This is a genomic window from Pelomonas dachongensis (assembly GCF_043555865.1).
In the GTDB taxonomy this organism is placed as follows: Bacteria; Pseudomonadota; Gammaproteobacteria; order Burkholderiales; family Burkholderiaceae_C; genus Pelomonas; species Pelomonas dachongensis.
On sequence record NZ_JBIGHY010000010.1, the window covers coordinates 57,361 to 169,187 of the forward strand.

Below are 111,827 nucleotides of genomic sequence, written 5' to 3' on the forward strand. Positions count from 1 at the left end.
GCCGGGCTTGAAGGCCAGGCCAAACAGCGCCACCGGCTTGCGTCCGGCCGAGGCGATCAGCTCGTAGGCGCGGCCGATGTGGGCGTCGTTGCTGTCCAGCAGCGAGCCCAACACGGGGATGTCGACACCGCGCTCGCGGGCAATGGTCAGGAAGCCCTTGACCTCCTTGGGCAGGCAGGAGCCGCCAAAGGCAAAGCCGGGTCGCAGATAGGCCTTGGAGATGTTGAGCTGCGTGTCTCGGCAGAACAGCTCCAGCACGTCGCGCGAGTCCAGGCCGGTTTCCTTCAGCACGGCGCCGGCTTCGTTGGCGAAGACGATCTTCAACGCGTGGAACACGTTGCACAGGTACTTGACCGACTCGGCCACACCCACGTCGGCGGCGACGAAATTGCCCGGCACGCCGGTGTACAGGCGCTTCATGACCTCTACGCCGGCCTCGTCCAGGCTGCCAACGATGGTCTGCGGCGGGTTGTGGAAGTCCGACACCGACGAGCCCTCGCGCAAGAACTCGGGGTTGAAGACCAGCGACAACCGGTCGCCTATCTTGCGGCTCGCCGCCTGCTCCAGCAGCGGCGCGATGCGCGCACGCGTGGTGCCCGGCGCCACGGTGCTGCGGATGACCAACGTGTGGTGGCCGTCCTTCTTGGCGATCTCGGCCCCGATCTGGCCGACGACGGCGTCCAGCGCGGTCAGATCGGGCATGTAGTTGGGCAACGACGGCGTGGCGACCGAAATTAGCGAGATCTCGGTGTCACGCACGGCGGCGGCGACATCACGCGTGGCCGTCAGCTTGCCGGCCTTCACGGCGGCGCCGATCAGCTCCTCAATGCCCTCTTCCACCACCGGCGACTGGCCCGACGCGATCAGCTCGACCTTCAACGGATTGATGTCGACGCCCACCACCTCGTGGCCGAGTTCGGGCAGGCAGGCGCAGGACACTGCGCCGACGTAGCCGAGACCGAAAACCGAAACCTTCATCTTGTCGTCCTGGTTGTTTGTTGCTTCAGGCCGCCGCGCGCGCCGGCGCAGCACCCAGGCCTGCATTGCGCAGGAAGGCGTCGAACATCAGCAGCGCCCACAGCGGCTGGGCATGATCGAGCGCACCGCGCTCGTGCTGGTCCAGCAGGCGTGCGATGGTGCTGGCGTTGAACCAGCCCGTCTGCGCCAGCGCGCCGTTCTGCAAGGCGTTGCGCGTGTGTTCACGCAGCGGGCCGCGCAGCCAGCGCGCCAGCGGTACCGCGAAGCCCATCTTGGGCCGGTACAGCACGTCGTGCGGCAGCAGGGGCTCCAGCGACTTCTTGAACAGGTACTTGCCCTCCTGGCCACGCAGCTTCAGGCTGGACGGCAACGTCGCCACCCACTCCACCAACTCGTGGTCCATCAGCGGCTCGCGCACCTCCAGGCTGTGCGCCATGCTGGCGCGGTCGACCTTGGTGTTGATGTCGCCGGGGAGGTAGGTGTGGATGTCCAGGTACTGGATCAGCGCCAGCGGATCGTCGGTGCCAGCTCGCTGCGCATGGTGATGGAACACCTCGCTGGCATGCCAGCCCTGCAGGTCGCGCTTGAAGCTGTCGCTGAACAGCTGCTGGCGCAGCGGATCGCGCACCAGGCCCATGGTGTTGAAGTAGGCGTCGACCGAGCTGCGCGCGATGGCCTGGAAGGTCGTCTTGGCGCGGAACACGCGCGGCGCCCAGTCGGCCTTCGGGTACAGCTTTGCCAGCGGGCCGAACACGCCCTTGCGCAGCGCCAGCGGGAAGGCGCTGCGCATGCGCTCTTCCATCATGTGCATCTTGTAGCGGCGGTAGCCGCCGAACGTCTCGTCGCCCCCGTCGCCCGACAACGCCACGGTCACATGCTTGCGCGCCAGCTCGCAGACGCGGTAGGTGGGAATGGCGGACGAGTCCGCATAGGGCTCGTCATACAGATGCGCCAGCATATCGACGAGCCCGAAGTCGTCGCTGGACACCGTCTCGACGCGGTGGTTGGTGCGGTAGCGGTCCGCCACCATCTGCGCGAACTCGGTCTCGTTAAATTTGGGGTCGTCGAAGCCGATGGAGCAGGTGTTGACGGGCTGGGCGTCCAGTTCAGCCATGGCCGCGACGACCGCGCTGGAGTCCACGCCGCCAGACAGGAACGCGCCCAGCGGCACCTCGGCCTTCAGGCGCAGCTTGACGGCCTCCGTCAGGCGCCGGCGCAGTTCCTCGGCCGCTTCTTCCTGGCCGATCTTGGCGTCGAGCGTGAACTTGACGTCCCAGTAGCGCTGCGGCTCACCCAGGGGTTGGCCGCGCTTGACGAGCAGGCGGTGGCCGGGCGCCAGCTTCTGCGCGTGGCGATAGATGGTCCACGGGTCGGGCACATAGCCCAGTGCGAAATAAGCCTCGACCGCACGCGGGTCCATCTCCTGGCGCAGGCCGCCGTGAGCCATCAGGCTCTTCAGCTCCGAGCCGAACAGCAGCCAGCCGTCCTCGGTCATCGCGTAGTGCAGCGGCTTCACGCCCAGGCGGTCGCGGGCCATGAACAGGCAGTCGCGGCGGCGGTCGTGGATCATGAACGCGAACATGCCGCGCAGGTGATGCACGCAGTCCTCGCCCCAGTGCTCCCAGGCGCGCACGATGACTTCGGAGTCGCTCTTGGTGCGGAACACGTAGCCGTGGCCACGCAGCGCGTCCATCAGCTCCAGGTAGTTGTAGACCTCGCCGTTGAAGACCAGCGCGACCGACTTGTCGTCGTTGAAGATGGGTTGTTGGCCCGTCGCGATGTCGATGACCGACAGGCGCCGATGGCCGAAGCCCACGCCGGGCTCGATGTGCAGGTCACCCTCGTCCGGGCCCCGGTGGTGCTGGGATTCGTTCATCCGCTGCAGGCGATCCCGCTCGGGAAGGCGCTGGCCGCGGGTGTCGAACAGACCGGTGATGCCGCACATGGAAATGACCTGATTCAGCCGAACAAGGGACACCGCGCCGGAGCCGGCGCGGAAGAAAGGCGGATTCTTACCGAGCTTGGCGACGCCACCCGGTCATCTGCCCCCTCGGTGTGACGTGCCGCACAGGTTCACCCCCTTGTCCGAGGGATGAGGCCGCCCCGAACGGCGGGGGCGGCGCCGATACCGCTGGGTCGATACTTCGGCGCCCCTACCGCCGCAGCGTCTCCGCCTTGATCGCCCAGCTGTTCTCCTTCCTGTCCATCGGCGCGCTTGCGACGCTGCTGCAGTACGCGCTGACGGCAGGATTCACCTTGGCGGGCTGGCTGCCGTTGGTGGCCGCATCGACCGTTGCCTTCATGATCAGCGCCGCGTTCAACTACTGGGCCAATGCCAGGCTGACCTTCGCGTCGCAGGGCAGCCACGCCGGCAATCGCCCGCAGCAGCTGCGCTTCTTGCTGATGGTGGCGCTGGGCTGCGCGCTCAACGCCGGCTTGCTTCAAGTCGCGCTGGCGCTGGGTCTGCACCCGGTACTCAGCCAGTTGCTGGCCACGGCCGGCGTGCTGGCCAGCAATTTCCTGCTCAGCCGAGCCTGGGTGTTCCGCAGACACTGACCGACACCTCCCATGCAACTGATCGACCCCAACCGATTCGCCCGCACCAGCTGGACCGGCAGCCAGCCTCCCGTCGTCAACTTCGTGCTGCCCTGCTACAACGAGCAGGAGGTACTGCGTGAAACCGCCAGCCGACTGGGTGAATTGCTGGGCGAGCTGAAGGCCGACGGGCTGATTGCCAATGCCAGCGCGGCCTACTACATCGACGACGGCAGCCGCGACGGCACCTGGACGCTGATCGAGACGCTGGCACGCGAGCGCGGCGACACCTGCGGCATCAAGCTCAGCCGCAACCGCGGTCACCAGAACGCGCTGCTGTGCGGCCTGATGTCGGTCGGCGGCGACGCGCTGGTCAGCCTGGACGCCGACTTGCAGGACGACCTGTCCATCATTCCGGACATGGTCCGCGCCTTCCGCAACGGCGACGAGCTGGTCTACGCCGTGCGCCGCCGTCGCGACACCGACACCTTCTTCAAGCGCTTCACCGCCGAGGGCTACTACAAGGTGCTCGCCTGGATGGGCGTGGAAGTCGTCTTCAACCACGCCGACTACCGCCTCATGGGTCGCCGTCCGCTGGAGGCGCTGCGCCGATATGAAGAGACCCACCTGTTCCTGCGCGGCATGATTCCCCAGCTGGGCTACCGCAGCAGCATCGTGGCGTTCGACCGCGCGGAGCGCTTCGCCGGCGAGTCCAAGTACCCACTCTCCAAGATGCTGAGCCTGGCCTGGCGTGGCGTCACCTCATTCTCGGCCGCACCGCTGCGCGCCATCACCAGCCTGGGCGCCATGGTGTCGGTCGTCAGCGTGGCGTTCGGCCTGTGGGCGCTCTTCGTCCGCCTGTTCACCGACGTGGCGCTTCCCGGTTGGGCATCCACGGTGATCCCGATGTACCTGCTGGGCGGCATCCAGCTGCTGAGCCTGGGCGTCATCGGCGAATACCTGGCCAAGATCTACGAGGCCAGCAAGCAGCGCCCGCGCTTCCATGTGGAGGCCATCACCGGCCATTGGGGGCAACCGTGAGCGACGCTTCCCCGCGCGCCGGGTGGACACAGCCGGCAGTTGTCGCCCTGGCCGTCGCCATAGCCTATGCGCTGCTGTGCTCGGCGCTCAAAGTCGACGACGTCGACCGCTACTGGCACGAACTCAGCGCCAACAGCTTCTTCTGGGACCTGGGGCACCTGTGGATGCAGCCGCTTGCCATGCTGCTGTACCGCGGGACGGGCGGCGTGCTGGGTGTCAACCACACGCTGGAGGCCATCAACGTCCTCTCGGTCGCGTGGGGATGCGCGGTCTTCTTCGCGACGCTACGGGAAGCCAGCCACACGGTGCTGAAGAGTGCCGCCGCCGTCGCCTTCGTGGCCGTCAGCTTCAACCTGCTCGCGCTGGGCCCCACGGCGCACATCAAGCTGATGGTGTTCCCGGCGCTGGCGCTGGCGCTGCACCATGCGATGCGCTGGGAGCGTGCCGAAGCGGCCGGCGAGCCGGGCGAGCGCGACATGATCGCCAGCGCTGCCTGGTCGGCCATCGGCGTCAACCTGCTCGTCAGCGTGCTGCCGCAGGCGATGCTGCTGGCCTTGTTCATGCTCATCCTCAGCGCGAGCAGGCGCGGCATCGTGCAGGCCGTGCGCGGACTGCTGCCGTATGCGGTCACGCTGGCCGCCGTGGGTTTTGGACTGCTGCTGGCGGCCTACGCGGCCGCGCGGCTGACCGACACCACGCCAGCGCGCGACCTGCTGGCCTTCACACTGGGTGGCTTGCAGGAGAAGCAGGAGCTGAAGACCTGGCTGTCGTCCTGGAAAGAGATGCCGCTGCGCTTCGCGTTCAGCCTCATCAACAACTTCGCCTTCCTGCCGTCGCTGGGCACGCTGAGCCGCGCCTGGATGTGGGGCTGGCTGCCGGACGTGCGAGCCGTGCTGCCCTCGCTGCTGGGCCAGGCCGCGCTGGCTGCGCTGGTGGGCGGCCTGCTGCTGGCCACGTTCGTCGTCGGCGCGCGCGATGCGCTGCGCAAGACCCAGCCAGGGCTGCTATCACCCTGGGCCTTCGTGCTGGGTGCCGCAGCGTTCTCTTACTACTACAACCTCAACGACCCCGAGCACTGGTTCCAGTTCACGCTGCCCGTCGTGCTGCTGGTGCTGCAGTTGCACCGCCGCTGGCTGGACGCGTGGCTGCTCGGCGTTGCGCTGCCGGTGCTGCTGGTCGTCAATCTGGCTGGCTACGGCATTCCGAAAGCGCGCTTCGCACTGGCCGAGCGCGAGCAGGCGCTGCAAGCAGCTCTCGGCTCGCAAGGGCTGTATGTCGGCTTCGCCGCCTACCCGGGCGAGCCAGACAGCAGCCTGCTCAACACGCCGGGTATCGAGCGCTTCAACATCGACCTGGTGCAGATGAACGAGACGCAGGCCGACGCTGGTGCGCTGCTCGCGCGCCTGGACGACCGCATCGACGCGGCGCTGGCCCGTGGGGGCCGCGTGCTGGTGTTCCGCGCGCTGGACGACGCGGACTGGCGCGGCCCGGTCATGCAGGTGGCGCTGGCGGGGCTGCCGCGCGCCCAGCTGCGTGCGCACCTCGCGGCACGCTACAGGATCAGCGGGCCGGTCGATGCCGGCGGATTTCCGGCCTACGAGTTACGCGCGCGCTGACGCGTACAGCGCGCCGTACGCCGCCACCATGCCGTCCAGGCTGAACTGGCTGCGCGCCCGGGCCAGCGACGCTTCGGCAAGGCGCTGACGCAACGCCGGCTCGTTGACCAAGAGGCCCAGTGCGCTGGCCAATGCGGCGCTGTCGCGCGCAGGCACCAGCAGACCGTTGACGCCCGGCTCCACCAGCTCGGGATTGCCACCCACATCGGTCGCCACCGGCGCGCAGCCGCAGGCCATGGCCTCCAGCAGCGTGTTGCTGATGCCCTCGGCCTGCGACGGAAGCGCGAAGATGTCGAAATGCGGCAGCAGCTCCGCGACGTCGCTGCGGTCGCCCGGCAACCAAGCCTGCTCGGCCGCGCCGGCCTGCGCCAGGCGCTCGCGCGCCGTGTCCAGCATCGGCCCGCCACCGAGCATCGCCAAGCGCAGCCGCGGCCAACCGTGCGGGCACAGCGTGCGCAGCTGCAGGAACGCGTCGACAAGATTCAGCGGATCCTTCACCGCCTGCATGCGCCCCACTGCGCCAATCACCACATGGTCGCCGCGCCGGTAGGGCCACTGACTTGGCACGGTCGTGGCCGGTGCGAAACGCTGCGTGTCCACGCCGTTGCAGATGCGCTGCACGCGATTCGCGGCGAAGCCGACCGGTCCGGTGAGGTAGGTCTCGATGGCGCGGGACAGCGCCACGAACCGGTGAGTGCCGGCACCATAAACGCGGCGCAGACGCTGGTTGGCTCGGCTCACGCCGCCGAGGTCGTTGGTGTCCCAGCCATGCTCGCTGTGCACCCGCAGCGGCACCCTTGCCGCCCACGCCGGCCACTGGAACTCCATGGCACCGAGGTTGCGCGTGTGCACGACAGCGGGCCGCAACTCACGCAACAGGCGGTACACGCGTGGGTAGAGCCAAAAGCCCTGCCCCGGCGGCTTGTTCAACGCGATGAACTGCGTGCCGGGCGCCGTCACACGATGCTTGAACTCGGTGATCTCCGTCACCGCGACCACCACGTGCCGGAACGCCGGCAGGTGGTTGATGAGGTTGACGACGCCGTTCTCCAGGCCGCCGGTATCGAAGCGGTGCAGAAGATGGACGACCAGAGGCCGCTCGGGCATTGACTCGCTCACGCTTCGAGCCGCACGGTGGCCGTGGCAGGACGCCCGGTACCAGACGCAAGCGACATGGGCCGCTCAATGCACAAAAACAAGGCCAGGCAAGGAGGCAGCGTCGCCAACCAGGCTGGCAGGAGCAGCGCGGGCGCAGCCCACTCGCCACCGGTCGGCAGCAATCGCGCTAACAGCGTGAAGAACACCTGCAGCGCCAATCCGTGCAGCAGGTAGTAGGAATAACTGATATTGCCCATCCAGCGTAGCGGCGTCCACGCAAGCCAGCGGGCCAGAGCACCATCCGGGTGGCCGAAGGACGCTAGACAAAGGCCCAAGAAGCCTAAATAGACCAGCCCCACGCGCACGGCCTGCAAAGTCGGGCCGGGCATCGCAACGAGCGGCACAGCCAGCCCTAACAGCCCCGCTAGCAGGCCTGCGCTGGAGCTCATGCTAGTACCTCGGCCGCCACGCAGCAGCTCATGCAACAGCATGCCTGCCAGGAACATGGTCATGCGCACGGGGCCGCCCCAAGTACCGAAGCCCACCAGCACCACCGCCGTCGCAAGCAGCAGGAAGCCGATTCGCCACTCTCGGGTACGTGCTCGCAAGCGGCCTAGACCGACGACGAGAGGCACAAGCAGATAGAAGAAAAACTCGTAGCTCAAGGACCAGGCCACCGCAATCAGCGCATCGATGGGGAAGACGCCCGGCAAAAGCAGCAGGTTCTGCAGCACATAGAGCGCCGCCGCCGCAGGTTCTGCAGGGAAACGTTCGGGGCGCTGCAGAAAGAGAGTAAGCCCGAGATAGAGCGCGAACACGGCCAGGAAGGTGGGGTAGATGCGCTGCACCCGCCGCCGCAAGTACACGGCGAACGGCTTGGGGGACTCCAGAAGGCTGCTGTAAATCAGGTAGCCGCTGAGCACAAAGAACAGATCGACGCCAACATTGCCGACCGCATGGACGACATCCAGCACTTGGCTGCTGAGACCACCTCGAGGAACCCAAGGCGTGACCAGCGTCGCGTAGTGAACCAGGAAAACCAGCAGCACGGCTACACCGCGCAAGCCCTCCATGGGCCGCAAGGTGGTCGAGCCTGTGACACGCCCGAGCTCCAGCTGCGATCGCAGCCATTTGGCGGCGGGCATGCCAGACGTCCTCAAAGCCTCCAGAGCCGGAAACCGGCGTCGACAATGGCCTTGGTGTCGAACGCCGCCTTCACGTCAATGAACGCACCGCCCTTGACCAGCTTCTTGCCGATCTCTTCCATGCTCAGCGCCGCGTACTCGCGGTGCGACACCGCCGCCACGATGGCGTCTGCGCGCGGCAGGTCGTCGAAGGGCATCAGGCGCACCCCATACTCGTGCATGGCCTCTTCGGCCTCGGCTTGCGCGTCGGTCACGAACACCTCCACGCCGTAGGTCTTCAGCTCGTTGATGATGTCGATGACCTTGGAGTTGCGCAGGTCGCCGCAGTTCTCCTTGAAGGTCAGGCCCAGCACGTTGACACGCGCGCCCTTGATGTAACTGCCGCTGGCGATCATGTGCTTGATCGTCTGCTCGGCGATGAACTTGCCCATGCCGTCGTTGATGCGACGGCCCGCCAGAATGACCTGCGGGTGGTAGCCCAGCATGTCCGCCTTATGGGTCAGGTAGTACGGGTCCACGCCGATGCAGTGGCCGCCCACCAGGCCCGGCTTGAACTTCAGGAAGTTCCACTTCGTACCGGCCGCCTCCAGCACCTCGGAGGTGTCGATGCCCAGCTTGTCGAAGATGATGGCCAGCTCGTTCATCAGCGCGATGTTGAGGTCGCGCTGCGTGTTCTCGATGACCTTGGCGGCCTCGGCGGCCTTGATGCTGGACGCGCGATGCACGCCGGGGATGATGATCTTCTCGTAGACCTTGGCGACCGTGTCCAGCGTCTCGGGCGTGTCGCCGGAGACGATCTTCAGGATCTTGGTCAGCGTGTGTTCCTTGTCGCCCGGGTTGATGCGCTCAGGGCTGTAGCCGACGAAGAAGTCCTGCTTCCACTTCAGGCCGGACTCGCGCTCCAGCACGGGGATGCAGACCTCCTCGGTCGCGCCCGGGTAGACGGTGCTCTCGTAGACGACGATGGCGCCTTTCTTCATGTGGCGGCCGACGCTGGTGGACGAGCCAATCAGCGGGCGGAAGTCGGGGATGTGGGCGTCGTCCACCGGCGTGGGCACGGCGACGATGATGACGTCGGCCTCGGCCAGCATCTGGGGGTCGTGGGTGTAGACCGCATGGGTGGCGGCCTGCACCTCTTCGTCGGTCAGCTCGCGGCTGGGGTCGGTGCCACGCTGGCAGGCTTCGACCTTGTGCTTCGCGATGTCGAAACCGATGGTGCGGATCTGCTTGCCGAACTCCACCACCAGGGGCAGGCCCACGTAGCCGAGGCCGATGACTGCGAGCGTGTTCATGGTCGATTCCCGTCTGCTTTGAATGCTTGTGATCTTCGAAGGCGCGTGATTGTCAGGGCTTGCGCGCGGCGTCGTGGTCGCGGATACCCCGCAAAGTGGTGTCTAGCGTGGGCCAATGGGTGCGCACGAAGTCACGCAGCTTCGCGTCATCAGGGCCAGCGGCCTGCTTGTCCATGTAGATCAGCAGGACAGCCGCGTCGTCGCCCTGCCCGACCAGCTTGAGCACGGCACCGTACAGCTTGGCCTGCCAGTCGCTGACGAAGGGCCGGCCGTTGATCCAGTAAACCTGCCAGACGCGCAGCCGCGGGGCCGCGCTGCCGTCGCCATGCACCGCGCTGAGGGCCTGACCGCGCAGTTCGCCGGTCCGCCACCGTTGCGGCGCATCGCCTTCTGGCACCTGCGCCACACCGGAGGCGGTAAGCGTCCAGTCCTTGTCCGACTCGCCGTTGACCCATTGATTCACGGAGGTGACCAGTTGGCGGCCGTAGCGCTGGTCGCGGTAGTAGCCGATGTAGACACCGACCTTTGCACCGCTGTCGGATTCGTAGCGACCATGCAGCGTGCCAGCGGGGTTCTCGAAGTGCGGGCGCCAGCTGGCCAGCGGCTCGGCCTGCCAGCTGTAGCCCGGCAGCGTGGGCGCAGCCAGCGCGGGCGGCACATGGCTCGATTGGCTGTCGGCCAGGCCGCGAAGCAGCAACGGCGCGGCCAGCAGCACACCCGTCGCCAGCAGCGCACCGACCCAGCGACCGGTCGCCGCGACTGGCTGCGCACTTGCGGGTGCTGGCAGCGGCTCGGGATCGGCCTCGGACCAGCGCGCGCCGAACATGAACATCGCCAGCATGATGATGCCGAAGAACACCCAGCCGTAGATCAGGTGGTCGACACCCACCGCCAGCTTGTTGCCGGACAGGTGGCCCAGGATGACGATCATGTAAGCGCGCAGCCAGTTGGCCACCAGCGGCGTCATGATGGCCACGCCGAGGAAGGCCCAGCGCTTGGCGTGGCTGCGGTAGTTCAGGTACGCGAACAACGCACCCACCATCACCGAGGCCATCAGGTAGCGGATGCCGCTGCAGGCCTGCACGACCGACCAGGTGCCGGTCGGGATGACGAACTGCAGCGCCTCGCGGAACACCGGAATGCCGCTGGCGCGTAGCGCGACGACGGTGAAGTCCGCCGTGCGCTCCATCAGCCAGGGCGTCATGAAGTCGCCGAACGGCACCGCGAAGAACAGGAAGCCCAGCGGGAACATGATGCGCCGCGCGGCCTCGGTGCCGATCAGCGTGGGCACCATCAGCACGAACATGCCCACCATCGCGAACTGGGTCGCGGCGTTGGCCGAGGCCAGGTCGCCTAGCAGCCACAGCAGGCCCAGCGGCGGCATGCCCCACAGCCAGCGCAGCGCCGGCCGCGGCACGACGACGGCCAGGTCCGCGCGGCGGCGCCAGACCAGCCACGCTGAGATCGGCGGCACCACCCACGCGTGTGCGAACGTCTCGGATCGGTTCCAGATGACGATCATGGCCGCGGCCGTGTCGTAGTACAGCACCGCCAGCAACGCCCACGCCAGCGCGAGGCCGAGCAAGGGCAGCCGCCAGGGCTTGGGCAGATCGATCATGGGGGCACCTTTGCGCTGCGCGCTGTCCCGCCGGGCTGGCATTGAGGCCCTTCGGGCGGCCGTTCGTGGGTCATGCGGCCTCCAGGTGACGGTCCAGCACTGCCAGGTGGGCGTCCCAGCTGTATGCGCCCACGACGAATTCACGTGCCTGCTGGCCGGCAGCGTCTGCGGCGGCCCGGTTGCGCAGCAACGCCGACAGCTGCTCCACGTAGACCGAGGCCTCGTCAGCGGGCTGAAGCCCCGGCTGTGTACCGGCAGTGATGGCACGCACGCAGTTGCCGGCGGCGACGACCGGCCGGGCCATGGCCATGGCCTCCAGCACTTTGTTCTGCAGTCCCCGCGCCAGCCGCAACGGCGCGACGACAGCCGCCGCGTGCTGCAACCAGGGGCGAACGTCCGGCACCGTGCCGGTCACGTTGACGCTGTCGCTGGCCAGCGCCTGAACCGCCGGCGTGGGACTGCGGCCCACGATGTGAAAGCGCAGCGCCGGGAAGCGCTCGCGCAGTGCCGGCAGCATGTCGCGCACCAGCCAGGTCACCGCGTCGACATTGGGCCAGTAGTCCATCGCGCCGGTGAAGACCAGAGGCAGCTCGCCAGCAGCGAAGGGGCTGGCTCGGGCTGGATCCGGCGCGAAGAAGTCCGCGTCGACGCCGTTGCCCAGCGCGGCGAGCCGCAGGTCGCGCCCCGGGCTCAGCTCGCGAAACAGCGCCACCTCGTTGTCGGTGACGAAGAAGCTGTGGTCGGCCTGAGCCGCCACGCGCTGCTCGAAGGCCAGCAGCTTCGTGGATTCGCGCCGGTACAGCCAGGACATCGGCCAGGCGTGCTCGGGTGCATAGTCGCGCCACTTGGCCGAGTCGACGTCGACGAAATCCACCAACTGGCGCAAGCCCGCCGGCACGTACTGCGCCATCACGCCGCTGAACACGACGACGGCATCGAAGCCGACACGGGCGGCGGACCACTCCACCCAGGCCTGCAGACCGCTGTCGCGGTAGTACGGCAGGCTCAGCGCCTCGCCGGTCAGCAGGCCACGCAGGCTGGCCAGCTTGGCGGCGCGCGGATTCAGCCGCGCCACATGCAGGCCGGCGCACAGCGCGCGCACGGTGGCCACGTGCTGCTCGTCGTCGGGGTCGTCGATGAACGTGCCCAGATGCACCTCGTGCCGCGCCGCCAGGTGCTTCAGCAGATGGTAGGACCGCACCTTGTCGCCCTTGTTGGGCGGATAAGGCAGGCGGTGGACGAGGTAGAGGATCTTCATGACCCGAGACCTCAGCCGAGGTTCTTCACGATGAAGGGGCCCAGCCAGTTGGCGACGCCGACCGGCAGCTTGCGCCACGCCTTGATCATCAGCTGGTACTTCGGGTTGTTCGGGTTGTTCTGCGGGATCGTGTCGCGCGTGAGCAGCCGGTACTCGTAGCTGAGCGGCTGCGGCTCGAAGCCCCAGTTCTTCTTGAACGCATACGGGCCGGTGCCCTGCTTGCTGCGGCCATAGTCGAAGACCTTGAGCCCGCGCGCACAGGCGCGGCGCATCAGCTCCCAGTACTTGAAGTCGTTGGCTGCCAGGTCGCGCGCGGCCTCGTCGTCGCCGGCGTAGTAGGGCAGCACCTCGTCGCGGAAGTAGAACGTCAGCACCGACGACAGCGGCTTGCCGTCCGGCGCGGTGACGGTGAGCACCTCGGCGTCGGCACCGAACTCATCCAGCAGCGCCTGGAAATACTTCTTGGGCATCGCCGGCGTGCCGTGACGCAGCACGTTGTCGGCATACAAGTCGAAGAAGCGGTCGGCGCTCGGGTCGATCTCGGCACGCAGCTCGTTCTTGATGCCCTTGCGTACCATCGCACGCTGCTTGCGAGGGATGGCCAGCATGTTGGCCTCCTCGTCGGGCAGGATGGCCTTGCGGAAGGTCACATAGAGGTCCTGGCGCGGCCAATCGGCGTGGCGTGTGTCGCCGAGGTAGCGGTACTCCAGGTGGGCGGCGCCCTGCCCTCGCGCGATCTTCTCAGCCTCGGCCTCCAGCGACGCTGCAGCCTCGTCATTCAGCGCGGCCACGCCGCCGTAGACGGCGAACGGCAGGCTGGCAACGGAGTGGCCGAAGAGGCGGCTCTTGATCTCGGCCAGCGGCAGCACGCCCTCGATGACGCCGTCACGCTCCGCGTACAGGAAGAAGCAGCGGTGCCCGAAGACGCTCTCGATGACGCGCAGCCAACCGCTGCGATGGAAGAACGTCGCCCGCGGGCTGGCCTGCACGAACACGTCCCAGCGCGCGGACAAGGCAAGGTCCTGCGCGGCCAACCGCGCGATGCGTAGCGGGGCGTTCATTCAGGCTGAAGTCAGCGCGGGCGCCGATGCGGGATGGGCTTCGCGGCCGAGGAAGATCTCGTCCATGCGGCCCCAGCGGAAGTCACCCAGCAGGCGCGCGATGCGGGCCTCGGTGCGCGCGATGTTGACGTAGTGGCGGAAGCGCGACTTCGCGTCCGCTGCGGTCACGCGCGGCTGCCCAGGGTCGATCTCCCACGGATGGAAGTAGAAGACGGCCGACTCGCCGTCGACCTCGTTGACCCGGCGGATCATCCAGCGCGACAGCGCATACGGCAGCAACCTGAAATAGCCGCCCCCGCTGCTGGGCAGGTTGCGTGATCCCATGCGCAGCGTCGTCACCGGGATCTCCAGCAGTCCTTCACGCACCGGGTAGGCAAAGCGCGGCGAATCGGGCATGCCGTAGTGGTCGTGCGCAATCGGGTAGACGCTGCTGGAGTAGCGGTAGCCCGCGTCGCGCAGCACGTCGAACGCCCACAGGTTGCCCTTGCCGATGGAAAAGCTGGGCGCGCGGTAGCCGACGACCGGCACACCGCCCAGGTCCTCCAGCAGCTTCTTGGCGCTGGCGATGTCTTCCAAAAACGCGGCGGGGCTCAGGTCGCTGGCACGCTCGTGGCCATAGCCATGGCTGGCCAGTTCGTGGCCGCCCGCCACGATGGCCTTGACGACCTGCGGGTAGCGCTCGGCGATCCAGCCCAGCGTGAAGAAGGTGGCCTTGACCTGCTTGTCGGCCAGCAGCGCCAGGATGCGCTCGATGTTGCGCTCGACGCGGCATTCCAGCCCGTTCCAGTCCTCGCGCTTGATGTAGGGCGCGAAGGCCGAGACCTGAAAGTAGTCCTCCACGTCGATGCTCATCGCATTGCGGGGGGCCGGGTTCTTGTTGGGCATCAACATGGGAAACCTTCTGTCAATGCTGTTTGACGGCATCCACCAGCTTCTGCAACAGCGCCAGCGTCTGCAGGTTGATGCGCTCCAGCCGCATCATGCTGCGCTCCAGCCGCTGCAGCCGGTCGGTGTGGTGGTCGGCGCTGAGGGCCGCAATTTCGCTGGAGAGTCCGTCGACATCGGCGACGCTCATCTTCAGCTTGGCGATATCCAGCGCGCCGGGCGCACTGTCCAGCGCCGCAGGCCGGCTGTCGGGCAGCCGGGCGGGGGTGCTGTCCAGCGGGCTGACGTCGCTGTGGCGCGGCACCTCGCTCTCCTGAGCGATGTCGCGCAGCACTTCCTTCACGTCGGCCAGCGTCAGGTGCGTGCGCCCCTGCATGAAGCCCAGCAGCAGCAGGCGGTCGCACAACCTGTTGATGCGGCGCGGGATGCCGTTGCTGGCCTTGTGGATGGCGGGAAAAGCGTCGTGCTCGAAGGTCGGCTTGCCATTGGAGCCGGCGCACTTCAGGCGGTGTTCCATGTAGCGCTGCGTCTCGTCCTCGTCCAGCGGGCCGATGTGGCAGGTCGCGGCGACACGCTGGCGGAACTGCTCCATCTCCGGCTTTTGCAGGATGCGACGGAACTCCGGCTGGCCGACCAGGAAGGTCTGCAGCAAGGACTGGTTGGCGAACTGGAAGTTGCTCAGCATGCGCAACTCCTCCACCGCACGCGCGGTCAGGTTCTGCGCCTCGTCGACGATCAGCAGGCAGCGCTTGCCCTGGGTGACCTGGTTGACGAAGAAGGCCTCCAGCGTCATCAGCAACTCGGACTTGGGCGCGTCCTTCACGCGCACGCCGAACGCCGCGCCGACCATGCGCAGCGTGTCCTCGGCGTCGAGCTGCGTGGTCACGACGTTGCCGATGACGACGTTGCTGCGGTTCAGGCCGTCCAGCAGCCCGCGCAGCAACGTGGTCTTGCCGGCGCCAATCTCGCCGGTGATGACGATGAAGCCGTCATTGCGCAGCACGCCATAGTCCAGATAGGCCTTGGCGCGGCGGTGCTGCTTGCTGCCGTAATAGAAATTCGGGTCGGGGCTGAGCTGGAAGGGCTTGCTGCTCAAGCCGTAAAAGGCTTCGTACATGTCAGTGGCACCCAGTCGCCGGACGGCATTGACGCGCGCTTTCGTGGCGCAGCGGAGAACGCGGGCATGACGACGGCTTCATGGTCAGAACTGTTGCGTCAGGTTGGCGTACACCGCATTCTCGGTGTACGGGACGACGCCTTCGGAACGGCTGTGCCGCGCGCCGAGTTGCAGGCTGCTGCCGCCCGCGAAGCGGATGTTCCAGTTGCCCAGCACGCTGTCCAGGTTGACGGCCTGGCTGGCCAGGTCGCCCTGGCTTTCCTGGCGCGACGCCACCAGCGACAGGCCGGACCCGGGCGTCAGCTGGTGGCTGAGCGTCAGCGAATAGGAACGCTGCTCGATGCGCGACGAATTGGCCAAGTCGCCCTGGTTCAGGTTGTCACCCAGGCGGCGCGTGAGGGTGCGGGTGGCCTGCACGGACACGCTGGAGCGCACGCCTTGCATCGTCACCATCAACTGCTGGTTGCGCATGCGGCTCGGCCCTGTCGACAGGAAGCCGCCGCCAATCGGCGCATCGGGCGACAGCCCCTGCGACTGCAGGTACGCCCGCACCAGCACGTCCCGCTTGACCGGATCGGGCTCCAGCGAGGCGAAGAGCAGGAAGAACTGGTCGTAGTTGGTGCGCAGTCCGCCTTGCAGACCGACGTTGCCCAGCGTCGTCGTCTGCGTGTCGGACAGCCGCCAGACGGAGCGCGCCAGGCGGTGGTCGAACGTGAGCGCATGGCTGGACCCGTAGCCGTGGCGCTGCCAATCGGCGCCGACGCGGGTGCGCGGCGTCGGCGTCCACTGCGCCGTGACGCCGCCGGTCGAGCCGTCCCGCTGCGTGGCGCCCACGTAGTCGTTGCGCTCCTGGCCCACGTTGCCGGTGAACAGCCAGTCCACGTCGGGCCGGTACGTCAGCCCGACCTTCAGCATGCGGGTGCCGTTGGACGGCGCCGTGACTGATTTGACCCGCTGGGCGCTGGCCTGCAGCCACCAGGACAGCACACCGGCATTCCACTGGTTCACGCGCAGCGATGTGGTGTGGCCGCGGCTGTCGCCCACGCTGCTGTCACGCACCTCCGTGCGATTCAGTTCGCTGCGCAGCTCGTAGCTGGCCAGGGTGCCCAGCATGCCGCGCAGCGTCGGCGCCACGCTCAACATGCCGGTCTCGCGCTGGTTGACGTTGGCCAGGTTGTTCTGCCCGCTCTGCGAACCCAGGGTCGGCGCCGTCAGCTGGCCGAACGCCGACGCGTTCTGCTGCCCGATCAGCGCGCGCAGGTCCACGAACAAGACGCCGCCGATCAGCTCGGCCTGGCCGTTGGCCGTCAGCGAGTTCTGCACCCGGCTGCCTTGCTCGGACTTCAGGTAGGTGATGCCGTTGAGCGCGTAGTCCAGGCTGCCGCGCAGGACACCCCGATTGCTGACGACACTGATGCCGGGCGATACGGTCGTGATGAGCGCCGCGTCCTTGTTCAGGTCGTCCAGCAGCAGGTTGTCGGTCCAGGTCTGCGCGACGCTCAGGCGCGGCGTGACCATCAGGCCTGCAGACGTCGTCGCCTGCTGGGCCTGGGACGCGGCCGCCCCCATCGCCAGCAGCAGCGTCAGGCCAGTGCGCTCAGCTCTGCTTCGCGTCATCGCCGCCATAGCCGTAGCCATAACCGTAGCCATAGCCGTAGCCATAACCGTAGCCATAGCCGCCGGAAGCGTTGGGACTGGCCTGGTTCAGCAGCATCATCTTGACCGGGCAGGTCTCGATGGTCGACAGCGCCTGCTGGACCGCGCTCTGCGGCGTCTTCTCGGCGTGCACGACGATGATGATCTGCCCCATGTGCGACGCCAGCACGCGGGACTCGGTGGTCAGCAGCAGCGGCGGGGAGTCGAAGATGATGATGCGGTCGGGATAGCGCTTGGCCATGTCCTCCAGCATCGCCGTCATCGCATCGCTGGCCAGCAGTTCGGTCGCGCGTGCATGCGGCGTGCCGCTGGGCAGGATGGTCAGCTTCTCGACGTTGGTGCGCAGCAGCACGTCGGACATCTCGACCCGCTCTTCCAGCACGTCCAGCAGTCCCGGTCCCTGCGGCAGTCCCAGCATGCGCAGCACGGAGGGGCGTGCCACGTCCGCATCGACCAGCATGACGGTGTTGTCCAGCTCTGCAGCGATGCTCAGCGCCAGGTTGATGGACGTGAAGCTCTTCCCCTCGCCCGCCAGCGCGCTGGTCACCATCAGCAGGTTGGCGTGGTTGATGGTCGCGGCGCCCTTGCCCATCGCGTTCTTGATCAACGGGCGCTTGATGACGCGGTACTGATCGCCCGTCTGGGAGCGCGGCATGTGGGGCATCAGGAACCCCTGGGCCGCCAGCGCCACCACGTCGAGTTCGACGCGCTTGGAGGAAGGCCCGCCGTCCGCGACGACCGAGATGCCCACCGGACGGAAGGCAGGCTCCGTCGCCACGGGGGCGCTGGCCGGCGCGGCGAGCGGCGCTGCAGGGGCCGCGGCCGGCACTCCCACGTCGTCGCCCGGCAGCACGACGCCCGCTTGGCGCAATTGTTCGAGCCGCTGCGCGGCCTGTTCGATCAAGCTCGTCATGTCAAACCACCTGTCGGCTCAGTTGCACGGCCAACACGGTCAGGGCGATGGCAAACATCACCAGCAATCCCCCGGCACCGAACGAGAAACGGATCAGGTCGACCCGCAGGCGCGCCCGGTCGGCATCGGTGACCAACCGCGTGACGACGCCCAGGATGGGCAGCTCGCACCGCGCGCGCAGGTCATCGGCGTCGTAGAACACGGGCCGCAGCTGGCTGGCCGCAAACGTGGTGAACACACCCACACCCAGCGCCGCCGCCATGGCACCGGCCAGCAGCAACAGGCGGTTGGGTGCCACCGGCTTGGGATTGGCCCGCGGCGGCTCGATGACGCGGAAGTCGGCGATGCCGGATGCCACGTCCAGTTCACCGGAAATCGCCGCCTGCTCGCGGCGCTGCACCAGGTCTTCGTAGTTGCGCTTCTGGATCGCGTAGTCGCGGTTCAGCTGGGCGGCTTCGGCCTCGACCTGCGGCGCGGTCTTCAGCGCCGCCATCGCCTGGGCATAGCGCCCGGAATATTCGTCGACACGGGCACGCAGCGAGGCCACCTGGACCTCGGTGGTGGCCAGGATGCGCACCAGTTCCTGCATCGCCAGGCTGCCACCGCCCCCCTGCGTCAGGCCGACAGACGGCGTTGCTGCGGCGGCACGGCGCAGTTCCGCCAGCTCGCGCTTGCGCTGCTCTTCCAGGTCCTTGATGAGCTTGCGGGTGGTGACGATGTCGGGATGCTGGTCGGTGTAGCGCTGCAACAGTGCGTCCAGGTTGCGGCGGTACTCGGCCAGGCGGGCGTCCAGCTCGGGCGTGGACACGTTGGCGTTGGCTTCCTGCAGCAGGCTTTGCTGGGTCGTCTGCGTGCCGCCCCGTGCCTTCTCGGCCTCCAGCTGGGCCTTGGCTGCATCGCGCGCATTGGCCGCCTCGCGGTACTCCAGCCGTGCTCGCTCCAGTTGGGCGCTCAGCTCCGAAATCTTTGCCGCCGAGTCCTTGCCATCGCCGGAGATGCCGATGTTCTTCAGCCGGAATTCCTTCAGCCGCGTTTCAGCCTCTTCCAGCTTGGCCTCGTAGGATTTGATCTGCTCGTTGATGAAGGTCGTGGCGGTGGACGAGTCCTTGCGCGTCGACCCAAGGCTGGATTCGACAAAGATGGACACCAGCGACTGCACGACGCGCTTGGCGGTCTCCGGGTCGCTGTCGCGGTAGCCCAGCGTGTAGAGGTTGTCGCGGCCGACGCTCTGGATGGAGAGGTTGCTGGTGACGGTCTCGATGGTCGCATCCTGCTGCGCCTTGGTCTGGCTGCGCAGGTCCAGGTCGGCCATGCGCACCAGCTTCTCGACGTTGGGCCGCGTGATCAGCGTGCGGCTCAGCATCTTGACCTGCTCATCGACATTGGGCAGCACCGCCAGACCGGTCATCAGCGGCTTCAGGGTGGACTGCGTGTCGACGTAGATGCGCGCGCTCGCCTCGTAACGGTCGGGCAGCACGAACACCACCACGGCACCCACGACACCTGCGACCCAGGCCACGACCAGGCCGACCCAGCGGTACTTCCACATCCGCCTGGCAATGATCAGCAATTGGCCTATGAGGGCTTCCATCGGGGGCAGTCTCGTTGAACGCTAGATAGCAAGGATCGGCGCACACGGCGCCCAGGCAGTTTGAGGGGCGCCGAGCGCCGTCAGACTCAGAACCAGCTTTGCGGAATGATCAGGATGTCGCCGGGGCGCATTTCGACATTGGCCGACACATCGCCGCGCTTGAGCAGGTCCTTCAGCCGCACCGAATACTGCTTATTGTCTTCGGCGGTGCGCAGGATGGTGGCACTGTTGCCGGCCGCGAAATCGGTCAGCCCGCCGACTGCGATCATCACGTCCAGCACCGTCATCTTCTGCTTGAACGGCAGGAACTGCGGCTTGGCCGCTTCGCCCACGACACGGATCTGTTCGCTGTAAGGACCGACAAAGCCGGTGACGATGACCGTGACGACCGGATCGCGCACGTACTTGCTGAGCTGCTTCTCGACGTCGCGCGCCACCTGCACGGAGGTCTTGCCCTGCACGACGATCTCGTCCACCAAAGGCGCGGCGATCTTGCCGTCCGGGCGCACGGGAACGGCCATTGACAACTCGGGATTGCGCCAGACCAGGATGTTCAGGTTGTCGCCTGCCCCGATGATGTAGCTGTAGTCGTCCGTGGCCACCTTGGCCGGCGCCGTCGGTAGCTCTTCGCCACGCAGGCTCGCGCAACCCGAAAGCCACATGGCCAACAGCAGGCTCACGCCCAGCCCCAGCAGGCCCGGACGGTTTGCACGCTGCCAGCCTGCCGCCGGGATCGATGTTGTGAGAGCTTTGTTCAAGGCAAATCCCCGTTCGTGGTCACGGTGGCACGGGCACGCGCCCGCCGCCAGTCAAAGGCGCGGAATGATGCCATACCGGACTGCCCGTCCACGGTGCCCACCCCCGAGGCGAAGGATGGGGAAGGCAGTATTCACGCCAAGCCTGCCCTCAGCAGATGTTGTACCGCCCGGGCGCAATGATTTGGTCGGGATCCAGCGAGCGCTTCAGCGCGCCGACCGCCTGCCAGTACGGCGAATCCGCATCGACGATGTCGGCCATCATGTCGGCGCGCGCCCGGTAGACCTCCAGGCCACGCGACCGGATGTACGCGTGCAGACGCCGCGCGCAGTCTGCGGCCTGGGCAGCCTCGGCCGCATTCGCTCGATTGAACAGCAGGTTCACCACGGCCACCAGCGAGTTCTCAGTCTCGATGTTGATCGTGACATACAGCACCTGCCCCGCCTCGCCGGCCAGGGCGGTCATGCCGGCCACCACATCGGTGACGAAGGCGCCGTCCATCGGCAGCGCCGGGCTGATGAACAGCACGCCGCAATCCGAAGTCAACAGCTGCTCGGCCGGCAGGTCAGCCCGGCCAAAGCGCCACAGCAGGTTCTGGATGGCTGCGTCGGTCGGCACACCGGCTGCCAATCCGTTGAGTGGCCGGATGGCAGCGATGGCCGCGGCATTGGCACGCGCCCACGGCACCCGCCGCAAGCGGTGCAGCAATGCAAAGCCCTTGGCCAGCTTCGCGTCATCGAAACTGGTGACACGTGCCAACCCTTGCATGCGCCGGCGGACTTCCTTCAGCGCTGCCGCCACCTGGTCTGCCGTGCCACTGATACCGCCCAGACTGGTCCATTCATGCGGCGCCACGACGCGCAGCGCCTGCTGCGCGGCCGCATCACGTGCCGCGCCGCCCAGACCGCACGCGCGCTCCAGGTAATCGCTGATGCCGTGCAGCAGGCTGGCCCGCGTGCGTGCCTGGTTGCCCACGTGCGTCACCGAGGTCATGACCCGTTCGCGCTTCAGCGCCGCCAGCACATCGATGAAGCGCGGCAGGTCGGCGGCCCGGTACAAGGCCAGCGAAACCGCGAGTTGCTGCGGCGGCCTCGGCAGCAAGCGAAAACATGCGCTGGTGACGATGCCGAAGTTGGCCTGGAAGAACAGCCCATCCAGCATCGGGCCGAGCCCGAATGGATGGCTGTGCGCCAGCGGCGAATCCTCGCCCAGACGCCGGAAACCGGTCTGTATCACCTCGCCGGTGCCGGTCACCACTTCCAGGCCGAACAAGTCGTCGCGACGCGGCCCGAGATAGCCTACCCCGCGATCCAGCGCGTTGCCGATCAGGCTCGTTTCACGCGCCGAGCCGGTCACGTTGAAAGTCAGGCCGGGATGAGCGGTGGCGAGAAACGTCTGCAACTGCCCTTGCGTGACCCCGGGTTCGACCACTGCGACCGGCTGCGCGAGCGAGATGGCATCGGCATTGCGGATGCTGCGCATGTGCGAGAGGTCCAGCCTGCGGTGTCCGGGCGGCAGTGCCAACCCGGCGCCATAACCCCAGTTGCAATCAGTTGAAACAGGGTGGAGCTTCCAGCCCTGTTGCCGGGCCGCTTGCACCGCTGCTCGCACATCGTCCACGCTGGCGGGGCGCAAGTCGGACGCCCCCCGACGCAGCTCATCTGCAAAGTCAGCCACCGAACGCCTCTCGGGTCGAAGCTTCAAAGCTGCTTCAGCAGCGCACTGACGTCAGCTTGGCGCTCGAACTTTCCGCCCAAAGCCTGCAGTGCTTTGAGTTGCGTTTCAGCCTCGGTCTTCTTGCCTGCATCAATCAGCATTCTGGCCAGCTTGATCTTGGGCAGTGACGCGTCTGGTGCCAGCGCCACCGCCTTGCGTTGTGCGTCCAGTGCAGGCTGCCACTGCTTGTCAACCGCGAGGGCCATCGCCAACGTATCGAAGGCGTCGGCACTGGTGGGCGCGAGCTTGACTGCGCGTTGCGCCATTTCCACCGCCTCAGGTCGCTTCTGCCGGACCAACACCGCGGCCACGTTATTGACTGCCAACGCGTGATCAGGATTGATCTCCAGCACGGAACGGTAGTGCCGCTCGGCAGTCGCCCAGTCCTGCGTCAGCAATGCGCTGTCCCCCAAATACAGTCGGAACGCCACATCACGCGGGTTGACGCGCAGCCAGTCCTGCACAAACTGCACGGCATCACTCTGCTTCTTGGCAGCGAGCAAGGCCTGGTGCTGAGCGACGCCCAATGCAGCAGCCTCTCGCTTCTCTGCACGCAACTTGTCAACGCCACGCTTGTAGGTGGCGAGGGCCAATTCCCAGCGGCGCTGGGCCTCGTGGACGGAGCCCTCCCACAGATACCCCTGCACGGCCAGCGGGCGCTGGCGCTGCACGTCGCGAGCCACTGTCAGCGCGGCTGGGAATTGTTCAGAACGCAACTCCATCGCGAACAACTGCTCCTGCGCCGCCAGCAGCTGAGGATTGATGCTCAGCGCCTGCCGCAGGCTCTTGATCGTGTTCGCGCGGTCGCCGGCACGCCGGTAGGCATCGGCCGCGCTGAGATACGGTGCAGTCGCCGTGGGCTGCAATTGCGCCTGCTTCGCAAAGCTGGCTTGCGCCTGAGCAGAATCCCCGGCGGCAGATTGAGCCCGGCCCAGCGCATTCAGCAGTTCGGGGCTGGAATCCACAACCGCCACCGCTTTCTGGCCAGCGACCACCGCAGCAGAGTAGTTCTTCTGCATGAGCAAATAGTCCACCAGCATCAGGTGCGCAGGGACCTGGCTCGGCTCGGCGGCAATGGCACGCTCCAGCAAGGCGGTCACCTCGCTCTGCGGCGCCTTGACGATCACGAGAAGATCGGCCAGGGCGATCATCGCCGACACGTTGTTCGGCGCCGCTTTCAGCGCCGCCTCGAAACGCGCACGGGCAGCGTCGACCTTGCCATCACGAAGGTCCAGCAGAGCGAGGTTGCTCATCGCCGAAACGTAAGCCGGATCCCGCTTCAACGCCTCCTCAAATGCCGACCTCGCACCCACGTTGTCGCCCTTCAAAAGCAGGATTCGACCGCGGGTGAACGCCGGCCCCGGCTTTCCTGGCTCCTTGCGCTCAAGGTTTTCCATCTGCTTGAGGGCGGCGTCGACCTGGTTCCTCGCCAGATACGAGCTGATCAGTGCGAGATCGGCCATGGGACTCGCATCCTGCTGCGCCAACGCCGCGAGTTGGCTCAGGCCCTCGGCGTCATCGCCCCTGGCGATGGTGGCCATCGCCAGGGCGGTACGCGTCCGCGAATCGTCCGGCTTCACGGCCAATGCCTTTTTGTACAACGCCTCCGACGCCCGCGCATCTCCGAGCTGCAGATGAGCCTCGGCAGCCGCACTGAGCAGCGCCACATCATCAGGCGCGCGCTCCAGCGGTCGAGCCAGCGCCTTCAACGCCAATTGGGGCTGGCCAGACTTCAGGTAAGCCTGCGCCAGCAACTTGCTGGCCTCTTGCAGGTCAGGCTGCAGCGACAGCGCCTTGAGCAACAGCGTCACTGCGTGAAAGCTATTACCCAACTGCAATTCCGCGGATGCCGCGATGTACATCGCACGGACGTTCTGTGGCACCGCCTGCAGCACCTGCATGGCCAACGCGCGAGCCGTTTTTGCATCGCCATCGAGCAAAGCCAGCTGCGCCTCATAGAGACGAGCAACGGGGGTGTTGGGAAGCGCCTTCTTCAGCGCGTCCACCTGCTTGCGAACCGCCTCTTTGTCGCCCTTGTACAGATAGACGGCGATCAACGACGCATGCGCATGGACATCCTTTGGCTGGAGAGCAAGCGCCCGCTTGAAAGACTCGATAGCACCGTCTACATCGCGCCGGCCATTGAGCTTCAGCGAACCCTCAAGCCCGGCCGCTTCAAAGTTTGTCTTCAGCAGGTCGGGGTGAGATTGCAACTCCACGAGCGCCGCTTCCGGCCCCGACTTCGCCAGTATGACGCGAGCGCGATAAATCAACGCTGGCGCATAGTCGGGGCGGGCCGCCAACGAGCGATCGAGCAGTTGATTCACCTGCTCCATATTTCCGCTCGCGTCATATGCTTGAGCAAGGCTGAGGCTGAGATCAGCGTCGGCGCGCTTGTCATCGAAGCGCATGGCGCCAAACTCTTCGATCAGCTTCTTGTCCTGCCCAAGCAATATCATGGCGCGCGCCATGGGCGGGACCACCGCCGCGTCGGGTGAGCCAGACGATCGAGCTCGCTTGAACTCGTCATAAGCGGCCGCAATCTCGCCATTCGCCAGCAGCGCCTCGCCCATCAGTAGACGCCCCTCGGGCGAATTGGCGTTGTGCTGAAGCGCATTGCGCAGGTGGATGACAGCGGCGCGGGTCTGACCGTCCGCCAGGCTCTTTCGGGCAGCCGCGATTGACTCGGCCTCGGTAGCCTCGCGACTACAGGCCGTCAGCAATGCCGCCGCCGCAAGCGCCCCGATCATCCCGATCCGGCGAAATCCATTGCTCGTCAAAACCGTCCCCCTGGCGTTGGCCGCTTCATGTCGCATGCACATGCAATGTGCGAGTGCAGACATCCTAACGCCAGCCCCACCACGCCCTCCCCCACCATCTGAGGGCTCAACCGCCCATAAAAAAAGCGCGGACGAGCCGCGCTTTTTACCATCTGACGCGAGGCTGACCTCGCGCTGAATGTTTATTACTTCTTGCTGCGACGACGGCTTGCGACGCCAGCGCCGAACAGCGCCGCGCCCAGCAGGCCCAGGGACGCCGGCTCAGGCAGCTTCAAGAAGGCATCGGACACAGCGGTCTGGCTCAGGACCACCGTGTAGGTGCCACCGACCAGTGCGTTGGTTTCCGCCTGGAAAGCTTGCTTGGCGTTGGTACGCACCTTGCTCGACGCGGGCGACAGGGCAGTCGCGTTTTGGTTCAGCGAGAAGGGGTCGTAGTACTCGACACCACCGAAGATCGCGCTGCCCGCACCACCGTTGCCACCGAGACCATCCGGCACCCAGGCGAAAACGTCATCGTTGGTCGCCACGCTGGTGATCGTGATGCTCCAGGTCGTCGATGCCCGGGCGGTCGGCGAACCGATGCCCGAAGCGCTCAGGTAGGCACGCAGATAGGACTCGGCGTCGAAGGCAATCTCGATGCTCGTGCCGTCTTGCACGGTGATCGTGAACTCGGCATTGAAATTGACGTTGCTCTGCGTCGAACCGTTACCGGCCGGCTTGAGAGAAACAACACCGTCCGTCAGAGCATCACTGACGCCGAACAGCGAGTTGCCGAACTGGTCTGCCGTGGAGGCGCCATAAGTCGCCACCGGAGCACCAGCAAGAGGAGCGCCAGGAACATAGCTGCCTGCATTGCCGAGCGACGTGGTCGCCGAGGCACCTGCAATTGCCAGCGGGTCGTTCTGCGAATCGGAACCTGCGGCGTTGGCGCCATTCAGGCTGACCGTGGCGTCAGCCGTGGTCGTGCCCTTCAGCGTCGCCAGATTGAGGCGGGGCGCCAGCGAGCCATCGGCGGCACGGACATTGCTGCCGTTGCCCAAGGCGAAATGGAAGTTGGTGACGTCGAGGATGGCCTGGGCGACAGCATCGGCACGGGCAGCAGTGCTACCCAGACCGCAAGCCAGTGCCACGCCAGCGGCGATGAGCGAGAAGCGAGAGGTGGTGATCATTTGGACTCCTTGAGGGCCGGATGAACTTGAGACGCAAGTCTTAAAGCAGCATGCGTGCCAACTTTGCTTCAATCACAAAAAATCAAGCAAAATCAAACACTTGCGATCGTCAGAACCAACCTGGCACACGCCCCCCGTCCAACGCTGTAAAGAACTCCGACAGCCGTCAGCCTCGATTCACGGCACGGTCTTGGCTGCCTCGGTCAGGGAGATGAGCGGCGCGACGGGAATGGCGTAGCTGATTCCTGAAGGCTGGGTCAGCGCCGACTCCTTGCCCGCCTTCGTCAACACCATGTTCACCACGCCCACCACTTCGCCGCTGCGCTGGTCCAGGACCGGCCCGCCGCTGTTGCCCGGATAGGCCGTCGCGTCGAGTTGCAGGATGTCGAAGCTGCCCGCACGCAGTTGCCGCAATGCACGCGGGTCGAGCGTGCGTGCAGTCGCCGCAGGCAGCGAGATGGGGGTGATCGCAGCAATGATGCCGCGATGACTGACTGTCGAGAATCCGAGCGCACCACCGATCGGGAACCCCATCAGCAGGACCGCGAGTCCTTCGCGAGCCACGCCCGGAGCAGCGATGGGCAGCGCTGGTACCGGCGCGCCGTCAAAGCGCAACGCCACCAGGTCGTGAGGCCGATCCAGCGCCGCAATCCGCGCCGAGCGCATTTCCCAATCGCCGGTGGGCAACCTGACCTGAACGGCCACGCGGCGCTCTGCTTCGGGAACGTCGGGTGCAGGCAGCACATGCGCGTTGGTGATGACGAGATTGCCGTCAGCCACGACAAAGCCGCTGCCCCGGAAGCCAAAGCGCGGGCTGTCGGTGGGCGAGTAGGTCCCCACGAGCACGACGGAGGGTTTGCTACGGTCTATCAGCGCAGGCAAGTCATTGGCGAACGCGCTCAGCGGCAAGGTCGCCGCCAGCGCTACGAGCAGCAAGCGCCACCTCACCGCCGCCCTCCCACCGAGTTGAACGGTGGTCCAGCCACGTCGACACGAACGCCATCTCCCGGTCGTTCACATGCTTCAACCAAGCCGCATGCTGTGCTCATTGCCGCCTTTCCAAGTACGTAGCTGGATTCAGCGGACAGCGTACAGCATGGGGCAGCGCCCCTCTAGACGCGTTGGGCGAACACGGAACGCTGACTACTTGATCTGCAAACGGCTCATCAAGTCGTAGAGCGTGGGGCGGCTGACGCCCAGCAACTCCGCGGCGCGCACGATATTGCCGTCGGTACGGGCCAGCGCGGTGATGACCGCCTGGCGCTCCGCCGTCTCACGCACCGAGCGCAGATCCAGCACGGTGTCGTCCGGACCAGCCCCAGCCGCAGAACCGCGCAAGCCCAGGTCGGCGGCCGTGATGCGGTCGTCGTCGGCCATGATGACCGCACGCTTGAGCATGTTCTGCAGTTCGCGGACGTTGCCGGGCCAGCGGTGCGATTCCAGTGCGCGCACGGCATCGTCGGCCAGGTTGGGCGCGGCACGCCTCATCTCGGTGGCAAAGCGCCTGGCGAACGCATGGGCCAACAGGACCGGGTCGCCCAGCCGATCGCGCAGCGGCGGGATGTCGACGACGATCTCCGCCAGCCGGTAGTACAGGTCTTCGCGAAACAGGCCGTCGACAATACGCTGCCTGAGATCCTGGTGGGTGGCACCGACCACCCGGACGTCGATGGGGATTTCCTGCCGCCCGCCGACACGCTCGATGACGCGCTCCTGCAGGAAACGCAGCAGCTTGGCCTGCAGCGGCATCGGCAGGTCGCCGATCTCGTCCAGCATCAGCGTACCGCCGTTGGCCGTCTCGATCTTGCCGAGCGTCGCTTTGTTGGCACCGGTGAAAGCGCCTTTTTCGTAACCGAAAAGCTCACTCTCCAACAGCGTTTCCGGAATGGCGGCGCAGTTGATCGCCACGAAGCGCCCCTTGCGCTTGGACGCATCATGCAGCCCCTGGGCCAGCACCTCCTTGCCGGTGCCGCTCTCGCCGAGCAGCAACACGGTGGCATCGCTGGGCGCAACCTTCTCGATCATGCGGCACACGCGCTGCATGCCAGGATCGCGCGTGATCAGGCCGCTGAACACATCGCTGCTCTGCTGCCTCTGGAGGCGGCGGTTCTCCTGCTGCAGCTCGTACAGGCGATAGGCGCGCTCCACGGTCAGGGCAAGCACGTCCGGATCCACGGGCTTGGCCAGGAAGTCGTAAGCACCCATGCGAATGGCACGCAGGGCGTTGTCCTGATCGTTCTGACCGGTCAGCACGATGACCTTGACGGCCGGATCCAGCTCGAGCAACTTCTCCAGGCACTTGAAGCCCTCGGAAACAGAATCGCGGTCCGGCGGCAACCCGAGATCCATCGTGACCACGGCGGGGTTGTTGCGACGGAACTGCAGCACCGCGCTGGCAACGTCATCGGCAGTGGCCGATTCAAAGCGATCCAGCGACCACTTCAACTGCTTCTGCAGTGCCAGATCATCCTCGACGATCAGCAGCGGCGCGTGGCGGGGGCTGCTCATCGGATGTCAGGTGCTGCGCGCAATGCGTCAGCCTGCGCATGGAAAAGAGGCAGCAGCAGGGTCACGATGGTTCCGCGGTTGAGTTCACTGTCCACGCTGATCTTGCCTCCGAGTTCCTGCACGTATTGATAGCTCTCATGGGCCCCGATGCCCATGCCACTCGCTTTGGTGGTCTGGAAAGGCTTGAACAGGCGATTCTGGATGAAATCCTCGCTCATTCCGCAGCCGCTGTCCTCCACGCGAACGCGGGCCTGACTCCCGTGTGAATCCAGCGTCAGGCGCACGTGGCCGGAAGCCGGTGTGGCGTCGAAGGCGTTCTGCACGACATGTCCCAGCACCCGCTCGACACGCTCGGGGTGACCACGGGTACTGACCGCCGCCTGCAGCTCCAGCTCCAGCACCCGCCCCTTGCGCATCGCCGCCTGCGCCAGGCGCCTGGCGATCTGCTCCAGGTCCACGCCACTGGCGACGCCATGGGGCGTCTCACCCTCGCGCAGCTGAAGCATCAACTGCCGCATCTTCTCCAGCGAGTTTTCCACCGTATCCAGCATGTCTTGCTGAAACTCCGGGTTGTCTCGCAGTCGCTTGGCGTTCTTCATCATCAGCGACAACTGCGTCACGATGTTCTTCAGGTCATGGACAACGAACGCCGACATGCGGTTGAACGCATCGAACTTGCGCGCTTCCAGCAGCGCCTCCGTGGCCTGGGCCTGCGCCAGATAGCCCGAGGCCTGGCTGGCCGCGGTGCGAAGCAGGTCGCGCACCTCCCAGTTCAACTCGACGACCACGCGCGGCCTGCCGAGCACGGCGAAGCCGATCAACGCGTCGCCCACGAGCAGCGGCACGATGAGCCAGCAGCGCGGTTCCTCCAACACCCAGTCGGGCAACTCCAGGTCAGGGTAGGCGTCGCGCCGCCGGCGCCATTCGTCGATGTCGATGATCCATGCCCGCTCGCGCCAGAAGCGGCCCAATGAACCGTCCCGCGATTCGCCGATCGGCTGGGGCGGCAAGTTCCAGTTCGCGGCCTGCGCGAAATCCGCTTGCGCACCGCGCTGCAACCAGAGCATGCCGCTGGGGCTTTCGACCAGGTTGGCCAGCGCACGCACCACCGTTTCGGCGGTGTGCTGCGCTTCGGCGCCGGTCGAAAGCAACTGCGTGAAGCGCAGCCATTCCTGTCGATAGTCGTAGCGGTAGCTGAAGAAGTTCTTGCTGATGTAGACCCGCAGCCGGGCCTGCATCGAGCCGGAGGCCGCCAGCAGCGCGAGCGCCACGAGCGCCACGAACACCAGCGCCACCGACAGCGCTCGCCCCCACTGCCCACCGGTGTAGCGCACGTAATAACCGACGGCGGCCACGATCAGCAGGTACCCGCCGACGAGCAGCAATGCCGCGGAATGGAAGACGGCAGCGCGTGACACGTGCAGCTTGCCCAACCAGTCACCGTAGCGACGCGACGCGATGTACAGCAACGGCGCGGCCGCCGCGTGCACCAGCGGCCTCACGCTGACCGCGTCACCATCGAAGCGTTGGAACAGCGCCGACTGAGAGCTGATGAACAGATCGAAGACGAACACACCGCCCAGGCCCAGGCACAACGGCTTTGCATTCCAGCGCACGTCGGCGGAGGCGCTGCGCAGCATCTGCTCCACCAACATCAGCCCCAGAACAGACATGCCCAGCGACGTGAACGCCTGCAACTGCGTCCAATCTTCCGCCGGACGCACCTCGGCGAGCGCAATCAGCACCATCTGCAGCGCGACGACCGCACCTGCCACCAGCCGCGCCCACGCCAGCATGCCGCCTCTGCGCGCGGCCGGCAGCAATGCCAGCACGAACGCCAGCCACAGGCCAAAGCGCACCGCGTCAAGCCCCGGCACCACCCAGGTCGGCAAGCGACTTGACCAGTGCATCAACCCGTTCGACAACAAAGCGCCAGCCCACACCACGCTGGCCGTTAACGCACAAAGGAACACCAGCGCCAGCCGCGTCACCGGCAGGCGCCGCTGCAACAGGCGCTGGCCGAAGTACGCGGCGAACAGCCCGTACAGCACGCAGCAGATCAGCGCGCTGAGGCTGCCCAGCGGATTGATGTCGACCGGCACCTGGCCCAGCACAACAGTCGGGAAGTCCATCGCTGGGCGGGTCATGCCTGATTCGAGCGCGCCCGCACGGCAGCTGCGTCCGCGCTGCCGCCGCAGAGCTGAGTCAGCGTGCGCCCTTGCCGGTCAGCACCACCGCCACCGTCTCCAGCATGATCAACAGATCGAGGAAGAGAGAGTGGTTCTTGACGTAGTAGAGGTCGTACTGCAGCTTCTCGACGGAATCCTCGATCGTCGAGCCGTACTCGTAGCGCACCTGCGCCCAGCCGGTCACACCAGGCTTCACGCTGTGGCGCACCGCGTAGTACGGGATCTTGCTGACCAGCTCATCGACAAAGAACTGCCGCTCCGGGCGCGGGCCCACCATGCTCATTTCGCCGTAGAACACATTGAAAAGCTGCGGCAGTTCGTCAATGCGCACGCGGCGGATGAAGCGCCCCACCCGCGTCACGCGGTCATCGTTCTTCGACGCCCAGCGCGGCTTGCCGTCTTTCTCGGCATCCGTACGCATGCTGCGGAACTTGATGACATTGAACGGCACACCGTTCAAGCCGACACGCTCCTGCCGGTACAACACCGGTCCCCGCGATTCCAGGCGGATCAACACCGCCGTGACCAGCATGATGGGCCAGGCCACGGCGAAAATGGCCGTCGCGAACACCACGTCGCAGACACGCTTGATGGCCGCGCGCAGCATGCCCTGGCTGAACCCGTCACCAAAGATCAACCAGCCGGCGTTGACATGCTTGATGTTGATCTGGGCCAGCGTCTTCTCGAAATGCGTGGCGATGTCGACGACACGCACGCCGGACAGCTTGCAGTCCAGCAACTGACGCAGCGGCATGCTGCCGCCGCGCCGCTCGCTCAGCGCCACGACGATCTCGTCGACGTTGTGCTTCAGCGCAGCCTCGGTCAGGTTGGCGCCATCGTTGATGATCTCTGCAGGCGCAACGTCCGGCGTCTCTTCATTCGGACCTGCGTAGTAACCAACGATCTGGGCGTGCGGGTCAGACGCCCGCAGCGTATTGCCCACCGAACGCGCCGCAGGACCGGTACCGAAGATCAGGATGCGACTGCGCATGCGGGCCTGCGCGCCAGAATGGGCGGCATAGACACGGTGCACCATCACCGCGGCGACGGCCGCCATGGCCACCAGCGTCAGCAGCTCCCGATGGCTGGTGTCGGAAGGCACCAGACTGAAAATCACATAGGCCAGCGGCAGACCGAACAGCAGCCCAAACAGCGCGCGCGCGCAGGACTCGGTGACCGAGCGGTTGTGCACGTGCTGGTAGAAGCCCGTTGCAGAGTTGATGACGAACATGCAGCCCGCCAGCGACAGCCCATGCGATGCGGCGAACGGCAGCACGGTTTGGGCTGACTCACCCTGGCTGAGCACCACGGCGATGACGGCAAAAACGATGAGCCCCAGGTCAAAGAACACCTGGAGCAGTGTCTGCCTGTGCAGGTAATGGTTGAATATTCGAATCATCTGCGTCCCCGATTCATCCGCCTGGCGTCTTCTATCTGCAATCTGAGCAAGGAAATTCGAAACTATTCGATTCCTATTCAGGCGTATCTGCCGCCCTTGATCACCGCCGACGCAGACCAGGTCTGCGCAAGCCCTCCGGAGACCGTGAACCCAGCCAGGTTGCGCCCAGCTTTGCGCCACGAGGGGCGATTGTCGACATGCTATGAGTGCGGCGGCATCATGCCTCTCGCCCCCAGCATTGAAAGCCCCCCGTTTGGAGGGTGGCAGCCCCCTGAATCCGCCTCCCACCACGGTGACAGCGCAAGCAGCTCAGGAGGTTCCTTTTCACGGCCGCGCAGTAGAACCGAAAGCCGCAGCCGCCCGCGTGACAAGACAGCCAGGACAGCCCACAAACCGTGCGGATGGCACAAGAAATCATTAGAAGATTGGATGACTGCAAGTATTCGAACCAGTCCTCATCTGAAACGAATTTGACCGGCCCGAATACTCAAACCTATTCTCAAAAATTGAGAGAATATTCACGCATTTTCATGCAGGCATGTCGCAACCCTACATGACATGTCGTCGCGCATCAGCAGATGGGAGGTTCAGCACCAAGCCAGCCTCGTCTGAAAGCAAAAAGGCCAGTCCTGAGACTGGCCTTTGCGTGTTGCTGGCGGAGAGGGAGGGATTCGAACCCTCGGTACGGAAACCGTACGCCTGATTTCGAGTCAGGTACATTCGACCACTCTGCCACCTCTCCTGATTCGGTGCGCGCTGGTGCGAAGCCTACCATTGTAGCCAGCTTTTTCGCACCTGCTTCAAATCAGCCGCGCAACACTTCCATGCCGCCCATGTAGGGGCGCAGCGCCTCTGGCACGGTGATGCTGCCATCGGCGTTCTGATAGTTCTCCAGCACCGCCACCAGCGTGCGGCCCACAGCCAGGCCGGAACCGTTCAGCGTGTGCACGAACTCATTCTTGCCCTGCGCGTTCTTGAAACGCGCCTGCATGCGGCGGGCCTGGAAGGCCCCCATGTTCGAGCAGGAGCTGATCTCGCGGAAGGTGTTCTGCGCCGGCAGCCAGACCTCCAGATCGTAGGTCTTGGTCGAGCCGAAACCCATGTCGCCGGTGCACAACAGCATGGTGCGGTAGGGCAGGCCCAGCTTCTGCAGCACGGCCTCGGCATGACCGGTCATCTCTTCCAGCGCGGCCATGCTGTGCTCGGGCTGCTCGATGCGCACCATCTCGACCTTATCGAACTGGTGCTGGCGGATCAGACCACGCGTGTCGCGTCCCGCCGAGCCGGCTTCGGAGCGGAAGCAGGGGCTGTGCGCCGTCAGCTTGATGGGGAGGTCTTCCGGCTTCAGCACGCTTTCGCGCACGGTGTTGGTCAGCGAGATTTCAGACGTCGAGATCAGGTACTGCTCGACCTGCTCGTCGTCGCCGCCACGCAGCACCCAGAACATGTCCTCCTTGAACTTGGGCAGCTGGCCCGTGCCTTCCAGGATCTCGCGGTTGACGATGTAGGGCGTGTAGCACTCGGTGTAGCCGTGCTCGGCCGTCTGCACGTCCAGCATGAACTGCGCGAGCGCGCGGTGCAGGCGGGCGGCGGGGCCCTTCAGGAAAGCGAACCGCGAGCCCGACAGCTTGGCGCCGGTCTCGAAATCCAGGCCCAGCGGGGCACCCAGGTCCACATGGTCCTTGACGTCGAAGTCGAACGTGTGCGGCTGGCCCCAGCGGCGCACCTCGACGTTGCCGGCCTCGTCAGCGCCGGTCGGCACGCTGGTGTCGGGCAGATTGGGGACGCTCATCAGCAGTTCATTCAGCTCGACCTGGATGGCGTCCAGCCGCTCGGCGCCCGCCTTCAGCTCGTCGGCGATCCCCCCCACTTCGGCCATCAGCGACGAGGCGTCTTCCCCCTTGCCCTTGGCCATGCCGATCTGCTTGGACAGGCTGTTGCGGTGCGCCTGCATTTGCTCGGTGCGGGTCTGCACACCTTTGCGTTCGGCTTCGAGCGCCTTGAATCGCTCCACGTCCAGGTAGGGCTGCGGGGTCTTGCGTGCGTTCAGCCGCTCGATGACGGTATCGAGCTCCTTGCGCAGCTGGGTGATGTCAAGCATGGAAATCCTTCAAATCGAATGCGAAAGCGGCGCCGAAGTCGGCGCCGCCGGAAGCTGCAAGCACCGGCTTCAAGATCGCGAAGCACTCACCTCGGCCATGGACTTGTCGCCCAGGCCCATCGGCAAGGGGAAGCGCACATGTTCCTCCACGCCCGGCAGACTGCGCACGGTGGTGGCGCCAAATTCGCGCAGTCGGTCGATCACGGCCTGCACGAGGACATCGGGCGCCGAGGCGCCTGCCGTCAGGCCCACGCGCGGACGCCCTTCCAGCCACTCGGCCTTCAGGTCTTCCGCAGCGTCGACCATGTAGCCGGGCGTGCCCAGCCGCTCGGCCAGCTCGCGCAGGCGGTTGCTGTTGGAGCTGGTCGGGCTGCCGACGACGATGACCACGTCCACCTGCGGCGCCAGCACCTTGACGGCATCCTGTCGGTTCTGCGTGGCGTAACAAATGTCCTGCTGCTTGGGCTCGCGCACCCGGGGGAACACGCGCTTCACCTCGGCCAGGATCTCGGCCGCGTCGTCCACGCTCAGCGTGGTCTGCGTGACGACTGCCAGCTTGGTCTGGTCCCTGACCTGCACCTTGGCGACGTCCTCGACGTCTTCAACGAGGAAGATACCGTCGGACAGCTGGCCCATCGTGCCTTCGACCTCTGGGTGCCCCTTGTGGCCGATCATGATGAACTCGAAGCCCTCACGGTGCAGCTTGGCCACCTCGACGTGCACCTTGGTCACTAGCGGGCAGGTCGCATCGAAGATCTGGAAGCCACGCGCAGTGGCCTCACGGCGCACCTCCTGGCTGACGCCGTGCGCACTGAACACCAGCGTGGCGCCGGCCGGCACCTCGGCCAGGTCCTCGATGAAGATGGCGCCGCGCGACTTCAGGTCGTTGACGACGTAGGTGTTGTGGACGATCTCGTGGCGCACGTAAATCGGTGCGCCGAACTTGACCAGCGCTCGCTCGACGATCTCGATGGCACGGTCAACGCCGGCGCAGAAGCCGCGCGGCTCCGCCAGGATCACCTCGTTGGGATGCACGACAGCATTCATCACAGCACCCCGATCACTTGCACCTCGAAGCTGACCGGCTGGCCAGCGAGCGGGTGATTGAAGTCGAACAGCAACGCCTCATCGCCCAGTTCGCGCACCACGCCGGCATAGCCGCCCTGCCCGTCCGGGCCGGGGAACTGCACGACGTCGCCGACGTGGTAGGTCTCGTCTGGGTCGCCCAGCTGACGCAGCAGCGAGAGCTTCACGCGCTGCAGCAGTTCGGGGTTGCGCTCGCCGAAGGCCTCACCGGGTGCGAGCTCGAACCGCTCGTGCGCGCCCTCGGGCAGCCCCAGCAGACGCGCCTCGATGGCCGGCGACAGCTGGCCGGCGCCGAGGGACAGCGTGGCGGGCTTGTCGTCGAACGTGTTGACGATGTCGGCACCGTCCGGGCCCGAGAGCCGGTAATGCAAGGTCAGGAAGGACCCGGCCTGGATGGGATTCATGCGAGGAGACGTGGACCGCTTGGCTAGACTGGCATCGATTTTATGCCGCTGACCCACCTGCCCCCGGACGCCCGACCGCGCGAGAAGCTGCTCGCCCGCGGGCCGGCCGCGTTGGCGGATGCCGAGTTGCTGGCGCTGCTGCTGCGCACGGGCCTCCAGGGCATGCCCGTGCTGCAGCTGGCGCAGAGCCTGCTGGACCGCTTCGGCGGCTGGGCCGGGCTGCTGGCCGCCAGTGTGCAGGACCTGGGCAAAGTCAAAGGCCTCGGCCCCGCCAAGCGGGCCGAGATCGCCGCCGTGCTGGAGATCGCGCGCCGCTCGCTGGCCCAGCAACTGGTCGAGAAACCGGCCATGAACAACCCCGACGCGGTGAAGACCTACTTGCGGCTGCAACTGAGCGGCCTGGGTCACGAGGTGTTCGCCGTGATGTTCCTGGACGCCCAACTGCGGCTCATCGCGATGGAGACGCTGTTCCAGGGCACGCTGACATCGACCACCGTGCATCCGCGCGAGGTCGTCAAGCGCGCGCTGGCGCTGGGCGCCGGGGCGGCCATCCTGGCGCACAACCACCCGAGCGGTGTGGCCGAACCGTCGCGCGCCGACGAGTTGCTGACACAGCGCCTAAGCGAGGCGCTGGCGCTGGTGGACGTGCGCGTCGTCGACCACCTGGTGGTGGGCGGCAACGAGGTGGTGTCATTTGCCGAGCGAGGCCTGCTGTGAGCAAGGTCGTGCGCAGCCTGGCCGACCTGAAACCACTGGCCCGCGAGATGGCGGCGGCACGGCTGGCCGCTGAGGTCGAGCGCGAGCGCGTGGCCGCAGCCATGCGGCTGGCCGATCAGGAGCGGCGTGTGTTCGAGCTGAGCGTCGGCCCGGTGACGCCGCTGCGCGCCACGGACCGCGTCATCCACGACCGCGAGCAACCCGCACCCGAGCCGCGCCAGCGCGAGGCAGACGAGCGCGCCGTGCTGCTGCAGGCGCTGTCGGATGACATCGACGTCGACACGCTGCTGGACACCGACGAGACGCTGAGCTTCCGCCGCGAAGGCATCTCGGTGGAAGTGGTGCGCAAGCTGCGCCGCGGCCACTGGGCGCTGCAGGCGCAGCTGGACCTGCACGGCCTGCGCCGCGACGGCGCGCGCGAGGCCCTGGGCCTGTTCATCCACGACAGCGCACGGCGCGGCCTGCGCTGTGTGCGCGTGGTGCACGGCAAAGGCCACGGCTCGCCCGGCCGCGAGCCCGTGCTGAAGGGCCGCGTGCGGCGCTGGCTGGTGCAGAAGAACGAGGTCCTGGCGTTCGTGCAGGCACGCGCCAGCGACGGCGGCGCGGGCGCGCTCATGGTGCTGCTCAGCGGCACGGCCTGACGCAGCGCTGACGGTGGCTGACCGCGGGCTGGCGCGTCGCGTTCCGGCGACGCGGAGCAACGCCATTGACCTCGTGCGTTAGGCAGGAGTAGCCTCAAACGCATCAGCCGCAGCGGCGTGCGCAAAAGGTTTCCCCATCCACCACGAGGAATGCCCATGAACCTGACCCGCCCCTCCCCCACACCCGCCCGCTACACGGGCATCGGCCTGGTCGTCGCCCTGCACCTGGCCGGCATCTATGCGCTGAGCGCGGGGCTCATACAGCCGCCCGCGCGGCAGCCCGGGATCACCACACTGAAGCCGCTGCCGCCCGATATCCAGGAACCGCCACCACGTGTGGAACCGCTGCAGGTGGCGGAACCCAAGTTCACCACGCCCCGGATCGAAGTGCCGGTGCCCACCGATGTTGTCGAGGCGCCCGCGGAACCGACGCTGGTGGCTGCGGTCCCCCTGCGAGCCGACTCGACGCCGCAGCCCACCGGCCCGGCACGCGTCGCCGACGCGGCCACGCTGCCCGCGGTGACGAAGCCGCTGATCAGCACGCCGGGCGCGGTCTGCTCGGTGATGCCCAAGCCCGACGTCCCCGCCGTCAACTGGAGCGGCGAGGCCGTGCTGCAGGTGTTGGCCACCGTCAAGGGCGGCCGCGTGGTGGGCAGCGAGGTGCGCCTGGCGCAAGGCGCGCCGGACGCCAAGACGCGGCGCTCTCTGCAGCGCTCGGTGGAGACCGCGCTGGCGGGCTACCAGTGCCAGGGCGACGCGACCTTCCAGCAGGACTTCGCGTTCCGCCTCGACTAGACGTTGCGCATCCAGTCGGCCGTGCCCGCGAAGGACTCGGCCAGCCGGGCCTGCAGGGCCGGGTCGACCCCGGTTTCCTGCATGGCCTGCGCCATGCACGCCAGCCACTCGTCTCGCTCCGCAATGCCGATGCGAAAGGGCATGTGACGCGCCCGCAGCCGCGGGTGGCCGAAGCGGCTGATGTAGTGATCCGGCCCGCCCAGCCAGCCGCACAGGAACCAGAACAGCTTGTCGCGCGCACTGGCCAGCGTGTCGCCGTGCGCGGCGCGCAGCCGCGCGTACGCCGGCTCCAGTTCCATCAGATCGTAGAAGCGGTCCACGAGGTCGCGCACGCGCGCCTCGCCGCCGATCCACTCGAAGGCGGTGTTGGGTTGTACTTCAGCCAAGGAGTTTGGTGGCCAGCGCCTTGATGGCCTGCGCCGCATCGCAACCGGGGTAGTGCTCCAGCATCAACTGGCGCTTCAGCACCGCCTGCTTGACGGCGATGTCCGCCTTCACCTCACCCATCAGCTCCAGCCGGAAGTTCTGCCCCGGCACCGCGCCGACGAAGCGCTGCAGCACCTGCTGCAGCTGCCCGCATATGAGCTTTCCCTCACCCACGCGGTTGGCCTGGTTGACGACCAGCCCGACGTGGCGACGCTCCTGTTGCGTGGCCAGCACCTTGATGGTGGCGTAGGCATCGGTCAGCGACGTGGGCTCGGGGGTGGCCACCACCAGCACGTCGGAGGCGAGCGACACGGCAAAAAGCACCACGTCGGAGATGCCGGCACCGGTGTCCAGCAGCACCCAGTCGAAACGCGGCTTCACCAGGTCGATGATATGCAGCAGCTTGTCGCGCACCTCCGGGGTCAGGCGCGAATACTCCACCATGCCGGAGCCGGCCAGCAGCACGGAGAAGCCGCCCGGTGCGGGCAGGATGGCCTGCTCCAGCGTGGCCTTCTCGGTGAAGACGTCGTGCAACGTCAGCTTGGGGTGCAGGTTCAGCACCACATCGAGGTTGGCGAGGCCGAGGTCGGCGTCCAGCACCAGCACCTTCTGGCCGCGTGCGGCCAGCGCCGCGGCGAGGTTAGCGGTGACGAAGGTCTTGCCGACGCCGCCCTTGCCGCTGGTGACGGCGAGCGTGCGAGCGCCGGCACGGCGGGGCGGCGACGTGGAGGCGGCAGCAGGATCGGAGAGGGTGCTCATGGCGTGTCCTGTTGCGGATCTGACTTCAGCGTGGCGAACAACATGCCTTTTTCTTCGGCGCTGACCAGGGAATCGATCTGGGGCTCCAGGCAGGCGCGGTTGCGACCCTCTGCCTTGGCGCGGTAGAGCTGCCGGTCAGTGCGCTCGGTCCACAGCAGCGGCGAGGAGCGCACCCATTGCGGCGCGAATGCGCCCCCAAGGCTGATGGTGACATTCAGCATCTGGCCAGGCGAGACCTCAATGGCGAGTTCGGACACGCGCTCACGCACGCGCTCCGCGACGGCGAGGCCCACATGCGTGGCGCAGTTGGGGAGGATGATGGCGAACTCCTCGCCGCCGATGCGCGCGACGAGATCCATGGGCCGCACCGCCTGCAAGATGGCTGCCGCCACGGACCGGATGACCTGGTCGCCCGCTCCATGACCGTGGGTGTCGTTGACAGCCTTGAAATGATCGATGTCCAGCATCAGCAGCAAGGCTGCCTCGCCGGAGCGGGCGACGCGGTCCACCTCCCGGGCCAGCGCCATCTCGAAACTGCGGCGGTTGACCAGGCCGGTCAGCGCGTCCTTGCTGGACAGGTCGCACAGCGCGTTCAGCAGCGCCTGCAGCCACAGGATGCTGTGCGGCTCCTCGTCCGGAAGCAAGGCCCCGGCCTGCTGCAGCAGCTGCAGGGCCATGTCCAGATCCAACGCGCGGGCGTCGATCAGCTGGGCGGCGAGCGGGCGGTGTTCCAAGCGAGTGCGTTCGAGAGAGGAGTGGCGCCATTGTGGGCGCGCGGCAGTCTAGCAGCGGCCCCTCCCCACACAGGTCGTGAAACAGGCACGTTCCCCGGGGTTGTTTGCACTATGCTGGATCGCGACGCACCCGTACAACGGCCCTGCGGGGCAGAATCGATGCGCGCCGTCAGAACTCGCTGCGAGCAACCACAACTTCGATCACGACATGCCCGCACCAGAACTCGCCTCCGGCAGTGATGCCCTCGACCACGAGTTCAGCTTCAGCAAGGCGGACTTCGACCGCGTGCGTGAACTGATCTACCGCCACGCGGGCATCAGTCTCCACGATGGCAAGCACGCGATGGTCTACAGCCGGCTGTCACGCCGCCTGCGCGAGACCGGGCACAAGAGCTTCGCGAGCTATCTGCAGTGGCTGGAGGCGTCCACCGGCCCTTCCAGCGCCGTCGAGTGGCAGGAGTTCGTCAACTGCCTGACGACCAACCTCACGTCGTTCTTCCGCGAAGACCACCACTTCCACGCCCTGAAGGACGATCTGAAGCCGCTGGCCGGCAAACCCGTACGCATCTGGTGCTGTGCAGCGTCCACCGGCGAGGAGCCCTATTCCATTCTGATGACCTGCAGCGAGGCGCTGGGCTCCGGCGCGAGCGTGCAACTGGTGGCGAGCGACATCGACACCAACGTGCTGAACACCGCGCGGCGCGGCGTCTACAACGCTGACTCGCGCGGTCTGGACCCCACGCGGCTCAAGAACTTCTTCATGCGCGGCACGGGCGCAAACGCCGGCAAGATTCGCGTCAAGCCCGAGCTGCAGCGGTTGGTCGAGTTCCGGCCGCTGAACTTGATGGACACGCAGTGGCAGCTGGGCGACCCTTTCCACATGGTGTTCTGCCGCAACGTGATGATCTATTTCGATGCACCCACCCAGCGCAAGGTGCTGGAGCGCATTCATCGCGTCATGCGGCCAGGCGGCCTGCTGTTCGTGGGTCATTCCGAAAACTTCACCGAATCGCGCGACCTGTTCAAGCTGCGCGGCAAAACCATCTACGAACGGGTCTGATCGATGAGCACGCCATTCGCCTCCACAGCGACCATCGGCCTGGGCAATCCGGTCGCGGTGGCCAAGGTCAACCAGCTCAAGGCCCAGCCTCGCAAGCAGGGCGAGGCGTCATTTTTCTTTTACGACGCGCACTTCAAGAACGCCGCCGTGAAGATCCTGCCGGGCGAGTATTTCGTCGAGCAGGAAGACCTGCTGGTCATGACCACGCTGGGCTCCTGCATCGCCGCCTGCCTGTGGGACCGCGTCGCCAAGGTCGGCGGCATGAACCACTTCATGCTGCCGGAAGGCGCCGGCGACTCGGGTCGCTACGGCTCGTTCGCGATGGAACTGCTGATCAACGAGATGATGAAGCGCGGCGCCAGCAAGGCCCGCATGGAAGCCAAGATCTTCGGCGGTGGCGCTGTCATCGCGGGCATGAATTCGATCAACGTCGGCGAGCGCAACACCAACTTCGTCATCGACTACCTGAAGTTGGAGCGCATCCCCATCGTGTCGAAGGACGTGATGGACGTGTACCCGCGCAAGGTCTGCTTCCTGCCCGCCAGTGGCAAGGCGATGGTCAAGCGCCTGGCGCCGACCAATACCGACGCGCTGGTCCAGCAGGACAAGGCAGCAATCCAGAAGGTGCAGCCCGTCGCGAGCAGCGGCGGCTCCATCGATTTGTTCTGAGGAGGCCGACGATGGCCAAGACCAAGGTCGTGGTGGTGGACGATTCGGCGCTGGTGCGTTCCATCCTGACCGAAATCATCAACCGCCAGCCCGACATGGAATGCATCGGCGCCGCGGCCGACCCCCTGGTCGCGCGCGAGATGATCCGCAACCTGAACCCCGACGTGATCACGCTGGACGTGGAGATGCCGCGCATGGACGGGCTGGACTTCCTGTCGCGCCTGATGCGGCTGCGGCCCATGCCCGTCGTGATGGTGTCCACGCTGACCGAGCGCGGCGCCGAAGTCACGATGAAGGCGCTGGAGCTGGGCGCCGTGGACTTCGTCGCCAAGCCCAAGATCGGCGTCGCCGACGGCATCCGCCAGCTGGCGCAGGACATCACCGACAAGATCCGCATCGCGTCCAAGGCCCACATCCGTCGTGCGCCCGCCGCACCGGCGCCGGGTGCTGCACCTGCGGCGCCGGTCAAGGCCGTGACCATGGCCAGCCTGGGCAAGGCGTCGACCGAGAAGATCATCTTCATCGGCGCTTCGACCGGCGGCACCGAGGCGACCAAGGACGTGCTGATCAACCTGCCCGCCGACAGCCCGGCCGTCGTCATCACGCAGCACATGCCGCCCGGCTTCACGAAGAGCTACGCGACACGGCTGGACGGCCTGTGCAAGATCCGCGTGAAGGAGGCGCAGGACGGCGAGCGCATCCTGCCAGGCCACGGCTACATCGCGCCCGGCGGCATGCACCTGAGCATCGAGCGCAGCGGCGCGAACTACATCGCCCGCGTGCAGGACGGCGAGCCCATCAACCGGCACAAGCCGTCGGTCGAGGCCCTGTTCCTGTCGGCCGCCAAGGTCGTCGGGCCGAACGCCATCGGCATCATGCTGACCGGCATGGGCGCGGACGGCGCGCGGGCCATGAAGGTCATGAAGGACGCCGGCGCCTACAACTACTGTCAGGACGAGGCGAGCTGCGTCGTCTTCGGCATGCCACGCGAGGCCATCGCACACGGCGCGGCCGACGAGGTGCTGCCGCTGAACCAGATCGCCACCAAGGTGCTGGAGCGGCTGCGCGCCACGTCGGGCATGTCGCTCAACCGCGTTTAAGCACTTCGAACCGGCGCCGGGCCGCCTCAAGTCTGATTTCAGGCGATGTGCGAACGGGGCCGCCCCCGTGAGCATCGTCGCTCCCTAAGGGCACCGACCAGGCTTGCCCGCGTTCAGCGGGGCTGCCTGGGCCAAGGGCTCAAAGAAACAGCTGCTGCAGGTCGCTGAGGAAGTCGAAGCCGCGCGCGGTGGGCTGGATGCGTGCCGCGTCTGCCTCCAGCAGCCCGCGCATGCGTGCCGCCTCCAGCCCCTTGGCGATGCTGGACACCGGCAGGCCGGTGCGCTCCAGGAATTGCGCCAGCGTGACGCCTTCCTTCAGCCGCAGCGCGTTCAACATGAACTCGAACGGCAAGTCCTTGCGCGCCACCTCGTGCTCGTTGCTCACCTTGTTGGCCTGCGCCATGAAGGCAGCAGGCTCGCGCCAGCGCACCTGACGCAGCACGCGGTGCGGGAACGACAGCTTGCTGTGCGCACCGGCGCCGATGCCGAGGTAGTCGCCGAACTGCCAGTAGTTCAGGTTGTGCGCGCAGCGGTGGCCGTCGCGCGCATAGGCCGAGACTTCATAACGCTGCAGTCCGGTGGCGCCGGTCCTGTCGGTGATGAGATCCAGCATGTCGCTGGCCAGGTCGGCATCCGGCAGGTGTGCGGGCGTGCGCGTCGCGAACACCGTGTTGGGCTCGATGGTCAGGTGGTAGATGGAGAGGTGCGGGGGCTTGAAGCTCAGCGCCGTGTCCAGCTCGCGCCCCAGATCGTCCAGCGTCTGCCCCGGCAGCGCGTACATCAGGTCGAGGTTCCAGGTCTCGAACGCGCTGGCCGCCTCGGCCAGCGCTTCGCGCGCCTGCGTCGAGCTGTGCACGCGGCCCAGCGTCTTCAGCTGCGCATCGTCGAAGCTCTGCACGCCCACCGAAAGCCGCGTGACGCCAGCGTGGCGGAAGCCGGCGAAGCGCTCACGCTCGAAGGTGCCCGGGTTCGCTTCCAACGTGATCTCGCAACCCGCCTCCAGCGGCAGCCGCGCGCGGATGTCCGAGATCAGCTGCGCGATCTGTTCCGGGTTGAAAAGACTGGGCGTGCCGCCGCCGATGAAGATGCTCACCACCGGGCGGCCCCAGATCAGCGGCAGCGCGGCTTCGAGGTCGGCACGCAGCGCGGTGAGGTAGGCCTCGGCCGTGTCGATGGACAACGCCGCCCCCTTCACCTCGTGCGAGTTGAAGTCGCAGTACGGGCACTTGCGCAGGCACCAGGGCAGGTGCACGTACAGGGCCAGTGGCGGCAGCGCCGACAGCTGCAAGGTGCCCGGGCGCATCAGGTGCTGCAGATCAGCCATGGCTCACCCGAGGTGCCAGACCTCGCGGAACTGCTCGATCAGGTGCGCCGCTGCCAGCGCGCGGTGGCTGTGGCGGTTCTTGGCCTCGGCAGACAGGCTGGCCACCGAAGCGCCCAGCGTCGGGATCTGCATCAGCGGGTCGTAGCCAAAACCGCCCTCGCCGCTGGCCGCAGTCAGGATTTCGCCGGCCCAGCGGCCCATGGCGATCAGCGGCTCGGAGTCGTCCGCGCTGCGCACGGCGACCAGCGCACAGACGAAGCGCGCACGGCGGTCGGCCACGCCGGCCAGCTCTCGCAGCAGCCGTTCGTTGTTGGCTGCATCGCTTTTCTCGCCGCCGGCATCCAGCGCGTAGCGGGCCGAGCGCACGCCGGGCGCGCCGCCCAGCGCATCGACACTGAGGCCTGAGTCATCGGCAAGCGCCGGCAGGCCGCTCAACTTCGCGGCGTGCCGCGCCTTGACGAGGGCGTTCTCGACGAAAGTGCCGAACGGCTCCTCCGCCTCCGGAATGCCCAGGCTGCCCTGGTTCACCAGCGCGATGCCCAGCGGCGTGAACAGCGCCTGCAGTTCGACCAGCTTCTTCGCGTTGTTGGACGCCAGGACGAGCTTCATGTCCACCCCTCGTCCGATGAATACGTCGGACCATCCCCGGAGGGGATGGCCGCTTGCTTGGGGCGGCCCAGCGCTGCGCGGCACTTCATGCCGACTTCTGCAGGTCGATCAGCTCGCGGATGCCCTTGTCCGCCAGGTCCAGCAGCGCGTTCATCTCCTCGCGCGTGAACACCACGCCCTCGGCCGTGCCCTGCAGCTCGACAAAGCCACCCGAGCCAGTCATCACCACGTTCATATCGGTGTCGCAGGCGGAGTCCTCGGTGTACTCCAGGTCCAGCAGCGGCACGCCGTCGACGATGCCCACCGAGATGGCAGCCACAGAATCCTTGATCGGCGAGCGCGACAGCTTGCTGTCGGCGATGAGTCTGTTGACCGCATCAGTAGCCGCGACGAAGGCGCCGGTGATGGCCGCGGTGCGCGTGCCCCCGTCGGCCTGCAGCACATCGCAGTCCAGCGTGATGGTGCGCTCGCCCAGAGCCGACAGGTCGAACACGGCGCGCAGCGAACGGCCAATGAGGCGCTGGATCTCCTGCGTGCGACCGCTCTGCTTGCCCTTGGCAGCCTCGCGGTCGCTGCGGGTGTGCGTGGCGCGCGGCAGCATGCCGTACTCGGCCGTCACCCAGCCCTCACCTGAACCGCGCTTGTGCGGCGGCACGCGCTCCTCGACCGAGGCCGTGCACAGCACGCGCGTCGAACCGAACTCGATCAGCACCGAGCCCTCGGCATGGACGGTGAAACCGCGGGTGATGCGTACGGGGCGCAACTGGTCGGCAGCGCGGCCTGCGCTGCGCGTGAAGGTCTTGGTCATGGCAGAAAGGAGGTTAGCGGCGGCCGGAGCCGCGGCCGGATTGGCGAATGACTTCGTTGATCTCGCGCACCGAGCGCTCGATCTCCTCGTCGTCCATCGCGGCGACGAGGTCGGCATCCAGGGCGCCATGGATGGTGGAGGCGAACCCTGAATTGCCCAGGTTCTGCGTGGTGTCGCCGGCAGGATCGCCCTCGCCTTCCCACTCCACGGCCAGCACGGTGACGTTGTCGCTGCGCTCGCCGCCGCGGCGCAAGGCCTGCTCGACCAGTTCGGGCACCGACTCGGAGATGGCCTGATCGGACAGCTGCTGGACGATCTCGTGATCCTCCACGCTGCCCCACAGGCCGTCCGAACACAGCAGCAGGCGGTCGCCGGGCTCCATCAGCAGCGCACCCTGGCAATCCACCATGGGCTTGCCGGGGCTGCCCAGACAGGTGAACAGCACGTTTCGGTTGAACGGCTCGTTGCCGCGGCCGACGCGACCCAGGGCTTCTTGCAACTCGGAGTACGAGTGGTCACGCGTGCGGGCGATCAGCTTGTCGCCGCGCACCAGGTAAAGCCGCGAGTCGCCGCAATGCGCCCACCACGCCTGGTTGCCTTGCATGATGCAGGCCACCACCGTCGTGCGCGGCGTGTCCGACAGGCCCTTGCTGGCGGCATAGCGCAACAGCTGCTGGTGCGCGATGACGATGGTCTCTTGCAGGAACCGCTGCGGGTCGTCCAGCACCGGCCGGGCGTCCTGCTGGAACAGCGCGGCCAGCGTCTGCAGCGCGATCTGCGCGGCGACCTCACCCTCGGGGTGACCACCCATGCCATCGGCCAGCGCAAACAGGCCGGCCTCCCGCGTGTAGCAATAGCCCATGCGGTCTTCGTTGGTCTCGCGACCGCCGCGACGGCTGACTTGGAATACGCTGAACCTCAAAGCCCAGGCTCCCGGCAAATGCGAGCACAGGCGCTCATACTTTGGCTCCGGACTTGAGGTTTTCCAGCTGCAGCTTCAGGCGTTCGCTGAAGCTGAGCTTGGTGTAACGACGCTCGGTCTCGCGCGCCAGTTCCTTTTGCAGCGCGAACACGCTCTGTGGGCGCGCCAGCGGGTCCAATGCCATGCACCACTCGGTGACCTCGATGAGGTTGTCGGAATAGACATTGCGCAGGCGCGACAGGCTCAGATTCAGGCGGTCCTTCTCCAGCCGCTGCGGCGCGTCGTTGGGCGGGTAGCCCTGCATGCAGGCGTAGATGCAGGCACCGATGGCGTAGATGTCGGTCCACGGGCCCAGCGAACCGTCGCGGCGGTACATCTCCGGCGCGGCAAAGCCCGGCGTGTACATCGGGCGGATGAAGTTGCCTTCCTTGCTCAGCACCTCGCGCGCAGCGCCGAAGTCCAGCAACACGGCCTTGTTGTCGTTCGTGATGAAGATGTTGGCCGGCTTGATGTCCAGGTGCAGCATCTTGTGCTGGTGCACGATGCGCAGGCCGCGCAGGATCTCGTCAAACAAGCTGCGGATGGTGGACTCGCGGAACACCTTGTCACGCTTCATGTCGCGCGCGGTCACGATGAAGTCCTGCAGCGTGTCGCCCTGCAGGTAGTTCATGACCATGTAGACAGTCTCGTTCTCGCGCAGGAAGTTCAGCACCGACACGACGCTGGGGTGCGAGATCTGCGCGAGCGAACGGCCTTCCTCGAAGAAGCTCTTCAACCCCAGGCGGTACAGCGGCTGCTTCTCGGGCTTGACGCGCGGCGTCAGCTCCCCAGGGGAGCGTTCGGCCAGCGACGAGGGCAGATATTCCTTCAGCGCGACGAGGTGGTGGTCCGGGTCTTCGGCGAGGTACACCACGCCGAAACCGCCCGCCGCCAGCCGCTTGATGATCTGATAACCCCCGACCACCGTGCCTGCGGGCAATGGCGCCGGCTTCGGCTTGGACATAATCGCGTTTTGTGTCTGTTTTGCGAGTCTTGATGCCAGTCTACAGCATGACCGGGTACGCCAATTCCGTGGCGCAACCCCCTAGAGCCGACGACGGCAACAGCACGGGCCAGAGTGCCGTCAGCGTCGAGCTGCGCTCTGTCAACGGGCGCTTTCTGGACCTCAGCATGCGCATGCCGGAAGAGCTGCGTGGGCTGGAGCCACAACTGCGCGAACTCATCGCCGCCCGTTTCAAGCGCGGCAAGATCGAGCTTCGCATCAACACGCAGCGCGAGGCCGACGGCGCCTGGCCCCAGCCGCAACCGGATCAGCTCAACCGCCTGGCCAGCCTGGACGCCAAGGTGCGCACCTGGCTGCCGGACGCCCAGCCGCTGTCCGTGCACGAGGCCTTGAACTGGTGCAAGAGCGGCGCCGCTGCACCGGCCCAGCTGGACGCCGCGACGCTTGAAGCTGCCAAGGCCTGCGTGGCTGGCCTGGCCGAAGCGCGCGAGCGCGAAGGTGAGAAGCTGGTGGCGATCCTGAACGAGCGCATCTCGCGGCTGCGCGAGCTCGCCAGCGAAGCCGAGCCGCTGCTGCCCGCCGTGGTTGCGCGCCTGCAGCAACGCTTTCTGGAGCGCTGGCAGGAAGCGCTGGCCACCACGGGGGCGGCGTCCAGCGTGCCCCAGGAGGCGCTGCAGGAGCGCGCGCTGAACGAGGCGGCCGCGTTCGCAATCCGCATCGACGTCGCCGAGGAACTGGGCCGGCTGCGTGCCCACCTGGACGAGCTGAGCCGGCTGCTGAAAAAAGGCGGCGAGCTGGGCAAGCGCCTGGACTTCCTCATCCAGGAGCTGCACCGCGAAGCCAACACGCTGGGCTCCAAGTCCGCCGCGCTGGAGCTGACCAACATCTCTGTCGAGATGAAGGTGGCCATCGAGCAGATGCGGGAGCAGGTGCAAAACCTGGAGTAGCCGGCCAGGCTTGCCCCCCGTCAAGCGCGCGCCACTACCGGAACTCGTCAGGATTGATGCCCAGCTTGCGCAGCTTGTCGTGCAGCGTCTGCCGCGGGATGGCCAGGCCCTGGGCGGTGGCGGATTGGTCCCCGCGATGCCGCCTCAGCATCTCGCGCACCACCGCCCGCTCGAACGCCTCCACCTGCTGTGGCAGGCTGCGCGGCAGGGCCGGCACCTCGTCCGTGCCACGGCCGGACGTGAGGCGTTCGCCGGGCATGCCCAGCACGAAGCGGTCTGCCACATTGCGCAGTTCGCGCACGTTGCCGGGCCAGCCATAGCCCATCAGGTCGGCCAGCTGCGCGCTGCTCAGTTCGGGCACGGCGCAGCCATAGCGGCTGGCGGCCAGCAGGCAGAAATGCTCGAACAGCAGCGGGATGTCCTCGCGCCGCTCGCGCAGCGGCGGCAGCTCGATGAAGGCCACGCCAATGCGGTAGTAGAGGTCGGCCCTGAACTTCTGCTGGTCGGACAGCTCCTGCAGGTCGCTCTTGCTGGCGGCAACGATGCGGCAATTGATCGGTATCTGCTTGTTGGAGCCGATGCGTTCGATGGAGCGCTCCTGCACCGCGCGCAGCAGCTTGACCTGCACGGCCATGGGCATGCTCTCGATCTCGTCCAGGAACAGCGTGCCGCCGTCGGCATGCTCGAACTTGCCCACGCGGGCGCGGTTGGCGCTGGTGAAGGCGCCGGCCTCGTGGCCGAACAGCTCGCTGTCCACCAGGTTCTCGGGCAGGCTACCGCAGTTGATGGGCACGAAGTTCCTGCTGCGCCGCTCGCTGTGCTCGTGCAGGCAGCGCGCCACCAGCTCCTTGCCGGTGCCGGTCTCACCGTAGATCAGCACGTCCGCCGAGGTAGCGGCCAGTGACATCACCGCCCGCCGCACCTTCTGCATCTCGGCCGAGCGCCCGATCAGCAGCGCCTGAATGCCGTTCCAGTTCTCCAGAGTGTCGCGCAGCTCGCGCACCTGCAGCGCCAGCTGCCGACGCTCGACCGCATGGCGCACGATGGCAGTCAGCCGCTCGCGCGTGAACGGTTTTTCGATGAAGTCATAGGCGCCGTCGCGCATGGCCTGCACGGCCATCGTGATGTGGCCGTGGCCGGTCACCAGGATGACCGGCAGTTCCGCGTCGAGCGCGCGCAGCTCGGGCAGCCAGTCGATGCCGCTGGTGCCGGGCAGCTTGACGTCGCACACCACCACGACCGGCGCCCCGGGGCGGACGTGCGCGCGCGCAGCCTCGACGCTGGCGAAGTCCTCGACCGCGAAACCCGCCAGTTGCAGGATCTGCGCGGTGCTCTGGCGCACGTCCTCGTCGTCGTCGATCAGCAAGACCCGGATCGGGAGCTGGGTGTTCATCGTCGGTGTCATTCCATCAGGGCCGCTGCACGGCATCCAGCTCCACGATGAAGCACGCGCCACCGTCCGCCGCGTTGTGCGCGCTGAGGCTGCCATTCAGCGCGCGCAGCAGCTGCGCCGAGATCAGCAGGCCCAGGCCCAGACCGGCACCGGCCGGCTTGCTGGTGACGAAGGGCTCGAACAGGCGCGGCAGGATGTCGGCCGCGATGCCGGGGCCAGTGTCGCGCACCTCCAGCACGGCGCGCGTGCCGCACTGGCGCGCGCTGACCGTCAGCTGGCGCTGCGGCGCCGCCTGCATGGCCTCGATGGCATTGCGCATCAGGTTCACCAGCACGCTGTTCAGCGCGGCATCGTCGGCCAGCACCTGCAGGTCGGGCGGCTGCAGGTCGGCCACGATGCTCACGCCCGCGCTGCGGGCCGCAGGCGCCAGGCTGGCCTGCGCGTCGGCCAGGCAGTGCGCCAGCACCACGGGCGTCCCGCGCGTGTCGGCCTTGTGAGCGAAGGTCTTGAGCTGCGTGGTGAGCCGGGCCAGCCGGTCCACCATGCGCGTGATGCGAAGCAGGTTGTCCTGCACCTCCGGCGTGCGCTGCTGCTCCAGCAGCAGGACGGCGCTTTCGGCCAGCGTGCGCAGCGCCGTCAGCGGCTGGCTCAGCTCGTGCACCAGCGCGGCGGACATCTGGCCCAGCGCTGCCATCTTGCCGGTCTGCACCAGCTCGCTCTGCGCGGCGCGAAGTTGCTCGGTGCGCGCGGCCACGGTGGACTCCAGCGCGTCGTGGGCCGCCTGCAGAGCGGCCTGGTTGGCCAGGCGGTGGCGCAACGCGCGGCGGCGCTGCGCCACCGCCACCACCGCCAGCAGCAGCACCGCCATCGCCAGCGCCGCAGTGACGGCCGCGTTGCGCGCGGACTGCTTCACGCTGGCCAGGTCGTCCAGCGTGATCAGCCGCCACGGCGCGCTGCCCAGCCGGCGCGACGAGGCCAGCTGCTCGCGCCCCTCGACATCGACCACCGCCACCTTGTCGCCCAGCGCGCGCAGTGGCGTCCAGCGCAAGGCCTGCAGCGGCGAGTCGCCGTACGCCCGGGTACGCTTCGCTTCGGCCCGTTGCTGCGCATCCAGCGCCGCCAACGGCCGAAAGCGCAGCGCATCGCGGGTGGTCAGGATCACCACGCCGCGCTCATCCACCAGCAGCACGTCGCCCGGGAGCCGGCGCCAGCTGCGCTCCGCGCCGGTCAGGTCCACCTTGACCGCCACCAGGCCACGCGCCGGCCGGCTGCCGCGCAGCGCGTACGACAGGTAGTAGCCGGGCCTGCCGCTGGTGATGCCCAGCCCGTAGAACCGCCCACGCCCGCTGCGCAGCGCATCGGCCACGTAGGGGCGGAAAGACAGATCCCGCCCGACGGTGGTGCCCGGCTCGTCGGCATCCGAGGCCGCCAGCGACACGCCAGCCGCGTCCATCACGTAGACCATCTCCGCTCCCGTGGTGGCGTTCACGCCTCCCAGGTAGCGGTTGACGGCACCGCGCAGCGGCGCGTCGGCGGGAGCGTCCAGCAGCGCGGGCACCAGCGGCGTCATCTCCAGCAGGGCCGGCAGGTGCTCGAAGCGCTGGAGATCGGCCTCCAGCGCGCCGGCCAGCATGTCCAGGCGGTGATCGGCCGACTCGCTCAGGCGCTCGATGGCCGCGTGCCGGGCCACCTGGTGGCCGGCGAAGGCGGCGAGCGCCACCAGCGCCAGCGCGGCACTCCAGCGCCAGCCGGCACGGCGCCGACGGGTCGCCGGCGACAGGGCTGAAGGGCCAGCGGGAGCTGAAGGTGCAGAAGGAGCAGAAGGGGCAGAAGGGGCGGCCGGCACAGAAACCGCCTCGCGGGATGTCATGCGGCTGTTATCGCACAAGCCCGCCGCCCGCGCATGCGGAGCAGCCCCGGTCGCGCGTCCGGTCAGCGCGCCGGCTGGCCGGGCATGTGGTGCTCGACCTGGTCCAGCACCGCCTCGGGTTCGTCGGCTTCGGCGACGGTCTCGTTGTTCAGCACGCGGTCCATGCGCTCCTTGTCCAGATCATTCGTCCACTTGCCCACCACCACGGTGGCCACGCCGTTGCCGATCAGGTTGGTCAGCGCGCGCGCCTCGGACATGAAGCGGTCGATGCCCAGGATCAGCGCCAGCCCCACCACCGGCACGTGGCCCACGGCCGACAGCGTGGCCGCCAGCACGATGAAGCCGCTGCCCGTCACGCCGGCCGCGCCCTTGGACGTCAGCAGCAGCACGCCCAGCAAGGTGAGCTGCTGTGTCAGCGTCATCGGGGTGTCGGTAGCCTGCGCAATGAAGACCGCGGCCATGGTCAGGTAGATGGACGTACCGTCCAGGTTGAACGAGTAGCCGGTCGGGATGACCAGGCCCACGGTGGACTTGCGCACGCCCAGGTTCTCCAGCTTGGCCATCATGCGCGGCAGCACCGACTCGCTGGACGAAGTGCCCAGCACGATCAGCAGCTCCTCCTTGATGTATTTGATGAACTTCCAGATCGAGAAGCCGTGCGCACGCGCGATGCCGCCCAGGATCACGAAGATGAACAGCAGGCAGGTCGTGTAGAACGTGGCCATCAGCTGGGCCAGCTGCACCAGCGAGCCGACGCCGTACTTGCCGATGGTGAAGGCCATCGCGCCGAACGCGCCGATGGGCGCGGCCTTCATGATGTAGCCGACGATGACGAACAGCACGTGCGAGAACTTCTCGATGAAGTCGAACACCGGCGTGCCTCGGCCGCCGAACTTGTGCAGCGCGAAGCCGAACATCACCGAGAACAGCAGCACCTGCAGGATCTCGCCCTTGGCGAACGCGTCCACCACGGTGGTCGGGATGACGTTCAGGATGAAATCCACCGTGCCCTGCATCTTGCCCGGCGCGGTGTACGCCGCCACGGACTTGGCGTCCAAGTGGCTGACGTCCACGTGCATGCCCTCGCCGGGCTTGACAACGTTGATGACGACCAGGCCGACGATCAGCGCGATGGTCGACACCACCTCGAAGTAGAGCAGCGCCATGCCGCCGGTGCGACCCACGCGCTTCATGTCCTCCATGCCCGCGATGCCGCCGACGACGGTGCAGAAGATGATGGGCGCGATGATCATCTTGATCAGCTTGATGAAGCCGTCGCCGAGCGGCTTCATGGCGGCGCCGGTCTCGGGCCAGAAATGCCCCAGCAACACCCCGACCACGATGGCCGTGATGACCTGCAGGTACAGGCTCTTGTAGAAGGGTTGAGATACAGATACGGGTTGGCTTGTCATGGCAGTCTCCTTGTCGTTGTTCAGGCGTTGCGCTGCGAAGTGCTCTGCGAGTGGGCGTCCACCACGGCCAGCGCGGTCATGTTGACGATGCGGCGCACGGTGGCGGACGGCGTGAGGATGTGGACCGCGCGGTCCGCCCCCAGCAAGATGCCGCCGACGGTGATGCCGTTGCCGGCCGCGATGCGCAGCAAGTTGTAGGAAATGTTGGCCGCGTCCACGTTGGGCATGACCAGCACGTTGGCCTCGGTCGCCAGCGCCGAGCCGGGGAACTCGCGGTCCAGGATGGTCTTGGACAGCGCCGCGTCGCCACGCATCTCGCCTTCCACGGCCAGCTGCGGGTCGGCCCGCTGGACCAGGGTCAGCGCAGCGCGCATCTTGACGGCCGAGGGCGCGTCTGAGCCGCCGAAGCTGGAATGCGACAGCAGCGCCACGCGCGGCGTCACACCGAAGCGGCGCACCTCCTCGGCGGCCATCAGCGCGATCTCCGCCACCTGGGCGGCGTCGGGGTCGCGGTTCACATGCGTGTCGCAGATGAACAGCTGCCGGCCGGGCAGCAACAGCATCTGCATGGCCGCCAAGGTCTGCCGGCCGGCGCGCAGGCCGATCACGTCGCGCACGTGGCGCAGGTGGTCGCCGTAGCCACCGAGCGTGCCGCACAGCATCGCGTCGGCCAAGCCCTGGCGCACCAACATCGCGGCCAGCAGCGTGCCGCTGCTGCGCATCAGCGCATGCGCCACGTCGAGCGACACGCCGTCGCGCCGCTTGCTCCGGTAGTAGGCGTCGGCGGCGTCGCCATGCGAGGCCGGGTCCTGCGGGTCGATGGCCTGGCAGTCGCTGCCCAGCCTGAGGCGCAGGCCGTACTGCGCGATGCGCTCGGCAATGACGCCGGGCCGCCCCAGGAGCAGCGGCCGGGCCAGGCCTTCGTCCACCACCACCTGGGCCGCGCGCAGCACGCGCTCGTCCTCACCCTCGGCGTACACCACGCGCCGCGGCGCAGCCTGGGCGGCGGCGAACAGCGGCTGCATGCTGCTGCCGGACTGGTAGACGAACCGCGCGAGCCGTTGGCGGTAGGCGCGCATGTCGGCGATGGGCCGCGCGGCCACGCCGCTGTCCATCGCGGCCTGCGCCACGGCGGGCGCAACGGCCTCGATCAGCCGTGGGTCGAAGGGCTTGGGGATCAGGTAGTCGCGGCCGAAGCGCAGGCCGCGCGTGCCGTAGGCCTGGGCCACCACCTCGGGGATCTCGGCATGCGCCAGATCGGCGATGGCGCGCACTGCGGCCAGCTTCATCGCCTCGTTGATCGTCGTGGCTCCCGCATCCAGCGCGCCGCGGAAGATGAACGGGAAGCACAGGACGTTGTTGACCTGGTTCGGATAGTCCGAGCGGCCGGTGCCGAGCACCGCGTCGGGCCGCACGGCCAGCGCGTCTTCCGGCCGGATCTCCGGGTGCGGATTGGCCATCGCCAGGATGACGGGATCGCGCGCCATCACGCGGACCATCTCGGGCTTGAGCACGCCGCCGGCGGACAGGCCCAGGAAGATGTCCGCGCCTTCGATGACCTCGGCCAGCTGGCGCGCCGGGGTGTCCTGCGCGTAACGCGCCTTGTTCGGGTCCATCTGCTCGCGCCGGCCGGCGTACACCACGCCCAGGCTGTCGGTGACGGTGATGTTGCGCAGCGGCAGGCCCATGCTGACGATCAGGTCCAGGCAGGCCAGCGCCGCGGCGCCGGCGCCCGAGGTCACGAGCTTCACCTCGGTCAGGTCCTTGCCCACGTGCCGCAGCGCATTCAGGATCGCAGCGGCGGCCACGATGGCGGTGCCGTGCTGATCGTCGTGGAACACCGGGATCTTCATGCGCTCGCGCAGCTTCTTCTCGATGTAGAAGCACTCGGGCGCCTTGATGTCCTCCAGGTTGATGCCGCCGAACGTGGGCTCCATTCGCGCGATGGTGTCGATCAGCGCGTCGGGGTCGTTCTCGGCCAGCTCGATGTCGAACACGTCGATGCCGGCAAACTTCTTGAACAGGCAGCCCTTGCCTTCCATCACCGGCTTCGCGGCCAGCGGGCCGATGTCGCCCAGCCCCAGCACGGCCGTGCCGTTGGTGATGACGGCCACCAGGTTGCTGCGCGCCGTGAGGTGAATCGCCTCATCCGGGTCGCGGGCGATCTCCAGGCAGGCCTCGGCCACGCCGGGCGAGTAGGCCAGCGCCAGGTCGCGCTGCGTTGCCATCGACTTGGTCGGTGTGACCGAAATCTTGCCGGGCGTGGGGTAGCGGTGGTAGTCCAGCGCCTCATCGCGCAAGCTGTCGTCGGCCATGGTTGTCTCCGGGTCTTGGTTTTGCGAAACCGGGTCTGCTTGCGGCAGCCCTGGCGCCGCGTTCACGCCGCGGTCGTCACCCCCATTTGCAATGGCCATGCCATGCCGCCGGCACTCATGCCGGTTGCATAAAGCGTTGTTGCAGAAGGACTTTTTCTACGGTGCCACAGCGCACGGCCCGGTGATCCGGCATCGGCACACCGTCGGCATCCGGCGTTCCGGACGGCGACCACCGTAGAAACCCTGAACGGCGGATCACAGCGGATGCGGGCCCGCATGCCGCGCCCTCCCGATGCCAGGCGCCGTCGGGTCAGTACCCCGTGTGGAGCTGGGAGTCCCCGGACGGCCGCTGCGGCAGCACGAGGGTGAAGACCGCGCCGCCGCCCACCCGGTTGTCCGCCCAGATCTGGCCGCCATGGATGTCGAGGATCTTGCGGCAGATGGCCAGGCCGAGCCCGGTGCCGCCCGAGCCGTCCTGGGTCCGGCTGGACTGCACGAAGGCTTCGAAGATGGACTCCAGCTCCCCGGGCGGGATGCCGGGGCCGCGGTCGGCCACGGTCAGCGTCAGCGTGTCGGATTCGCTCGCCAGGCAGGCGACCTGAAGCGCGCCGTCCTGCGGCGAGAACTTGATGGCGTTGGCGATGACGTTGCGGATCGCCTGGTGGATGCGCGTCGGGTCCAGCCGCGCGATGAGCGGCTCGTCCGCCAGCGTCAGCGCCACGCGCAAGCCTCGCTGCGCCAGCAGCGGGTCCACTTCGCGCAGCACGGCCTGCACGATCTCCCGCAGGTCGCAACGCTCCAGCTCGAAAGTGCCCACGGCGCTCTCGATCTTCGACACGTCCAGCAGGTCGTTGACCAGCGCCAGCATGCGCTGCCCGGAGTGGTGGATGTCGTTGAACATGCCGGCCAGGCGGGCGTTGTCACGGCCGCGCACGCAGCCCAGCTCGGAGAAGCCCAGGATGGCCTGCAGCGGCGTGCGCAGTTCGTGGCTGATGTTCGCGACGAACGCCGACTTTTCACGGGACGCGCGCTCGGCCGCGTCACGGGCTTCACGCGTGGCGCGCTCGGCGTCCCGGAACTCGCTGACATCCATCAGCGTGCACAGGATACCGGCCGGCTCGCCGCCGTCGCCGGGGACGACGACCTTGGTCAGCACCATGTCGCGCCGGGACCCGTCGCGGTGCAGCACCTGCGTCTCGTAGCGCGCCTTGCCGCCGTGGGCCAACAGACGCGCATCTTGCTCGGCGTGCAGCTCGGCATCTTGCGCCGACAGGAAGGCGCCTACCTGCGTGCCGATCACGCTGGCGCGCGGGCGACCGACGAAATCCTCCCAGGCCTGGTTCACCAGCACGTACCGGCCCGCCGTGTCGAACATGGAAACTGGCAGCGGGCTCATCTCCAGCAACAGGGCGCTGAAGGCGAGCTGGCGCTGAAGCTGCTGGTCGGCGAGAACGCGCTCACTGACGTCCACCGCGCTGCCGGCGAACCCGACGATGCGGCCCTCGCCGTGCAGCGGCACCACCGCCACGAGGAAGTGCCGCAGCCGGCCGTCCGCCGCGCGCAGGCACAGCTGCTCTTGGCGCACGCCGACGCGGTCGTCCCGCGTGAACAGGTCGTCGGTGCGCTGACGGTCGGGGAGCGCCACCAGGTCCCGCAGCCGCTGGCCGATGGCGTGGTCCGGGCCCTCGTGGCTGATCGCCACCCAGCGCGCGTTCACGAAGGTGATGGCCCCGGTGGCATCCGTGCGGAAGATCAGTTCCTGCACGCTCTTGAGCAGCACGCTCAGTTCCCGTTCACGCAGGGCCACCTGCTCGTGCGCGCCGTCCAAAGCCGCGCGCGCGTGCTCACGGGCATCCATCTCGCGCAGCAGGACCGCCAGCCCGCCCAGGATGGCCAGCAGCGCCAGCAGGCCGACGGCGCCGAGCAAGTTCACGCGCTCGTGCCAGGGCCGCAGCACCGCCTGCTGCGCCAGCTCCACCAGCACCACCAACGGCCGCGTGCGCGACGCGCGAAAGGCCACCACCTGCCGCCCCTCCAGCAGGCCGCGGCCGATGTACACCCCATGCTCCCGTTGCGGGAGCCAGCTGTCGAAGACGGGATGGCCGCTGATCTGCTGGCCGGGTTCGAGCGCCACCGGCTCGTTGGCCGCCACCAGCCGGCCCTGCCAGCTCGCAAGCAGCGCCACGCCCCCATCGCCGGACACGGCGACCTGCTGGAAGTTCGCCAATGCGCCCGGGTTGATGAGTGCCACCAGCAGTACGCGCTGCCCGGCCGCCCCGCGCACCCAGCGCACCAGCGGCAGCACGCCCACCCCGGCCGCCCGCGGCGCGCCGCTCGTTGCCAGGTCGAACAGGCTGCGTCCCGGCCGCAGCGGCAGCAGCGCCTCCTGACCTTCGGCGGGCAAGGGTCCCCACCCGTCCATGTCGATGCGCAGGCCCGGCTCGCCGCGGATGGAACTGGCCAGCACCACGCCGCGCTCGTCGATCACGGCGGCGCTGCGCAGGAACGGAAGGCTGGACAGCAGTGGCTGGCCGAGCAGCGGCTGCAGGCGGGCCGGCTCCAGCGTGCCCTGCTGCGCGATGCCCTCGCCCAGCGTGCGCAGGATCAGCGACGCGGACTCCACGGTGCGTGTGACATGGTCTTCCAGCGTGCGGGCGATCAGCTCGGCACGGCCCTGGGCATGGCCCAGCGTCTCGCCGCGCTCGAAGCGGGCCAGCAGCGCCAGGGCCGCCACCACGGTCAGTGACAGCAGCACCGCCAGGACCTTGGCCATCAGCCGCGCGCGGCCGAGCATGGAGCGCCGGTGAGTGCCTGACATCGCCCGTCGACCTCGCTGCATGGCCTAGTGGGCCACCACGATGTCTTGCAGCCCGTGCTTGCGCGCCGCGTCGAGCAAGCGGCCGTCGCGCTTGATGCTGGCGACGAACTCGTCGAGCCGGGCCAGCCAGCCCGCGTCGCCCCGCTTGACCGCATAGCCGTAGGGCAGCACGTGGAACGGCGCGGGCGGCGGCACGAGGCGGGCCCAGTCGGCGTTGTCCAGCAGCCGGCGGCTGTAGGGGAAGTCGGTCATGAAGACATCCACCCGCCCCGCCTCCAGTTCCTGTTCACGCGTCTGCGGCGGCCGGATGACGGCCATGCGCGCGTGTTTCAGCGCGTCCCGCATGACGGGCTCCATGAACGTGCCCGCCTGCACCGCGACGACAACGCCGGGCTGGTCGATGTCGGCCCACTGCCGCACCGTCCGGTTCGCACGGGTGGTCACGCCGTAGATGTCACTCTGCAGGTAGGGCGCCGTGAACGCCATCGCCTGCTGGCGGCTGGGCAGCACAGCGACGGCGAACATGGCCACGTCGCAGCGCCCCGCCTGCAGGTCGGCGGCCAGCTGCGGAAACGACGACTCCACGTACTCGACGTTTGCCTGAAGCTCGCGCGCCAGTTCGGCCGACAGCTCGATATCGATACCGCCCAGCTGACCGGTGCGCGGGTTGCGGTAGGTGACGCCGTAGTAGTCGGGCCAGATGCACACGCGCATCGCGCCGCTGGTGCGCACGCGCTCCAGCGTCTGGGCGCCGGCCGCGCAAGACAGCGTGGCCAATGCCGCCAGCGCGAGCATGATCCGGCGAACAGATGTCATGACGTCATTCCCCGGGTGTCAGTCCAGACCCGCCAGGTCCTCGAAGCTCGGGGGCTGGCGATGGATGCGCAGGCGCAGCTCGATCAGCGCCGCAGCGTTTTTCATGAACGCGTCGACCACCTGCGGATCGAATGCCAGCCCACGCTGACCGTTGAGCATCGCCAGCGCCACATCGTCCGGGAACGCCGGTCGGTAGCAGCGGTCCATCGTCAATGCATCGAAGAAGTCGACCACCGCGACGATGCGGCCAGACAACGGGATGGCCTCGCCCGACAGGCCTTGCGGGTAACCCGTGCCATCCCATCGTTCGTGGTGCGCCAGGGCCACCTCGGCGGCGACCTGGAACAACGGCACGCGCGAGCGTCCCAGGATGTCCGCCCCGATCCGCGCGTGTCCGTTCATCACCTGGCGTTCTTCCGGGCTGAGGCCGCCCGGCTTCTTGAGGATGTCGTCGGGGATGCCGATCTTGCCCACGTCGTGCATCGGCGCGGCCCGGCGCAGCATCTGCGCGAACCGCGCCGGCTGACCCAGCGCCAGAGCAAGCGCCTCGGCGAGGTAGCCGATGCGCACCATGTGCACGCCGGTGTCGTCATCGCGGAACTCCGCCGCGAGCGAGAGGCGCAACAGCGCCTCGTGATGGGCCCGCGTGACTTCGCGCAGCGCGTCGTTGCGCTCGTGATACATCTGGCCCAGGTCCACGACGATGCGCTCCATCTGCGCCACCGCGGCTTCGTCAAAGCTGCGGCTGGCGGGAAGCTCGGCCGGGCGCGACATCTCGTGCGCCCTCATGCCGGCGCCCACAGCCCGGCAATGCAGTCGATCAACTGCAGCGGGCTGAACGGCTTGACCAGGTACAGGTCGGCACCCGCCGCCAGTCCGGCCTCGCGGTCGCTCGCCTGACCGCGCGCGCTGAGCATGATGATCCGCGGCGACGCCGACGTGCAACCGGCACGCAGTTGGCGGCACACGTCGATCCCGCTGACACCGCCCGGCATCATCACGTCCAGCAGCACCAGATCCGGCAGCCGTTCGGCCGCCATGCGCAGCGCCGTCGCGCCATCGGCCGCCTCGCGGATGTCGTAGTCCTCGAACTCGAGCGTCAGCCGGATCAGGCGGCGGATGTCTGCATGGTCGTCGACGATCAGGATGCTTTTCATGCGGTCACTCCGGTGGCTGGGTTTTGCTAAAATTATCATTTATATCGATTAAAGCTGCCAAGGCAGGCACTTCAGCCGCCCCGGCTTTCGCCCAAAAGTTCTCAAGAACCCGGCCTTTTTGCAGCCCGCCGGCACTCACTGGTCGTCTGCAAGCCAGCCAGCGCATAGCCAAGGCTGCGACCCACGCCGACCCGTTAGCTCAATGAGTAAAGGCATGTCGAGATCTTGACGCCAGCGCGTCGCCTCGACGTGCGGCGGCGGCGCACGCGCTGGCGCCGCTGCCCATCTCGATCACCCGGTCATGCAGAAAGTCACAGCCGGAGTATTCACGACACTATCGTTTTTATCGTTTATTGATTCCAATACGGGCATCGCACTTCGTCGAGCACGCCCGATCCCGTCCCGCTCTCGACGACTGACAACGAAAGCCCCTCATGAAAGCCCTGAAGCATCTCCGCGTCGGCAGCCGCCTTGCCATTGCCTTCGCCGTGGTCACCATGTTGCTGGTAGCCATGGCCGGCTTCGCCCGCTGGGGCCTGAACGACATCGGCGAGCACATGGACAACGTGCTGCACAGCCACTACGCCAAACTCAAGACCGTCATCAGCATCGACGACGACGTGAACCTGCAGGCACGCGTCGTGCGCAACCTGGCGCTGATGGACAGCGATGCGCAGCGTCAGCAAGAGATCGTGCTGCTGATGGCGTCGCGCGAGCGCCTGGTGAAGTCTTACGCCGAACTGCGCGCCCGGCTGAGCACCCCCGAAGACCTGGCGCTGTTCGAGCAGGTGCAGGCCGAGCACGCCCTTTTCACGGCACACGAGGAAGAGTTGCTGCAGCACGTGCGCCACGGCGACCTCGCCGCCGCCAAGACCGTGCTGCTTGACAAGTTGCGCCCGCGTCAGCTCTCCTACCAGCAACGACTTCAGGCGCTGACGGAACTGGAGGAAGGACAGATGGAGACTGCTGGTGAATCCACGCTCGCAACCGTGGGGAGCGTCACCCGCCTGACGCTCGCATTTGCCGCGCTCGGCCTGGTCCTGGCCCTGGCATCGGGCGTGGTCATCACCCGCTCGGTGACGGTGCCCGTCGCGCAAGTCGTTCGCAGCCTCAAGGCCGTGGCCAGTGGCGACCTGACCGTGGACGTGGCCGTGAACCGTGGCGACGAACTGGGCGAACTGCAGCAAGCGCTCGCCGACACGGTCGCCGGCTTGCGCCAATTGGTGAACGAGGTGCGCACCGGCATCGACTCCGTGACCACGGCCTCGGGCCAGATCGCGGCCGGCAACCAGGACCTGTCCAGCCGCACCGAGCAGCAGGCGGCCAGCCTGCAGGAAACCGCCAGCACCATGGAGCAGATGACGGCCACCGTGCGCCACAACGCCCACAACGCCAGTGCGGCCAGCGGGCTGGCGGCCACCGCCGCCGGCGCTGCCGAGCGCGGCGGCGACGTGGTGGGCGAGGTGGTGGCCACGATGGACGAAATCAGTGCCAGCAGCCGCCAGGTCGCCGAGATCGTCGGCGTCATCGACGACATCGCGTTCCAGACCAACATCCTGGCGCTGAACGCCGCCGTGGAGGCCGCCCGCGCCGGCGGGCAGGGCCGCGGCTTTGCCGTCGTCGCGGGCGAGGTCCGCACGCTGGCGCAGCGCAGCGCTGCGGCCGCCAAGGACATCAAGGCGCTGATCGGCACGAGCGCCGACAAGGTGGCCGCCGGCAGCCAGCAGGTCGCAGCGGCCGGCCAGGCCATGCACGACATCGTTGCGCAGGTGCGTCAGGTCAACCAGCTGATCGGCGAGATCGCCGGCACGGCCGGCGAGCAAAGCCGGGGCATCGAGCAGGTCAATATCGCCGTCACGCAGATGGACCAGGTCACGCAGCAGAACGCGGCGCTTGTCGAGGAAAGCGCGGCTGCTGCCTCCAGCCTGTCCCGCCAGGCCCAGGCGCTCGCTCAGGCGGTGGCGGCCTTCCAGGTCGAGCGGCCAGCTGCCGCCGCGGCGCCGGCGCTAGAGGCCACCGCACCCGCGTCCACCGGCCGGGCCGCCGCTGCACGTCGGCCGACCGCACACCCGCCGGCCACCGCCGCACTCGCCTCGCAGCCCGCGTGGGCATCCTGCTGAGTGGACGACACCGCCGGCCACCCGCATCGCAACTTCATCCTGCGCAACCCATGAACTCGATCCTCATCGTCGATGACAACGTGCACCTGATCGCGGTGCTGGGCAAGATGCTGGCGCCGATCGCGCAAGTCCGATTCGCGACGGCGGGCCTGCCGGCGCTGGCGCAGATGCGCGCGGAACCGCCACAGCTGGTGCTGCTCGATGCGGAGATGCCCGGCATGTCCGGCTATGCCGTCTGCCAGGCGATGCGCGCCGATCCCGAACTCGACAAGATCCCCGTCATCTTCGTGACGGCCCACAACGACGCGCAGGCCGAGGTGCGGGCCTTGGACGCCGGGGCCGTGGACTTCATCACCAAGCCCGTGAACGAGCCGGTGCTGCTCGCGCGGGTGCAGACTCAGCTGCGCCTCAAGGCCCTGACCGACGAGCTGCGACGCAGCGCCGCCATTGACGGCCTGACGCGCGTGGCCAACCGCGGCGCCTTCGACGAACGGTTGCAGCTGGAGCACGCCCGGGCCGCGCGGACCGGCGGCGAGCTGTCGCTGCTGCTGTTGGACGTGGATCATTTCAAGCGCTTCAACGACCACTACGGGCACCCGGGCGGCGACGCCTGTCTGCGCGAGATCGCGTCGGCACTGGCCGGGCAGGCACGGCGGCCGGCCGACCTCGCTTCGCGCATCGGCGGCGAGGAGTTCGCGTTGCTGCTGCCCGACACGGACATGGCCGGCGCGTTGGGCGCGGCCGAGCGGCTGATCGCCGCCATCGCCTCGCTGGCGCTGCCCCATGCGGCATCGCCCACGGCCGCCCGCGTCACGGTGAGCATCGGCATTGCGAGTTGTGTGCCGCCGCAGCAGCAGGCCGCGGGCGCCGAGCGCCAGCTCGTCGAGCGTGCAGACCAGGCGCTGTACCGCGCAAAAGCAGAAGGCAGGAACCGCGCCTGCGCAGCGCTGTTCTCATGACCACGCCACATCCGGCCGCGCCGCAGGAAACCCGCGGGGGCGGACTGCTCTCACGCCGCGTGGTGATGACGCTGGTGCTGGTGGCACTGGCGGCCCTGCTGGCGGGCGCCCTCACCTTCATGGTCCAGACCGCGCAGAACCATGCAGATGCCGACGAGCGATTTGCCGCCCTGTCGCGGCGCGTCACGCAGGGCATCGTCGAGCGGCTGCGGCGCTACGAATACGGCCTGCGCGGCGCGCGTGGCGTGGTGCTCGCGGCGGAAGGCGACATGTCGCGCGCGGCATTCGCCCGGTACGCGGCGTCGCGCCAGATCGACCGCGAGTTCCCCGGCGCGCGCGGCTTCGGCATCATCCACCGGGTGACAGCCTCGCAGGAAGCTGCCTTCCTGGCCGCCCGGCGCAGCGAAGGCACGACGAGCTTCGCCATCAAGACGCTGGCGCGCCACGACGGCGACCGCTACGTCATCAGCTTCGTCGAGCCGATCGAACGCAACCGGGAAGCTGTAGGCCTGGACATCGCTTCGGAGGCGGCGCGGCGCGAAGCCGCCGTGCAGACCGCCAGAACCTCGCAGCCCACGCTGACGGCCCCGCTCACCCTCGTCCAGGCATCGGGCCGGACCTCGGGCGGCCTGCTGCTGCTGCTGGCGATACGCCGGACCACCGCCGGCGCGCCTGTGCCTGAGGTCGGCAGCGAGAACGACCCGGCCCTGATCGGCTGGGCCTACGTGCCGCTGCTCATCGAGGACATCCTCAGCGGGCTCGACGCCGAGGAGGAGCACTTCGGCATGTCGCTACTGGACCTGGCGCACCAGCCCGGCAGCGCCTTCTACGCCACGCGCCAGGATTCCCTGGACGCGAACGGCCCCGAGGAGCAGCGCATCGCCATCCCGCTGTATGGCCGCCGCTGGGAGGCACGGCTGCACCCGACGGCGGCGTTCATGCAGTCGCTGCACCAGTCATCACCGCTGAAGGCGGCTTTGCTGGCGGCGCTGCTGAGCGGCATCTGCGCGGCGCTGCTGTCCACCGGCCTTCAGCTGGTGGACAGGACGCGGTCACAGCGGCTGGAGCAGGCACGGCGCGCCGCCATCGTCGAGGGCAGCAGCGACGCCGTCATCGTGCAGACCCTGGACGGCACCGTCACGGACTGGAACGATGGTGCGGCCCGCCTGTTCGGCTTCACCCGCGAGGAGGCGCAGGGCAAGATCGCCACGGACCTTCTGCTGCCTGCCGATCTGGTGGCCGAGGACGAGAACATCCGCGCCACCGTGGCCAGCGGCGGGCGGGTGCGCGTGTTCGAGACGACGCGGCGCGCCCGCGACGGCACGCTGATCCCGGTCTCGATCACGGCCTCACCCATCCACGGCAGCGACGGCGTGGTGGTGGGCTCCGCCAAGATCCTGCGCGACGTGCGCGAAGCCAAGGCGGCCGAGCAACGCATGCGCGAACTCAACGCCTCGCTGGAAGACCAGGTGCGTGAACGCACGGCGCTGCTCGACGACGCAATGCGAGAGGCCCGCCAGGCCAACGAGGCCAAGAGCCGCTTCCTGGCCAACGTGAGCCACGAGATCCGCACGCCGATGAACGCAGTCATCGGCCTCTCCCACATGCTGGCCCGCACTCGCCTGGACGACGACCAGGCCGCCATGCTCACCCGCATCAGGACCGCCGGCAAGACGTTGATGGCCTTGCTGAACGACGTGCTGGACCTGTCCAAGATCGAAGCGGGCGAGATGACGCTGGAGATGGCCCCGTTCCAGCTGGAGGATGTCATCGCCGAGGTCTGCTCGCTGGCGCGTGTGTCCGCGGAGCAGCGCGGCATCGGCTTCTCGGTCTCGATGCCCGAGGCGACCGCGCAACCGCTGCTCGGCGACAGCACCCGGCTCACGCAGATCCTGCTCAACCTGCTCAGCAATGCCGTCAAGTTCACCGCGCAGGGGGGCGTGACGCTCGATGTCGACGCAGGTCACCTCGACGCCGCCGGGCGGCTGCCCCTCACCTTCCGGGTGACGGACACCGGCATCGGCATCGCCGAGGACGTGCAGCAACGCCTGTTCCAGCCGTTCGTGCAGGCCGACGCCTCGACCACGCGCAAGTTCGGCGGCACCGGGCTGGGCCTGTCCATCGTGCGCCAGCTGGTGGAGCTGCTGGGCGGGACGATCCAGCTGCACAGCGCGCCGGGTGCCGGCAGCTCGTTCGAGGTGCGGCTGACATTCCGGCTGGCCGACCAGGCCGCGCACCCACCCGCGCAGCGCGCGGCGGCTCAGCAGACCGGCAGCCTGTCGCTCGCGGGCATGCGCGTGCTCGTGGTGGACGACAACGCCCTCAACCGAGAGGTCGCCGAACGCATCCTCGGCAGCGAAGGCGCCGATGTGCACCTGGCCACCAACGGCCGCGAGGCCTGTGAGCTGCTGCGCCTGGGCGATGGCGGGTTCAACGCGATCCTGATGGACGTGCAGATGCCCGTCATGGACGGCCTGGAGGCCACCCGCCGCATCCGCGCGCTGTTGCACGGGGAGCGCCTGCCGTTGATCGGCCTGACCGCCGGGGTCTCCGCCGGCGAACGACGCGCGGCGCTGGACGCTGGCATGGACGCTGTGATCGGCAAGCCGTTCGAGCCCGAACAGCTCGTGGCGACGGTGGCGGGCTTCCTGCACCGCGCGCCAAACGAGTCCGCCACGGCCGCACCGGACGCGCCGAGCGCTCGACCTCCTGCCGACTGGCCGGTGATCGACGGGATCGATGCGACGGTCTCCTTCCGGCGGCTCCAGGGCGACCGCGGCCTGCTTCGGCGCATGCTGGCTTCAACGCAGCAGATGATCGAGGCGAACGCCGCGCTGTCGTCCGATCCGCTCGCCAGCGTCGACGCGCTGCGCGTGCACGCGGCGACGCTGCACGACCTCAAGTCCGTCGCAGGGACGCTGGGTGCCGGCGACCTGCAGGCCTGCGCGTCACGCGCGGAGGACGCGCTGAGAACCGATGACTGGGCAACCGCCCGTGACGCCATTCGCGCCCTGCAGGCGGTGGGCCAACCGCTGCTGCAGTCCATCGCAGCGGCGCTGGCCGGCAGCGCCCTGCAAGACCGCCGCACCAATACCGACGGCGCCGGCCTGGCCCTGAACGCCTCGACGCAGGCACGGCTGCTGGCCCAGCTGGACGGCAAGGATCTCGCCGCCCTGTCTACCTGGCAGGCGCTGGCCAGCCCACTCCGCACCCGGCTGGGCGAGGAGCAGGCCGAACGCCTTGGCGAGCTGGTCCAGTTGCTGCAGTTCGAAGAGGCAGCGCAGCAGATCCGCCGCGCCCTGCAGGTCGGCGACGGGCCCGGATGACAGCGGGCCGTACGCCGTGGGCCAGACCCGGTGTCAGAACCGGTATTCGCCCGTCAGCACATAGGCCCGGCCCAGCACGTCGGCCACGCTGGTCAGGTAGCCGCGGTAGGCGGTGTGGTTGGTCAGCGGCGGCTCCTTGTCGAGGAGGTTGCTGACGCCCAGCGACAGCTTGATGTTCTTGAAGCCGCTGTACTTCAGCATCAGGTTGTACTGCGAGTACGACGCGACGTTGCGCGGCCCCGTCGTACCGGCGCCGGTGGCAGCGGGCAGGTTCTGGTCCGCGATCTTGCTCTGGTAGCGCTGCGACAGCTGGACCATCCACTCGGCGTTCTGCCACGCCACCTGCGCCGTGTGGCGCCAGCGGTTGTTCAGGCCGCGCGTCGCGTTGGACAGACCCGCGTTCGGGTTCACCGGCACCACGTCGTTGTAGAAGCCCAGTGCCGAGACCCAGTCGCCGTTGTTGACACCCTCGGAGCGCGCGTCCCATTTGGTCAGGTAGGCGATGTCGATGCCGCCCGACAGCGTGCCCCAGGGCTGCTTGGGCGCGATGTACTTGAGACTCGCGTCGATGCCGGCGCCGCGGATGGATCCCACGTTGGACGGCGTGTTGATGACGGCGTCGCGTGAGCCGGTGGCGGACAGCACGCCCAGCGTGCCGTCGGCGTTGCGCAAAAACAGGCCGGGGTAGGTCGCCGGGTTGGCGAGGATGTAGTCGATGGCGCGGTTGCCGATGACCTCGTCGATCTGCGTGCGCCAGTAATCCAGCGTCAGCGTCAGGTTCTTGACCGGCTCGAAACCCATGCCGAAGGTGAGGCTGCGCGAGGTCTCGGGCTTCACGCCGGCGTTGTTGGGCACCTTGGTGATCTGGTTGTAGCCGGTCAGGCTGCACACCAGCTCAGGCGCGAAGCCGGGCCTGGCCGTCGGCACGCCGTTGACGGTGGGGCAGTTCAGCGGGTCGTTGAACACGGGGATCAGCGTGCGCTCGGTCTCCTTGGTGTAGATCTCTGGCAGGCTGGGCGCGCGGTAGCCGGTATTGGCCGAGCCGCGCAGCACAAGGCTCTTGATCGGCGTCCAGCGCGCGCTGAGCTTGGGGTTCACGGTGGTCTCGCCGAGGTCGCCGTACTTGTCGCCGCGCACCGAGGCGTTCAGCGTCAGGTCGCGCAGCACCGGCGCATCAACTTCAGCGAACAGCGACGTGATGGTGCGGCCGATCTGGGTGCTGGTGGCCGACGTGGCGCCGCTGGCGAGGTTGTCGCCGCCCAGCAGGTCGATCTGGCCGTTCAGCGCCGCCGAGGCATCGTTGCCAGCCTGGCCGATGGCGCGCCACTTGTCGCGGCGCAGTTCGCCACCCATCGCCAGCATCATGTCGCCGCCGGCCAGCTTCATGACGGCGCGCGAGAAGGTGGCGTCCAGGCTGGCGTTCTCGGCGCGGTGCAGGCGCAGCGTGTTGCCGTCAAGCAGTGCCGCGTTCAACACTTCCAGCCCCGCAGCATCCTGCAGCCCGAAGGGGTTGAGCCTGGGGTCCAAAAACAGCGTGCGGGCCGTCGTGCCCTGCACCGTGGCGATGCCGGTGACGCGCAGCCAGCCCGAGCCGGCCTTGGTGTTGCGTTCCGAGCGACCGTAGTTCAGGCCGGTGCGGTAGTCCCAGTTGCCCAGCGAGCCCTCAGCGGTCAGCACCAGGCGGTCGTTGCTGTGCACGTCGTTGCGGATGCGCGCGCCGGCGTCGGCCACCGACCACAGCACGTCGATGGGCCGGCCAGCCAGGTTCAGGCCCGGCACGGCGGGTACCTTGCCGTTGCCCGGGTAGTAGGGGTGGGTGCTGGTCAGGCGCACCGTGGGCGCGGCCGGGTTGTTGTACTGGTCGACCTCGAACTGGCTGTGGTTGAACTCGGCCGTGATCTGGTGGTCGCCGCCCAGCAGCAGCTTGCCCTGCGCGTAGAAGTTCAGGATGCCGTTCTTGTTGTTGAACGTCGTGTACTGCGTGTTGGCATCCAGGAAGCAGGTCTGGCGGCCGCCCGAAGTGCTGGGCACGGAGTACGGCGGCATGCAGCCGCTGGCGTACATCGGGTTGTAGCGCACGGTGCGCAGCGACGCGGTCGGGTTGGTCGGGTCGGTGAAGTTGCCCGGCGTCGCATTCGCGCCCAGGCCCGGCGCGGTGCTGATGCCCAAAGCCGTCAGCGCAGAGCCGTCGGTCAGCTCGGGGCGGGCCGAGCGCGGCAGTTCCTCGCGCTTCTGGATGTCGAAGGCCGCGTAGACGTTCCAGCGGTCTGCGCCCAGGTCGCCGATACCGGCGATCAGCCCCAGCGCCTGGGTGGCGCCACCGCCGGAGCGCTCGGGGATGGTGGTCTCCAGCTTGATGCCCACGCCCTTGTAAGACGGCAGCGTGTAGAACGCTTGCACGCCGCCCATCGCGTCGGAGCCGTAGCTGGACGAGGCGCCGTCGCGCAGGATGTCGACGTGGCTCAGCGCCATGCGCGGCATCACGTTGACGCTGACGTACTGGTTGGTCAGCGGCTCCTTGGCCAGGCGGCGGCCGTTCAGCAGCGTCAGCGTGCGCATGGGGCCAAAGCCGCGCAGGCTGGTCATGGGGCCCGCCGTGCCGGCGTTGGTGCCCAGCGAGTTCGCCTGCGGCAGCTCCAGCATCATGTCCTTGAGCTCGGTGTTGACGCGGGCGCTCAGCTCGGTCGCCTTCATCGACGTGACCGGCAGCGCCGCCTCGTCGTTGATGGAGCGCCGGATGATGGAGCCGGTGATCTCGACGCGCTCGATGGTCTGTGTCTGCTGGGCCTGCGCCAGCGGATGCGCGCCGGCGAGGCTGAGCAGTGCGAGGGCGATCGCGGTCGGTTGAGCTGCCGACGGGCGGCGGGGGTGTTGCATGGCTTGTCTCCTGGGGTGGCTGGATGGGGGCGCGGCCTCTGCGTGCCTGGCCCCGGGGCGGGTCAGCGGCTCGCGTTGCGCATGCGCTCGCGGCTGTTGTTGAGGTGCATGAACATCGCTGCGCGCGCGGCCGCGGCATCGCCACGGCGGATGGCATCCAGCACGGCCCAGTGCTCCTGGGCCGTGATCTCCTTGCCCGGTCGCAGCTCGGGCGAGGACTCGCCGAAGCGGGCAACTCTGCGGGTCGTGCGGCGCGCGGTGGACTGGCGCGGGATGGTGGCGCTGCTCAGCGCGCGCAGCACATGCGAGAAGTACTCGTTGCCGGTGGCCTGCGCCAGCAGTTCGTGGAAGCGGTAGTCGGCCTCCGCCGTGCCTTCGCCAGTGGTGTGCTGCGTGTCGAAATCGTCCAGCGCCCGCTCCATCGCTGCCAGCTGCTCGGGCGTGCGCCGCTGGGCGGCGAGCGCGGCAGTCTCGGGCTCTAAGCTCAGGCGCAGCTCCAGCATCGCCAGCTTCTGCTGCAGCTTCAGCTCGGCCCCTTGAAGCGGCTGCAGTGGCGGCACATCCACCTTGGGCGCAAGCACGAAGCTGCCCACACCCTGCTGGGTGCGCAGCAGCCCGCCGGCCTGCAACCGCGAGATGGCCTCGCGCACGACGCTGCGGCTGACGCCGAACTCCTGCATCAGCACCGGCTCCGTGGGCACGCGGTCGCCTGGCTTCAGCGCACCGCTGGCAATGCGCTCGGACAGACCGTCGACGACGCGCTGCGACAGGCTGGTGGGGCGCCCATGGGACGCGAAGGGAGGATTGGTGCTCACGGCGTGATCTGAAGTTGCTCAAGTCGTCAGACGACTGATGTCAGTATAGGTAGATCATCCGCAGCTGTGGCACCAAGCTTCACGCCAAATATGATGGTTTTCCCTTTGCCAAGCCGCTTCTGCAAATCAAACAGGTCACGCTGTGTACACTTCTAGTCATCAGACGACTGACGGGATACGACCATGATGATCAAGATCGAAAGCGTGCGCGCCGTTGAGTTCACCCACCCGACACGGCGCTCGGTGGACGCGGCGGGCCACTCGCACCCGGGCCCGTTGGGTACGGGCCACATGGCCCTGCTGACCATCCGCAGCACCGACGGCGTGGAAGGCCACTGCTTCGCGCCGCCGCAGGTCGTGCGCCCGCACGTGCTCAACCAGTTCGTGCGCCGCGTGCTGGTGGGCGGCAACGCGCTGAACCGCGAGAAGCTGTGGGCCGAGCTGGAGCACTGGCAGCGAGGCAGCGCTGGCCAGCTGACCGACCGCGCGCTGGGTGCCGTCGACAGCGCGCTCTACGACCTCATCGGCCGCACGCTGAAGACGCCCGTCTACCAGCTGCTGGGCGGCTACCGCGACAAGGTGCCGGCCTACGGCAGCACCATGTGCGGTGACGAGTTGCAAGGCGGCCTGTCCACGCCCGAGGAGTACGCCGACTTCGCGCTGAAGCTCGTGGAGCGTGGCTACAAGGCCATCAAGCTGCACACATGGATGCCGCCGGTCGCGTTCGCACCCAGCGTCGCGATGGACATCAAGGCCTGCACCGCCGTGCGCAAGGCCGTGGGACCGGACATCGCGCTGATGCTGGACGGCTACCACGAGTACAGCCGCACCGACGCGCTGCGCATCGGCCGCGCGCTGGAGGAGTTGGACTTCACCTGGTTCGAGGAAATGATGAACGAGCAGAGCACGGCGTCTTACGCCTGGCTGGCCGGGCAGCTCAGCATTCCCATCCTTGGGCCGGAGAGCCTGTCGGGCAAACACTACGCGCGCGCCGGCTGGGTCACTGCAGGCGCCAGCGACATCCTGCGCGCCGGCGTCACCGGATGCGGCGGCATCGGCCCGACGATGAAGGTCGCGGCGCTGGCCGAGTCCTTCGGCATGAACTGCGAGGTGCACGGCAACGGCGCGCCCAACCTGGCCGTGTGCGGCGCGATCCGCAACTGCCGCTGGTACGAGCGCGGCCTGTTGCACCCCTTCCTGGACTACGACGAAGTGCCGGCCTACCTGAACGCCATCGTGGACCCGATGGACCGCGACGGCTATGTGTCGCTGCCGCAAGGCGCGGGCCTCGGCGAAGACATCAACTTCGACTACATCGCCAAGCACACCGTCGCCACGTACTGAGCATGCTGCCCGCATCGCATCTGCCGCTGCGCCGGCGCCATCTGCTCGCGCTCGCCGCAGTAGGCTGCGGCGGCCTGGGCCACGCCGCCTCGTCCGACGACCAGCTGCTGGTCGGCATGAGCATGAACAACCTGCTCTCGCTGGACCCCGCCGCCGCCACCGGCCTGGATGCGGTGACCGTGGCCTGCAACCTCTACGACAGCCTGCTGGAAGTGGACGCGCACGACACGACACAGCTCAAGCCCAGCGTCGCGCAGCGCTGGGAAGTGGGCAACGGCGGCCGCCGCCTGACGCTGCGGCTGCGCGACGGCGTCCGCTTCGCCACCGGCAAACCACTGACGGCAGCACATGCGGCCTGGTCGCTGCAACGCGTGCTGAAGCTCAATCTCGCGCTGGCCAGCGTCTGGAAAAGCTACGGCTACTCGGCCACCAACGCGCCGGCGCTGATCCGCTCCGAGGACCCGCTGACGCTGGTCATCGACCTGCCGCAGCCCACCGACCCCGTGCTGGTGCTGATGACACTGGCCACCTCCATGAGCGGCTACGTCATCGACCGCGACACGGTGCTGGCTCACGAAGTGCGGGGCGACCTCGGTAATGCGTGGCTGACCACACATGCCGCCGGCTCCGGCGCCTTCGAGCTGGAGGAGTGGCGGCCCAAGGAGCTGCTGACCATGCGTCGGTCAGCCAACTACTGGCAGGCACCCGCCAAGCTGCGCCGCGTCGTCGTGCGGCACATGACCGAGTCGCAGACGCTGCGGCTGATGCTGGCGCGCGGCGACCTGGACGTGGCCGGCGGCATGTCGGCGCCCGATGTGCGCGCGCTCGCCAAGCGGCCGGACCTGGTGGTCGACAGCGTGCGCCGCTCGACGATGTACTACGTCGCCGTCAACGCGCGCCACCCGCGCTTTGCCGACGAACGCGTGCGCCGCGCGGTGCTGCGCCATCTGATCGACTTCCAGGGCGTCGCATCCGGCGTGCTGCCTTTCTACGGCGAACTGCAGATGCGTCCCGTGCCGCAGGGCCTGCCCGCGTCGCTGCCCCAGCCCGTCTACGCCTTCAACCCCCAGGCCGCGCGCCGCCTGCTGGCCGAGGCCGGCCTGCCCGAAGGCTTCGAGACCACCATCCGCGTCATCGCCGAGGCGCCGTTCACCGGCATCGCCACCAGCCTGCAGGCCACGCTGGCCGAGGGCGGCATCCGCGCCAGCATCCTGCCCGGCACTGGCAACCAGGTCTATGGCGCCATGCGCGAACGCAACTTCGAGATCATCGTAGGCCGCGGCGGCGGTGGCGCCGAGTCGCACCCGCACTCCAGCCTGCGCGCGCTGGTCTACAACCCCGACAACCGCGACAGCGCACGGCTGAGCAACTTCCAGGGCTGGCGCACCGGCTATGCCGACGCCGAGCTGAACCGCCTCATCGAACAGGCACTGCTGACGCCCGACGCCGCCGAGCAGACCGCGCTGTACCGCCAGGCGCAAGAGCAGCTGGACGTGCGTGTGCCGGCCATCCAGCCCATCGCGCAGATGCTGGACACGCAGGTCGTGCGCCGCGCAGTGCAGGGCTATGTGGGCCATCCCAGCGGCGCCACGCGGCTGCGGGACGTCCACAAGGTGAGCAAGCCATGATGAAGTCACGCTGGATCCGCGGCACGTCGAGTGCTGCCATCGCACTGCTGGGCCTGCTGCTGCTGACCTTCATGATCGGCCGCGTGATGCCGCTGGACCCGGTGCTGGCCATCGTCGGCCCCGACGCTGACCGCGCCACCTACGAGCAGGTCTACCAGCAGCTGGGCCTGGACCGGCCGCTGTGGGCGCAGTTCGGCCGCTATCTCGGCGACCTCTTTCAAGGCGACCTGGGCCATGCACTGCTGACCGGCCGCCCGGTCACCGAGGACCTGGCCCGCGTGCTGCCCGCCACGCTGGAGCTGGCCACGCTGGCCATCGTGCTCGGCGCACTGCTGGGCGTGCCGCTGGGCGTGTGGGCCGCCAGCAACCACAAGCGCTGGCCCGACCACGTCGCCCGCGTGCTGGGCCTGGCAGGCCATTCCACGCCGGTTTTCTGGTTCGGCATGATGGGCCTGCTGGTGTTCTACGCGTGGCTGGGCTGGGCTGGTGGCATCGGCCGCATCGGGCTGGGCTACGAGGGCGCCATCCCGCGCGTCACCGGGCTGATGCTGGTGGACACGCTGCTGGCCGGTGACCTCGCCGCCTTCCGCGACGCGCTGCGCCACCTGCTGCTGCCGGCCTGCGTGCTGGGCCTGCACTCGATGGCCTACCTCAGCCGCATGACGCGCAGTTTCATGCTGGCGCAGCTGACGCAGGAGTACATCACCACCGCACGCGTCAAGGGCCTGAGCCGGCGCCAGGTGGTCTGGGGCCATGCCTTCCTGAACATCCGCGTGCAGCTGCTGACCATCCTGGCGCTGGCCTACGGCGGGCTGCTGGAAGGCGCGGTGCTCGTGGAGACCGTGTTCGGCTGGCCCGGCTTCGGCAGCTACCTGACCGGCAGCTTGCTGCTGGGCGACATGAACGCGGTGATGGGGTCGGTGCTCGTCGTCGGCCTGATCTTCGTCGCGCTGAACCTGACCGCCGACGCGCTTTACCGCGTATTCGACCCGAGAGCCCGCACATGACGACGACTGCAATACCCGCCCAGCCGCAAGGCGCCTGGGAGGCCTGGAGCCGCGACGCCGCCGCGACGTTGCGCAAGCTGCTGGCCAACCCGCTGACGGCCGTCGGCGTCGCCATCATCGGCCTGCTGATCCTCGTTGCGGTGTTCGCGACGTGGATCGCGCCGCACGACCCGCTGCGGCAGGACCTCGGCGCCGCGTTGCTGCCACCCAGCAGTGCCCACTGGTTCGGCACCGACGAATTCGGCCGCGATGTTTTCAGCCGCCTGGTGCACGGCACGCGCATCACGCTGTTCATCGTCACGCTGGTCACCGTCGTCGTCGGCCCGCTGGGCATGGCGGTGGGCGTCGTGTCGGGCTACTTTGGCGGCCGCGTGGACGCGGTCTGCATGCGCATCGCCGACGTGTTCCTGTCATTCCCCAGCCTGGTACTGGCACTGGCCTTCGTCGCCGCTTTGGGCCCGGGGCTGGACCACGCGGTGCTCGCCATCGCGCTGACCGCCTGGCCGCCCATCGCGCGGCTGGCCCGCGCCGAGGCAATGACGCTGCGCCAGGCCGACTTCATCGTCGCCGCCCAACTGCAAGGCGCTTCGCATGTGCGCATGCTGTGGCGCCATGTGGCGCCGCTGTGCCTGCCCTCGGTGCTGGTGCGGCTGACCATGAACATGGCCTCTGTCGTGTTGACCGCAGCCGGCTTGGGCTTCCTTGGCCTCGGCGCCCAGCCGCCGCTACCGGAGTGGGGAGCCATGATCTCCGAAGGCCGCCGCTACATGCTGGACAGCTGGTGGACCGTGGCAGCGCCCGGCGCCGCCATCCTGGCCGTCAGCATGGCCTTCAACCTGCTGGGCGACGGCCTCAACGACGCGCTCGATCCGCGCCAAGCCTCATGAACGCTCAACCCTTGCTCCAGGTCGAGAACCTGCGCATCGCCTACGGCGCCACGCCCGTCGTGCATGGCGTGTGCTTCACACTGGGCCGAGAGAAACTCGCCGTCGTCGGCGAGTCGGGCTCCGGCAAGACCACCGTGGGCCGCGCGCTGCTGCGCCTGCTGCCGCGCCAGGCCCGCATCACCGCGGACCGGCTGGACTTCGACGGCCGCCCCCTGCTGCAGGCCGGCGAAGCCGACATGGAGGCGCTGCGCGGCCGCCAGCTGTCCATGATCATGCAGGACCCCAAGTACTCACTGAACCCGGTCATGAGCATCGGCCGGCAGATCGGCGAGGCGGTGCAGCGCGGCAGTGCGATGTCGCGCAGCGAATGCGACGACCGCGTCGAGGCGCTGCTGGCCCGCGTGCACATCCACGACCCGAAGCGCGTGACCGGCCAGTACCCGCACGAGTTGTCCGGCGGCATGGGCCAGCGCGTGATGATCGCGATGATGCTGGCGCAGAAGCCGCGCCTGCTGATCGCCGACGAGCCGACGTCGGCGCTGGACGTGTCGGTGCGCCAGGAGGTGCTGAACCTGCTGGACGAGCTGGTGGCCGAGCAAGGCCTGTCGCTGCTGTTCATCAGCCACGACCTGAGCCTGGTGGGCCGCTTCTGCGACCGCGTGCTGGTCATGTATGCCGGCCGTGTCGTCGAGTCGCTGAAGGCATCCGAACTGGCCCACGCGCAACACCCCTACACCCAGGGCCTGATGGCCTCGCTGCCCAGCCTGCGCCACCGCCGCGCCGTGCTACCGGTGCTGCAGCGTGACGCCGCCTGGAGTGCTGCATGAGCGAACCGACCATGTTGTCCGTCAAGGGCCTGACGCTGTCTTTCGGCGAAGGCGCCGAGGCGCGCCAGGTGCTGCATGGCGTGGACCTGGAGCTGACGCGCGGCCAGTCCTTCGGGCTGGTCGGCGAGTCCGGCTCGGGCAAGACCACCGTGCTGCGCTGCTTGGCCGGCCAGTACCGCCACTGGCAGGGCCAAGTCGCCATCGATGGTCGCAACTACCAGGGCGAGCGCAGCCCGGCGCACGCACGCCGCGTGCAGATGGTGTTCCAGGATCCCTACGGCTCGCTGCACCCGCGCCACACGGTGCACACTGCGCTGGCCGAACCGCTGCGCGTACAGGGCAAGCGCGACATTGACGACCGCGTGGACGACGTGCTGCAGCAAGTGGGCCTGCCCACCGCCTTCCGCTTCCGGTACCCGCACCAGATCTCCGGCGGCCAGCGCCAGCGCGTCGCCATCGCCCGTGCGCTGATCCTGCAGCCACCGCTGCTGTTGTTGGACGAGCCGACGTCGGCGCTGGACGTGTCCGTGCAGGCCGAGGTGCTGAACCTGCTGGCTGAACTGCGCAACCGGCATGGGCTGACCTACCTGCTGGTCAGCCACGACCTGGGCGTGGTGGCGCATCTTTGCGACAACCTGGCTGTCATGCAGCACGGCCGCATCGTCGAGACGCTGAGCAGCGACGCGCTGTGCCAGGGTGCGGCCAAGCACGCCTACACGCAGGCGCTGCTGGCTGCGGCCGAACATTGAGAATCCGCTGCGCTTGATTCGGCGCTGCGGCGTGCTGGCGCACCAAGCCCAATCGGGATAGGGGTCAGTCATTGTCGGCTGAACCCCTCCCCCCCTTAGTTTGATCTGATGTCGCTCGACCAGCCCCGGCCGCTCTCAACCCACCGCTCATAGCCCTTGAGGTCGTACAAGATGCGGCCCAAGCCGCGAAACAGATGCGCTCAGCATTCCGCGCGCCGTTGCATAGACTTTGAAGCTGTCAGGAAAGAATGTCGCGGATCATCTTTACCGTCGGCGGTGGTGCGTTCGTCCTCGCGGCCTTGGGGCGATGCTTCGCTTGAGCTTCAGCCCACAAAGAATCAACATAGCCAAGTCGACGATAGAACGAGATGACCCGTGGTTCATTGTCGGCATCGAGGATGACCAGGCGAGCAGCTGAAAGCGACTGCGATTCGAGCACTTCGCCATGGACTAGCTTCATTACCTGTTCGCCGACGCCTTGACCCCTGCAAAGGCGAGGCCACGGCAAGGCGCCCCAGCTTGACGGCGGGGTATGCGCTGAGTGGAACATCCAGGCCCAGCTCCATTTGCTCCGAGGTCATCAGCGGAAGATCGTCATTGGCGAGCGTGAAATACGCGACGACACCTGGCACATCTTCGTGAAACACAACGGTTGTATGCCCTACACGCTTCAGATGCCAATCGCCGGCTTGCTGCGTTAAAAACTCATCAAGGTGGTGCTTGCCGCAACGGAACTTGCTCAAAGGGTCTGGTGAAACGTCCACCACCGGCAAAAGGCCGAAGCCGTCTGCTGATAGCGGCATCAGCCAGCGATGCGGTACTGCTGGAGAAAACCTGCTGTCTTTGCGGCCCGTACGCGGTCGACCAGTTCGCTCGCCTCACGGCGGCTTTCTTCAGTCGGCTCTGTAACGCGCAGCTGAGCCAAAAATTTCGCGCGCTGCACCTTCGCGACGAGAACGCGCTTCACCGCAACCTTGTGCAGACGTTGCTTCGCCGGCGAAAGTGTTGGAAGAGGCTTTTTGGTCATGCAAGAAATTCTAGCAATCAGCTAGAACTCGACAACTCAATTCGTCAATGTCAGTTCGTTTGGCACCCTAGCAGCACAGGAAATGCACGTATCAGCAGAGGGCAGCGCGCTGCCCTCTGCCTCCGCAAATTCCCATCACCTCAAAGGGGTGTTCGCCGCATACACCGACGCCTACATGCGCACAGGCAAGAAAAAAGCACTTAGTGGCTGTCGCCGCTAAGTGCTTGTTTTCGTTCTTAAATTTTGGTGGGCCCTGAGTGACTCGAACACTCGACCTACGGATTAAGAGTCCGCTGCTCTACCAACTGAGCTAAGAGCCCTGATTCAGTTTTGACTTGCGTCTCGCTGAGCCAATGATTGTAGCGTGATTCCGTCGAATCTTCGCAATAAATTCTGGTGGGACGTGCAGGATTCGAACCTGCGACCAACGGATTAAAAGTCCGCTGCTCTACCGACTGAGCTAACGTCCCGTGTCAAGCAGAGCCCGCCATTATAGGCAGAATTTTCCCGCTCCGCCAAGACTTTTTCAGATCAACCACGCGCCAGGTGCAGGCGCAGCAATTCGGCGGCGGCGCACATGCCGAATGTCGCCGTGACTGCAACGCTGGAGCCGTAACCATGGCAGTTGAGGCTCCCGTCGACATCACAGGCCTCGCCCTCTGCCTGCGGCGGCAGATGCACCGGTTCGCGCGAGTAGACGCAGGCCACGTCCATGCTGCCCGTGCGCGGTGCGCCGTGATGCTTGCGCAGCCGCTGACGCAGCGATGCCAACAGCGGGTCGTGAGTGGTCGCGCCGAGGTCGTCGATCTGCACCTGCTGCGGCTCGCGCTTGCCGCCCGCGGCGCCGACGGTGACGAAGGGCAGTCGCCGCTCGCGCGCCCATGCCGCCAGCGTGGCCTTGGCCCGCACCTGGTCGCAGCAATCGATGAGACCGTCGAGGATGGTGTCGCCGAGCAGTGCCGGCCAGTTGTCGGGCTCGACGAACTCCTCGATGACCCGCACATCGCAACCCGGATGGATGTCCGCGATGCGCAGCCGCAGCGCCTCGGCCTTGGCCATGCCGACGGTCGAGCCCAGCGCCTGGATCTGGCGGTTGATGTTGGATTCGGAGACCTGGTCAAGGTCGATCAACGTCAGGGCAGCCACGCCGCTGCGGGCAAGCGCCTCGACGGCCCACGAGCCGACGCCACCCAGCCCCACGACGGCAAAGCGCGTTGCCCGCAGGCGGGCATAGGCAGCGTCGCCATGCAGGCGGCGCAAGCCGCCGAAGCGGCGCTCCAGGTCAGCGGAGTCAATGTCGGACATGGGGATCGCCCTCTCCGCCTCGCCGTCTGGCGGCAAGGCGGGGCTCCTGGCGCCTTACTTCAGCGCTGCGAGGCGTTCCTTGGCCGCCTGGGCAGCTTCGGTACGCGGGTAGGTCTTGATGAGGTCGTCCAGCGTGCGGCGCGCATTGCGGTTGTCCTTCAGCTCGATCTGGCAGTTCGCCAGCGCGAGCAGCGCCTCGGGCGCGCGGGGATGGTCCGCATTGGCCGACACGAAGGCCTTGAAGGTCGCGATCGCGTCCTTGTAGTCGCGCTTGCCGTACTGCGCATTGCCCAGCCAGAAGCGCACCGAGTCGGTGTAGCCACTGCTGGGATAGCGCTTCAGGAAACCGTTCAGGGCGGCCACGGCCTCGGTGAAATCACCGCGGCGCACGATGCCGATGGCGGCTTCGTATTGGCTGCGTTCGTCGGGCGAGACCTGGAACTCGCGGCCGTCCAGGCTCACCTTCTGCGGCTCAAGCGGCTTCAGCCGCGCTTCCACGGACTGCGACTGGTCGACCAGCTTGCGCTGTGTCTCGGACAGATCGCGCGCCAGCTGTTCGTTGGTGCCGCGCAGCTTGGCGACTTCTCCGCGCAGCATGTCGATCTGGCCGTTCAGGTCCAGCAGGCTGCGGCGCAGCGTCTGCAGTTGCTCCTGCATCTGCGTGTTGAGCTGCTCGGAGCGCTGCTTGGCGGCATCGTCGTTGGCCTGGATGCGCGCTTCCAAGACCTTGATGTACTTCCGAGCCTCGTCGTCCTCGAACAAGCCCGCGTGAGCGGGCTGTGCGAAGGCTGCGCCCACGGCCAGCGCCGCGAGTGACAAACGCAGCACGCGCATCACTTGTCCTTGAGCTCGACGCGGCGGTTCTTGGCCCAGGCTTCTTCACCACCGCCGGTCACGGCGGGGCGCTCCTTGCCGTAGCTGACGGCCTCGACTTGTGCAGCCTGCACGCCCAGCAGCGTCAGCGACTTGGCGACGGCTTCAGCACGGCGCTGGCCCAGGGCCAGGTTGTACTCGCGCCCGCCGCGCTCGTCGGTGTGGCCTTCGAGGTTCAGGGTCAGCTTGCGGTTGTTGTTCAGGCGCTTGGCATGCAGTTCCACCGTCGGGCGGTACTCTTCCTTGACGACGTCGCTGTCGTAGTCGAAGTAGACGACGCGCTTGTCACGGACCTGCTCGGTGTACTGGGCGTTCAGGTCGACGGTGGCGACCTTCGACTCGGGCACGGCCTGGCCGCTGTTTTGCGGCGGCGTGGCCACCGGGGCCGTGGGCTGGCGCGTTTCAACCGGCGCGGGCTCGTCCAACTTGACGGAGGAACCGCAACCTGCCAGGGCAGCGGCGGCGATCAGGGTAAGCACATGGCGGGTCAGCTTCATTCGAGTGGTCTCCACAACAGACAGGGGGCGGGGTAACAGGGCGCGGCCTGGGCGGCCGGGCGCGTGATTGTCCAACAAGGTTGGACGTCAGGGTTCATGGCGCGAACGGGCCCCAGGTGGGCTCGCGGACATCGGCCAACGTGACGAGCAGCGGCGTCTTGATCTTGCCGTCCAGCGTCGTGGTCATCAGCACCTCCTTGCCACCGGCGCGGCTGGCATAGACGATCAGCCGGCCATTCGGTGCGAACGACGGACTTTCGTCGTCGTTGGCTTCGCTGATCTGCTGCGCCTGGCCGGTGGCGAGGTCCAGCACCGACAGGCGGAAGGCGCCGCCGGTCCGGGTGATGTAGGCCAGCGTCTTGCCGTCGGGGCTGAGGGCCGGGCTGATGTTGTAGTTGCCGCTGAAGGTCACGCGTTCGGCCGCGCCGCCGCCGGCGGGCATGCGGTAGATCTGCGGGCTGCCGCCACGGTCGCTGACGAAGTAGATCTTGCTGCCATCGGGCGCGAAGCAGGCTTCGGTGTCGATGGCGCTGCTCTGGGCGATGCGGCGCACGCCGCTGCCGTCGCGGTTGATGACGAACAGCTGCGTGCCGCCGTCGCGCGACAGGCTCAGCACGAGGCGCTGGCCATCGGGCGACCAGGCCGGCGCGCTGTTGGTGCCCTTGAAGTCGGCCAGCACGCGGCGCTGGCCGGTCTGCACGTCCTGGATGCGCACGGTGGCCTTGCGGCTCTCGAACGACACGTAGGCCAGTTCCCGGCCATTGGGCGACCAGGCCGGCGAGATGATGGGGTCGACGCTGTTCAGCGCGGCGCGGGCGCCCTCGCCGTCGGCATCGGCGACGACCAGGCTGTAGCGCGCACCGGCCTTGGTGACGTAGGCCATGCGGGTGGCGAACACGCCGCGCTCGCCGGTGAGCTTCTGGTAGATCATGTCCGCGATGCGGTGCGCCGCGAGGCGCGCATCGTCCGGCATCACGGCCTGGGCCTCGCCGATGCTCTCGGCGCCCTTGACGACGTCCCAGAGCTTGAAGCGGATGTCCAGCCGCCCGTCGGCCAGCCGCGTGACCGACCCGGCCACCAGCGCATCGGCCTGGCGCGAGCGCCACTCGGCGAAGGCGGGGCTGCTGGCCTCGCTCAAGCCGGCGGGCGCATCGACGGTGCGGAACAGGCCGCTGCGCTCCAGGTCGGCGCGGATGATGGCGGCGATCGGCTGCGGCGACTGCGACTGATCGCGGAAGTCGACGATGGCGACCGGGATGCGGGTGCCGCCGACACCGGCGATGTCAATGCGCATCTGCGCGAGTGCGGGGCCTGCGCCCAGGCCCGCGAGGGCGGCCAGGGCCGCGAGACTGCGACGGCGGGAAACGGATTCGAGCATGGCGCGCGATTCTGCCGCAGACGCCGAAGTTGTAACGTCAGACAAGGCCGCGTCCCGCGCGGGCCTTCTGACGTCGATCACAGCAGCACGATGTCGTAGTGCTCGGTCTGGTTGGTCGGCTCGGCCGTCAGCGAGATGGGCTTGCCGATGAAATCGGACAGCCCGGCCAGATGGGCGCTTTCCTCGTCCAGCATCATCTCGACGACGTTGGCGGCCGCCACGACGCGGAACTCGCGCGGCGAGAACTGCCGCGCCTCGCGCAGGATCTCGCGCAGGATGTCATAGCAGACCGAGCGCGCCGTCTTGACCTGGCCGCGGCCCTCGCAGGTCGGGCAGGGCTCACACAGCATGCGAGACAGCGACTCGCGCGTGCGCTTGCGCGTCATCTCCACCAGGCCCAGTTGCGTGAAGCCGCCGACCGTGACCTTGGTGCGGTCGCGGCTCAGCTGCTTCTTGAATTCGGCCAGCACGGCGGTGCGGTGCTCCTCGCGCGTCATGTCGATGAAGTCGACGATGATGATGCCGCCCAGGTTGCGCAGGCGCAGCTGGCGCGCGATGGCGCCGGCTGCCTCCAGGTTGGTCTTGAAGATGGTGTCGTCGAAGTTCTTGGCGCCGACGAAGCCGCCGGTGTTGACGTCGATGGTCGTCATCGCCTCGGTCTGGTCGAACACCAGCGAGCCACCGGACTTCAGCTCCACCTTGCGCGCCAGCGCCCGGGCGATCTCGGCGTCGACGTTGCACAGGTCGAAGATGGGCCGCTCGCCGCGGTAATGCTCCAGCTTGGCGGTCGCGGCGGGCATGAAGGTGGCGCCAAAGCCGCGCAGCACGTCGTACTGCATGCCCGAATCGATGCGGATGTGCGCCGTGCGGTCGTGGGTCAGGTCGCGCAGCACGCGCTCGACCAGGCTCAGGTCCTGATGCAGCAGGCTGGCCGGCGGCGTCGTCAGGGACTTCTCGCGGATCTGCTGCCAGGTCTTGCGCAGGTAGGCGATGTCGGCGCCCAGCTCTTCATCGCTGGCGTCCTCGGCGTTGGTGCGCAGGATGAAGCCGCCGCCACCGCCCTGCTCCTTGGTGCCCACCAGGGCCAGCATGCGCGCACGCAGCGCCTCGCGGGCCTCGGGCGAGCCGATCTTCTGGCTGATGCCGATGTGCTCGTCCTGCGGCAGGTAGACCAGCATGCGCCCGGCGATGCTGATCTGGCTGGACAGGCGTGCGCCCTTGGTACCGATAGGGTCCTTGATGACCTGCACGGTCAGCGGCTGGCCCTCGAACACGAGGCGCTCGATGGGCGTGGGCGGCACGTCCGCGCCATGGCCCTGGTTGCGGCCATGCCCGAATTGCGACGCGCTGTGCAGGTCGGCCACATGCAGGAACGCTGCGCGCTCCAGGCCGATGTCGATGAAGGCGCTCTGCATGCCGGGCAGCACACGCACCACCTTGCCGAGATAGACGTTGCCGACGAGGCCCCGTTCCAACGTGCGCTCGATGTGCAGTTCCTGCACGGCGCCGTTCTCGACCACGGCCACCCGCGTCTCCTGCGGGGACCAGTTGATCAGGATGTCTTCCATCGCGAACCTTTGAATACTGACCCATGCGCCCAGCAGGCGCAGGTGTCAAAACTCAAAGCCGAATTTGTCCAACAGCTGCGCTGTCTCAAAGAGGGGCAACCCCATGATGCCCGAGTAGCTGCCGGCAATCTTCACGATCCACGCGGCGGCCTGGCTCTGGATCGCGTATGACCCCGCCTTGCCGAAGGGCTCGCCGGTGTCGACATAGCGCGCGATCTGCGCGGCGGACAGCGGCGCGAACTCCACCTGCGACACGTTCAACGCGGCCACGCGGCGCGTCGCATCGGCCACCGTGACGGCCGTGATGACGCGGTGCGTGCGCCCGGCCAGCAGCGCCAGCGTGCGCGCGGCATCGGTCGCGTCGACGGGCTTGCCGAGGATGAGATCGTCGATGGCCACCGTCGTGTCGGCGCACAGCACGGGCGCGGGCGGCAGGCCGCGCGCAGCCAGACGTGCGAGGGCCGCATCCAGCTTGGCGGTGGTCACGCGGGCGCAGTAGGTCTCGGGCGGCTCGCCCGGCTGCACCGCTTCCAACGCCTCGGCGTCCTCGTCGGCGCCAGGCAGCAGCAGCTCCTGCGGGACACCCAGCTGGTCCAGCAACTGGCGGCGGCGCGGGCTCTGCGAGGCGAGGTAGAGGAATCCGGTCATTCGCGGTGGTAGGGATGGCCGGTCGTCACGGTCCAGGCACGGTACAGCCCCTCGGCCAGCAGCACCCGGGCGAAGGCGTGCGGCAGCGTCAGGTCGGACAGGCGCAGCGTCTCGTCCGCCGTTGCCTTCAGGTCGGGATGCAGGCCGTCGGGGCCGCCGATGATCAGCGCGGCGTCGCGGCCCTCGCCCATCCACAGCTTCAGCCGCTCGGCCAGCTGCACGCTGGTGCGACGTTCGCCACGCTCGTCCAGGATGATGCGGCGCACGCCCCTGCCCGTTGACTGCAGCGCCGCCTCGATGCGGGCGGCTTCTGCGGCCATGAGTTGCTCCGCCGTCTTGCTGCCCCGCGTCTCGGCCTTGACGGCCTTCAGCTCCAGCTTCAGTTCAGGCGGAAACCGCTTGGCGAAGTCCTCGTAGGCGGTGTCCGCCCAGGCCGGCTGGCGCTGGCCCACGGCGACCAGGAACAGCCGCATCAGCCCTTCTTGGCCGCGGTCTTCTTCGCTGGCGCCTTCTTGGCGACGACCTTTTTGGCCGCCGTCTTCGCGGGCGCTGCGGCCTTGCGGGCAGGCGCGGCCTTCGGCGCGGGGGCCGCCTTGGCCGCCGTCTTCTTGGCCGCCGGCTTGGCCGCGCCGACCTTGATGGTTTTGGCGGCAGGCGTCTTGCTGCCCACCACGCGGCTCACGCCCTTCTTGGCGGGCGCGGCCTTCTTGGCAGCCGGCGCCGCAGCCTTCTTGGCGGGGGCCTTCTTGCCACCCACAGGGCCCAGCTCCTGCACAGGCTTCTTCTTGGATGCCTTGGCAGGCTTCGCGGACGCATCCTCGGAAGCCTTGACCAGCCGCGTCTCGCCGTCGCTCACCTTGAGCTTGACGGGCTTGCCGCCCCAGATCTCTTCGAGGTGGTAGTAGTCGCGGATGGCCGGCTGCATCACGTGCACGACGGCCGCGCCGCAGTCCACGATGATCCATTCGCCGTTGTCCTCGCCCTCGGTGCGCATGACCTGCAGGCCGCGGCCCTTGACCGTCTCACGCACGCTGGAGGCCAGGGCCTTGGTCTGCCGGTTGCTGGTGCCGGAGGCGATGATGACGCGCTCGAACAGCGGCGACAGATGCTCGGTGTTGAACACGACGATGTTCTGGGCCTTGACGTCCTCGAGTCCATCGACGATGGCTCGTTGCAGCTTGCGAATGTCCATTCAGGGCTTCTTCTCGTATAGGCGGTGCGAGGCAATATAGCTCGCGACCGCGGCGCCCACCAAGGGGCTGATGTCGCCGCCGCGCGCGATGGCCTCGCGCACGGCGGTCGATGAAATGGGGGTGTTCGGCAGGTCCAGCACCTGCAGTCGGTGCGATGGCATGCCGGGCGGCGTGACGACGGCCTCGCCCGCACGCGGCACGACCACCAGCGTCGCCAGCTCGGTGACGACCTCCGCACGGTACCAGCTGGGCAGCCGCGAGTACTGGTCCTGGCCGATGAGGAACATCAGCTCGGCACCCGTGTACTGCTGCGCGAATTCTCGCAGCGTATCGGCCGTGAAGCTGGGGCCCCGGCGGTGCAGCTCGCGGTCGTCGATGAGGAAACGCGATTCGCCAGCCGTCAGGCACTTCAGCATCTGCACGCGATGCACCCCGGCGGCCATGATCTGGTCGGGCTTCTGCCACTGGCGGCCGGCCGGCAGCCACAGCAGGCGATCGGGCGCCAACGCGTCGAGCGCAAAGCGGGCAAAGGCCAGGTGGCCCAGGTGAGGCGGGTCGAAGCTGCCGCCGAAAAGGGCCAACTTCATAGCCAGAGGGCGGTCGGGGTTTCGTCGGCCCAGTCGCGCGGGCGCAGGAAGTCGGTGTACAGGCGCGCCTCGGGCGTGCCCGGGTCGGGCGCCCAGTCGTAGCGCCACTTCACCTGCGGCGGCATGGACATCAGGATGGATTCCGTCCGACCGCCGGACTGCAACCCGAACAGTGTTCCACGGTCCCACACGAGGTTGAACTCGACATAGCGACCACGCCGGTAGGACTGGAAGTCGCGCTCGCGCTCTCCATAGGCATAGCCGTGGCGGCGCTCGACGATGGGCAGGTAGGCGCCCAGGAAGGCATCGCCGACCGCGCGGATCAGCCCGAAGCCGGCGTCGAAGCCACCGGAACCTTCAGGGACAGCAAAGTCGTCGAAGAAGATGCCGCCGATGCCGCGCGGCTCGTTGCGGTGCTTCAGGAAGAAGTAGTCGTCGCACCACGTCTTGAACTTCGGGTACAGCTGCGCGTCCTGCACGTCCAGCGCACTGCGGCAGGTGCGGTGGAAGTGCTGCGCGTCGCGCTCGTAGCCGTAGAACGGCGTGAGGTCCATGCCACCGCCGAACCAGGTCACCGCCGGCGCGCCGGCTGGCAGCGCAGCGAACATGCGCACGTTCATATGCACGGTCGGCACGAAGGGGTTCTGCGGGTGGATGACCAGCGAGACGCCCATGGCCTCGAACGGCGCGCCGGCCAGTTCGGGGCGGTGCTGTGTGGCCGACGGCGGCAGCACGCGGCCCTTCACGTGCGAGAAGTTGACGCCACCGCGCTCAAACACCGCGCCGCCTTCGATGAGGCGCGACAGGCCGTCGCCCTCCAGCCGGCCGCCGGGTTCGCGGGTCCAGCCGTCGCTGATGAAGGCATTGCCGTCGACCCCCTCCAGCGCGCTGACGATGCGCTGTTGAAGGTCCAGCAGATAGTCACGGACGGCTTGGCTGTTCATGGGCGAGGTTGGATGGGGCTGGCCAGCGCCGGCTTGCAGCCGACGCGATGACCCAGGTAATCGGCAAACGCGGCGAAATCGGCCTCCACGTTACCCGTCAATCGAACGAAGCGGGTCAACGAGACGACGCGCTGTTGAAAGTCAAAGTAGCACAGGCCCACCGGCACGCCGGCCTGCACGGCCACCTGATAGGCACCCGTGCGCCAGCCGCTGGCCCGCGAGCGCGTGCCCTCGGGGGCGACGGCCAGCCAGAAGCGCTCGCCGCGCGCGGCGGCCTCGCGCATCTGCGCTACCGTGTCGGCGACGATGCCGTGGCGGCTGTTGCGGTCCACCGCCACCCCACCGATCCCGCGCGCCCAGCGGCCCAGCAGCGGCACCTTGAACAGGCTGTCCTTGCCCCAGAAGCGCAACTGGAGTCCGAGCGCCCACTTAGCCAGCACGCCGATGACGAAATCCCAGTTGGACGTGTGCGGATAGACCAGGATGACGCCCTGCTCCGCCGGCACGCCAGGTGCGTCCACCGTCCAGCCGAACAGACCCAGCAAGCCGCGCGCCAACCCCGAGGGGCGGCCGTGCGGTTGCAGCGGTCCGCTCAGGACGGCGGGTTGCAACGTCAACGCTTGATGGCCCGGTGGCCGATGTCCGACCGGTACTGCCGGCCGGCGAACTGGATGCCGGCCGCGAGCTCATAGGCCGCCTGCGCGGCGGTGCGGGCGGACTCGCCCAACGCCGTCACGCACAGCACGCGGCCGCCGCTGGTCACCAGCTTGCCGTCGACCTCGGCGGTGCCGGCATGAAACACCATGGCCTCGGCCTCGTCGGCCGGCAGGCCCGTGATCGCGTCGCCCTTGCGCGGATTCAGCGGGTAGCCCTCGGCCGCGAGCACCACGCCCAGCGCGACGCGGCGGTCCCACTGCAGCTCGACCTGATCCAGCGTGCCGTCGGTGGCGTCCATCAACAGCTCGAACAGATCGCTCTTGAGCCGCATCATGATGGGCTGGGTCTCGGGGTCGCCCATGCGGGTGTTGAACTCGACGGTGCGCGGCTGGCCGTGCTCGTCGATCATCAGGCCGGCATACAGAAAGCCGGTGAACGGATGGCCGTCCTTGGCCATGCCGGCGATGGTCGGCTGGATGATCTCGTGCATGACCTTGGCGTGCACATTGGGCGTGACGACCGGCGCGGGCGAATAGGCGCCCATGCCGCCGGTGTTGGGGCCTTCGTCGCCGTCCAGCAGGCGCTTGTGGTCCTGGCTGGTGGCCAGCGACACGACATGCTTGCCGTCGCAGACGACGATGAAGCTGGCCTCCTCGCCGGCGAGGAAGTCCTCGATGACCACGCGCGCGCCGCCGTCGTTGTGCACGACGCCCAGCTTGTTGTCTTCCAGGATCCAGCTGATCGCCTCGTGGGCCTCCGCCAGCGTCGTCGCGACGACGACGCCCTTGCCGGCTGCCAGGCCGTCGGCCTTGATGACGATGGGCGCGCCACGGCCGTCCACGTAGGCGTGGGCGGCGGCCGGGTCGCAGAAGGTCTCGTAGGCCGCCGTCGGGATGCCGTGGCGCTTCATGAAGTCCTTGGCGAAAGCCTTGGACGACTCCAGCTGCGCTGCCGCCTTGGTGGGGCCGAAGATGCGCAGGCCGCGCGCACGGAACTCGTCCACGACGCCGGCTGCCAGTGCGGCCTCGGGGCCCACGACGGTCAGCGTGATCTTCTGTTCGACCGCGAAGTCGGCCAGCGCCTTCGCATCGGTGGCGGCGATGTCCACGTTCTGCAGCCGCTCGTCGCGCGCCGTGCCGCCGTTGCCGGGCGCCACAAACACCTGGCTCACACGCTCGCCCTGGAGCAGCTTCCAGCCCAGCGCGTGCTCACGGCCACCGTTGCCGATAACAAGAACTTTCATCGTTCAGCCCAGTTCGGCGTTGTGATAGACGGCCTGCGTATCGTCGAGGTCCTCGATGACGTCCAGCAGCTTTTGCATGCGCTCGGCGTCCTCGCCGGTCAGCGCGATCGTGTTCTCGGGGCGCATAGTCACTTCCGACAGCTCGGCCACCAGGCCGGCGGCTTCCAGCGCGGCCTTGACGGCCTCATAGTCGGCGGGCGAGGTCAACACCTCGATGGCACCGTCGTCGCCGGTGATGACGTCCTCGGCACCGGCCTCCAGTGCCACTTCCATGACCTTGTCTTCCGACGTGCCGGGCGCAAACAGCAGCTGGCCGACGTGCTTGAACTGGAAGGCCACGGAGCCGTCCGTGCCCATGTTGCCGCCGTACTTGCTGAACGCGTGGCGCACCTCGGCCACGGTGCGGACGCGGTTGTCCGTCATCGTGTCGATCATGATGGCCGCGCCGCCGATGCCGTAGCCCTCGTAACGGATTTCCTCGTAGGTCAGGCCGTCGATGTTGCCGCTGGCCTTGTCGATGTTGTACTTGATGCGGTCGGCCGGCATGTTGGCCGCCTTGGCCTGCGCCACGGCCAACCGCAGGCGCGGGTTGTCCTTGATGTCGGGCCCACCCTGGCGGGCCGCGACCGTGATTTCACGGATGATCCGCGTCCAGATTTTGCCGCGCTTCTCGTCCTGGCGGCCTTTGCGGTGTTGGATGTTGGCCCATTTGGAATGTCCGGCCATAAGGTGTGGCTCCCGGCGGCTGGCAGTGCAGCGCCTGATTTATCGTTGGCAGAAGCGCGATTTTAGAGGACCCGCCCATGACTGACCCCATCCTGCTGGCCCGCCATGCCGAGACCGAGTGCCTGCTGCTGCCGGCGCTGGCCAATCGCCACGGCCTGATCACCGGCGCCACCGGCACCGGCAAGACCATCAGCCTGCAGAAGCTGGCCGAGAGCTTCAGCAAGCTCGGCGTGCCCGTTTTCATGGCCGACGTGAAGGGCGACCTGACCGGCATCAGTCAGGCCGGCAACCCCAGCGAGAAGCTGCTGGCCGTGCTGAAGGACCGGGGCATAGCGCCGCCGGAGAAGCTGGCCTGCCCCACCACGCTATGGGACGTGTTCGGCGAGCAGGGCCACCCGGTGCGCGCGACGGTGTCGGACATGGGCCCGCTGCTGCTGGCGCGCATGCTGGCGCTGAACGAGACGCAGGCTGGCGTGCTGCAGATGGTGTTCAAGATCGCCGACGACAACGGCCTGTTGCTGCTGGACCTGAAGGACCTACGCGCGATGCTGCAGCACGTGGGCGACAACGCGAGTCAGTTCACGACGCAGTACGGCAACGTATCGGCCGCCAGCGTGGGCGCCATCCAGCGAGGCCTGCTGCAGATCGAGGCGCAGGGCGGCGACAAGTTCTTCGGCGAGCCGATGCTCAACATCGCCGACTTCATGCAGACGGACCAGGGCCTCGGCGTCATCAACATCCTGGCAGCGGACAAGCTGATGAACGCGCCGCGCCTGTACGCAACGTTCCTGCTGTGGATGCTGAGCGAGCTGTTCGAGACGCTGCCCGAGGTGGGCGACCTGGACAAACCCAAGCTGGTGTTCTTCTTCGACGAGGCCCACCTACTGTTCAAGGATGCGCCGGATGCGCTGGTCGAGCGCATCGAGCTGGTCGTGCGGCTGGTGCGCTCCAAGGGCGTGGGCGTGTACTTCGTGACACAGAACCCGCTGGACATCCCCGACACCGTGCTGGGCCAGCTTGGCAACCGCGTGCAGCATGCGCTGCGCGCCTTCACGCCACGCGACCAGAAAGCCGTCAAAAGTGCGGCCGACACCATGCGCGCCAAGCCCGGGCTGGACATCGCGGCCGCGATCACCGAGCTGGGCGTCGGCGAGGCCCTGGTCAGCCTGCTCGATGAGAAAGGCCGGCCCAGCATCACGGAGCGCGTGTTCGTGCTGCCGCCGGGCAGCCAGATCGGCCCCATCAATCCGCAGCAGCGCCAGCAGCTCATCGCAACCTCGCTGGTGGCCGGCGTCTACGAGAAGCAGCTGGATCGCGAGTCAGCCTACGAGAAGCTGGTCGGCAAGCCGGCCGCCGCCGCGCCGCAGGGGGGCGGCATGGCGGCCGAAGCGGGCAGCGTCTTCAAGGGCGGTCAGCAACCCGCACCCGCGCCGGCCGAAGCCGGCGGCGGCCTGATGGACAGCCTGAAGGACGTGCTGTTCGGCACCACCGGCCCGCGTGGCGGGCGCCACCCCGGCCTGGCCGAGAAGGCCGCGCAGTCGGCCGTGCGCAGCATGGGCTCGGCCGTGGGCCGCGAGATCATCCGCGGCGTGCTGGGCAGCATCCTGGGCGGCGGTGGCAGCCGCCGGCGCTGAGCCGCGCGGGCTTCGCGCCGCCCGGCGTCCGCTCGTCGCAGGCCGCTGGCGCCGGGGCGTGCGCCTGCCGATGCTGCGCGCATGAACGCTCCCCCCTCTCGCCGGGAATGGCCGACCTATGTCGGCGGCACGGTCGCCATCTGCGTCGTCGTGGGCCTGCTGAACTACCTGCTGCGCGGCGGGCAGTTCTGGCACGGCATGCTGTATTCGTTCACCGTCGGGGTGCAGATCTCGGCCTGTATCTCGCTGCTGACCTACGGCCTGTCCGCGCTGCTGCGGCGTCGGCAGGGTGACACGGCAGAGCTGCGCCATGGCTGGGTCGGCTGGGGCTGGCTGATGCCCTGCATCGTGGTCGGCACGCTGGCGGGCTACAGCGGCGGCCTGTGGCTGGGTGACCTGATCACCGGCGGACGCCATTTCACCTCCTGGCAGAGCGCCGACCGCCGCCTGGCGCTGTCCGTCGCGTTCACGCTGCTGGTGTCAGTGCTGGCCACCTGGTGGTTCTTCTCGCTGTACAAGATCAACCGTTCGCGCATCGAGCGCGTCCAGGCCGAGCGCCAAGCGGCGGAAGCGCGGCTGGCGCTGCTGCAAAGCCAGCTGGAGCCGCACATGCTGTTCAACACGCTGGCCCACCTGCGCGTGCTGATCAAGCTGCGGCCGGACGAGGCGCAGCAGATGCTGGACCGCCTCATCGAATACCTGCGCGCCACGCTGCAGGCCAGCCGCGCCACCGAGCATGCGCTGGCCGACGAGTTCGAGCGGCTGTCCGACTACCTCGCGCTGATGCAGCTGCGCATGGGCGAGCGGCTGCACGTGCGGCTGGACCTGCCGCCCGACCTGGCCGCCCTCGCCATCCCGCCGCTGCTGCTGCAGCCGTTGGTGGAGAACGCCATCAAGCACGGACTCGAGCCACATGTGGACGGCGGCGAGCTGCGCGTGTCGGCGGCGCGCGACGGCGCGCGGCTGGTGCTGGAAGTCGCCGACAACGGGGCCGGACTGACCCAGGCGACCGGACTGCCCGGCGCCGGCTTTGGGCTGGACCAGGTGCGCGAGCGCCTCGCCCAGCGCTATGGCAACGCTGCCCGCTTCACGCTCCAGCCGCAGCCCGGCGGTGGCAGCCTGGCCCGCATCGAGATTGCGTCATGACCCCCACCGCCCTCATCGCCGAAGACGAACCGCTGCTGGCCGACAACCTGCGCATGGAGCTGGCCACCGCCTGGCCCGCGTTGCAGGTCGTAGCGCAGGCCGGCAACGGCACTGCGGCCGTGGCGCTGGCGCTGCAGCACCGGCCGCGGGTCTGCTTCCTGGACATCCGCATGCCCGGCATGACCGGGCTGGAGGCCGCGCAGGCCATCACCGAGGACTGGGCGGACGACGCGGGCGCCCTGCCCCTGTTCGTCTTCGTGACCGCCTACGACCAGTACGCGCTGCAAGCCTTCGACGCCGCCGCGGCCGACTACCTGCTCAAGCCCGTCACGCCCGCGCGGCTGGTGCAGTGCGTGCAGCGGCTGCAGGCGCGTCTGGCCCAGCCCGCAGAGCAGGACGCCACGCTGGCTTCGCTGCGACAGTTGCTCGCTCAGGCCGTCACGCCGGTGCCGCGGCTGCGCCACCTGCAGGCGGCCGTCGGCGACGCTGTCGAGCTGGTGCCGGTGGACGACATCGTCTACCTGGAGGCCGCCGACAAGTACGTGCGCGCCGTGACGGCCGAGCGCGACTACTGGGTGCGCGTGTCGCTGCGCGAGCTGCTGCCGCAGCTGGACGCCGAACGCTTCTGGCAGGTGCACCGCGCCACCGTCGTCCACATCGACGCCGTGGCCCGCGCGCAGCGGCAGGAAAACGGCACCGTGCTGCTGGTGCTGCGCCAGCGGCCAGAGACGCTGACAGTCAGCCGCGTGCACGCCACTCGTTTCAAGGCGCTGTAACGGCACGGTAGATGGCGCGCCGCGAAAACCGTATAAACGGTTTTCATCGTTATGCCCCATACCCGCAAGCCCCCGCCCCCGCCCGCTCGCGCCCAGCTCGTGCGCGACGGCTTCACCATGCCCGAGGCGGACTACGCGCTGCTGAAGGAGTTGAAGAACCGGCTGCATGGCGTCCAGCGGGAGGCCAAGAAGAGCGAGCTGCTGCGTGCCGGCTTGCAGGCACTGGCGCGGCTGGAACCCGCTGCCCTCGCGGCGGCTCTGGACCGGCTTGAGCCGGTGAAGACGGGCCGCCCGCGAAAGTCCGGCGAGGAGAAGAAGACATGACCGACGCGACCCCCTGGTGGCAGCTGCTGTGCGCCATCGCCGGCGTGAACCTGCTCGCCTGGACGGTCTCGACCGCCTGGCTGCACCGCCACCGTCCTGACGGCACGACCTGGCCCCACCAGCGGCTGCAGCTCGTTCTGTCGGCGCTGTACGTGCTGGGCTGCGGCTACCGCTCGGTGCTGCCGGTGTTCGACGTGCCTCGCGTCGTCATGGTGGACTCCTGGGCCTCCAGCGTGCTGGTGGGGCGCACGGTGGCCACCATCGCCGAGCTGAGCTTCGCTGCGCAATGGGCGCTGCTGCTGCGCGGTGCGGCGCTGGCGACCGGGCACCGGTTCAGCCACTCGGTCGCGCTGGCCATCGTGCCGCTGATCGCCATCGCCGAGGTCAACTCCTGGTACGCAGTGCTGACGACGCGCAACATCGGCCACGTTGTCGAGGAAGCGCTGTGGGGCAGCTGCGCGCTGCTCAGCGTCATCGCGATGGCGGGCCTGTGGCCACGGGCCAGTGCGCGCGGCCGGCGCTGGCTGGTGCCGGCGCTCGTGGCCGGCACGCTGTACACGGCCTGCATGTTCTTCATCGACGTGCCCATGTACTGGGCGCGCTGGCTGGCCGACGAGGCCGCCGGCCGCGCCTACGTGACGCTGGCGGCCGGCGTGGCCGATGTGTCCAGCCGCTGGACCGTGTCGCACGACTGGGCGCACTGGCGCAGCGAGGTCGTGTGGATGACGCTCTACTTCAGCGTGGCGGTGTGGATCAGCATCGCGCTGGCGCACGTGCGCGTGCCCCTGCGGTTGGAGCGGCGTCCTTAGAATCGCAGCCCTCGCGGGCCGGAACATGGCCCGCTTCCATTTCCAGAGCCCACGATGAGCCACCCCGCCGCACCCGCTGCCCCCGCGACGAACTTCCTGCGCCAGCGTATCGAGCACGACCTCGAGACGGGTGCCTTCGCAGGCCGCCAGTTCGCGGGCACGCCGGGCGACGCCGCCCACCACGCCGGCGCACCGCTGGACGAAGCGCGCATCCGCACCCGCTTCCCGCCCGAGCCCAACGGCTACTTGCACATCGGCCACGCCAAGAGCATCTGCCTGAATTTCGGCCTGGCGCGCGACTTCGGCGGTGCCTGCCACCTGCGCTTCGACGACACCAACCCCGAGAAAGAGGAGCTGGAGTACGTCAACGCCATCAAGGAAATGGTGCAGTGGCTGGGCTGGAGCTGGGGCGACAACCTCTACGAGGCCAGCAGCTATTTCGACTTCATGTATGCCAGCGCCGAGGCGCTCATCAACGCCGGCCACGCCTATGTGGACGAGCAGAGCGCCGAGGACATGCGCGCCAACCGCGGCGACTTCGGGCGCCCGGGCGTCAACAGCCCGTTCCGCGACCGCACCCCGGCCGAGAACCTTGCGCGGTTCCGAGAAATGCGAGATGCGCGACACCCCGACGGCGCGATGGTGCTGCGCGCCAAGATCGACATGGCGTCGCCCAACATCAACCTGCGCGACCCGACGCTGTACCGCATCAAGCACGCGGAACACCACGCGACGGGCAACAAGTGGTGCATCTACCCGATGTACACCTACGCCCACCCCATCGAGGACGCGCTGGAGCGCATCACGCACAGCATCTGCACGCTGGAGTTCGAGGACCAGCGCCCCTTCTACGACTGGCTGCTGAACCAGCTCGCCGACCTCGGCCTGCTGGCCCGGCCGCTGCCGCAGCAGATCGAGTTTGGCCGCCTGAACCTGAACTACGTCGTCACCAGCAAGCGCAAGCTGCGCCAACTGGTGGAAGATCGACACGTCAACGGCTGGGACGACCCGCGCATGCCGACGCTGGTGGGTCTGCGCCGGCGTGGCTTCACGCCGGCCAGCCTGCGCGCCATGGTGGAAGCCACCGGCGCCAGCAAGCAGAACGCGTGGATCGACGACACCGTGCTCGACCAGGCCCTGCGCGCCGACCTGGAGCCGCAGGCTCCCCGCGCCTTCGCCGTGCTGCAGCCGCTGAAGCTCATGCTGACGAACTACGCCGAGGTGTTTGGCTCCGCCGACCACCGCGAGCCCTGCGAGACCGCCGCCCACCCGCACAAGCCGGAACTGGGCCTGCGCAAGTTCACGCTGGGCCCCGAGCTGTGGATCGAGACGGAGGACTTCATGGAGACGCCCGTGAAGGGCTACTTCCGGCTGTTTCCCGGCAACAAGGTGCGCCTGAAGGCCGGCGTCATCATCGAATGCACCGGCGCCGAGAAGGACGCCGACGGTAAGGTCACCGCCGTGCTGGCGACTGTCATCCCCGACACCAAGAGCGGCACGCCGGGCGCGGACGCCGTGAAGGTCAAGGGCACCATCGGCTGGGTCGGCGCGCACGAGGCCGTCGCCGCGGAAGTGCGCCTGTACGAGCGCCTGTTCACCGAAGCCCAGCCGGACGCCGGTGGACGAGACTTCCTGGAATTCGTGAACCCGAACTCGCTGCGCGTGGTGCAGGGCTTCGTCGAACCTTCGCTGGCCGGCGCCGCGCCCGACCAGCGCTGGCAGTTCGAGCGCCACGGCTACTTCGTGAGCGACCGCGCGGACCACACGGCCGACAAGCCGGTGTTCAACAAGATCACGGGCCTGAAGGACAGCTTCGCCAAGTGATGCGGCGCGCGCAGCGCTGAGCCGCGGCGGCCTTTGATAGGCTGGCGCGCATGCAACCCACCCGCTCGCCACTGCTCCGCCTCGCCGCCGCACTGCTGTGCTGCGGCGCCCTCACCACCCCGGCTCAGGCCGCCGACCCCGCCACGCGCGCACTGCGCGGCGTGCGGGTGTATCCGGCGCCGGATGCGAAGCCCATCGACAACGGCGTCGTGCTCGTGCGCGAGGGCCGCATCGTCGACGTCGTCTCGCGTGACGCCGCGGCAGGCGTGCCGCCGCTGGCGCCGGCCTGCGATGGCGGCGTGCTCGTGGCGGGCTTCCAGAACAGCCACGTGCACCTGAACGGCGCCGCGTTTGCGCACGCACAGACCGCCAAGGCCGCCACGCTGGAAGCCGGCCTGACGGCGCTGCTGACCCGCTACGGCTTCACCACCGCCTTCGACATCGCATCCGACCGCGACAACACACTGGCCCTGCGCACCCGCGTGAACCGGGGTGAGCTGAAGGGCCCGCGCCTGCTGACGGCCGGCCTGCCGCTGTTCCCGCACGGCGGGCTGCCCGCGTACATCGACCACTTCGACCCCGCCTTCCTCGCCAAGCTGCCCCAGCCCGACTCCGTGGCCGCGGCGCTGGCGGCGGTGCGGCAGAACCTTGATGCGGGCGCCGAGGCGACCAAGCTGTTCCTCGTCACACCGCAGCGCAACCAGCCGCCCAAGCGCATCGCCGCCGACATCGCCGCGGCCGCCGTCACGCAGACGCACCGCCGCGGGCGGCTGGTCTTCGCGCACCCGACCGACCTGGACGGCGTGCGCGCGGCGCTGAATGCCGGCGTCGACATCCTGGCGCATCCGCCGCTGGGCGTGCCCGGCCCCTGGCCGGCAGACCTGATGGACGCGCTGCGCGCCCAGGGCGTGCACATGGTGCCGACGCTGAAGCTGCTTCGCTACGAGCTGGCCAAGGAAAAGGTACCGGCGCCGGCGGCCGAGGCGGTGCTGCAGGACAGCGTGCGCGAGTTCGGCCGCTTCGCGGCGGCCGGCGGTCAGGTGCTGTTCGGTACCGACGTGGACTACATGGAGGACAGCGACCCCACCGAGGAGTACGAGCTGCTGGCGCAGGCCGGCCTGCGGCCCTTGCAGATCCTCGCGGCGCTGACGACGACGCCGGCCGAGCGCTGGAACGAGGGTTCGCGGCGTGGGCGGCTGCGCGCGGGCATGGACGCTGACATCGTGGTGCTGAACGCCGACCCGGCCGAGTCGGTCAGGCACTTTGCCGACGTGAAATGCACGCTGCGCGGCGGCCGGGTGATCTTCAGCCGCTGACAGACAGGCAGACGATCAATCCCTCGCCCCGCCGCACCGCAGCACGACGGGCACTGCGTACTCCCGCCCCACCACCGCCCGCGCGAACAGGTAGTTCTGACGCGCGCGATCGCTCAGCGCGTCCAGCGCGACGCCGCCGTGCGCATCGCAGGGAAACGCCAGCGCGCGGCCGGCGTTGAACAGGGACTCGAACCGCAGTTCGTAATCGGCACTCAAAGGCATGGGGCGTGAGTTCATGGGACACCTCGTCTTGAGGTTCAAGTTAGGCGCCACACCCCAGCGCTGCGCGTGAAAAGGTCGCATCCGGCGACGCGGACTGCCGCGAATGCGGGCGGATGTGACAAACCCGTCACTCCAGATCGGCCAGGCGCCGCACCTTGACCTTGCGGCCCTTCAGCTTGCCGTTGGACAGCCGCTTCACCGCCTCCCGGGCAATGCCCCGCTCCACGGCCACATAGCTGTGGAAGTCGGTGACGTTGATCTTGCCGATTTGCGCCGCCGTGAAGCCGGCCTCCCCGGTCAGCGCGCCCAGGATGTCGCCGGGGCGGATCTTCTCCTTGCGCCCGCCCAGGATCTGCAGCGTGTCCATGGCCGGCAGCAACGGGCCGCCCGGCGCATCCTTCAGGCTGTCCAACGGCTGCCAGGTGAACTCGGCGCCCTGCAGCTGCTCAATGCGGCCGATGCGGCCCATCTCATCCAGGCTGGCCAGGCTCAGCGCGAGGCCGTCCGCTCCCGCGCGGCCGGTGCGGCCGATGCGGTGCACGTGCTGCTCCACGTCGGCGCTGATGTCCACATTGATGACGCAGGCCAGGTTGGCGATGTCCAGGCCACGCGCGGCCACATCGGTGGCCACCAGCACCGAGGCGCTGCGGTTGGCGAACTGGATCAGCACCTGGTCGCGGTCGCGCTGCTCCAGATCGCCGTGCAGCGCCAGCGCCACGAAACCCTGCGCGGCCAGCACTGCCTCCAGGTCGCGGCACTGCTGCTTGGTGTTGCAGAAGGCGATGGTCGATTCCGGGCGGAACGCGCGCAACAACCGCGGCACGGCGTCCAGGCGCTCGCCCTCGCCCACCTCGAACGCGAGCTGGCGGATGGTGGATGCGGAGGCGCTGGCCGCACCCGCCACCTTCACGGTCTGCGGATCGCGCATGAACTTGGCTGCGATGTCGGTCACACCGTCGGGAAAGGTGGCTGAGAACAGCAGCGTTTGCCGGTTCGCGGGAGCGCGCTTGGCCACGGCCTTGATGTCGTCCAGGAAGCCCATGTCGAGCATGCGGTCGGCCTCGTCCAGCACCAGCGTGTTCAGCGCGGACAGGTCCAGCGTGCCGCGCTCCAGGTGGTCAAGCAGCCTTCCCGGCGTGCCCACCACGATGTGCGCGCCAAAGGCCAGGCTCTCGGCCTGCGGCTTGAACGGGCTGCCGCCGCACAGGCTCAGCACCTTGATGTTGTCGGCCGCGCGGGCAAGGCGGCGGATCTCCTGCGTGACCTGGTCGGCCAGCTCGCGCGTCGGCGCCAGCACCAACGCCTGCACGCGCGACAGGTCGGCATTCAGGCGGTGCAGCAGCGCGATGGCGAAGGCGGCCGTTTTGCCGGACCCGGTCTGCGCCTCGCCGATGACGTCGCGGCCGGCCAGCGCCAGCGGCAGGCTGGCCGCCTGGATGGGTGTCATCTGCGCATAGCCCAACTGGTCGAGGTTGGCCAGCACGGCGGGGCTGAGGGGCAGGGTCGAAAAGGCGGGAGCGGTCATGCCGCGATTGTCCAGCCTGTGACTTCCTTCTCGGTTGGGCGGTCCGGCGGCGTCTCGCTTGCATTTGCTCACGAATGCACGGGAAGCCCCTCACTAGCATTCGGGCTGGCGTCTAACGCCTCAGCCGCATGCCCACCGATTCCTTCCCCGCCACCCTGCCGAACGACCCGCCCACCTCGGCCCGCACCCGCGTGCTGGCCGGGCTGGACGATGCGCCGCGCACCACGCCCCGCAACGGCGCCAGGCCGGCGGAACGCCCGGCAGCCGCGCAGGTCCCGAACACACAGCCGGCCGCACCGGATGCGCTGCCACGCTGGGCCAAGGGCGCGGTCATTGGCGGCGTGCTGCTGGCGGTGGCCATGCCGACGTCGGTGCTGCTGTCGCGCTCCATGCTGGTGCAGTCGGCACTGTTGGAGCAGAGCAGCTCCAAGGCGGCGATGGTCTGCACCGCCGGCGAGGGCCGCGCGCTCGATGGCTCCGGCCTGCTGGGCTGGCTGTTCGGCGGCTCCTACTTCCACTGCGGCGACTGGGAAACACGCGAGGCCCGTCAGCAGCGCGACCGCGACCGCGACCAGGCCAACTTCATGGCCCGCGAGCGGGCCAAGCAGCAGTACTGACGGCGCTCAGCCGCCGGCCCGCTTGACGGTCCAGCCTTCGGGCCGAGCCTGCAGCCAGGCGACGACCTTCTCCAGGTGATCGCCCTGGATCTCGATGATCCCTTCCTTGGCTGTGCCGCCGCTGCCGCAGGTCGCCTTCAGCTGCTTGGCCAGCGCCGTCAGCGCCGCGTCGTCCAGCGGCAGGCCGTGGACCGCCGTGACACCCTTGCCCTTGCGGCCGGCCGTCTCGCGGCGCACGCGCACGATGCCGTCGCCCGCCGGGCGCGTGGCGGTCTTGCAGGCGCATTGCGCCTCGGGTTGGCCGCAGCCGGCGCAGGCACGACCGAAATCGGTGGAATAGACCAGGCGGGATCCGCTCATCGCAAGCTCTTCATCAGTTGTTCAGGCGTCAGCCGGGGTTCCCCGGCGCTGGGCCAGCCCGGCGGCGACGCGAGCCGGATGACACGGCGCCGTGCCAGCTGCAGCACGGGTTCGTAGGGTTGCAGGCGCTGCCGCAGCAGCGACTGCAGGCTGCCGTCCGCGTAGGCCCGCTGCAGCCCGGTGGTCATGCGCGCCAGCAGCGCGACGTTGGCCGGGTGGGTGTGGAAATAGCTGGGCAGGTCGTAGGCCAGCAGCAGGCTGTCGTCCAGCATCAGGCCGGGCAGGTCGGCGTGACGCTCCAGCTCGGGCCCGGCCTCCAGGATGCTGCGGCAGAACAGGTCGACGCGGCCCAGCGCCACCATCTGAAACATGGCGGGGTAGGACGTGCGTTCGACGACCTTCAGCCCGTTGGCACGAAGCACGGTCACGTCCGCCCAGTCCTTGCCCTGCACGTGCACGAAGGGCCGCAGGTCGCGCAGCTGGCGCACGGCCCGCAGCTGCTCGCGCCGCGCCGGGTTGACGAAGCAGACACGGTAGCCATGCACGCCCAGGTGCAGCGGGAAAGGCACCGCCACCAGCCCAGCCGCGCGGCCGACGTCGGGCGCCACGGGCAACAGCAGGTTGGGCGGGCTGTTCTGTCCCGCCGCCCGCAGCGCGCGCAAGTTGTTCATCGGCACCGACTGCTCAAGCCGGTAGTCGCCATGGCTGGCCTGCGTGCGGTCCAGCGCCAGCCTGGCAATGCCGCCGATGAAGTCGTTGCGCGGATCGGTCGCGCCGTCCGGCGCCCGCAGCGTCACCACCAGCGGGGGCGCCGCCGCCGCGCGCGTGCCCAGCAGCGCGAGTGCAGCGGCGAGCACCCGGCGGCGCGTGGTCATGGCGTGCTCAGCGTGCCGCCGAGATGGGGCGCGAGGTGGCGCGCGAAGAAGGCGTCCATCGTGCGGTACAGGTGCAACCGCGTCACCCGGCCGGTAATGCCGTGTGCCTTGCCGGGGTAGATCTGCAGGTCGAACGTCTTGCCAGCGTTCTGCAAGGCCTCCACCAGGCGCAGCGTGTGCTCGAACAGCACATTGTCGTCGGCCGTGCCGTGCATCAGCAGCAACGGCCTGGCCAGCAGCGCAGCGCGCGACGGCAGGTGGGCGCTGGCATACGGCGCAGCCTTGCCGCCCTCAGGGAGACCGAGATAACGCTCCGTGTAGGCGGTGTCGTAGAGTGACCAGTCGGTCACTGGCGCGACGGCCGCGGCGGCGGCAAATGGCGTGTCGGCGTCCAGCACCGCGCGGGCGGCCAGGTAGCCGCCGTAGCTCCATCCGAAGAAGCCGACGCGCGCGGCGTCGACACCCGGCACCCGCGCCGGCAGCTGGCGAACGGCGGCAAACAGGTCGGCCACCTCGATCTGGCCGAATGCGCGGTGATGGGCGCGCGTGAAGTCGCGGTCGCGGTACTGCATGCCCCGCGTGTCCAGCGTCATCACGCCGTAGCCGCGCTGCTGCCAGTACGCGATCAAGGGCATGTCGCGGCCCCAGCCCCAGTTGACGGTCGACGCGCCCGGCCCGCCGTAGGCCATCACGATGACGGGATGCTTGCCGGCGCGGCGGTCCTGAGGCGCGAAGAAGAACGCATTCAGCGGCGTGCGGCCGTCGTCCGCCGTCAGCTGCAGCGCCAGCGGCGTGTTGCCGTAGTCAGCCAGTTCGGCGGCTGGCGCGTCGCCGGCGAGCGCGATGGCGCGCTCGGCCCCCAGCCCGCGCAGTTCCAGCCGGGGCGGCTGGCCCCAGGCGGAACTCGTGACCAGCAGCCGGGTGCAGGCCGCGTCTGCCTTGGCGTCGCGCCATTGGCGGCTGGCAGCGCCCGGCACCGCACGCGCCCTGCCGCCGGACAGCGGCTGGCTGAACAGATCCTGGCTTTTGCCCAGGTCGCCCGCTGCCGCGAACACGACCTGCTGCGCATCGGCGCAGATCGCGTGCGCCACCGCTTCAGGCATCTGCGTCAGCGGCGTGCGCGTGCCACTGGCGCGGTCGATCAGCAGCAACTGGCGCCGGCCGGAGGTCTCGCTGGACCACAGCAGGCCGCGCGGCGTCTCGATGAGGTCGTCGTGCACCTCGACCCAGGCGGGGTCGGTCTCGACGGTGATGTCGCGGGCCGCCAGGCCCGGGCCGGCGGGCTTGAACTCCGTCAGCGTCAGCCGCGTCTGGTCGCGCGTGAACCACTGCAGCCACGGCGTGCCGTCGCGGAACCAGCCGGCGCGTGCGATGTACTCGGCCGAGGCGGGCAGCGCAAGCTCGCGTCGCGGGCCGCCGGCCGCGTCGAGCACGAAGGCCGTCACGCGGGCATTGGCCTCGCCGGCGGCGGGGTAGCGCTGCTGGGTCAGCGCGGTGCGGTCGGCAAAGATCTGCGCGCGCGTCTTCTCGGCCACGCCGGCTTCGTCGACACGCAGCGCCAGCAACGACCTGCCGTCCTTGCTCCACCAGTAGCCGCGCTGGCGACCCAGTTCCTCGGCGGCGATGAATTCGGCCAGGCCCCAGCCGAGGGTGTCGCTGCCGTCGCTCGTCAGCTGGCGCGGCTGGCCGCCGTCGGCCAGCGGCAGCACGAACAGGTTGCCGCCCTGCACGTAGGCCAGCGTCCGGCCGTCGGGTGCGCAGCGCGGGTCCTGCTTGGGCGCGCCAGCGTCCAGCGCCAGGCGCTGCGCCTGAGGACCGCCCGCCGTCAGCCGCACGACGTAGAGGTCGCCCGACAGCGGGAACAGCAGCGTGCGGTCGTCGTTGCCGCACCACTGGTAGCCGGTGATGCCACGCTGCGTGATGCGCTGGCGCTCCAGCGCCATCTTCTCGGCCTCGCTGAGCTTCTGTTCGGCGCCGCCGAGCAGGTCGGCCGCCGCCACCAGCTTGCGCGGCTCGCCGCCGGTGGCGGGCTGAGCCCACAGCTCCAGCACCTCGCTGTCGGCCTGCGACGGGCGCAGGAAGCTGACCCATTGCCCGCCGGGCGAGACCTCGGCCTGGCGCGGCAGGCGGCCGGGCAGCGGCGGGTCGGCGGTGATGCGCTCGAGCGAGAGGGGTTTCGGCTGGGGCTGGGCAAGGGAGACGCTTGTGGCGCCGGCACAGGCCAGCGTGGCCGCCAGCCAGGTCATGAGGATCTTCATCACCGAATGCTAGCGGCGCACAGACGCTGCGCGCCCCGGGCGTACGCCACGGTGTCGTGTGGCGTGCTGACGACGTCACTGTGACGACCAAAACTAAATTTATCAAATCAAACGGCATGCCGACGCGGTAGCGGCATGAGCCAATCGGTTGCAGCGCAGCGGATAAACCCCTCTTCATCGAGCCATTTTTGCGTATTTCCGCACGCCAACGTAGATCCAGCAAGGTTTCGAACTTGCCGTTTAATTTGACAAATTTATCATTTGAAAATCAACAAAGGACAGGTCATGACCGCCATCTCCGTCATCGAACAACAAGCCGTGGCCACTGCTGCTCCACTGGAGGTGCTGACCTCCCGCCTGGGCGCCGAGGAGTACGGCATCGACATCCTGGCCGTGCAGGAGATCCGCCGCTTCGAGCCGGCCACGCGCATTGCCAACGCTGCCGCCTACCTGCTGGGCGTGATCAACCTGCGCGGTGTCATCGTGCCCATCATCGACCTGCGCCACCGCATGGGCCTGCCCGCCGAGACCGGGCCGGAGACGGTGATCGTCATCGTCACTGTTGCCAACCGCACCGTCGGCCTGGTCGTCGACTCGGTCTCCGACGTCGTCGCGTTGAAGCCCGAGCAGGTGCAGCCCCGGCCCGGCATGGGCAGCCATGTGGACGCCGATCACATCGTCGGCATGGCCACGCTGGAAACCGCCGAGAGCCGGCGCATGCTGCTCCTCATCGACCTGAAGGCGCTGCTGCGCGACATGTGAGCCGCCGCCACGAGAACCAGTGAACTTCACACGTCGGCCTTTGACGCGTTCACGCGACGGCATTGCCGAGAACGAAGTCCCGGGCGTAGGCTCAAAGACAGCGACGGCCCAGAGACGGCCGCACGCCGCGAGCCGCGAGCCGCTCACGCGAACACCATGCCCCCACCCGCGCTGACCTCAGCGCACAGGAGACCCCATGAATGCAATGAAGAACCTGCGCATCGGCACCCGCCTCGGCGGCGCCTTTGCCCTGGTGGCCGTGTTGATGGTCGCCATGGCTGTCAACGGCTGGCTCGGCCTGAAGGCCGTGCGCAGCGAGATGGACGCCGTGCTGAAGGACCGTTATGTCAAGGTCAAGATCGCCAACGACATCGGCGACGACCTCAACGTGCAGGCGCGGTCCATGCGCAACCTGCTGTTGCTCGACAGCGAGGAAAAGCGCCAGCCCGAGATCCAGAACATCGCAACCGCGCGTGACCGCATCTCTAAGAACTACGAACAACTGGACAAGCGCATCAACACCCCGGAGGGCCACAAGCACTTCGAGAAGCTACAGGCCGAACGCAGAGCTTTCGTGGCCAGCCAGACGGAGTTCCTGAGCCTGGTCAAGGCCGGTGACATGGAGGGCGCCAAGACCGTGCTGCTGGACAAGCTGCGTCCGCTGCAGCTGACCTACATGAAGGAGCTGGCGGAAATGACCCACTTCCAAGAAAGGCTGATGGACGAGGCGGGCACCGACACCTACGCCACCATCGACCGCGTCACGCTGATGTCAGTGGGCGGCACGCTGCTGGGCCTGGTCATGGCGGTGATTGCGGGCCTGATGGTCACGCGTTCCATCACGCGCCCGATGGCCGTCGTGGTGACCGACCTGAACACGGTAGCCGGTGGTGATCTGACGATCAACGTCGTGACCGACCGCGGCGACGAACTCGGTGCGCTGCAGCGCGCGCTGTCGGACACGGTGGCGGCGCTGCGCCGCGTCGTGGGCGAGGTGCGATCCGGCGTCGACTCTGTGACCACGGCCTCCAGCCAAATTGCGGCCGGCAACCAGGACCTCTCCAGCCGCACCGAACAGCAGGCCTCCAGCCTGCAGGAAACCGCCAGCTCGATGGAAGAGCTGACGGCCACCGTGCGCCAGAGCGCCGACACGGCCCGCGCCGCCAGCGGCCTGGCCGCGCAGGCGAGCGAGGCCGCTGGCCGCGGCGGCGAGGTGGTGGGCCAGGTCGTCGGCACGATGGACGAGATCAGCACCAGCAGCCGCAAGATCGTCGACATCATCGCGGTCATCGACGGCATCGCGTTCCAGACCAACATCCTGGCGCTGAACGCCGCGGTCGAAGCCGCCCGCGCTGGTGAGCAAGGCCGCGGCTTCGCGGTCGTCGCCAGCGAGGTGCGCTCGCTGGCCCAGCGCAGCGCCGAAGCCGCCAAGGAGATCAAGACGCTGATTGGCGCCAGCGTCGAGCGGGTCGAGGCGGGCAGCCGCCAGGTGGCCGATGCAGGCCAGGCCATGCAGTCCATCGTCGAGCAAGTTCGCAAGGTCAATGACTTGATCGGCGAGATCGCCGGCACCGCGAGCGAACAAAGCCGCGGCATCGAGCAGGTCAACATCGCCGTCACGCAGATGGACCAGGTCACCCAGCAGAACGCCGCGCTGGTGGAGGAGAGCGCCGCCGCCGCGAGCAGCTTGGCTCACCAGGCCGAGGCCCTGGCCAAGGCCGTGGCGGTCTTCCGCGTCGGCCACTCGACCAGCGCCCCCGCCCCTGCACGCGCAGCCGCCGCGCCCGCACGCGCGCCTGCAGCGCCGGCCCCCCACACGTCGCGCGCACCCGTGAAGCCGGCACGGCCCGCCGCAACGGCCCGTCCTGCACCGCAGCTCAGCGCGAGGTCCCCGGACGCGGACATGGCCTGGGAGTCCTTCTGAGGCGACCCTGCAGTCCTGCACACCGACCCGCCCGACCGGCGGGTTTTTTTACGCCGGCCCCGTCAGCGCGCGGCGCTGAACAGCCGGTGCGCCAGCTCGCCCGCATCGTTGACCGTGCGCAGCTCGGCATAGGCCGCGTCAGCCTCCGGGTAGGCCCGCTTCAGGTAGTGCAGCCACTGCTTGAGCCGCCCGCCCTGGTGCTTGGCGGCGACATGGCCGCGCACCTGATCGAAGAAAAGCTGCATCAGCGGCAGCAGCTCGCGCCACGGCACGGACGCCTCACGCTGACCGGCGATGCGCAGCGCCAGGCCGGGGTCGGCCACCATGCCGCGTCCCAGCATCAGGTGCTCGCAACCGCTGCGCTCGCGCGCCAGCTCGGCGTGTTCAGTCGTCCAGATTTCGCCGTTGGCGATGACGGTCAGCGGCACCGTCTCGCGCACGGCGGCGATGCGCTCCCAGTAGGCCGGCGGCTTGTAGCCATCGGCCTTCGTGCGGGCGTGCACGACGATTTCCTGCGCGCCCGCCGCATGGATTGCGCGGGCCACGTCCAGCGTGCGGCTGCCGTCCATGTAGCCCAGGCGCATCTTGGCCGAGACCATGATGCCCACCGGCACCGCGCGGCGCACGGCAGCGACGATGGCGTGGATCAGCTCCGGCTCGTCCAGCAGCACCGCGCCGCCGCGATGGCGGTTCACGCATTTGGCCGGGCAGCCGAAGTTCAGGTCGATGCCCTCGGGCTTGAGCTCGGCCAGCCGCGCGGCGTTCTCGGCCAGACAGGTCACGTCGGATCCCAGCAGCTGCGGATGCACCGGCACGCCGGCGGCCGTGCGCCCGCCGTTCTTCAACTCCGGCACGATGCGCGTGAACACGCGCGCAGGCAGCAACTGGTCGGTCACACGGATGAACTCACTGACGCAGCGGTCCACGCCGCCGACGCGCGTCAGCACGTCGCGCAGGATGTGGTCCAGCAGGCCTTCCATCGGCGCCAGCAGAATCATGGAGACTCCCGCCCGCCGGGTACGTCCGACGCCCCCCCGAGCGGGCGCAGGCGGGCTTGGGGCAGCCCGGCGCTCGGCCCGCAATTCGTGGCTTCTTGACTCATCAGGTACAGGCGCAGGTCGAATTCCAGCTGGAAGTAGTCAGGCTCCATGTGCTGGCAGAGCTTGTAGAAGGCCTTGTTGTGCTCCAGCTCACGCAGGTGGGCCAGCTCGTGCACGACGATCATGCGCAGCAGCGCGGCGGGCGCCTCCTTGAACAACGTGGCGACGCGGATCTCACGGCGCATCTTCAGCTTCGCGCCCTGCACCTGCGTGCGGCGCGTGTGCGTGCCCAATGCGTGCTGCAGCACGCGCAGCTTGGCATCGTAGCCAACGAAGTTCAGCGGCTCGGCATTGCGCAGGTGGCGGGTCTTCAGGTCGTTCACGTAAGTGAACAGCGCGGAGTCGCTGCGCACCTCGTGCCGCTCCGGGAACCGGCGGGCCAGGTAGTCGACGAGGCGGCCTTCGCCGCGCAGCGTCTCGGCCTGCGCGATCAGTTCGGGTGGATAGCCCGCAAGGTAGCGGGCGGCACCCGCAGGGCTGGCAAGATGGGGCGATGTCATCTGATACGTTCACGGTGCGGCTGAAGCCGCAAGGCGCCATTTTCGACTGTGCGCCGGACCAGCCCCTGCTGCTCGCCGCGCTGGCCGCCGGCATCGCGCTGCCGTGGTCCTGCCGCAATGGCACTTGCCGCACCTGCATCGCGCAGCTCATCGATGGCCGCATCGAGCACCGCATCGCCTGGCCCGGGCTGTCGGCGGAGGAGAAAGCCGACGGCTGGATCCTGCCCTGCGTGGCCGAACCGCGCAGTGACGTGACGCTGCAGACCGCGCCGCGCCAGCTTTGCTCTTGACGTCGGCACCAGCGCCGGCTCTCGCGTGAGAAGCGACATCCATCCACAGCGCCTGTGGACAAACCCGTGAACAGCCTGCGGGCGGATGCGTTAAGTGCTTGGTCGTTCAGGGCTTTTCTTAACCTGCCTCAGTTTCAGGCACTGGGTTCAACCGGGACAATCCGGTCCATGCATCGCACCATCTTCACGACGCCCGGCATCAGTACGCTGCTGCGCGGTTTCTCGCTCGCTTGGCTCAAGCTAGCCGGCTGGCGGGTGGAGGGCGAACTGCCCTCGCGCTGCCAAAAGTGCGTGCTGATCGCCGCCCCGCACACCAGCAACTGGGATCTGCCCTACACGCTGTTCACCGCGTTCTCACTCAGACTGAACCTGTACTGGATGGGCAAGGCCTCGATCTTCCGATGGCCTTTCGGCGGCCTGATGCGCTGGCTGGGCGGCATCGCGGTGAATCGCGACCAGTCAACCAACATGGTGGCCGCGTCGGCTGCGGCGCTCAAAGCTGCTGACGGACCGGTTCAGCTGACTGTGCCGCCCGAGGGCACCCGCAGCAAGACGCGCTACTGGAAGACCGGCTTCTACTGGATCGCCCACACCGCCCAGGTGCCCATCGTGATGGCCTACATGGACTATCCAAGCAAGCGCGCAGGCCTGGGGCCTGTGTTCACGCCCACCGGGGACATCGAGGCCGACATGGTCGAGATCAAGCGCTACTACGCCCAGTTCAAGGGCAAGAACTCAGACCAGTTCACGCACGAATGAACACGACGTCCAAAGACCCACTGCACGGCCTCACGCTGGAGGCCATCGTCACCGCGCTGGTCGAGCACTTCGGCTGGCGCGAGCTGGGTGAGCGCATCGCCATCAAGTGCTTTCAGGTGGACCCCAGCGTGTCGTCCAGCCTGAAGTTCCTGCGCAAGACGCCATGGGCGCGCGCGAAGGTGGAGAGCCTGTACCTGTTCATGCGGCGCGAGCAGGCCCGCGCCGCGCGGTAGGCCGGTCAGCGGCCAGCGGCCGTCTCCGGAAGTTCGATCTTCACTTCAAGCACCTCCAGGTCGCCCTGGCGCTCCATGTGCACCTTGATGTCGTCCGGGTTGATCGACACGTACTTGCTGATGACGGCCACCAGTTCGCGCTGCAGCTGCGGCAGGTAGTCGGGGCTGCTGCTGCGGCCGTTGCGCTCGTGCGCGAGGATGAGCTGCAGCCGCTCCTTGGCGACGCTGGCCGTGCTCTTCTTCTCGCCGAGGAAAAAGTTCAGGAATCCCATCTCAAGGCCTCCTTCTTCACTTGGCGCCGAACACGCGCTTGAACCAGCTCGGCTTCACGGCCTCGGTGAAGCGCATGGGCTTGTCCTCGCCCAGGAAGCGCGCGACGACGTCCTTGTAGGCCTCGGCCACGTCGGTGCCCTGCAAGTGGATGGCCGGCGTACCCTGGTTGGAGGCCTGCAGCACGCTGTCGCTCTCAGGGATGACGCCGATCAGCGGCGTTCGCAGGATCTCGTGGATGTCGTCCAGGCTCAGCATCTGGCCGCCTTCGACACGGTTCGGGTTGTAGCGCGTGATGAGCAGGTGCTCCTTCACGGGCTCGCCACCTTCGATGGCGCGCTTGGTCTTGCTGGACAGCATGCCCAGGATGCGGTCGCTGTCGCGCACCGACGAGACCTCGGGGTTGGTCACCACCAGCGCCTCGTCGGCGTAATGCATGGCCATCAGCGCGCCGGTCTCGATGCCGGCCGGCGAGTCGCAGACGATGTAGTCGAACTCCATCGCCTTCAGCTCTTCCAGCACCCGCTCCACGCCTTCCTGCTTCAGCGCGTCCTTGTCGCGGGTCTGCGAGGCGGCCAGGATGTAGAGCTTGTCCAGCTGCTTGTCCTTGATCAGCGCCTGGGTCAGTTTGATCTCGTCGTTGACGACGTTGATCAGGTCGTACACGACGCGGCGCTCGACACCCATGATGAGGTCGAGGTTGCGCAGACCCACGTCGAAGTCGATGACGCAGGTCTTGAAGCCGCGCATCGCGAGGCCGGTGGCAAAGCTCGCGCTGGTGGTGGTCTTGCCGACCCCGCCCTTGCCGGAGGTGACGACGACGATCTTGGTCATCTGGGTGTTTCCTTGTTGAATTCAGGTAGGCAGGGGCTGCAGGACCAGCTTCTCGCCTTGCAGCGAGACCTGGGCCGGCTTGCCCGCGACATCGGCGGGCAGTGCGTTCTCGGCGGTGCGGTAGATGCCGGCGATGGCCAGCAGCTCGGGCTCCAGGCTCTGCACGTAAATGCGGGCCGACGTGTCGCCGACGGCGCCGGCGATGGCCTTGCCGCGCAGCGGCGCGTAGATGTGGATGCTGCCGTCGGCGATGACCTCGGCACCGTGGCTGACGACCGCCAGAACGACCAGGTCGCCGCCCTTGGCGTACACGCGCTGGCCCGAACGCAGCGGCTTGTCGACGATCAGCGTCGGCGCCGGCGTTGCAACGGGAACCGGCTTCTCGATGATCTTCTCGACGGTGATCTCGCGCACCACCTCGCGCACGGCTTCTGCGGGCGCTGCCGCCGTCACGGCGGAGGGCTCGTCGGCGGCATCGGCCAGGCCCAGCTCGTGCGCCAGCGCCAACTCATCGGGCGTCGCTCCGGCCACGGCCACGGGCTGCAGCTGGCTGGCGCGCAGCAGCTGCACGATGGCGCGCAGGTCCACCGGCGCCGGGCCGTCCAGCGCCAGCGCGGCCTGACCTTCGGCAGCCGGGGCCCCCGGCGCACGCGGCACCTGGCTGAGGTCGATGACCACGGGTTCATGCTCGAAACCGCCCTGACCGGCGCGCTCAGCCCAGTCAGCGGCCAGCTCGGCCACGTCGGCGCTGTGCAGCACCAGGCCCAGCAGGCTGAAGCGGCGCGACTTCAATTCGAAAGTGCCGGCGCGGGAAGCGCTCTTGTTGCGCCCGCCACTTTCCCTCGTCGTTTCCGTCATGGCCCCGCTGCCGCCCCGTTCAAAAGGCCGCGAGTTTAGCCGTGGGCTCCGGCCGGTCCCGTTGGGGGCTGCCCCCAAGTTGCACGCGGCACCGCCTCAAAAACGAGCAATGCAGGTTCAACGGTGGCCGATCAAGCACTTAGCGCGGCTGTCGTCAGTCGGCCCACAGACTTGTCCACAGCGGACGGGGACAAACATCATCGATCTGTCATCCAACCCCGTGACATCCGCCCGACACGGCTTGACTTATCCCCAAATCTGGACCCCGTCAACCCCAGGCTGCACGCAACCTACATGCCCTCATCACCTTTCGTCATGCTTCGCTAAGTCATTGATTCATATAGGCCACGCCCAGGTGCCTAGAAATTGAGCAACCTAAGCGGAGCCGCATTGCATAAGGGATTGGGGGCGACGGGGGCAGGTTCTCCACAAAGTTTTCCACAGACTCGGTGGATAGCTTCAAGAAGTATTACGAATCAGTGACTTAAACGAGATCCTTGATGCGCTCTGGAGCTTTCGGCCCCAAGTAGGGCGGACGGGGCGGCAGAGCGAGCGGGTACATTGGAGGCCGCCCGCAGCCCGCGGGTCCCCCAGGAGACCGCACTTGGCCACCCCGAACTACAGCTACGAGAAACGCCAGCGTGAACTCGCCAAGAAACGCAAGGCCGAAGAGAAGAAGCAGCGCAAGCTGAGCGGCAAGCCCGATGACGGCACCAACCCGGACGAGCCGCAGGCCGAGAGCGACGCTGCTGCCGCCCCGGCTGCGCCTGCCGATCCGCAAACCTAAGATTCGTCTTTCGCCCCGATTTCAGCCCGCAGCCCAGCGAGCGCCTTTCGCCAGCCCCGCGCCCATGTCCCGCCAGCTTTTCGTCACCACCGCCCTGCCCTATGCGAACGCCGGTTTCCACATCGGCCACATCATGGAGTACACCCAGGCCGACATCTGGGTTCGCTACCAGCGCATGGCGGGCTCGCAGGTGCACTTCGTCTGCGCGGACGACGCCCACGGCGCGCCGATCATGATCGCGGCCGAGAAGGCCCAGAAGACGCCGCAGGACTTCGTCGCTGGCATCGCCGCCGGCCGCAAGCAATACCTCGACGGCTTCCACATCAGCTTCGACAACTGGCACTCGACCGACGGCCCCGAGAACCACGAGCTGTCCAAGGCCGTGTACCTGTCGCTGCGCCACAACGAGCTGATCTCGACGAAGACCATCGA

The 111,827-nt window shown here is 67.9% G+C and carries 101 protein-coding genes and 3 tRNA genes (2 of these 104 only partly in view); 34 read left to right on the forward strand and 70 right to left on the reverse strand.

Annotated features, from left to right (window positions below):
- Positions 1-978: the 5' portion of a nucleotide sugar dehydrogenase gene (locus ACG02S_RS22025; RefSeq protein ID WP_394472647.1), read on the reverse strand. The gene continues 339 nt to the left of window position 1, outside the view; the window shows 978 of its 1,317 coding nt (coding positions 1-978); its start codon is at positions 976-978; its stop codon lies beyond the left edge, outside the window.
- Between the two features lie 25 nt (positions 979-1,003).
- Positions 1,004-2,923: an XrtA/PEP-CTERM system amidotransferase gene (locus ACG02S_RS22030; RefSeq protein WP_394472648.1), complete on the reverse strand. Its 1,920-nt coding sequence runs from the start codon at positions 2,921-2,923 to the stop codon at positions 1,004-1,006.
- Positions 2,924-3,153: 230 nt separating this feature from the next.
- Between ACG02S_RS22030 and ACG02S_RS22035 the strand changes: the two genes are divergently transcribed.
- The 3 genes from ACG02S_RS22035 to ACG02S_RS22045 are packed head-to-tail and all read left to right on the forward strand — an operon-like array spanning position 3,154 to position 6,170.
- Positions 3,154-3,534: a GtrA family protein gene (locus tag ACG02S_RS22035; RefSeq protein WP_394472649.1), complete on the forward strand. Its 381-nt coding sequence runs from the start codon at positions 3,154-3,156 to the stop codon at positions 3,532-3,534.
- Positions 3,535-3,546: 12 nt separating this feature from the next.
- Entirely contained in the window at positions 3,547-4,554 is a 1,008-nt protein-coding gene (locus ACG02S_RS22040) for a glycosyltransferase family 2 protein (protein WP_394472650.1), read from the forward strand.
- On the forward strand, positions 4,551-6,170 hold the full coding sequence (locus ACG02S_RS22045) for a hypothetical protein (RefSeq protein WP_394472651.1): 1,620 nt from the start codon (positions 4,551-4,553) through the stop codon (positions 6,168-6,170). Before ACG02S_RS22040 ends, ACG02S_RS22045 begins: the two co-directional genes overlap by 4 nt.
- Here ACG02S_RS22045 and ACG02S_RS22050 read toward each other — a convergent pair.
- The 23 genes from ACG02S_RS22050 to ACG02S_RS22160 all read right to left on the reverse strand — a co-directional run bounded on the left by ACG02S_RS22050 (position 6,156) and on the right by ACG02S_RS22160 (position 35,912).
- Positions 6,156-7,277: a TIGR03088 family PEP-CTERM/XrtA system glycosyltransferase gene (locus ACG02S_RS22050; protein ID WP_394472652.1), complete on the reverse strand. Its 1,122-nt coding sequence runs from the start codon at positions 7,275-7,277 to the stop codon at positions 6,156-6,158. The two genes, ACG02S_RS22045 and ACG02S_RS22050, sit on opposite strands and share 15 nt — an antisense overlap.
- An 8-nt stretch (positions 7,278-7,285) precedes the next feature.
- Positions 7,286-8,413 carry an acyltransferase family protein gene (locus tag ACG02S_RS22055; RefSeq protein WP_394472653.1) on the reverse strand — a complete coding sequence of 376 codons (1,128 nt, stop codon included), beginning with the start codon at positions 8,411-8,413 and terminating at the stop codon, positions 7,286-7,288.
- Positions 8,414-8,424: 11 nt separating this feature from the next.
- Positions 8,425-9,705: a nucleotide sugar dehydrogenase gene (locus ACG02S_RS22060; protein ID WP_394472654.1), complete on the reverse strand. Its 1,281-nt coding sequence runs from the start codon at positions 9,703-9,705 to the stop codon at positions 8,425-8,427.
- A gap of 52 nt (positions 9,706-9,757) precedes the next feature.
- On the reverse strand, positions 9,758-11,323 hold the full coding sequence (xrtA, locus tag ACG02S_RS22065) for an exosortase A (RefSeq protein ID WP_394472655.1): 1,566 nt from the start codon (positions 11,321-11,323) through the stop codon (positions 9,758-9,760).
- A 70-nt stretch (positions 11,324-11,393) separates the two neighbouring features.
- Positions 11,394-12,581, reverse strand: coding sequence for a TIGR03087 family PEP-CTERM/XrtA system glycosyltransferase (locus ACG02S_RS22070; protein WP_394472656.1), 1,188 nt, complete (start codon positions 12,579-12,581; stop codon positions 11,394-11,396).
- 11 nt (positions 12,582-12,592) lie between these two features.
- The gene (locus ACG02S_RS22075; RefSeq protein ID WP_394472657.1) at positions 12,593-13,642 is read right to left on the reverse strand and encodes a FemAB family XrtA/PEP-CTERM system-associated protein; all 1,050 of its coding nucleotides are present in this window, start codon (positions 13,640-13,642) and stop codon (positions 12,593-12,595) included.
- Complete coding sequence (locus ACG02S_RS22080) at positions 13,643-14,533, reverse strand: XrtA system polysaccharide deacetylase (RefSeq protein WP_394472658.1); 891 nt, start codon at positions 14,531-14,533, stop codon at positions 13,643-13,645.
- Positions 14,534-14,546: 13 nt separating this feature from the next.
- The gene (locus ACG02S_RS22085) at positions 14,547-15,644 is read right to left on the reverse strand and encodes an XrtA/PEP-CTERM system-associated ATPase (RefSeq protein ID WP_394472659.1); all 1,098 of its coding nucleotides are present in this window, start codon (positions 15,642-15,644) and stop codon (positions 14,547-14,549) included.
- 84 nt (positions 15,645-15,728) lie between these two features.
- Positions 15,729-17,261, reverse strand: a complete 1,533-nt coding sequence (locus ACG02S_RS22090; protein ID WP_394472660.1) for a TIGR03016 family PEP-CTERM system-associated outer membrane protein — start codon at positions 17,259-17,261, stop codon at positions 15,729-15,731.
- A complete protein-coding gene (locus ACG02S_RS22095; RefSeq protein ID WP_394472661.1) occupies positions 17,242-18,213 on the reverse strand; it encodes an XrtA-associated tyrosine autokinase in 972 nt (323 codons plus the stop codon). Before ACG02S_RS22095 ends, ACG02S_RS22090 begins: the two co-directional genes overlap by 20 nt.
- Before the next feature lies 1 nt (position 18,214).
- Entirely contained in the window at positions 18,215-19,804 is a 1,590-nt protein-coding gene (locus tag ACG02S_RS22100) for an XrtA system polysaccharide chain length determinant (protein ID WP_394472662.1), read from the reverse strand.
- Positions 19,805-19,890: 86 nt separating this feature from the next.
- Entirely contained in the window at positions 19,891-20,466 is a 576-nt protein-coding gene (locus tag ACG02S_RS22105) for an XrtA/PEP-CTERM system exopolysaccharide export protein (protein WP_394472776.1), read from the reverse strand.
- Positions 20,467-20,710: 244 nt separating this feature from the next.
- The gene (locus ACG02S_RS22110) at positions 20,711-22,237 is read right to left on the reverse strand and encodes an FAD-binding oxidoreductase (protein WP_394472663.1); all 1,527 of its coding nucleotides are present in this window, start codon (positions 22,235-22,237) and stop codon (positions 20,711-20,713) included.
- 23 nt (positions 22,238-22,260) lie between these two features.
- The gene (gene prsT, locus ACG02S_RS22115; protein ID WP_394472664.1) at positions 22,261-25,092 is read right to left on the reverse strand and encodes an XrtA/PEP-CTERM system TPR-repeat protein PrsT; all 2,832 of its coding nucleotides are present in this window, start codon (positions 25,090-25,092) and stop codon (positions 22,261-22,263) included.
- Positions 25,093-25,241: 149 nt separating this feature from the next.
- A complete protein-coding gene (locus tag ACG02S_RS22120) occupies positions 25,242-26,225 on the reverse strand; it encodes an EDSAP-1 family PEP-CTERM protein (RefSeq protein ID WP_394472665.1) in 984 nt (327 codons plus the stop codon).
- 177 nt (positions 26,226-26,402) lie between these two features.
- Entirely contained in the window at positions 26,403-27,161 is a 759-nt protein-coding gene (locus ACG02S_RS22125) for a S1C family serine protease (protein WP_394472666.1), read from the reverse strand.
- A gap of 207 nt (positions 27,162-27,368) precedes the next feature.
- Positions 27,369-28,733: a PEP-CTERM-box response regulator transcription factor gene (gene prsR, locus ACG02S_RS22130; RefSeq protein WP_394472667.1), complete on the reverse strand. Its 1,365-nt coding sequence runs from the start codon at positions 28,731-28,733 to the stop codon at positions 27,369-27,371.
- Positions 28,730-30,880, reverse strand: a complete 2,151-nt coding sequence (gene prsK, locus ACG02S_RS22135) for an XrtA/PEP-CTERM system histidine kinase PrsK (RefSeq protein WP_394472668.1) — start codon at positions 30,878-30,880, stop codon at positions 28,730-28,732. Before prsK ends, prsR begins: the two co-directional genes overlap by 4 nt.
- Positions 30,881-30,938: 58 nt before the next feature.
- Positions 30,939-32,501 carry a TIGR03013 family XrtA/PEP-CTERM system glycosyltransferase gene (locus ACG02S_RS22140; RefSeq protein WP_394472669.1) on the reverse strand — a complete coding sequence of 521 codons (1,563 nt, stop codon included), beginning with the start codon at positions 32,499-32,501 and terminating at the stop codon, positions 30,939-30,941.
- A gap of 473 nt (positions 32,502-32,974) precedes the next feature.
- Positions 32,975-33,063, reverse strand: a tRNA-Ser gene (locus ACG02S_RS22145).
- Positions 33,064-33,126: 63 nt separating this feature from the next.
- Positions 33,127-34,422, reverse strand: coding sequence for a serine--tRNA ligase (gene serS / locus ACG02S_RS22150; RefSeq protein ID WP_394472670.1), 1,296 nt, complete (start codon positions 34,420-34,422; stop codon positions 33,127-33,129).
- A 69-nt stretch (positions 34,423-34,491) separates the two neighbouring features.
- On the reverse strand, positions 34,492-35,469 hold the full coding sequence (gene ispH / locus ACG02S_RS22155; RefSeq protein ID WP_394472671.1) for a 4-hydroxy-3-methylbut-2-enyl diphosphate reductase: 978 nt from the start codon (positions 35,467-35,469) through the stop codon (positions 34,492-34,494).
- The gene (locus tag ACG02S_RS22160) at positions 35,469-35,912 is read right to left on the reverse strand and encodes an FKBP-type peptidyl-prolyl cis-trans isomerase (RefSeq protein ID WP_394472672.1); all 444 of its coding nucleotides are present in this window, start codon (positions 35,910-35,912) and stop codon (positions 35,469-35,471) included. Before ACG02S_RS22160 ends, ispH begins: the two co-directional genes overlap by 1 nt.
- Before the next feature lie 42 nt (positions 35,913-35,954).
- Between ACG02S_RS22160 and radC the strand changes: the two genes are divergently transcribed.
- The 3 genes from radC to ACG02S_RS22175 all read left to right on the forward strand — a co-directional run bounded on the left by radC (position 35,955) and on the right by ACG02S_RS22175 (position 38,065).
- On the forward strand, positions 35,955-36,629 hold the full coding sequence (gene radC / locus ACG02S_RS22165) for a RadC family protein (protein ID WP_394472673.1): 675 nt from the start codon (positions 35,955-35,957) through the stop codon (positions 36,627-36,629).
- A complete protein-coding gene (locus tag ACG02S_RS22170; RefSeq protein WP_394472674.1) occupies positions 36,626-37,270 on the forward strand; it encodes a Smr/MutS family protein in 645 nt (214 codons plus the stop codon). Before radC ends, ACG02S_RS22170 begins: the two co-directional genes overlap by 4 nt.
- A 156-nt stretch (positions 37,271-37,426) precedes the next feature.
- Positions 37,427-38,065 (forward strand): hypothetical protein, encoded by a 639-nt coding sequence (locus ACG02S_RS22175; RefSeq protein ID WP_394472675.1) that lies wholly within the window; start codon positions 37,427-37,429, stop codon positions 38,063-38,065.
- Here the strand turns inward: ACG02S_RS22175 and ACG02S_RS22180 are convergent.
- Genes ACG02S_RS22180 through ACG02S_RS22190 form a run of 3 tightly spaced genes read right to left on the reverse strand, consistent with a single transcriptional unit; the run spans position 38,062 to position 39,984 of the window.
- Entirely contained in the window at positions 38,062-38,451 is a 390-nt protein-coding gene (locus ACG02S_RS22180) for a group II truncated hemoglobin (RefSeq protein WP_394472676.1), read from the reverse strand. The two genes, ACG02S_RS22175 and ACG02S_RS22180, sit on opposite strands and share 4 nt — an antisense overlap.
- Complete coding sequence (locus ACG02S_RS22185; RefSeq protein ID WP_394472677.1) at positions 38,444-39,250, reverse strand: MinD/ParA family protein; 807 nt, start codon at positions 39,248-39,250, stop codon at positions 38,444-38,446. Before ACG02S_RS22185 ends, ACG02S_RS22180 begins: the two co-directional genes overlap by 8 nt.
- Positions 39,247-39,984 carry a GGDEF domain-containing protein gene (locus ACG02S_RS22190; RefSeq protein ID WP_394472678.1) on the reverse strand — a complete coding sequence of 246 codons (738 nt, stop codon included), beginning with the start codon at positions 39,982-39,984 and terminating at the stop codon, positions 39,247-39,249. Before ACG02S_RS22190 ends, ACG02S_RS22185 begins: the two co-directional genes overlap by 4 nt.
- Positions 39,985-40,192: 208 nt before the next feature.
- On the opposite strand from ACG02S_RS22190, the gene ACG02S_RS22195 reads away from it, so the two are divergent.
- Genes ACG02S_RS22195 through ACG02S_RS22205 form a run of 3 tightly spaced genes read left to right on the forward strand, consistent with a single transcriptional unit; the run spans position 40,193 to position 42,813 of the window.
- Positions 40,193-41,044, forward strand: coding sequence for a CheR family methyltransferase (locus ACG02S_RS22195; protein ID WP_394472679.1), 852 nt, complete (start codon positions 40,193-40,195; stop codon positions 41,042-41,044).
- A 3-nt stretch (positions 41,045-41,047) separates the two neighbouring features.
- Entirely contained in the window at positions 41,048-41,713 is a 666-nt protein-coding gene (gene cheD, locus ACG02S_RS22200) for a chemoreceptor glutamine deamidase CheD (RefSeq protein WP_394472680.1), read from the forward strand.
- A gap of 11 nt (positions 41,714-41,724) precedes the next feature.
- Positions 41,725-42,813 carry a protein-glutamate methylesterase/protein-glutamine glutaminase gene (locus tag ACG02S_RS22205; RefSeq protein ID WP_394472681.1) on the forward strand — a complete coding sequence of 363 codons (1,089 nt, stop codon included), beginning with the start codon at positions 41,725-41,727 and terminating at the stop codon, positions 42,811-42,813.
- A gap of 139 nt (positions 42,814-42,952) precedes the next feature.
- Here the strand turns inward: ACG02S_RS22205 and hemW are convergent, their stop codons facing one another.
- From hemW to ACG02S_RS22230, 5 genes are all read right to left on the reverse strand, one after another.
- Complete coding sequence (hemW, locus tag ACG02S_RS22210) at positions 42,953-44,137, reverse strand: radical SAM family heme chaperone HemW (RefSeq protein WP_394472682.1); 1,185 nt, start codon at positions 44,135-44,137, stop codon at positions 42,953-42,955.
- A 3-nt stretch (positions 44,138-44,140) separates the two neighbouring features.
- Positions 44,141-44,746, reverse strand: a complete 606-nt coding sequence (gene rdgB, locus ACG02S_RS22215; protein WP_394472683.1) for an RdgB/HAM1 family non-canonical purine NTP pyrophosphatase — start codon at positions 44,744-44,746, stop codon at positions 44,141-44,143.
- 85 nt (positions 44,747-44,831) lie between these two features.
- Positions 44,832-45,554 carry a ribonuclease PH gene (gene rph, locus ACG02S_RS22220; RefSeq protein WP_394472684.1) on the reverse strand — a complete coding sequence of 241 codons (723 nt, stop codon included), beginning with the start codon at positions 45,552-45,554 and terminating at the stop codon, positions 44,832-44,834.
- A gap of 13 nt (positions 45,555-45,567) precedes the next feature.
- On the reverse strand, positions 45,568-46,476 hold the full coding sequence (locus ACG02S_RS22225) for a PP2C family protein-serine/threonine phosphatase (RefSeq protein WP_394472685.1): 909 nt from the start codon (positions 46,474-46,476) through the stop codon (positions 45,568-45,570).
- Between the two features lie 34 nt (positions 46,477-46,510).
- On the reverse strand, positions 46,511-47,479 hold the full coding sequence (locus ACG02S_RS22230) for a serine/threonine protein kinase (protein ID WP_394472686.1): 969 nt from the start codon (positions 47,477-47,479) through the stop codon (positions 46,511-46,513).
- Between the two features lie 32 nt (positions 47,480-47,511).
- Between ACG02S_RS22230 and ACG02S_RS22235 the strand changes: the two genes are divergently transcribed.
- Positions 47,512-48,426 carry a YicC/YloC family endoribonuclease gene (locus ACG02S_RS22235; protein WP_394472687.1) on the forward strand — a complete coding sequence of 305 codons (915 nt, stop codon included), beginning with the start codon at positions 47,512-47,514 and terminating at the stop codon, positions 48,424-48,426.
- Positions 48,427-48,460: 34 nt separating this feature from the next.
- On the opposite strand, the gene ACG02S_RS22240 is transcribed toward ACG02S_RS22235, so the two are convergent.
- The 8 genes from ACG02S_RS22240 to ACG02S_RS22275 all read right to left on the reverse strand — a co-directional run bounded on the left by ACG02S_RS22240 (position 48,461) and on the right by ACG02S_RS22275 (position 60,207).
- Positions 48,461-49,819, reverse strand: coding sequence for a sigma-54-dependent transcriptional regulator (locus tag ACG02S_RS22240; protein WP_394472688.1), 1,359 nt, complete (start codon positions 49,817-49,819; stop codon positions 48,461-48,463).
- Positions 49,820-49,835: 16 nt separating this feature from the next.
- Positions 49,836-51,539 (reverse strand): sensor histidine kinase, encoded by a 1,704-nt coding sequence (locus tag ACG02S_RS22245; protein WP_394472689.1) that lies wholly within the window; start codon positions 51,537-51,539, stop codon positions 49,836-49,838.
- Between the two features lie 212 nt (positions 51,540-51,751).
- Complete coding sequence (locus ACG02S_RS22250) at positions 51,752-53,101, reverse strand: dicarboxylate/amino acid:cation symporter (RefSeq protein WP_394472690.1); 1,350 nt, start codon at positions 53,099-53,101, stop codon at positions 51,752-51,754.
- 20 nt (positions 53,102-53,121) lie between these two features.
- Positions 53,122-55,416 (reverse strand): NADP-dependent malic enzyme, encoded by a 2,295-nt coding sequence (locus ACG02S_RS22255; protein WP_394472691.1) that lies wholly within the window; start codon positions 55,414-55,416, stop codon positions 53,122-53,124.
- Positions 55,417-55,726: 310 nt separating this feature from the next.
- Positions 55,727-58,234 (reverse strand): sensor histidine kinase, encoded by a 2,508-nt coding sequence (locus ACG02S_RS22260; protein ID WP_394472692.1) that lies wholly within the window; start codon positions 58,232-58,234, stop codon positions 55,727-55,729.
- Between the two features lie 24 nt (positions 58,235-58,258).
- Entirely contained in the window at positions 58,259-59,050 is a 792-nt protein-coding gene (locus ACG02S_RS22265) for an ABC transporter substrate-binding protein (RefSeq protein WP_394472693.1), read from the reverse strand.
- A gap of 18 nt (positions 59,051-59,068) precedes the next feature.
- Positions 59,069-59,839 (reverse strand): HD-GYP domain-containing protein, encoded by a 771-nt coding sequence (locus ACG02S_RS22270; RefSeq protein ID WP_394472694.1) that lies wholly within the window; start codon positions 59,837-59,839, stop codon positions 59,069-59,071.
- Positions 59,836-60,207: a response regulator transcription factor gene (locus ACG02S_RS22275; protein ID WP_394472695.1), complete on the reverse strand. Its 372-nt coding sequence runs from the start codon at positions 60,205-60,207 to the stop codon at positions 59,836-59,838. Before ACG02S_RS22275 ends, ACG02S_RS22270 begins: the two co-directional genes overlap by 4 nt.
- Positions 60,208-60,641: 434 nt before the next feature.
- On the opposite strand from ACG02S_RS22275, the gene ACG02S_RS22280 reads away from it, so the two are divergent.
- The 3 genes from ACG02S_RS22280 to ACG02S_RS22290 are packed head-to-tail and all read left to right on the forward strand — an operon-like array spanning position 60,642 to position 66,612.
- On the forward strand, positions 60,642-62,327 hold the full coding sequence (locus ACG02S_RS22280) for a methyl-accepting chemotaxis protein (protein ID WP_394472696.1): 1,686 nt from the start codon (positions 60,642-60,644) through the stop codon (positions 62,325-62,327).
- Positions 62,328-62,377: 50 nt separating this feature from the next.
- A complete protein-coding gene (locus ACG02S_RS22285; protein WP_394472697.1) occupies positions 62,378-63,286 on the forward strand; it encodes a diguanylate cyclase in 909 nt (302 codons plus the stop codon).
- Entirely contained in the window at positions 63,283-66,612 is a 3,330-nt protein-coding gene (locus ACG02S_RS22290; RefSeq protein WP_394472698.1) for a CHASE domain-containing protein, read from the forward strand. Before ACG02S_RS22285 ends, ACG02S_RS22290 begins: the two co-directional genes overlap by 4 nt.
- 33 nt (positions 66,613-66,645) lie before the next feature.
- Here the strand turns inward: ACG02S_RS22290 and ACG02S_RS22295 are convergent, their stop codons facing one another.
- Positions 66,646-69,489, reverse strand: a complete 2,844-nt coding sequence (locus ACG02S_RS22295) for a TonB-dependent receptor domain-containing protein (RefSeq protein WP_394472699.1) — start codon at positions 69,487-69,489, stop codon at positions 66,646-66,648.
- Positions 69,490-69,551: 62 nt separating this feature from the next.
- Positions 69,552-70,304 carry a FadR/GntR family transcriptional regulator gene (locus ACG02S_RS22300; RefSeq protein WP_394472700.1) on the reverse strand — a complete coding sequence of 251 codons (753 nt, stop codon included), beginning with the start codon at positions 70,302-70,304 and terminating at the stop codon, positions 69,552-69,554.
- A gap of 183 nt (positions 70,305-70,487) precedes the next feature.
- Between ACG02S_RS22300 and ACG02S_RS22305 the strand changes: the two genes are divergently transcribed.
- The 6 genes from ACG02S_RS22305 to ACG02S_RS22330 are packed head-to-tail and all read left to right on the forward strand — an operon-like array spanning position 70,488 to position 76,746.
- Positions 70,488-71,648 (forward strand): mandelate racemase family protein, encoded by a 1,161-nt coding sequence (locus ACG02S_RS22305; protein ID WP_394472701.1) that lies wholly within the window; start codon positions 70,488-70,490, stop codon positions 71,646-71,648.
- A 2-nt stretch (positions 71,649-71,650) separates the two neighbouring features.
- The gene (locus ACG02S_RS22310; RefSeq protein WP_394472702.1) at positions 71,651-73,276 is read left to right on the forward strand and encodes an ABC transporter substrate-binding protein; all 1,626 of its coding nucleotides are present in this window, start codon (positions 71,651-71,653) and stop codon (positions 73,274-73,276) included.
- Positions 73,273-74,283, forward strand: a complete 1,011-nt coding sequence (locus ACG02S_RS22315) for an ABC transporter permease (RefSeq protein WP_394472703.1) — start codon at positions 73,273-73,275, stop codon at positions 74,281-74,283. Before ACG02S_RS22310 ends, ACG02S_RS22315 begins: the two co-directional genes overlap by 4 nt.
- Positions 74,280-75,170, forward strand: a complete 891-nt coding sequence (locus ACG02S_RS22320) for an ABC transporter permease (RefSeq protein ID WP_394472704.1) — start codon at positions 74,280-74,282, stop codon at positions 75,168-75,170. Before ACG02S_RS22315 ends, ACG02S_RS22320 begins: the two co-directional genes overlap by 4 nt.
- On the forward strand, positions 75,167-75,997 hold the full coding sequence (locus ACG02S_RS22325; protein ID WP_394472705.1) for an ABC transporter ATP-binding protein: 831 nt from the start codon (positions 75,167-75,169) through the stop codon (positions 75,995-75,997). Before ACG02S_RS22320 ends, ACG02S_RS22325 begins: the two co-directional genes overlap by 4 nt.
- The gene (locus tag ACG02S_RS22330; RefSeq protein WP_394472706.1) at positions 75,994-76,746 is read left to right on the forward strand and encodes an ABC transporter ATP-binding protein; all 753 of its coding nucleotides are present in this window, start codon (positions 75,994-75,996) and stop codon (positions 76,744-76,746) included. The genes ACG02S_RS22325 and ACG02S_RS22330 overlap by 4 nt, the downstream gene beginning before the upstream one ends.
- 238 nt (positions 76,747-76,984) lie before the next feature.
- Here ACG02S_RS22330 and ACG02S_RS22335 read toward each other — a convergent pair whose 3' ends face one another.
- The 17 genes from ACG02S_RS22335 to ACG02S_RS22415 form a co-directional block, all read right to left on the reverse strand.
- On the reverse strand, positions 76,985-77,206 hold the full coding sequence (locus tag ACG02S_RS22335) for a hypothetical protein (protein WP_394472707.1): 222 nt from the start codon (positions 77,204-77,206) through the stop codon (positions 76,985-76,987).
- Between the two features lie 342 nt (positions 77,207-77,548).
- Positions 77,549-77,773, reverse strand: a complete 225-nt coding sequence (locus ACG02S_RS22340) for a hypothetical protein (RefSeq protein WP_394472708.1) — start codon at positions 77,771-77,773, stop codon at positions 77,549-77,551.
- A 244-nt stretch (positions 77,774-78,017) separates the two neighbouring features.
- A tRNA-Lys gene (locus tag ACG02S_RS22345) sits at positions 78,018-78,093 on the reverse strand.
- A 74-nt stretch (positions 78,094-78,167) separates the two neighbouring features.
- Positions 78,168-78,243: transfer RNA gene (locus ACG02S_RS22350), tRNA-Lys, on the reverse strand.
- A gap of 61 nt (positions 78,244-78,304) precedes the next feature.
- Entirely contained in the window at positions 78,305-79,078 is a 774-nt protein-coding gene (locus ACG02S_RS22355; RefSeq protein WP_394472709.1) for a tRNA threonylcarbamoyladenosine dehydratase, read from the reverse strand.
- A 54-nt stretch (positions 79,079-79,132) separates the two neighbouring features.
- The gene (gene ybgF / locus ACG02S_RS22360) at positions 79,133-79,912 is read right to left on the reverse strand and encodes a tol-pal system protein YbgF (RefSeq protein ID WP_394472710.1); all 780 of its coding nucleotides are present in this window, start codon (positions 79,910-79,912) and stop codon (positions 79,133-79,135) included.
- On the reverse strand, positions 79,912-80,448 hold the full coding sequence (gene pal / locus ACG02S_RS22365; protein ID WP_394472711.1) for a peptidoglycan-associated lipoprotein Pal: 537 nt from the start codon (positions 80,446-80,448) through the stop codon (positions 79,912-79,914). The genes ybgF and pal overlap by 1 nt, the downstream gene beginning before the upstream one ends.
- A 94-nt stretch (positions 80,449-80,542) precedes the next feature.
- Positions 80,543-81,826 (reverse strand): Tol-Pal system beta propeller repeat protein TolB, encoded by a 1,284-nt coding sequence (gene tolB / locus ACG02S_RS22370; RefSeq protein WP_394472712.1) that lies wholly within the window; start codon positions 81,824-81,826, stop codon positions 80,543-80,545.
- A 77-nt stretch (positions 81,827-81,903) separates the two neighbouring features.
- Positions 81,904-83,394 carry a ribonuclease G gene (gene rng, locus ACG02S_RS22375; protein ID WP_394472713.1) on the reverse strand — a complete coding sequence of 497 codons (1,491 nt, stop codon included), beginning with the start codon at positions 83,392-83,394 and terminating at the stop codon, positions 81,904-81,906.
- A gap of 45 nt (positions 83,395-83,439) precedes the next feature.
- A complete protein-coding gene (locus ACG02S_RS22380) occupies positions 83,440-84,042 on the reverse strand; it encodes a Maf family protein (RefSeq protein ID WP_394472714.1) in 603 nt (200 codons plus the stop codon).
- Positions 84,039-84,515 carry a 23S rRNA (pseudouridine(1915)-N(3))-methyltransferase RlmH gene (gene rlmH / locus ACG02S_RS22385; RefSeq protein WP_394472715.1) on the reverse strand — a complete coding sequence of 159 codons (477 nt, stop codon included), beginning with the start codon at positions 84,513-84,515 and terminating at the stop codon, positions 84,039-84,041. Before rlmH ends, ACG02S_RS22380 begins: the two co-directional genes overlap by 4 nt.
- A complete protein-coding gene (gene rsfS, locus ACG02S_RS22390) occupies positions 84,515-85,234 on the reverse strand; it encodes a ribosome silencing factor (protein ID WP_394472716.1) in 720 nt (239 codons plus the stop codon). The genes rlmH and rsfS overlap by 1 nt, the downstream gene beginning before the upstream one ends.
- Complete coding sequence (nadD, locus tag ACG02S_RS22395) at positions 85,235-85,822, reverse strand: nicotinate (nicotinamide) nucleotide adenylyltransferase (RefSeq protein ID WP_394472717.1); 588 nt, start codon at positions 85,820-85,822, stop codon at positions 85,235-85,237.
- A complete protein-coding gene (hemF, locus tag ACG02S_RS22400; RefSeq protein ID WP_394472718.1) occupies positions 85,819-86,766 on the reverse strand; it encodes an oxygen-dependent coproporphyrinogen oxidase in 948 nt (315 codons plus the stop codon). The genes nadD and hemF overlap by 4 nt, the downstream gene beginning before the upstream one ends.
- Positions 86,763-87,377 carry a 1-acyl-sn-glycerol-3-phosphate acyltransferase gene (locus ACG02S_RS22405; RefSeq protein ID WP_394472719.1) on the reverse strand — a complete coding sequence of 205 codons (615 nt, stop codon included), beginning with the start codon at positions 87,375-87,377 and terminating at the stop codon, positions 86,763-86,765. The genes hemF and ACG02S_RS22405 overlap by 4 nt, the downstream gene beginning before the upstream one ends.
- 2 nt (positions 87,378-87,379) lie before the next feature.
- A complete protein-coding gene (gene purD, locus ACG02S_RS22410; protein WP_394472720.1) occupies positions 87,380-88,666 on the reverse strand; it encodes a phosphoribosylamine--glycine ligase in 1,287 nt (428 codons plus the stop codon).
- 3 nt (positions 88,667-88,669) lie between these two features.
- Complete coding sequence (locus ACG02S_RS22415; RefSeq protein WP_394472721.1) at positions 88,670-89,392, reverse strand: YebC/PmpR family DNA-binding transcriptional regulator; 723 nt, start codon at positions 89,390-89,392, stop codon at positions 88,670-88,672.
- A gap of 77 nt (positions 89,393-89,469) precedes the next feature.
- Here ACG02S_RS22415 and ACG02S_RS22420 point away from each other — a divergent pair, with 77 nt between their 5' ends.
- The 7 genes from ACG02S_RS22420 to ACG02S_RS22450 all read left to right on the forward strand — a co-directional run bounded on the left by ACG02S_RS22420 (position 89,470) and on the right by ACG02S_RS22450 (position 97,221).
- Positions 89,470-91,026 (forward strand): helicase HerA-like domain-containing protein, encoded by a 1,557-nt coding sequence (locus ACG02S_RS22420; protein WP_394472722.1) that lies wholly within the window; start codon positions 89,470-89,472, stop codon positions 91,024-91,026.
- Between the two features lie 81 nt (positions 91,027-91,107).
- Positions 91,108-92,172, forward strand: coding sequence for a sensor histidine kinase (locus ACG02S_RS22425; protein ID WP_394472723.1), 1,065 nt, complete (start codon positions 91,108-91,110; stop codon positions 92,170-92,172).
- Entirely contained in the window at positions 92,169-92,948 is a 780-nt protein-coding gene (locus ACG02S_RS22430) for a LytR/AlgR family response regulator transcription factor (protein ID WP_394472724.1), read from the forward strand. The genes ACG02S_RS22425 and ACG02S_RS22430 overlap by 4 nt, the downstream gene beginning before the upstream one ends.
- A 51-nt stretch (positions 92,949-92,999) precedes the next feature.
- Positions 93,000-93,272, forward strand: a complete 273-nt coding sequence (locus ACG02S_RS22435) for a hypothetical protein (RefSeq protein ID WP_394472725.1) — start codon at positions 93,000-93,002, stop codon at positions 93,270-93,272.
- On the forward strand, positions 93,269-94,081 hold the full coding sequence (locus ACG02S_RS22440; protein ID WP_394472726.1) for a hypothetical protein: 813 nt from the start codon (positions 93,269-93,271) through the stop codon (positions 94,079-94,081). The genes ACG02S_RS22435 and ACG02S_RS22440 overlap by 4 nt, the downstream gene beginning before the upstream one ends.
- 54 nt (positions 94,082-94,135) lie before the next feature.
- Positions 94,136-95,905, forward strand: coding sequence for a glutamine--tRNA ligase/YqeY domain fusion protein (locus tag ACG02S_RS22445; protein ID WP_394472727.1), 1,770 nt, complete (start codon positions 94,136-94,138; stop codon positions 95,903-95,905).
- A 50-nt stretch (positions 95,906-95,955) separates the two neighbouring features.
- Complete coding sequence (locus tag ACG02S_RS22450) at positions 95,956-97,221, forward strand: amidohydrolase family protein (protein ID WP_394472728.1); 1,266 nt, start codon at positions 95,956-95,958, stop codon at positions 97,219-97,221.
- Between the two features lie 15 nt (positions 97,222-97,236).
- On the opposite strand, the gene ACG02S_RS22455 is transcribed toward ACG02S_RS22450, so the two are convergent.
- Together ACG02S_RS22455 and dbpA are read right to left on the reverse strand one after the other, a co-directional pair.
- The gene (locus tag ACG02S_RS22455; RefSeq protein ID WP_394472729.1) at positions 97,237-97,458 is read right to left on the reverse strand and encodes a hypothetical protein; all 222 of its coding nucleotides are present in this window, start codon (positions 97,456-97,458) and stop codon (positions 97,237-97,239) included.
- A 112-nt stretch (positions 97,459-97,570) separates the two neighbouring features.
- On the reverse strand, positions 97,571-98,968 hold the full coding sequence (dbpA, locus tag ACG02S_RS22460; RefSeq protein WP_394472730.1) for an ATP-dependent RNA helicase DbpA: 1,398 nt from the start codon (positions 98,966-98,968) through the stop codon (positions 97,571-97,573).
- 128 nt (positions 98,969-99,096) lie between these two features.
- Between dbpA and ACG02S_RS22465 the strand changes: the two genes are divergently transcribed.
- Positions 99,097-99,585 (forward strand): hypothetical protein, encoded by a 489-nt coding sequence (locus ACG02S_RS22465; RefSeq protein ID WP_394472731.1) that lies wholly within the window; start codon positions 99,097-99,099, stop codon positions 99,583-99,585.
- 6 nt (positions 99,586-99,591) lie between these two features.
- Here ACG02S_RS22465 and ACG02S_RS22470 read toward each other — a convergent pair whose 3' ends face one another.
- Genes ACG02S_RS22470 through ACG02S_RS22480 form a run of 3 tightly spaced genes read right to left on the reverse strand, consistent with a single transcriptional unit; the run spans position 99,592 to position 103,078 of the window.
- Positions 99,592-99,945 (reverse strand): translation initiation factor Sui1, encoded by a 354-nt coding sequence (locus tag ACG02S_RS22470; protein WP_394472732.1) that lies wholly within the window; start codon positions 99,943-99,945, stop codon positions 99,592-99,594.
- The gene (locus tag ACG02S_RS22475) at positions 99,942-100,820 is read right to left on the reverse strand and encodes a type 2 periplasmic-binding domain-containing protein (protein ID WP_394472733.1); all 879 of its coding nucleotides are present in this window, start codon (positions 100,818-100,820) and stop codon (positions 99,942-99,944) included. Before ACG02S_RS22475 ends, ACG02S_RS22470 begins: the two co-directional genes overlap by 4 nt.
- Positions 100,817-103,078 carry a S9 family peptidase gene (locus tag ACG02S_RS22480; protein WP_394472734.1) on the reverse strand — a complete coding sequence of 754 codons (2,262 nt, stop codon included), beginning with the start codon at positions 103,076-103,078 and terminating at the stop codon, positions 100,817-100,819. Before ACG02S_RS22480 ends, ACG02S_RS22475 begins: the two co-directional genes overlap by 4 nt.
- A gap of 285 nt (positions 103,079-103,363) precedes the next feature.
- Here ACG02S_RS22480 and ACG02S_RS22485 point away from each other — a divergent pair, with 285 nt between their 5' ends.
- Both ACG02S_RS22485 and ACG02S_RS22490 read left to right on the forward strand, forming a co-directional pair.
- Positions 103,364-103,840 (forward strand): chemotaxis protein CheW, encoded by a 477-nt coding sequence (locus ACG02S_RS22485; protein WP_394472735.1) that lies wholly within the window; start codon positions 103,364-103,366, stop codon positions 103,838-103,840.
- A 196-nt stretch (positions 103,841-104,036) separates the two neighbouring features.
- A complete protein-coding gene (locus ACG02S_RS22490) occupies positions 104,037-105,764 on the forward strand; it encodes a methyl-accepting chemotaxis protein (protein ID WP_394472736.1) in 1,728 nt (575 codons plus the stop codon).
- Between the two features lie 62 nt (positions 105,765-105,826).
- Here ACG02S_RS22490 and ACG02S_RS22495 read toward each other — a convergent pair whose 3' ends face one another.
- Together ACG02S_RS22495 and ACG02S_RS22500 are read right to left on the reverse strand one after the other, a co-directional pair.
- The gene (locus ACG02S_RS22495) at positions 105,827-106,762 is read right to left on the reverse strand and encodes a tRNA dihydrouridine synthase (RefSeq protein ID WP_394472737.1); all 936 of its coding nucleotides are present in this window, start codon (positions 106,760-106,762) and stop codon (positions 105,827-105,829) included.
- The gene (locus ACG02S_RS22500) at positions 106,759-107,364 is read right to left on the reverse strand and encodes a M48 metallopeptidase family protein (RefSeq protein WP_394472738.1); all 606 of its coding nucleotides are present in this window, start codon (positions 107,362-107,364) and stop codon (positions 106,759-106,761) included. The genes ACG02S_RS22495 and ACG02S_RS22500 overlap by 4 nt, the downstream gene beginning before the upstream one ends.
- On the opposite strand from ACG02S_RS22500, the gene ACG02S_RS22505 reads away from it, so the two are divergent.
- The 3 genes from ACG02S_RS22505 to ACG02S_RS22515 all read left to right on the forward strand — a co-directional run bounded on the left by ACG02S_RS22505 (position 107,358) and on the right by ACG02S_RS22515 (position 108,646).
- Positions 107,358-107,654 (forward strand): 2Fe-2S iron-sulfur cluster-binding protein, encoded by a 297-nt coding sequence (locus tag ACG02S_RS22505; protein ID WP_394472739.1) that lies wholly within the window; start codon positions 107,358-107,360, stop codon positions 107,652-107,654. The two genes, ACG02S_RS22500 and ACG02S_RS22505, sit on opposite strands and share 7 nt — an antisense overlap.
- Positions 107,655-107,822: 168 nt before the next feature.
- Positions 107,823-108,413, forward strand: coding sequence for a lysophospholipid acyltransferase family protein (locus ACG02S_RS22510; RefSeq protein WP_394472777.1), 591 nt, complete (start codon positions 107,823-107,825; stop codon positions 108,411-108,413).
- Positions 108,410-108,646: a VF530 family protein gene (locus tag ACG02S_RS22515; protein WP_394472740.1), complete on the forward strand. Its 237-nt coding sequence runs from the start codon at positions 108,410-108,412 to the stop codon at positions 108,644-108,646. Before ACG02S_RS22510 ends, ACG02S_RS22515 begins: the two co-directional genes overlap by 4 nt.
- Positions 108,647-108,651: 5 nt before the next feature.
- Here ACG02S_RS22515 and minE read toward each other — a convergent pair whose 3' ends face one another.
- Genes minE through minC form a run of 3 tightly spaced genes read right to left on the reverse strand, consistent with a single transcriptional unit; the run spans position 108,652 to position 110,608 of the window.
- Positions 108,652-108,918: a cell division topological specificity factor MinE gene (gene minE / locus ACG02S_RS22520; RefSeq protein WP_394472741.1), complete on the reverse strand. Its 267-nt coding sequence runs from the start codon at positions 108,916-108,918 to the stop codon at positions 108,652-108,654.
- 16 nt (positions 108,919-108,934) lie between these two features.
- Complete coding sequence (gene minD, locus ACG02S_RS22525) at positions 108,935-109,750, reverse strand: septum site-determining protein MinD (protein ID WP_394472742.1); 816 nt, start codon at positions 109,748-109,750, stop codon at positions 108,935-108,937.
- Between the two features lie 21 nt (positions 109,751-109,771).
- Positions 109,772-110,608 (reverse strand): septum site-determining protein MinC, encoded by an 837-nt coding sequence (minC, locus tag ACG02S_RS22530; RefSeq protein WP_394472743.1) that lies wholly within the window; start codon positions 110,606-110,608, stop codon positions 109,772-109,774.
- Between the two features lie 604 nt (positions 110,609-111,212).
- Here minC and ACG02S_RS22535 point away from each other — a divergent pair.
- On the forward strand, positions 111,213-111,395 hold the full coding sequence (locus ACG02S_RS22535; RefSeq protein ID WP_394472744.1) for a hypothetical protein: 183 nt from the start codon (positions 111,213-111,215) through the stop codon (positions 111,393-111,395).
- A 64-nt stretch (positions 111,396-111,459) separates the two neighbouring features.
- Positions 111,460-111,827: the 5' end (the start) of a methionine--tRNA ligase gene (metG, locus tag ACG02S_RS22540; protein ID WP_394472745.1), read on the forward strand. It continues 1,678 nt past the right edge of the window; only the first 368 of its 2,046 coding nucleotides appear in the window; its start codon is at positions 111,460-111,462; its stop codon lies off the right edge, out of view.

Excerpts from the sequence above, each read along its gene's own strand:
- ACG02S_RS22030 (WP_394472648.1), bottom strand. The coding sequence starts at position 2,923 with ATGTGCGGCATCACCGGTCTGTTCGACACCCGCGGCCAGCGCCTTCCC.
- ACG02S_RS22040 (WP_394472650.1), top strand. The coding sequence starts at position 3,547 with ATGCAACTGATCGACCCCAACCGATTCGCCCGCACCAGCTGGACCGGC.
- ACG02S_RS22050 (WP_394472652.1), bottom strand. The coding sequence starts at position 7,277 with ATGCCCGAGCGGCCTCTGGTCGTCCATCTTCTGCACCGCTTCGATACC.
- ACG02S_RS22055 (WP_394472653.1), bottom strand. The coding sequence starts at position 8,413 with ATGCCCGCCGCCAAATGGCTGCGATCGCAGCTGGAGCTCGGGCGTGTC.
- ACG02S_RS22060 (WP_394472654.1), bottom strand. The coding sequence starts at position 9,705 with ATGAACACGCTCGCAGTCATCGGCCTCGGCTACGTGGGCCTGCCCCTG.
- xrtA (WP_394472655.1), bottom strand. The coding sequence starts at position 11,323 with ATGATCGATCTGCCCAAGCCCTGGCGGCTGCCCTTGCTCGGCCTCGCG.
- ACG02S_RS22070 (WP_394472656.1), bottom strand. The coding sequence starts at position 12,581 with ATGAAGATCCTCTACCTCGTCCACCGCCTGCCTTATCCGCCCAACAAG.
- ACG02S_RS22075 (WP_394472657.1), bottom strand. The coding sequence starts at position 13,642 with ATGAACGCCCCGCTACGCATCGCGCGGTTGGCCGCGCAGGACCTTGCC.
- ACG02S_RS22080 (WP_394472658.1), bottom strand. The coding sequence starts at position 14,533 with ATGTTGATGCCCAACAAGAACCCGGCCCCCCGCAATGCGATGAGCATC.
- ACG02S_RS22085 (WP_394472659.1), bottom strand. The coding sequence starts at position 15,644 with ATGTACGAAGCCTTTTACGGCTTGAGCAGCAAGCCCTTCCAGCTCAGC.
- ACG02S_RS22090 (WP_394472660.1), bottom strand. The coding sequence starts at position 17,261 with ATGACGCGAAGCAGAGCTGAGCGCACTGGCCTGACGCTGCTGCTGGCG.
- ACG02S_RS22095 (WP_394472661.1), bottom strand. The coding sequence starts at position 18,213 with ATGACGAGCTTGATCGAACAGGCCGCGCAGCGGCTCGAACAATTGCGC.
- ACG02S_RS22100 (WP_394472662.1), bottom strand. The coding sequence starts at position 19,804 with ATGGAAGCCCTCATAGGCCAATTGCTGATCATTGCCAGGCGGATGTGG.
- ACG02S_RS22105 (WP_394472776.1), bottom strand. The coding sequence starts at position 20,466 with ATGTGGCTTTCGGGTTGCGCGAGCCTGCGTGGCGAAGAGCTACCGACG.
- prsT (WP_394472664.1), bottom strand. The coding sequence starts at position 25,092 with ATGCGACATGAAGCGGCCAACGCCAGGGGGACGGTTTTGACGAGCAAT.
- ACG02S_RS22120 (WP_394472665.1), bottom strand. The coding sequence starts at position 26,225 with ATGATCACCACCTCTCGCTTCTCGCTCATCGCCGCTGGCGTGGCACTG.
- prsR (WP_394472667.1), bottom strand. The coding sequence starts at position 28,733 with ATGAGCAGCCCCCGCCACGCGCCGCTGCTGATCGTCGAGGATGATCTG.
- prsK (WP_394472668.1), bottom strand. The coding sequence starts at position 30,880 with ATGACCCGCCCAGCGATGGACTTCCCGACTGTTGTGCTGGGCCAGGTG.
- serS (WP_394472670.1), bottom strand. The coding sequence starts at position 34,422 with ATGCTTGACATCACCCAGCTGCGCAAGGAGCTCGATACCGTCATCGAG.
- ispH (WP_394472671.1), bottom strand. The coding sequence starts at position 35,469 with ATGAATGCTGTCGTGCATCCCAACGAGGTGATCCTGGCGGAGCCGCGC.
- ACG02S_RS22160 (WP_394472672.1), bottom strand. The coding sequence starts at position 35,912 with ATGAATCCCATCCAGGCCGGGTCCTTCCTGACCTTGCATTACCGGCTC.
- radC (WP_394472673.1), top strand. The coding sequence starts at position 35,955 with ATGCCGCTGACCCACCTGCCCCCGGACGCCCGACCGCGCGAGAAGCTG.
- ACG02S_RS22175 (WP_394472675.1), top strand. The coding sequence starts at position 37,427 with ATGAACCTGACCCGCCCCTCCCCCACACCCGCCCGCTACACGGGCATC.
- ACG02S_RS22185 (WP_394472677.1), bottom strand. The coding sequence starts at position 39,250 with ATGAGCACCCTCTCCGATCCTGCTGCCGCCTCCACGTCGCCGCCCCGC.
- ACG02S_RS22195 (WP_394472679.1), top strand. The coding sequence starts at position 40,193 with ATGCCCGCACCAGAACTCGCCTCCGGCAGTGATGCCCTCGACCACGAG.
- cheD (WP_394472680.1), top strand. The coding sequence starts at position 41,048 with ATGAGCACGCCATTCGCCTCCACAGCGACCATCGGCCTGGGCAATCCG.
- ACG02S_RS22205 (WP_394472681.1), top strand. The coding sequence starts at position 41,725 with ATGGCCAAGACCAAGGTCGTGGTGGTGGACGATTCGGCGCTGGTGCGT.
- hemW (WP_394472682.1), bottom strand. The coding sequence starts at position 44,137 with ATGGCTGATCTGCAGCACCTGATGCGCCCGGGCACCTTGCAGCTGTCG.
- rdgB (WP_394472683.1), bottom strand. The coding sequence starts at position 44,746 with ATGAAGCTCGTCCTGGCGTCCAACAACGCGAAGAAGCTGGTCGAACTG.
- rph (WP_394472684.1), bottom strand. The coding sequence starts at position 45,554 with ATGACCAAGACCTTCACGCGCAGCGCAGGCCGCGCTGCCGACCAGTTG.
- ACG02S_RS22230 (WP_394472686.1), bottom strand. The coding sequence starts at position 47,479 with ATGTCCAAGCCGAAGCCGGCGCCATTGCCCGCAGGCACGGTGGTCGGG.
- ACG02S_RS22235 (WP_394472687.1), top strand. The coding sequence starts at position 47,512 with ATGCCAGTCTACAGCATGACCGGGTACGCCAATTCCGTGGCGCAACCC.
- ACG02S_RS22240 (WP_394472688.1), bottom strand. The coding sequence starts at position 49,819 with ATGAACACCCAGCTCCCGATCCGGGTCTTGCTGATCGACGACGACGAG.
- ACG02S_RS22250 (WP_394472690.1), bottom strand. The coding sequence starts at position 53,101 with ATGACAAGCCAACCCGTATCTGTATCTCAACCCTTCTACAAGAGCCTG.
- ACG02S_RS22255 (WP_394472691.1), bottom strand. The coding sequence starts at position 55,416 with ATGGCCGACGACAGCTTGCGCGATGAGGCGCTGGACTACCACCGCTAC.
- ACG02S_RS22260 (WP_394472692.1), bottom strand. The coding sequence starts at position 58,234 with ATGTCAGGCACTCACCGGCGCTCCATGCTCGGCCGCGCGCGGCTGATG.
- ACG02S_RS22265 (WP_394472693.1), bottom strand. The coding sequence starts at position 59,050 with ATGACATCTGTTCGCCGGATCATGCTCGCGCTGGCGGCATTGGCCACG.
- ACG02S_RS22270 (WP_394472694.1), bottom strand. The coding sequence starts at position 59,839 with ATGAGGGCGCACGAGATGTCGCGCCCGGCCGAGCTTCCCGCCAGCCGC.
- ACG02S_RS22275 (WP_394472695.1), bottom strand. The coding sequence starts at position 60,207 with ATGAAAAGCATCCTGATCGTCGACGACCATGCAGACATCCGCCGCCTG.
- ACG02S_RS22280 (WP_394472696.1), top strand. The coding sequence starts at position 60,642 with ATGAAAGCCCTGAAGCATCTCCGCGTCGGCAGCCGCCTTGCCATTGCC.
- ACG02S_RS22285 (WP_394472697.1), top strand. The coding sequence starts at position 62,378 with ATGAACTCGATCCTCATCGTCGATGACAACGTGCACCTGATCGCGGTG.
- ACG02S_RS22290 (WP_394472698.1), top strand. The coding sequence starts at position 63,283 with ATGACCACGCCACATCCGGCCGCGCCGCAGGAAACCCGCGGGGGCGGA.
- ACG02S_RS22295 (WP_394472699.1), bottom strand. The coding sequence starts at position 69,489 with ATGCAACACCCCCGCCGCCCGTCGGCAGCTCAACCGACCGCGATCGCC.
- ACG02S_RS22305 (WP_394472701.1), top strand. The coding sequence starts at position 70,488 with ATGATGATCAAGATCGAAAGCGTGCGCGCCGTTGAGTTCACCCACCCG.
- ACG02S_RS22310 (WP_394472702.1), top strand. The coding sequence starts at position 71,651 with ATGCTGCCCGCATCGCATCTGCCGCTGCGCCGGCGCCATCTGCTCGCG.
- ACG02S_RS22315 (WP_394472703.1), top strand. The coding sequence starts at position 73,273 with ATGATGAAGTCACGCTGGATCCGCGGCACGTCGAGTGCTGCCATCGCA.
- ACG02S_RS22320 (WP_394472704.1), top strand. The coding sequence starts at position 74,280 with ATGACGACGACTGCAATACCCGCCCAGCCGCAAGGCGCCTGGGAGGCC.
- ACG02S_RS22325 (WP_394472705.1), top strand. The coding sequence starts at position 75,167 with ATGAACGCTCAACCCTTGCTCCAGGTCGAGAACCTGCGCATCGCCTAC.
- ACG02S_RS22330 (WP_394472706.1), top strand. The coding sequence starts at position 75,994 with ATGAGCGAACCGACCATGTTGTCCGTCAAGGGCCTGACGCTGTCTTTC.
- ACG02S_RS22335 (WP_394472707.1), bottom strand. The coding sequence starts at position 77,206 with ATGAAGCTAGTCCATGGCGAAGTGCTCGAATCGCAGTCGCTTTCAGCT.
- ACG02S_RS22340 (WP_394472708.1), bottom strand. The coding sequence starts at position 77,773 with ATGACCAAAAAGCCTCTTCCAACACTTTCGCCGGCGAAGCAACGTCTG.
- ACG02S_RS22355 (WP_394472709.1), bottom strand. The coding sequence starts at position 79,078 with ATGTCCGACATTGACTCCGCTGACCTGGAGCGCCGCTTCGGCGGCTTG.
- ybgF (WP_394472710.1), bottom strand. The coding sequence starts at position 79,912 with ATGCGCGTGCTGCGTTTGTCACTCGCGGCGCTGGCCGTGGGCGCAGCC.
- pal (WP_394472711.1), bottom strand. The coding sequence starts at position 80,448 with ATGAAGCTGACCCGCCATGTGCTTACCCTGATCGCCGCCGCTGCCCTG.
- tolB (WP_394472712.1), bottom strand. The coding sequence starts at position 81,826 with ATGCTCGAATCCGTTTCCCGCCGTCGCAGTCTCGCGGCCCTGGCCGCC.
- rng (WP_394472713.1), bottom strand. The coding sequence starts at position 83,394 with ATGGAAGACATCCTGATCAACTGGTCCCCGCAGGAGACGCGGGTGGCC.
- ACG02S_RS22380 (WP_394472714.1), bottom strand. The coding sequence starts at position 84,042 with ATGACCGGATTCCTCTACCTCGCCTCGCAGAGCCCGCGCCGCCGCCAG.
- rlmH (WP_394472715.1), bottom strand. The coding sequence starts at position 84,515 with ATGCGGCTGTTCCTGGTCGCCGTGGGCCAGCGCCAGCCGGCCTGGGCG.
- rsfS (WP_394472716.1), bottom strand. The coding sequence starts at position 85,234 with ATGGACATTCGCAAGCTGCAACGAGCCATCGTCGATGGACTCGAGGAC.
- nadD (WP_394472717.1), bottom strand. The coding sequence starts at position 85,822 with ATGAAGTTGGCCCTTTTCGGCGGCAGCTTCGACCCGCCTCACCTGGGC.
- hemF (WP_394472718.1), bottom strand. The coding sequence starts at position 86,766 with ATGAACAGCCAAGCCGTCCGTGACTATCTGCTGGACCTTCAACAGCGC.
- purD (WP_394472720.1), bottom strand. The coding sequence starts at position 88,666 with ATGAAAGTTCTTGTTATCGGCAACGGTGGCCGTGAGCACGCGCTGGGC.
- ACG02S_RS22415 (WP_394472721.1), bottom strand. The coding sequence starts at position 89,392 with ATGGCCGGACATTCCAAATGGGCCAACATCCAACACCGCAAAGGCCGC.
- ACG02S_RS22420 (WP_394472722.1), top strand. The coding sequence starts at position 89,470 with ATGACTGACCCCATCCTGCTGGCCCGCCATGCCGAGACCGAGTGCCTG.
- ACG02S_RS22425 (WP_394472723.1), top strand. The coding sequence starts at position 91,108 with ATGAACGCTCCCCCCTCTCGCCGGGAATGGCCGACCTATGTCGGCGGC.
- ACG02S_RS22430 (WP_394472724.1), top strand. The coding sequence starts at position 92,169 with ATGACCCCCACCGCCCTCATCGCCGAAGACGAACCGCTGCTGGCCGAC.
- ACG02S_RS22435 (WP_394472725.1), top strand. The coding sequence starts at position 93,000 with ATGCCCCATACCCGCAAGCCCCCGCCCCCGCCCGCTCGCGCCCAGCTC.
- ACG02S_RS22440 (WP_394472726.1), top strand. The coding sequence starts at position 93,269 with ATGACCGACGCGACCCCCTGGTGGCAGCTGCTGTGCGCCATCGCCGGC.
- ACG02S_RS22445 (WP_394472727.1), top strand. The coding sequence starts at position 94,136 with ATGAGCCACCCCGCCGCACCCGCTGCCCCCGCGACGAACTTCCTGCGC.
- ACG02S_RS22450 (WP_394472728.1), top strand. The coding sequence starts at position 95,956 with ATGCAACCCACCCGCTCGCCACTGCTCCGCCTCGCCGCCGCACTGCTG.
- ACG02S_RS22455 (WP_394472729.1), bottom strand. The coding sequence starts at position 97,458 with ATGAACTCACGCCCCATGCCTTTGAGTGCCGATTACGAACTGCGGTTC.
- dbpA (WP_394472730.1), bottom strand. The coding sequence starts at position 98,968 with ATGACCGCTCCCGCCTTTTCGACCCTGCCCCTCAGCCCCGCCGTGCTG.
- ACG02S_RS22465 (WP_394472731.1), top strand. The coding sequence starts at position 99,097 with ATGCCCACCGATTCCTTCCCCGCCACCCTGCCGAACGACCCGCCCACC.
- ACG02S_RS22470 (WP_394472732.1), bottom strand. The coding sequence starts at position 99,945 with ATGAGCGGATCCCGCCTGGTCTATTCCACCGATTTCGGTCGTGCCTGC.
- ACG02S_RS22475 (WP_394472733.1), bottom strand. The coding sequence starts at position 100,820 with ATGACCACGCGCCGCCGGGTGCTCGCCGCTGCACTCGCGCTGCTGGGC.
- ACG02S_RS22480 (WP_394472734.1), bottom strand. The coding sequence starts at position 103,078 with ATGAAGATCCTCATGACCTGGCTGGCGGCCACGCTGGCCTGTGCCGGC.
- ACG02S_RS22485 (WP_394472735.1), top strand. The coding sequence starts at position 103,364 with ATGACCGCCATCTCCGTCATCGAACAACAAGCCGTGGCCACTGCTGCT.
- ACG02S_RS22490 (WP_394472736.1), top strand. The coding sequence starts at position 104,037 with ATGAATGCAATGAAGAACCTGCGCATCGGCACCCGCCTCGGCGGCGCC.
- ACG02S_RS22495 (WP_394472737.1), bottom strand. The coding sequence starts at position 106,762 with ATGATTCTGCTGGCGCCGATGGAAGGCCTGCTGGACCACATCCTGCGC.
- ACG02S_RS22505 (WP_394472739.1), top strand. The coding sequence starts at position 107,358 with ATGTCATCTGATACGTTCACGGTGCGGCTGAAGCCGCAAGGCGCCATT.
- ACG02S_RS22500 (WP_394472738.1), bottom strand. The coding sequence starts at position 107,364 with ATGACATCGCCCCATCTTGCCAGCCCTGCGGGTGCCGCCCGCTACCTT.
- ACG02S_RS22510 (WP_394472777.1), top strand. The coding sequence starts at position 107,823 with ATGCATCGCACCATCTTCACGACGCCCGGCATCAGTACGCTGCTGCGC.
- ACG02S_RS22515 (WP_394472740.1), top strand. The coding sequence starts at position 108,410 with ATGAACACGACGTCCAAAGACCCACTGCACGGCCTCACGCTGGAGGCC.
- minE (WP_394472741.1), bottom strand. The coding sequence starts at position 108,918 with ATGGGATTCCTGAACTTTTTCCTCGGCGAGAAGAAGAGCACGGCCAGC.
- minD (WP_394472742.1), bottom strand. The coding sequence starts at position 109,750 with ATGACCAAGATCGTCGTCGTCACCTCCGGCAAGGGCGGGGTCGGCAAG.
- minC (WP_394472743.1), bottom strand. The coding sequence starts at position 110,608 with ATGACGGAAACGACGAGGGAAAGTGGCGGGCGCAACAAGAGCGCTTCC.